This window comes from Lysinibacillus sp. GW247-5R2A (genome assembly GCF_059424475.1).
The window spans coordinates 288,356-401,415 of record NZ_JBWKZL010000002.1; the positions used below are offsets into that span (position 1 = coordinate 288,356).

139 protein-coding genes, 4 pseudogenes and 2 riboswitches (2 of these 145 running past the window's edge) are annotated in these 113,060 nt (G+C 36.0%); of the genes and pseudogenes, 47 read left to right on the plus strand and 96 right to left on the minus strand.

What is annotated here, in order from left to right; translation table 11 throughout:
• From queD to queF, 3 genes are all read right to left on the minus strand, one after another.
• Positions 1–460, minus strand: the 5' portion of a protein-coding gene (queD, locus tag AC07YC_RS05040; RefSeq protein ID WP_494918583.1) for a 6-carboxytetrahydropterin synthase QueD. 14 nt of this gene lie to the left of the window's left edge; the window shows 460 of its 474 coding nt (coding positions 1–460); it begins with the start codon at positions 458–460; its stop codon lies beyond the left edge, outside the window.
• Positions 461–462: 2 nt separating this feature from the next.
• Positions 463–1,122, minus strand: a complete 660-nt coding sequence (gene queC / locus AC07YC_RS05045) for a 7-cyano-7-deazaguanine synthase QueC (RefSeq protein WP_494918585.1) — start codon at positions 1,120–1,122, stop codon at positions 463–465.
• A gap of 120 nt (positions 1,123–1,242) precedes the next feature.
• A complete protein-coding gene (gene queF / locus AC07YC_RS05050) occupies positions 1,243–1,743 on the minus strand; it encodes a preQ(1) synthase (protein ID WP_494918586.1) in 501 nt (166 codons plus the stop codon).
• A gap of 123 nt (positions 1,744–1,866) precedes the next feature.
• Positions 1,867–1,913: riboswitch (PreQ1 riboswitch) on the minus strand.
• A gap of 450 nt (positions 1,914–2,363) precedes the next feature.
• Between queF and AC07YC_RS05055 the strand changes: the two genes are divergently transcribed.
• The gene (locus AC07YC_RS05055) at positions 2,364–4,718 is read left to right on the plus strand and encodes a M13-type metalloendopeptidase (RefSeq protein ID WP_494918587.1); all 2,355 of its coding nucleotides are present in this window, start codon (positions 2,364–2,366) and stop codon (positions 4,716–4,718) included.
• A gap of 272 nt (positions 4,719–4,990) precedes the next feature.
• The gene (locus AC07YC_RS05060) at positions 4,991–5,140 is read left to right on the plus strand and encodes a hypothetical protein (RefSeq protein WP_175445552.1); all 150 of its coding nucleotides are present in this window, start codon (positions 4,991–4,993) and stop codon (positions 5,138–5,140) included.
• Between the two features lie 109 nt (positions 5,141–5,249).
• Here AC07YC_RS05060 and AC07YC_RS05065 read toward each other — a convergent pair whose 3' ends face one another.
• From AC07YC_RS05065 to AC07YC_RS05075, 3 genes are all read right to left on the minus strand, one after another.
• A complete protein-coding gene (locus AC07YC_RS05065) occupies positions 5,250–6,005 on the minus strand; it encodes a class I SAM-dependent methyltransferase (RefSeq protein WP_494918588.1) in 756 nt (251 codons plus the stop codon).
• Positions 6,006–6,077: 72 nt separating this feature from the next.
• On the minus strand, positions 6,078–6,464 hold the full coding sequence (locus AC07YC_RS05070) for a VOC family protein (RefSeq protein WP_336634461.1): 387 nt from the start codon (positions 6,462–6,464) through the stop codon (positions 6,078–6,080).
• 195 nt (positions 6,465–6,659) lie between these two features.
• A complete protein-coding gene (locus AC07YC_RS05075) occupies positions 6,660–7,421 on the minus strand; it encodes a glycosyltransferase (protein ID WP_494918590.1) in 762 nt (253 codons plus the stop codon).
• A gap of 636 nt (positions 7,422–8,057) precedes the next feature.
• On the opposite strand from AC07YC_RS05075, the gene AC07YC_RS05080 reads away from it, so the two are divergent.
• The 3 genes from AC07YC_RS05080 (at position 8,058) to AC07YC_RS05090 (ending at position 9,708) form a co-directional block, all read left to right on the plus strand.
• Entirely contained in the window at positions 8,058–8,333 is a 276-nt protein-coding gene (locus tag AC07YC_RS05080) for a hypothetical protein (protein ID WP_494918591.1), read from the plus strand.
• A 467-nt stretch (positions 8,334–8,800) separates the two neighbouring features.
• Positions 8,801–9,121: a DUF4183 domain-containing protein gene (locus AC07YC_RS05085; RefSeq protein WP_036126339.1), complete on the plus strand. Its 321-nt coding sequence runs from the start codon at positions 8,801–8,803 to the stop codon at positions 9,119–9,121.
• A 188-nt stretch (positions 9,122–9,309) separates the two neighbouring features.
• Complete coding sequence (locus AC07YC_RS05090) at positions 9,310–9,708, plus strand: hypothetical protein (RefSeq protein WP_336634458.1); 399 nt, start codon at positions 9,310–9,312, stop codon at positions 9,706–9,708.
• 764 nt (positions 9,709–10,472) lie between these two features.
• Here AC07YC_RS05090 and AC07YC_RS05095 read toward each other — a convergent pair.
• The gene (locus tag AC07YC_RS05095) at positions 10,473–10,943 is read right to left on the minus strand and encodes a hypothetical protein (RefSeq protein ID WP_494918592.1); all 471 of its coding nucleotides are present in this window, start codon (positions 10,941–10,943) and stop codon (positions 10,473–10,475) included.
• 144 nt (positions 10,944–11,087) lie between these two features.
• On the opposite strand from AC07YC_RS05095, the gene AC07YC_RS05100 reads away from it, so the two are divergent.
• The gene (locus tag AC07YC_RS05100) at positions 11,088–11,720 is read left to right on the plus strand and encodes a hypothetical protein (protein WP_494918593.1); all 633 of its coding nucleotides are present in this window, start codon (positions 11,088–11,090) and stop codon (positions 11,718–11,720) included.
• A gap of 966 nt (positions 11,721–12,686) precedes the next feature.
• Here the strand turns inward: AC07YC_RS05100 and AC07YC_RS05105 are convergent.
• Positions 12,687–13,658, minus strand: coding sequence for a hypothetical protein (locus tag AC07YC_RS05105; protein ID WP_494918594.1), 972 nt, complete (start codon positions 13,656–13,658; stop codon positions 12,687–12,689).
• Between the two features lie 417 nt (positions 13,659–14,075).
• On the opposite strand from AC07YC_RS05105, the gene AC07YC_RS05110 reads away from it, so the two are divergent.
• A complete protein-coding gene (locus tag AC07YC_RS05110; RefSeq protein ID WP_494918595.1) occupies positions 14,076–14,834 on the plus strand; it encodes an MBL fold metallo-hydrolase in 759 nt (252 codons plus the stop codon).
• Between the two features lie 112 nt (positions 14,835–14,946).
• Here AC07YC_RS05110 and AC07YC_RS05115 read toward each other — a convergent pair.
• Positions 14,947–15,042: pseudogene (locus AC07YC_RS05115) on the minus strand (aconitate hydratase); the annotation flags it as partial.
• Between the two features lie 65 nt (positions 15,043–15,107).
• Here AC07YC_RS05115 and AC07YC_RS05120 point away from each other — a divergent pair.
• A complete protein-coding gene (locus AC07YC_RS05120) occupies positions 15,108–15,386 on the plus strand; it encodes a hypothetical protein (RefSeq protein WP_008179529.1) in 279 nt (92 codons plus the stop codon).
• 50 nt (positions 15,387–15,436) lie between these two features.
• Here the strand turns inward: AC07YC_RS05120 and AC07YC_RS05125 are convergent, their stop codons facing one another.
• The 6 genes from AC07YC_RS05125 to AC07YC_RS05150 all read right to left on the minus strand — a co-directional run bounded on the left by AC07YC_RS05125 (position 15,437) and on the right by AC07YC_RS05150 (position 18,094).
• The gene (locus tag AC07YC_RS05125) at positions 15,437–15,760 is read right to left on the minus strand and encodes a hypothetical protein (protein ID WP_494918596.1); all 324 of its coding nucleotides are present in this window, start codon (positions 15,758–15,760) and stop codon (positions 15,437–15,439) included.
• An 84-nt stretch (positions 15,761–15,844) separates the two neighbouring features.
• On the minus strand, positions 15,845–16,135 hold the full coding sequence (locus AC07YC_RS05130) for a hypothetical protein (RefSeq protein WP_494918598.1): 291 nt from the start codon (positions 16,133–16,135) through the stop codon (positions 15,845–15,847).
• Positions 16,135–16,611 (minus strand): phage holin, encoded by a 477-nt coding sequence (locus AC07YC_RS05135; protein ID WP_494918599.1) that lies wholly within the window; start codon positions 16,609–16,611, stop codon positions 16,135–16,137. The genes AC07YC_RS05130 and AC07YC_RS05135 overlap by 1 nt, the downstream gene beginning before the upstream one ends.
• A gap of 177 nt (positions 16,612–16,788) precedes the next feature.
• Positions 16,789–17,019, minus strand: a complete 231-nt coding sequence (locus AC07YC_RS05140) for a hypothetical protein (RefSeq protein ID WP_494918600.1) — start codon at positions 17,017–17,019, stop codon at positions 16,789–16,791.
• A 314-nt stretch (positions 17,020–17,333) separates the two neighbouring features.
• On the minus strand, positions 17,334–17,510 hold the full coding sequence (locus AC07YC_RS05145; protein WP_494918601.1) for a hypothetical protein: 177 nt from the start codon (positions 17,508–17,510) through the stop codon (positions 17,334–17,336).
• Between the two features lie 341 nt (positions 17,511–17,851).
• Positions 17,852–18,094, minus strand: coding sequence for a DUF3953 domain-containing protein (locus tag AC07YC_RS05150; RefSeq protein WP_402797330.1), 243 nt, complete (start codon positions 18,092–18,094; stop codon positions 17,852–17,854).
• Positions 18,095–18,632: 538 nt separating this feature from the next.
• Here AC07YC_RS05150 and AC07YC_RS05155 point away from each other — a divergent pair.
• Both AC07YC_RS05155 and AC07YC_RS05160 read left to right on the plus strand, forming a co-directional pair.
• Positions 18,633–19,019, plus strand: coding sequence for a hypothetical protein (locus AC07YC_RS05155; protein WP_494918602.1), 387 nt, complete (start codon positions 18,633–18,635; stop codon positions 19,017–19,019).
• A 730-nt stretch (positions 19,020–19,749) separates the two neighbouring features.
• A complete protein-coding gene (locus tag AC07YC_RS05160) occupies positions 19,750–20,751 on the plus strand; it encodes an alpha/beta fold hydrolase (RefSeq protein ID WP_494918603.1) in 1,002 nt (333 codons plus the stop codon).
• 265 nt (positions 20,752–21,016) lie between these two features.
• On the opposite strand, the gene AC07YC_RS05165 is transcribed toward AC07YC_RS05160, so the two are convergent.
• Positions 21,017–21,430 carry a LuxR C-terminal-related transcriptional regulator gene (locus AC07YC_RS05165; RefSeq protein ID WP_336636732.1) on the minus strand — a complete coding sequence of 138 codons (414 nt, stop codon included), beginning with the start codon at positions 21,428–21,430 and terminating at the stop codon, positions 21,017–21,019.
• 192 nt (positions 21,431–21,622) lie between these two features.
• Between AC07YC_RS05165 and AC07YC_RS05170 the strand changes: the two genes are divergently transcribed.
• Entirely contained in the window at positions 21,623–21,745 is a 123-nt protein-coding gene (locus AC07YC_RS05170; protein WP_494918604.1) for a hypothetical protein, read from the plus strand.
• A 425-nt stretch (positions 21,746–22,170) separates the two neighbouring features.
• The gene (locus tag AC07YC_RS05175) at positions 22,171–22,443 is read left to right on the plus strand and encodes a hypothetical protein (protein WP_494918605.1); all 273 of its coding nucleotides are present in this window, start codon (positions 22,171–22,173) and stop codon (positions 22,441–22,443) included.
• A 67-nt stretch (positions 22,444–22,510) separates the two neighbouring features.
• On the opposite strand, the gene AC07YC_RS05180 is transcribed toward AC07YC_RS05175, so the two are convergent.
• From AC07YC_RS05180 to AC07YC_RS05220, 9 genes and pseudogenes are all read right to left on the minus strand, one after another.
• Entirely contained in the window at positions 22,511–22,729 is a 219-nt protein-coding gene (locus AC07YC_RS05180; protein WP_494918695.1) for a helix-turn-helix domain-containing protein, read from the minus strand.
• Positions 22,730–22,749: 20 nt separating this feature from the next.
• Positions 22,750–22,914 (minus strand): hypothetical protein, encoded by a 165-nt coding sequence (locus AC07YC_RS05185; protein WP_494918606.1) that lies wholly within the window; start codon positions 22,912–22,914, stop codon positions 22,750–22,752.
• Positions 22,915–22,929: 15 nt separating this feature from the next.
• The gene (locus tag AC07YC_RS05190; protein ID WP_494918607.1) at positions 22,930–23,325 is read right to left on the minus strand and encodes a hypothetical protein; all 396 of its coding nucleotides are present in this window, start codon (positions 23,323–23,325) and stop codon (positions 22,930–22,932) included.
• Between the two features lie 476 nt (positions 23,326–23,801).
• Positions 23,802–24,442 (minus strand): annotated as a pseudogene (locus AC07YC_RS05195) (PD-(D/E)XK nuclease-like domain-containing protein).
• A 112-nt stretch (positions 24,443–24,554) separates the two neighbouring features.
• Entirely contained in the window at positions 24,555–25,181 is a 627-nt protein-coding gene (locus tag AC07YC_RS05200) for a hypothetical protein (protein WP_494918608.1), read from the minus strand.
• Positions 25,123–25,332: a hypothetical protein gene (locus tag AC07YC_RS05205; protein WP_494918609.1), complete on the minus strand. Its 210-nt coding sequence runs from the start codon at positions 25,330–25,332 to the stop codon at positions 25,123–25,125. The genes AC07YC_RS05200 and AC07YC_RS05205 overlap by 59 nt, the downstream gene beginning before the upstream one ends.
• 181 nt (positions 25,333–25,513) lie before the next feature.
• Complete coding sequence (locus AC07YC_RS05210; protein ID WP_336636730.1) at positions 25,514–25,744, minus strand: YqaI family protein; 231 nt, start codon at positions 25,742–25,744, stop codon at positions 25,514–25,516.
• Complete coding sequence (locus tag AC07YC_RS05215; RefSeq protein ID WP_494918610.1) at positions 25,741–25,950, minus strand: hypothetical protein; 210 nt, start codon at positions 25,948–25,950, stop codon at positions 25,741–25,743. Before AC07YC_RS05215 ends, AC07YC_RS05210 begins: the two co-directional genes overlap by 4 nt.
• A 348-nt stretch (positions 25,951–26,298) precedes the next feature.
• Entirely contained in the window at positions 26,299–26,463 is a 165-nt protein-coding gene (locus AC07YC_RS05220) for a hypothetical protein (protein ID WP_336636728.1), read from the minus strand.
• Positions 26,464–26,546: 83 nt separating this feature from the next.
• On the opposite strand from AC07YC_RS05220, the gene AC07YC_RS05225 reads away from it, so the two are divergent.
• Positions 26,547–27,119: a tyrosine-type recombinase/integrase gene (locus tag AC07YC_RS05225; protein WP_494918611.1), complete on the plus strand. Its 573-nt coding sequence runs from the start codon at positions 26,547–26,549 to the stop codon at positions 27,117–27,119.
• A 1-nt stretch (position 27,120) separates the two neighbouring features.
• Positions 27,121–27,492: a tyrosine-type recombinase/integrase gene (locus AC07YC_RS05230; protein ID WP_494918612.1), complete on the plus strand. Its 372-nt coding sequence runs from the start codon at positions 27,121–27,123 to the stop codon at positions 27,490–27,492.
• 88 nt (positions 27,493–27,580) lie between these two features.
• On the opposite strand, the gene AC07YC_RS05235 is transcribed toward AC07YC_RS05230, so the two are convergent.
• The 7 genes from AC07YC_RS05235 to AC07YC_RS05265 form a co-directional block, all read right to left on the minus strand.
• The gene (locus AC07YC_RS05235) at positions 27,581–28,786 is read right to left on the minus strand and encodes an EAL domain-containing protein (protein WP_336636725.1); all 1,206 of its coding nucleotides are present in this window, start codon (positions 28,784–28,786) and stop codon (positions 27,581–27,583) included.
• A gap of 449 nt (positions 28,787–29,235) precedes the next feature.
• A complete protein-coding gene (locus AC07YC_RS05240; RefSeq protein WP_494918613.1) occupies positions 29,236–30,339 on the minus strand; it encodes a TFIIB-type zinc ribbon-containing protein in 1,104 nt (367 codons plus the stop codon).
• Positions 30,340–30,353: 14 nt separating this feature from the next.
• On the minus strand, positions 30,354–31,685 hold the full coding sequence (locus AC07YC_RS05245; RefSeq protein WP_494918614.1) for an SPFH domain-containing protein: 1,332 nt from the start codon (positions 31,683–31,685) through the stop codon (positions 30,354–30,356).
• Positions 31,686–31,832: 147 nt separating this feature from the next.
• Complete coding sequence (locus AC07YC_RS05250; protein WP_494918615.1) at positions 31,833–32,207, minus strand: DUF423 domain-containing protein; 375 nt, start codon at positions 32,205–32,207, stop codon at positions 31,833–31,835.
• An 11-nt stretch (positions 32,208–32,218) separates the two neighbouring features.
• Positions 32,219–32,644 carry an acyl-CoA thioesterase gene (locus tag AC07YC_RS05255; protein WP_036126381.1) on the minus strand — a complete coding sequence of 142 codons (426 nt, stop codon included), beginning with the start codon at positions 32,642–32,644 and terminating at the stop codon, positions 32,219–32,221.
• A 302-nt stretch (positions 32,645–32,946) separates the two neighbouring features.
• Positions 32,947–33,186, minus strand: coding sequence for a hypothetical protein (locus AC07YC_RS05260; protein ID WP_494918616.1), 240 nt, complete (start codon positions 33,184–33,186; stop codon positions 32,947–32,949).
• A gap of 67 nt (positions 33,187–33,253) precedes the next feature.
• Positions 33,254–33,475, minus strand: a complete 222-nt coding sequence (locus AC07YC_RS05265; protein WP_336636722.1) for a hypothetical protein — start codon at positions 33,473–33,475, stop codon at positions 33,254–33,256.
• A gap of 138 nt (positions 33,476–33,613) precedes the next feature.
• On the opposite strand from AC07YC_RS05265, the gene AC07YC_RS05270 reads away from it, so the two are divergent.
• Both AC07YC_RS05270 and AC07YC_RS05275 read left to right on the plus strand, forming a co-directional pair.
• The gene (locus AC07YC_RS05270) at positions 33,614–33,874 is read left to right on the plus strand and encodes a hypothetical protein (protein ID WP_494918618.1); all 261 of its coding nucleotides are present in this window, start codon (positions 33,614–33,616) and stop codon (positions 33,872–33,874) included.
• Between the two features lie 173 nt (positions 33,875–34,047).
• Positions 34,048–34,650 carry a hypothetical protein gene (locus AC07YC_RS05275; protein WP_494918619.1) on the plus strand — a complete coding sequence of 201 codons (603 nt, stop codon included), beginning with the start codon at positions 34,048–34,050 and terminating at the stop codon, positions 34,648–34,650.
• A 92-nt stretch (positions 34,651–34,742) separates the two neighbouring features.
• Here AC07YC_RS05275 and AC07YC_RS05280 read toward each other — a convergent pair.
• Positions 34,743–36,316, minus strand: a protein-coding gene (locus AC07YC_RS05280; RefSeq protein WP_494918621.1) for an IS3 family transposase whose coding sequence is annotated in 2 segments (ribosomal slippage) — positions 34,743–35,665 and positions 35,665–36,316 — 1,575 coding nt in all. Because the reading frame shifts where the segments join, the coding sequence is not laid out codon by codon here.
• Positions 36,317–36,844: 528 nt separating this feature from the next.
• On the opposite strand from AC07YC_RS05280, the gene AC07YC_RS05285 reads away from it, so the two are divergent.
• Positions 36,845–38,344 carry an SH3 domain-containing protein gene (locus AC07YC_RS05285; RefSeq protein WP_494918622.1) on the plus strand — a complete coding sequence of 500 codons (1,500 nt, stop codon included), beginning with the start codon at positions 36,845–36,847 and terminating at the stop codon, positions 38,342–38,344.
• Positions 38,345–38,634: 290 nt separating this feature from the next.
• On the opposite strand, the gene AC07YC_RS05290 is transcribed toward AC07YC_RS05285, so the two are convergent.
• On the minus strand, positions 38,635–39,069 hold the full coding sequence (locus AC07YC_RS05290) for an NUDIX hydrolase (RefSeq protein WP_494918624.1): 435 nt from the start codon (positions 39,067–39,069) through the stop codon (positions 38,635–38,637).
• 744 nt (positions 39,070–39,813) lie between these two features.
• Here AC07YC_RS05290 and AC07YC_RS05295 point away from each other — a divergent pair.
• Positions 39,814–40,254: a hypothetical protein gene (locus tag AC07YC_RS05295; protein WP_494918625.1), complete on the plus strand. Its 441-nt coding sequence runs from the start codon at positions 39,814–39,816 to the stop codon at positions 40,252–40,254.
• A gap of 181 nt (positions 40,255–40,435) precedes the next feature.
• Here the strand turns inward: AC07YC_RS05295 and AC07YC_RS05300 are convergent, their stop codons facing one another.
• Positions 40,436–41,155 carry a hypothetical protein gene (locus AC07YC_RS05300; RefSeq protein WP_494918626.1) on the minus strand — a complete coding sequence of 240 codons (720 nt, stop codon included), beginning with the start codon at positions 41,153–41,155 and terminating at the stop codon, positions 40,436–40,438.
• Between the two features lie 496 nt (positions 41,156–41,651).
• Positions 41,652–42,145 (minus strand): annotated as a pseudogene (locus AC07YC_RS05305) (GNAT family N-acetyltransferase).
• Positions 42,146–42,242: 97 nt separating this feature from the next.
• On the opposite strand from AC07YC_RS05305, the gene AC07YC_RS05310 reads away from it, so the two are divergent.
• Entirely contained in the window at positions 42,243–42,764 is a 522-nt protein-coding gene (locus AC07YC_RS05310; RefSeq protein WP_336636713.1) for a hypothetical protein, read from the plus strand.
• A gap of 17 nt (positions 42,765–42,781) precedes the next feature.
• Here AC07YC_RS05310 and AC07YC_RS05315 read toward each other — a convergent pair whose 3' ends face one another.
• Together AC07YC_RS05315 and AC07YC_RS05320 are read right to left on the minus strand one after the other, a co-directional pair.
• Positions 42,782–43,582: a cytochrome c oxidase assembly protein gene (locus AC07YC_RS05315; RefSeq protein ID WP_494918627.1), complete on the minus strand. Its 801-nt coding sequence runs from the start codon at positions 43,580–43,582 to the stop codon at positions 42,782–42,784.
• A 13-nt stretch (positions 43,583–43,595) separates the two neighbouring features.
• On the minus strand, positions 43,596–44,060 hold the full coding sequence (locus tag AC07YC_RS05320; RefSeq protein ID WP_494918629.1) for a DUF2243 domain-containing protein: 465 nt from the start codon (positions 44,058–44,060) through the stop codon (positions 43,596–43,598).
• A 909-nt stretch (positions 44,061–44,969) separates the two neighbouring features.
• Between AC07YC_RS05320 and AC07YC_RS05325 the strand changes: the two genes are divergently transcribed.
• Positions 44,970–46,325, plus strand: a complete 1,356-nt coding sequence (locus AC07YC_RS05325; protein WP_494918696.1) for a lytic polysaccharide monooxygenase — start codon at positions 44,970–44,972, stop codon at positions 46,323–46,325.
• Between the two features lie 233 nt (positions 46,326–46,558).
• Here the strand turns inward: AC07YC_RS05325 and AC07YC_RS05330 are convergent, their stop codons facing one another.
• The 4 genes from AC07YC_RS05330 to AC07YC_RS05345 form a co-directional block, all read right to left on the minus strand.
• Positions 46,559–46,840 carry a hypothetical protein gene (locus AC07YC_RS05330; RefSeq protein WP_494918630.1) on the minus strand — a complete coding sequence of 94 codons (282 nt, stop codon included), beginning with the start codon at positions 46,838–46,840 and terminating at the stop codon, positions 46,559–46,561.
• Positions 46,841–47,154: 314 nt separating this feature from the next.
• Positions 47,155–47,436, minus strand: coding sequence for a hypothetical protein (locus AC07YC_RS05335; protein ID WP_036126410.1), 282 nt, complete (start codon positions 47,434–47,436; stop codon positions 47,155–47,157).
• 299 nt (positions 47,437–47,735) lie between these two features.
• Positions 47,736–47,942: a hypothetical protein gene (locus AC07YC_RS05340; RefSeq protein ID WP_089987253.1), complete on the minus strand. Its 207-nt coding sequence runs from the start codon at positions 47,940–47,942 to the stop codon at positions 47,736–47,738.
• Positions 47,943–48,269: 327 nt separating this feature from the next.
• The gene (locus tag AC07YC_RS05345; RefSeq protein ID WP_494918631.1) at positions 48,270–48,428 is read right to left on the minus strand and encodes a hypothetical protein; all 159 of its coding nucleotides are present in this window, start codon (positions 48,426–48,428) and stop codon (positions 48,270–48,272) included.
• 323 nt (positions 48,429–48,751) lie between these two features.
• Between AC07YC_RS05345 and AC07YC_RS05350 the strand changes: the two genes are divergently transcribed.
• Positions 48,752–49,315, plus strand: coding sequence for a DUF7010 family protein (locus AC07YC_RS05350; RefSeq protein ID WP_336636710.1), 564 nt, complete (start codon positions 48,752–48,754; stop codon positions 49,313–49,315).
• A gap of 231 nt (positions 49,316–49,546) precedes the next feature.
• Here the strand turns inward: AC07YC_RS05350 and AC07YC_RS05355 are convergent, their stop codons facing one another.
• On the minus strand, positions 49,547–50,188 hold the full coding sequence (locus AC07YC_RS05355; RefSeq protein WP_494918697.1) for a DUF998 domain-containing protein: 642 nt from the start codon (positions 50,186–50,188) through the stop codon (positions 49,547–49,549).
• Positions 50,189–50,332: 144 nt separating this feature from the next.
• A complete protein-coding gene (locus tag AC07YC_RS05360) occupies positions 50,333–51,247 on the minus strand; it encodes an EamA family transporter (RefSeq protein ID WP_494918632.1) in 915 nt (304 codons plus the stop codon).
• 449 nt (positions 51,248–51,696) lie between these two features.
• Between AC07YC_RS05360 and AC07YC_RS05365 the strand changes: the two genes are divergently transcribed.
• Positions 51,697–52,632 (plus strand): EamA family transporter, encoded by a 936-nt coding sequence (locus tag AC07YC_RS05365; protein WP_494918698.1) that lies wholly within the window; start codon positions 51,697–51,699, stop codon positions 52,630–52,632.
• A gap of 85 nt (positions 52,633–52,717) precedes the next feature.
• Here the strand turns inward: AC07YC_RS05365 and AC07YC_RS05370 are convergent, their stop codons facing one another.
• Positions 52,718–53,092, minus strand: a complete 375-nt coding sequence (locus tag AC07YC_RS05370) for a hypothetical protein (RefSeq protein ID WP_494918633.1) — start codon at positions 53,090–53,092, stop codon at positions 52,718–52,720.
• Between the two features lie 176 nt (positions 53,093–53,268).
• Between AC07YC_RS05370 and AC07YC_RS05375 the strand changes: the two genes are divergently transcribed.
• A complete protein-coding gene (locus AC07YC_RS05375; protein ID WP_494918635.1) occupies positions 53,269–53,676 on the plus strand; it encodes a DUF3888 domain-containing protein in 408 nt (135 codons plus the stop codon).
• A gap of 110 nt (positions 53,677–53,786) precedes the next feature.
• Here the strand turns inward: AC07YC_RS05375 and AC07YC_RS05380 are convergent, their stop codons facing one another.
• The 6 genes from AC07YC_RS05380 to AC07YC_RS05405 all read right to left on the minus strand — a co-directional run bounded on the left by AC07YC_RS05380 (position 53,787) and on the right by AC07YC_RS05405 (position 57,228).
• Complete coding sequence (locus AC07YC_RS05380) at positions 53,787–54,392, minus strand: GNAT family N-acetyltransferase (protein WP_494918636.1); 606 nt, start codon at positions 54,390–54,392, stop codon at positions 53,787–53,789.
• A 137-nt stretch (positions 54,393–54,529) separates the two neighbouring features.
• Positions 54,530–54,811, minus strand: a complete 282-nt coding sequence (locus tag AC07YC_RS05385; RefSeq protein WP_336636705.1) for a hypothetical protein — start codon at positions 54,809–54,811, stop codon at positions 54,530–54,532.
• A gap of 131 nt (positions 54,812–54,942) precedes the next feature.
• A complete protein-coding gene (locus AC07YC_RS05390; protein WP_494918637.1) occupies positions 54,943–55,659 on the minus strand; it encodes an MraY family glycosyltransferase in 717 nt (238 codons plus the stop codon).
• Between the two features lie 121 nt (positions 55,660–55,780).
• Positions 55,781–56,200, minus strand: a complete 420-nt coding sequence (locus tag AC07YC_RS05395) for a DUF6157 family protein (protein ID WP_494918638.1) — start codon at positions 56,198–56,200, stop codon at positions 55,781–55,783.
• Between the two features lie 63 nt (positions 56,201–56,263).
• Positions 56,264–56,575, minus strand: coding sequence for a hypothetical protein (locus AC07YC_RS05400; protein ID WP_336636702.1), 312 nt, complete (start codon positions 56,573–56,575; stop codon positions 56,264–56,266).
• A gap of 173 nt (positions 56,576–56,748) precedes the next feature.
• Positions 56,749–57,228, minus strand: coding sequence for a GNAT family N-acetyltransferase (locus tag AC07YC_RS05405; protein ID WP_336636701.1), 480 nt, complete (start codon positions 57,226–57,228; stop codon positions 56,749–56,751).
• A gap of 435 nt (positions 57,229–57,663) precedes the next feature.
• Here AC07YC_RS05405 and AC07YC_RS05410 point away from each other — a divergent pair, with 435 nt between their 5' ends.
• The gene (locus AC07YC_RS05410; RefSeq protein WP_494918639.1) at positions 57,664–58,308 is read left to right on the plus strand and encodes a pentapeptide repeat-containing protein; all 645 of its coding nucleotides are present in this window, start codon (positions 57,664–57,666) and stop codon (positions 58,306–58,308) included.
• 176 nt (positions 58,309–58,484) lie between these two features.
• On the plus strand, positions 58,485–58,655 hold the full coding sequence (locus tag AC07YC_RS05415) for a hypothetical protein (RefSeq protein WP_494918640.1): 171 nt from the start codon (positions 58,485–58,487) through the stop codon (positions 58,653–58,655).
• A gap of 75 nt (positions 58,656–58,730) precedes the next feature.
• Here AC07YC_RS05415 and AC07YC_RS05420 read toward each other — a convergent pair whose 3' ends face one another.
• Positions 58,731–59,555, minus strand: a complete 825-nt coding sequence (locus tag AC07YC_RS05420) for a DNA alkylation repair protein (protein WP_494918641.1) — start codon at positions 59,553–59,555, stop codon at positions 58,731–58,733.
• A gap of 183 nt (positions 59,556–59,738) precedes the next feature.
• On the minus strand, positions 59,739–60,620 hold the full coding sequence (locus AC07YC_RS05425) for a cation diffusion facilitator family transporter (protein ID WP_336636697.1): 882 nt from the start codon (positions 60,618–60,620) through the stop codon (positions 59,739–59,741).
• Between the two features lie 989 nt (positions 60,621–61,609).
• Between AC07YC_RS05425 and AC07YC_RS05430 the strand changes: the two genes are divergently transcribed.
• The gene (locus AC07YC_RS05430) at positions 61,610–61,717 is read left to right on the plus strand and encodes a YjcZ family sporulation protein (protein ID WP_080695207.1); all 108 of its coding nucleotides are present in this window, start codon (positions 61,610–61,612) and stop codon (positions 61,715–61,717) included.
• A gap of 400 nt (positions 61,718–62,117) precedes the next feature.
• Here the strand turns inward: AC07YC_RS05430 and AC07YC_RS05435 are convergent, their stop codons facing one another.
• The 7 genes from AC07YC_RS05435 to AC07YC_RS05465 all read right to left on the minus strand — a co-directional run bounded on the left by AC07YC_RS05435 (position 62,118) and on the right by AC07YC_RS05465 (position 66,533).
• Complete coding sequence (locus AC07YC_RS05435) at positions 62,118–62,840, minus strand: SDR family NAD(P)-dependent oxidoreductase (RefSeq protein WP_336636696.1); 723 nt, start codon at positions 62,838–62,840, stop codon at positions 62,118–62,120.
• A gap of 249 nt (positions 62,841–63,089) precedes the next feature.
• Entirely contained in the window at positions 63,090–63,248 is a 159-nt protein-coding gene (locus AC07YC_RS05440; protein ID WP_494918642.1) for a hypothetical protein, read from the minus strand.
• 204 nt (positions 63,249–63,452) lie between these two features.
• Positions 63,453–63,740 (minus strand): hypothetical protein, encoded by a 288-nt coding sequence (locus tag AC07YC_RS05445; protein ID WP_336636694.1) that lies wholly within the window; start codon positions 63,738–63,740, stop codon positions 63,453–63,455.
• Positions 63,722–64,702: an anti-sigma factor gene (locus tag AC07YC_RS05450; protein WP_494918643.1), complete on the minus strand. Its 981-nt coding sequence runs from the start codon at positions 64,700–64,702 to the stop codon at positions 63,722–63,724. The genes AC07YC_RS05445 and AC07YC_RS05450 overlap by 19 nt, the downstream gene beginning before the upstream one ends.
• Before the next feature lie 2 nt (positions 64,703–64,704).
• The gene (locus AC07YC_RS05455) at positions 64,705–65,181 is read right to left on the minus strand and encodes a sigma-70 family RNA polymerase sigma factor (protein ID WP_494918644.1); all 477 of its coding nucleotides are present in this window, start codon (positions 65,179–65,181) and stop codon (positions 64,705–64,707) included.
• A gap of 315 nt (positions 65,182–65,496) precedes the next feature.
• The gene (locus AC07YC_RS05460; protein ID WP_336636691.1) at positions 65,497–66,342 is read right to left on the minus strand and encodes an MBL fold metallo-hydrolase; all 846 of its coding nucleotides are present in this window, start codon (positions 66,340–66,342) and stop codon (positions 65,497–65,499) included.
• Positions 66,343–66,398: 56 nt separating this feature from the next.
• A complete protein-coding gene (locus AC07YC_RS05465) occupies positions 66,399–66,533 on the minus strand; it encodes a hypothetical protein (protein WP_336636690.1) in 135 nt (44 codons plus the stop codon).
• A gap of 322 nt (positions 66,534–66,855) precedes the next feature.
• On the opposite strand from AC07YC_RS05465, the gene AC07YC_RS05470 reads away from it, so the two are divergent.
• Positions 66,856–67,365: a DUF3231 family protein gene (locus tag AC07YC_RS05470; RefSeq protein WP_336636689.1), complete on the plus strand. Its 510-nt coding sequence runs from the start codon at positions 66,856–66,858 to the stop codon at positions 67,363–67,365.
• 627 nt (positions 67,366–67,992) lie between these two features.
• The gene (locus AC07YC_RS05475; protein WP_036126457.1) at positions 67,993–68,334 is read left to right on the plus strand and encodes a hypothetical protein; all 342 of its coding nucleotides are present in this window, start codon (positions 67,993–67,995) and stop codon (positions 68,332–68,334) included.
• Positions 68,335–68,419: 85 nt separating this feature from the next.
• Here AC07YC_RS05475 and AC07YC_RS05480 read toward each other — a convergent pair whose 3' ends face one another.
• Positions 68,420–68,728 carry a DUF6713 family protein gene (locus tag AC07YC_RS05480; RefSeq protein ID WP_494918645.1) on the minus strand — a complete coding sequence of 103 codons (309 nt, stop codon included), beginning with the start codon at positions 68,726–68,728 and terminating at the stop codon, positions 68,420–68,422.
• Positions 68,729–68,965: 237 nt separating this feature from the next.
• On the opposite strand from AC07YC_RS05480, the gene AC07YC_RS05485 reads away from it, so the two are divergent.
• A complete protein-coding gene (locus tag AC07YC_RS05485; protein WP_008177300.1) occupies positions 68,966–69,166 on the plus strand; it encodes a hypothetical protein in 201 nt (66 codons plus the stop codon).
• Positions 69,167–69,271: 105 nt separating this feature from the next.
• Here the strand turns inward: AC07YC_RS05485 and AC07YC_RS05490 are convergent, their stop codons facing one another.
• Positions 69,272–70,354, minus strand: coding sequence for a DNA alkylation repair protein (locus tag AC07YC_RS05490; RefSeq protein WP_494918646.1), 1,083 nt, complete (start codon positions 70,352–70,354; stop codon positions 69,272–69,274).
• Between the two features lie 203 nt (positions 70,355–70,557).
• Here AC07YC_RS05490 and AC07YC_RS05495 point away from each other — a divergent pair, with 203 nt between their 5' ends.
• Entirely contained in the window at positions 70,558–71,505 is a 948-nt protein-coding gene (locus AC07YC_RS05495) for a helix-turn-helix transcriptional regulator (protein ID WP_494918647.1), read from the plus strand.
• Between the two features lie 49 nt (positions 71,506–71,554).
• On the opposite strand, the gene AC07YC_RS05500 is transcribed toward AC07YC_RS05495, so the two are convergent.
• From AC07YC_RS05500 to AC07YC_RS05520, 5 genes are all read right to left on the minus strand, one after another.
• Positions 71,555–71,905 carry a GNAT family N-acetyltransferase gene (locus AC07YC_RS05500; protein ID WP_494918648.1) on the minus strand — a complete coding sequence of 117 codons (351 nt, stop codon included), beginning with the start codon at positions 71,903–71,905 and terminating at the stop codon, positions 71,555–71,557.
• Positions 71,906–72,091: 186 nt separating this feature from the next.
• Positions 72,092–72,433 (minus strand): YhjD family protein, encoded by a 342-nt coding sequence (locus AC07YC_RS05505; RefSeq protein WP_336636684.1) that lies wholly within the window; start codon positions 72,431–72,433, stop codon positions 72,092–72,094.
• On the minus strand, positions 72,426–72,764 hold the full coding sequence (locus AC07YC_RS05510) for a YolD-like family protein (protein WP_336636683.1): 339 nt from the start codon (positions 72,762–72,764) through the stop codon (positions 72,426–72,428). The genes AC07YC_RS05505 and AC07YC_RS05510 overlap by 8 nt, the downstream gene beginning before the upstream one ends.
• A 10-nt stretch (positions 72,765–72,774) precedes the next feature.
• Positions 72,775–74,034, minus strand: a complete 1,260-nt coding sequence (locus AC07YC_RS05515) for a Y-family DNA polymerase (RefSeq protein ID WP_336636682.1) — start codon at positions 74,032–74,034, stop codon at positions 72,775–72,777.
• Entirely contained in the window at positions 74,031–74,252 is a 222-nt protein-coding gene (locus tag AC07YC_RS05520; RefSeq protein WP_036222145.1) for a transcriptional regulator, read from the minus strand. The genes AC07YC_RS05515 and AC07YC_RS05520 overlap by 4 nt, the downstream gene beginning before the upstream one ends.
• 205 nt (positions 74,253–74,457) lie before the next feature.
• Between AC07YC_RS05520 and AC07YC_RS05525 the strand changes: the two genes are divergently transcribed.
• A complete protein-coding gene (locus tag AC07YC_RS05525) occupies positions 74,458–74,712 on the plus strand; it encodes a hypothetical protein (RefSeq protein ID WP_336636681.1) in 255 nt (84 codons plus the stop codon).
• Here the strand turns inward: AC07YC_RS05525 and AC07YC_RS05530 are convergent.
• Positions 74,690–75,127: a carboxymuconolactone decarboxylase family protein gene (locus AC07YC_RS05530; RefSeq protein WP_036126476.1), complete on the minus strand. Its 438-nt coding sequence runs from the start codon at positions 75,125–75,127 to the stop codon at positions 74,690–74,692. The genes AC07YC_RS05525 and AC07YC_RS05530 overlap by 23 nt on opposite strands.
• 331 nt (positions 75,128–75,458) lie before the next feature.
• Here AC07YC_RS05530 and AC07YC_RS05535 point away from each other — a divergent pair, with 331 nt between their 5' ends.
• A complete protein-coding gene (locus AC07YC_RS05535) occupies positions 75,459–75,959 on the plus strand; it encodes an Rrf2 family transcriptional regulator (protein WP_494918649.1) in 501 nt (166 codons plus the stop codon).
• Positions 75,960–76,053: 94 nt separating this feature from the next.
• Here AC07YC_RS05535 and AC07YC_RS05540 read toward each other — a convergent pair whose 3' ends face one another.
• Together AC07YC_RS05540 and AC07YC_RS05545 are read right to left on the minus strand one after the other, a co-directional pair.
• Complete coding sequence (locus AC07YC_RS05540; protein ID WP_336636679.1) at positions 76,054–76,680, minus strand: nitroreductase family protein; 627 nt, start codon at positions 76,678–76,680, stop codon at positions 76,054–76,056.
• Positions 76,681–76,705: 25 nt separating this feature from the next.
• A complete protein-coding gene (locus AC07YC_RS05545; RefSeq protein ID WP_036126482.1) occupies positions 76,706–77,110 on the minus strand; it encodes an Ohr family peroxiredoxin in 405 nt (134 codons plus the stop codon).
• A gap of 118 nt (positions 77,111–77,228) precedes the next feature.
• Between AC07YC_RS05545 and AC07YC_RS05550 the strand changes: the two genes are divergently transcribed.
• The 4 genes from AC07YC_RS05550 (at position 77,229) to AC07YC_RS05565 (ending at position 81,186) form a co-directional block, all read left to right on the plus strand.
• The gene (locus AC07YC_RS05550; protein ID WP_336636678.1) at positions 77,229–77,699 is read left to right on the plus strand and encodes a MarR family winged helix-turn-helix transcriptional regulator; all 471 of its coding nucleotides are present in this window, start codon (positions 77,229–77,231) and stop codon (positions 77,697–77,699) included.
• A 276-nt stretch (positions 77,700–77,975) separates the two neighbouring features.
• A complete protein-coding gene (locus AC07YC_RS05555; RefSeq protein WP_494918650.1) occupies positions 77,976–78,794 on the plus strand; it encodes a MerR family transcriptional regulator in 819 nt (272 codons plus the stop codon).
• 62 nt (positions 78,795–78,856) lie between these two features.
• Positions 78,857–79,528: a DUF554 domain-containing protein gene (locus tag AC07YC_RS05560; protein ID WP_494918651.1), complete on the plus strand. Its 672-nt coding sequence runs from the start codon at positions 78,857–78,859 to the stop codon at positions 79,526–79,528.
• Between the two features lie 257 nt (positions 79,529–79,785).
• On the plus strand, positions 79,786–81,186 hold the full coding sequence (locus AC07YC_RS05565) for a VanZ family protein (protein ID WP_494918652.1): 1,401 nt from the start codon (positions 79,786–79,788) through the stop codon (positions 81,184–81,186).
• A gap of 405 nt (positions 81,187–81,591) precedes the next feature.
• Here AC07YC_RS05565 and AC07YC_RS05570 read toward each other — a convergent pair whose 3' ends face one another.
• The 3 genes from AC07YC_RS05570 to AC07YC_RS05580 form a co-directional block, all read right to left on the minus strand.
• Positions 81,592–82,872 carry a Na+/H+ antiporter NhaC family protein gene (locus tag AC07YC_RS05570; protein WP_494918654.1) on the minus strand — a complete coding sequence of 427 codons (1,281 nt, stop codon included), beginning with the start codon at positions 82,870–82,872 and terminating at the stop codon, positions 81,592–81,594.
• A gap of 104 nt (positions 82,873–82,976) precedes the next feature.
• Positions 82,977–83,080: riboswitch (SAM riboswitch) on the minus strand.
• A gap of 119 nt (positions 83,081–83,199) precedes the next feature.
• Positions 83,200–83,433: a DUF3953 domain-containing protein gene (locus tag AC07YC_RS05575; protein WP_494918656.1), complete on the minus strand. Its 234-nt coding sequence runs from the start codon at positions 83,431–83,433 to the stop codon at positions 83,200–83,202.
• A gap of 37 nt (positions 83,434–83,470) precedes the next feature.
• Positions 83,471–83,866 carry a DUF2178 domain-containing protein gene (locus tag AC07YC_RS05580; protein ID WP_494918657.1) on the minus strand — a complete coding sequence of 132 codons (396 nt, stop codon included), beginning with the start codon at positions 83,864–83,866 and terminating at the stop codon, positions 83,471–83,473.
• Between the two features lie 533 nt (positions 83,867–84,399).
• Between AC07YC_RS05580 and AC07YC_RS05585 the strand changes: the two genes are divergently transcribed.
• Positions 84,400–85,134 carry a class I SAM-dependent methyltransferase gene (locus AC07YC_RS05585; protein ID WP_336636674.1) on the plus strand — a complete coding sequence of 245 codons (735 nt, stop codon included), beginning with the start codon at positions 84,400–84,402 and terminating at the stop codon, positions 85,132–85,134.
• Between the two features lie 686 nt (positions 85,135–85,820).
• On the opposite strand, the gene AC07YC_RS05590 is transcribed toward AC07YC_RS05585, so the two are convergent.
• The gene (locus tag AC07YC_RS05590) at positions 85,821–86,327 is read right to left on the minus strand and encodes a hypothetical protein (protein ID WP_494918658.1); all 507 of its coding nucleotides are present in this window, start codon (positions 86,325–86,327) and stop codon (positions 85,821–85,823) included.
• A gap of 185 nt (positions 86,328–86,512) precedes the next feature.
• Here AC07YC_RS05590 and AC07YC_RS05595 point away from each other — a divergent pair, with 185 nt between their 5' ends.
• Positions 86,513–87,430 (plus strand): class I SAM-dependent methyltransferase, encoded by a 918-nt coding sequence (locus AC07YC_RS05595; protein ID WP_494918659.1) that lies wholly within the window; start codon positions 86,513–86,515, stop codon positions 87,428–87,430.
• Positions 87,431–87,587: 157 nt separating this feature from the next.
• On the opposite strand, the gene AC07YC_RS05600 is transcribed toward AC07YC_RS05595, so the two are convergent.
• Complete coding sequence (locus tag AC07YC_RS05600; protein ID WP_494918660.1) at positions 87,588–87,965, minus strand: VOC family protein; 378 nt, start codon at positions 87,963–87,965, stop codon at positions 87,588–87,590.
• Positions 87,966–88,136: 171 nt separating this feature from the next.
• Between AC07YC_RS05600 and AC07YC_RS05605 the strand changes: the two genes are divergently transcribed.
• Complete coding sequence (locus AC07YC_RS05605) at positions 88,137–89,324, plus strand: Ger(x)C family spore germination protein (protein ID WP_494918661.1); 1,188 nt, start codon at positions 88,137–88,139, stop codon at positions 89,322–89,324.
• A 34-nt stretch (positions 89,325–89,358) separates the two neighbouring features.
• On the opposite strand, the gene AC07YC_RS05610 is transcribed toward AC07YC_RS05605, so the two are convergent.
• A complete protein-coding gene (locus AC07YC_RS05610) occupies positions 89,359–90,114 on the minus strand; it encodes a class I SAM-dependent methyltransferase (RefSeq protein WP_494918662.1) in 756 nt (251 codons plus the stop codon).
• A gap of 263 nt (positions 90,115–90,377) precedes the next feature.
• Between AC07YC_RS05610 and AC07YC_RS05615 the strand changes: the two are divergent.
• The 3 genes and pseudogenes from AC07YC_RS05615 to AC07YC_RS05625 all read left to right on the plus strand — a co-directional run bounded on the left by AC07YC_RS05615 (position 90,378) and on the right by AC07YC_RS05625 (position 92,422).
• A pseudogene (locus tag AC07YC_RS05615) lies at positions 90,378–91,190 on the plus strand (AraC family transcriptional regulator).
• Between the two features lie 70 nt (positions 91,191–91,260).
• Positions 91,261–91,842, plus strand: a complete 582-nt coding sequence (locus AC07YC_RS05620) for a GNAT family N-acetyltransferase (protein WP_494918663.1) — start codon at positions 91,261–91,263, stop codon at positions 91,840–91,842.
• Positions 91,843–91,984: 142 nt separating this feature from the next.
• Positions 91,985–92,422, plus strand: a complete 438-nt coding sequence (locus AC07YC_RS05625; RefSeq protein ID WP_494918664.1) for a hypothetical protein — start codon at positions 91,985–91,987, stop codon at positions 92,420–92,422.
• A gap of 235 nt (positions 92,423–92,657) precedes the next feature.
• Here AC07YC_RS05625 and AC07YC_RS05630 read toward each other — a convergent pair whose 3' ends face one another.
• Complete coding sequence (locus AC07YC_RS05630) at positions 92,658–93,503, minus strand: alpha/beta fold hydrolase (protein ID WP_494918665.1); 846 nt, start codon at positions 93,501–93,503, stop codon at positions 92,658–92,660.
• Between the two features lie 574 nt (positions 93,504–94,077).
• Between AC07YC_RS05630 and AC07YC_RS05635 the strand changes: the two genes are divergently transcribed.
• The gene (locus tag AC07YC_RS05635; protein WP_336636665.1) at positions 94,078–94,563 is read left to right on the plus strand and encodes a tetratricopeptide repeat protein; all 486 of its coding nucleotides are present in this window, start codon (positions 94,078–94,080) and stop codon (positions 94,561–94,563) included.
• Between the two features lie 39 nt (positions 94,564–94,602).
• Here AC07YC_RS05635 and AC07YC_RS05640 read toward each other — a convergent pair whose 3' ends face one another.
• From AC07YC_RS05640 to AC07YC_RS05660, 5 genes are all read right to left on the minus strand, one after another.
• Positions 94,603–94,812, minus strand: a complete 210-nt coding sequence (locus AC07YC_RS05640) for a DUF3955 domain-containing protein (protein WP_402791697.1) — start codon at positions 94,810–94,812, stop codon at positions 94,603–94,605.
• A gap of 346 nt (positions 94,813–95,158) precedes the next feature.
• Positions 95,159–96,202 carry a phosphotransferase family protein gene (locus tag AC07YC_RS05645; protein ID WP_494918666.1) on the minus strand — a complete coding sequence of 348 codons (1,044 nt, stop codon included), beginning with the start codon at positions 96,200–96,202 and terminating at the stop codon, positions 95,159–95,161.
• Positions 96,203–96,214: 12 nt separating this feature from the next.
• A complete protein-coding gene (locus tag AC07YC_RS05650; protein WP_494918667.1) occupies positions 96,215–96,991 on the minus strand; it encodes an SDR family oxidoreductase in 777 nt (258 codons plus the stop codon).
• Positions 96,988–98,223, minus strand: a complete 1,236-nt coding sequence (locus AC07YC_RS05655) for an acyl-CoA dehydrogenase family protein (protein WP_494918668.1) — start codon at positions 98,221–98,223, stop codon at positions 96,988–96,990. Before AC07YC_RS05655 ends, AC07YC_RS05650 begins: the two co-directional genes overlap by 4 nt.
• A gap of 157 nt (positions 98,224–98,380) precedes the next feature.
• Positions 98,381–99,274: a LysR family transcriptional regulator gene (locus AC07YC_RS05660; protein ID WP_494918669.1), complete on the minus strand. Its 894-nt coding sequence runs from the start codon at positions 99,272–99,274 to the stop codon at positions 98,381–98,383.
• Positions 99,275–99,414: 140 nt separating this feature from the next.
• Between AC07YC_RS05660 and hutG the strand changes: the two genes are divergently transcribed.
• Positions 99,415–100,383 (plus strand): formimidoylglutamase, encoded by a 969-nt coding sequence (hutG, locus tag AC07YC_RS05665; protein ID WP_336636659.1) that lies wholly within the window; start codon positions 99,415–99,417, stop codon positions 100,381–100,383.
• The gene (gene gltS, locus AC07YC_RS05670) at positions 100,380–101,564 is read left to right on the plus strand and encodes a sodium/glutamate symporter (protein ID WP_336636658.1); all 1,185 of its coding nucleotides are present in this window, start codon (positions 100,380–100,382) and stop codon (positions 101,562–101,564) included. The genes hutG and gltS overlap by 4 nt, the downstream gene beginning before the upstream one ends.
• Positions 101,565–101,757: 193 nt before the next feature.
• Here the strand turns inward: gltS and AC07YC_RS05675 are convergent, their stop codons facing one another.
• The 10 genes from AC07YC_RS05675 to AC07YC_RS05720 all read right to left on the minus strand — a co-directional run bounded on the left by AC07YC_RS05675 (position 101,758) and on the right by AC07YC_RS05720 (position 109,542).
• Complete coding sequence (locus AC07YC_RS05675; protein ID WP_494918670.1) at positions 101,758–103,026, minus strand: polysaccharide deacetylase family protein; 1,269 nt, start codon at positions 103,024–103,026, stop codon at positions 101,758–101,760.
• Between the two features lie 279 nt (positions 103,027–103,305).
• Entirely contained in the window at positions 103,306–103,701 is a 396-nt protein-coding gene (locus AC07YC_RS05680) for a VOC family protein (RefSeq protein ID WP_336636656.1), read from the minus strand.
• Between the two features lie 43 nt (positions 103,702–103,744).
• Complete coding sequence (locus AC07YC_RS05685) at positions 103,745–104,194, minus strand: GNAT family N-acetyltransferase (RefSeq protein WP_336636655.1); 450 nt, start codon at positions 104,192–104,194, stop codon at positions 103,745–103,747.
• A 106-nt stretch (positions 104,195–104,300) separates the two neighbouring features.
• Positions 104,301–105,137, minus strand: coding sequence for a D-alanyl-D-alanine carboxypeptidase family protein (locus AC07YC_RS05690; RefSeq protein ID WP_494918671.1), 837 nt, complete (start codon positions 105,135–105,137; stop codon positions 104,301–104,303).
• A gap of 101 nt (positions 105,138–105,238) precedes the next feature.
• Positions 105,239–105,850: a histidine phosphatase family protein gene (locus tag AC07YC_RS05695; protein ID WP_336636653.1), complete on the minus strand. Its 612-nt coding sequence runs from the start codon at positions 105,848–105,850 to the stop codon at positions 105,239–105,241.
• A 56-nt stretch (positions 105,851–105,906) separates the two neighbouring features.
• On the minus strand, positions 105,907–106,326 hold the full coding sequence (locus AC07YC_RS05700) for a DUF3995 domain-containing protein (protein WP_419719865.1): 420 nt from the start codon (positions 106,324–106,326) through the stop codon (positions 105,907–105,909).
• A 105-nt stretch (positions 106,327–106,431) separates the two neighbouring features.
• Positions 106,432–106,938 (minus strand): TetR/AcrR family transcriptional regulator, encoded by a 507-nt coding sequence (locus AC07YC_RS05705; RefSeq protein ID WP_494918672.1) that lies wholly within the window; start codon positions 106,936–106,938, stop codon positions 106,432–106,434.
• Positions 106,939–106,977: 39 nt separating this feature from the next.
• The gene (locus tag AC07YC_RS05710; protein WP_336636651.1) at positions 106,978–107,118 is read right to left on the minus strand and encodes a hypothetical protein; all 141 of its coding nucleotides are present in this window, start codon (positions 107,116–107,118) and stop codon (positions 106,978–106,980) included.
• Between the two features lie 94 nt (positions 107,119–107,212).
• On the minus strand, positions 107,213–107,704 hold the full coding sequence (locus AC07YC_RS05715) for a DinB family protein (RefSeq protein WP_494918673.1): 492 nt from the start codon (positions 107,702–107,704) through the stop codon (positions 107,213–107,215).
• A 149-nt stretch (positions 107,705–107,853) separates the two neighbouring features.
• Entirely contained in the window at positions 107,854–109,542 is a 1,689-nt protein-coding gene (locus AC07YC_RS05720; RefSeq protein ID WP_494918674.1) for an AAA family ATPase, read from the minus strand.
• A gap of 93 nt (positions 109,543–109,635) precedes the next feature.
• Between AC07YC_RS05720 and AC07YC_RS05725 the strand changes: the two genes are divergently transcribed.
• Complete coding sequence (locus AC07YC_RS05725; protein ID WP_494918675.1) at positions 109,636–110,067, plus strand: DUF5301 domain-containing protein; 432 nt, start codon at positions 109,636–109,638, stop codon at positions 110,065–110,067.
• 179 nt (positions 110,068–110,246) lie between these two features.
• Here the strand turns inward: AC07YC_RS05725 and AC07YC_RS05730 are convergent, their stop codons facing one another.
• Genes AC07YC_RS05730 through AC07YC_RS05740 form a run of 3 tightly spaced genes read right to left on the minus strand, consistent with a single transcriptional unit; the run spans position 110,247 to position 111,497 of the window.
• Entirely contained in the window at positions 110,247–110,561 is a 315-nt protein-coding gene (locus AC07YC_RS05730; RefSeq protein ID WP_008177171.1) for a YbjQ family protein, read from the minus strand.
• Positions 110,562–110,578: 17 nt separating this feature from the next.
• A complete protein-coding gene (locus AC07YC_RS05735) occupies positions 110,579–111,052 on the minus strand; it encodes a nucleoside 2-deoxyribosyltransferase (RefSeq protein ID WP_494918676.1) in 474 nt (157 codons plus the stop codon).
• Positions 111,053–111,062: 10 nt separating this feature from the next.
• Positions 111,063–111,497 carry a GNAT family N-acetyltransferase gene (locus tag AC07YC_RS05740; protein ID WP_494918677.1) on the minus strand — a complete coding sequence of 145 codons (435 nt, stop codon included), beginning with the start codon at positions 111,495–111,497 and terminating at the stop codon, positions 111,063–111,065.
• Between the two features lie 241 nt (positions 111,498–111,738).
• Between AC07YC_RS05740 and AC07YC_RS05745 the strand changes: the two genes are divergently transcribed.
• Complete coding sequence (locus tag AC07YC_RS05745) at positions 111,739–112,773, plus strand: YdcF family protein (RefSeq protein ID WP_494918678.1); 1,035 nt, start codon at positions 111,739–111,741, stop codon at positions 112,771–112,773.
• Between the two features lie 108 nt (positions 112,774–112,881).
• Here AC07YC_RS05745 and AC07YC_RS05750 read toward each other — a convergent pair whose 3' ends face one another.
• Positions 112,882–113,060, minus strand: partial view of a hypothetical protein gene (locus AC07YC_RS05750; protein WP_494918679.1) — the end only. 265 nt of this gene lie beyond the right edge of the window; only the last 179 of its 444 coding nucleotides appear in the window; its start codon lies off the right edge, out of view; its stop codon occupies positions 112,882–112,884.

Below are 113,060 nucleotides of genomic sequence, written 5' to 3' on the forward strand. Positions count from 1 at the left end.
TCCACTCCCGTCTTGCTTCTGCATAGCTTGTCGGAGTTTCATAAAGCCTGATAAACTCTACGCACGCACCGTTTTCTCTTTGTTCTTCATGCAAGGCCTCTACCAATTTTTCGTATATCCAAACAACGATATTTTCTGCTGTCGTATTCATAGGTGGAAGCGTTTCGTTTAAATATCGATGATCCAAATGAATTTCGATTTTTTGTTTCCATATTTTTTTAATATCGCCAAAATCAATCATCAAGCCACGTTCATCTGTATATCCACTCAGTCCCAATATGACACGATACGTATGACCGTGTAAATTTTTGCATTTCCCCTCATATTGATGTAAATGATGAGCAGCATCGAAGGTAAATTCTTTGCTTACAAGCACACGTTTAGCATGATAGTTCAATTGATTGCTTTGAATATCTTCGCCCATTTTTTGGAGCTTATCGACAATTTTAAAATCTAACATGCCTACAACTCCTTCCTATTGCTTAAATATTCATCAAGCCCTTTTTTTCGCAGTTTACAGGCTGGACATTCCCCACAACCATCAGCTATTACACCGTTATAGCAAGTCAATGTTCTCTCCCGAACAAATTCAAGTGCCCCAAACTGATCAGCAAGCCCCCATGTCTGTGCCTTATCCAGCCACATCAGCGGTGTATCAATTACAAAGGAATCATCCATCGATAAATTTAACGTTACATTCAAAGACTTAATAAAAACGTCTCGGCAATCCGGATATCCGCTAAAATCTGTTTCACACACACCTGTTACGATATGCTTAGCTCCTACCTGGCTCGCTAAAACGCCAGCGAATGAAAGAAAAAGAAGATTCCGTCCAGGTACAAACGTCGATGGAAGCTCACCATTTTCACCGTCTTCCACCTTAATGTCTTGTCGTGTTAATGCATTCGGAGCGAGCTGATTTAGGAGAGACATATCAAGAATATGGTGTTTGATACCGAGCTCCTCTGCTATTAGCTTCGCACAATCAATTTCTAGACGATGCCTTTGACCATAATCAAAAGTGACTGCCTCAATCTCTGCAAAACGTTCGTTTGCCCAAAACAAACAAGTTGTACTGTCCTGACCTCCACTAAATACAACAATTGCTTTTTCCTGCTTCATCCATAAAAACTCCCTTTGTTTGAAAAAACAGCACTCTAAGAAAAAGTGCTGCTTTCCCCTTAGTTTTTTTAAGAGGGTAGCTAAAAACCTCTTTTTTAATTGGACTTACCCATTCCTCATTTATCGATTATCAATTTTTTCCGGATTAAGATCGTGGTTCATTAAACGATAACTTGCGATTTCCTCGTATTTAGTTCCTGTCTTCCCATAGTTACACCACGGATCAATTGAAATCCCCCCACGTGGAGTAAATTTCCCCCAAACCTCGATATATCGTGGGTCTAGTAATGTAATTAAGTCATTCATAATGATATTAACGCAATCCTCATGGAAATCACCGTGATTTCTAAAGCTAAATAAGTACAACTTTAGTGATTTACTTTCAACAATTTTTTTGTCCGGAATATATGAAATGTACATCGTTGCAAAATCAGGCTGATTGGTAAGAGGGCATAAACTAGTGAACTCTGGACAATTAAACTTAACGAAATAATCCCGACTAGAATGAAGATTATCCACTGCCTCCAATACCTCAGGGGCATACTCAAACGAATATTTCGTTCCTTGATTACCTAATAATGTTAAATCCTTTAGTCCTTCTTCATGGCTTCGACCAGACATAAAAAACCTCCTTGTTAAATGTTTCCCAACACTTTTCAAGAGAGGCTTTACCCATTCATCTATTCAAACATACGTCTAAACATAAAAAAAGCCACGTCCAATATGGACATGGCATAGTGTCATGTTTCCATAGTTTTTTATAGAGGGTATCAGCTATGAACCTCTCCCGTTTAAGTCCGGGCATTCTTTTCCTCCATATAATACGAAAAATAGTATGAAACGTCAAATGGATTTTTTCATGCAAATTTCTCTGTAATGCCTCTTTGGTACACAAACACTGTAATACTACCCATTTAGCAGTACATGAAACCTTCAATTGAGCATAGATTTATTACTATTCGTATAAAATAAAACCTTAACAATTTATTTCTTCGCGATATATCTGTGTGCATTATTATTTGAACCTTATCGTTCACTCTTATAGTCAGATTTTCAATAGGAGGTGAACATTCTCTGCTTCTATTTGCGCAAAATTAGCTAGATAATGCTCACTTGAAATGAAAAAGCTCCTAACATATTTTCAAACTAAAAAAAATCAACTACAATGTAAAAATGGTAGAAATACTAAAATCTACCCAATTAACTTTATTTATACAAATTCACTATGAAGGAGCACGAAGATGAAAAAGAAGTTTTTATCCTTACTCATGGCCATTATTATGGTCTTATCAGTAAGTGTAGCGGTGTATGCCGATGAAAAGTCCCCACCAGCGACAAGAGGAGAGCTTGTTAAAACCTTGTTGGTGGCAGCAGATGCATATCAATCAGGACTAAATAAAGAAGCGATTATACAAGGCTCAAAAAACAAGGATTTACGAGAAAATGAGCCAGCCAAGAAAGTTGAAGCATTAGTTATGTTGAGCAGAGCGTTCGGCGAATTGCCAGAGCCTGTTGGCAATGATCTTCGCAGTGGCACATTTGGAGTTAAGTACACTGATGTACCTACTTGGGCTAAAAAAGATATCGATAATCTGACAAAAGCAGGCGTACTGACAGGCAACCCTGACGGCAAATTAGGCGCAAACGATCCTATTACGACCGATGAGTTCCAAAATCTGATCGCCAGAATATGGACACTTAAAGGCTCCCACTTACATGACGATTTTTATGAAGCAATCAATAAAAAATGGTTAAATAAATCGACAATTCCAGTAGGAGAAATCATGGGTGGTGGTTTTCCTGAGCTCCAAAAACAGAATACAGATAAAATTGAAAAAATAATTACTGAGCTTTCTGGCAAACAATTTGCAGAGGGAACGAAAGAACAGAAGATTGCCGACTTCTATTCGACGGCATTGGATACAAGTAATAGAAATAAACAAGGCATTGAGCCTATTCAAAAATATGTAAAGGCAATTGACGATGCTAAAACCCTTGATGATCTTGTGCAAGCAGATCTTACCCTAGAGAAAGAATTGGGTCTAAGCTCACTATTTAGCTTTGCCATTATGAACGATGCGAAGAACAGCAGTAAAAATGCTCTGTATTTCACTGGATTAGCTACTGGTTTAGATAAGAACAGTTTTGTAAGTGAAGACGCCAATGCGAAAAAGGCCTATATTCAATATATGACTAAGCTTTTAGTCGTGTCAGGCGAGAAAGAGTCTACTGCAATAGCACTTGCCGAGAAAATTTACGAAATGGAAAAAGCCTTAGCTTCCGTATCGCTTGATCCTCATGAACAAGGCGACGTTACTAAATACTATAATCCATATTCAATCAAACAATTCGATAACATGTTCAAAACCGTAGATATGAAACAAGTTTTGAAGTCGATGAAAGTTGACAGTGCAGATAAAGTAATCGTATTTGATGTGAAGCTGGCACAAAAAGGCGCAGAGCTCTTAACGGACACTAATCTTAATGTGCTTAAAGCCTACTCTAAAGTACAACTTCTTATGGCAACTGGCGGTTTGTTGTCAGATGAATTCGGAGATGCTGCTAATGAGTTTGCCGCAACATTATACGGAGTTACAGGAGAAAAAACAGATCAAGAAATCGCAGTAGCTAAGACAACTAGCACAATGAGCGGCTATTTGGAGCAAATGTATGCCGAACAACATTTTTCTCCAAAAGCTAAAAAAGATGTTGAACAAATGGTAGATCAGTTAATTGCTACGTATGAGGAAAGAATCAAATCCCTTGATTGGATGTCAGAAACAACAAAAGCTAAAGCCATTAAAAAACTGGATACGATGATTGTTAAAATCGGTTATCCTGACAAATGGGATACGACATTAGACAAAGTAGCGATCAAAACATATGACGAAGGTGGTTCGCTATTCGCTAATACCTTCACAGTAACGAAAGCTTATATTGATAACACGAAAGCCAAGCTAGATAAACCGGTGGATCGAACGGAATGGGTAACGAGCGTATATACGGTAAATGCTTTTTACAATGCTCTTAATAATGAAATTACGTTCCCTGCTGGTATTCTTCAAGCGCCTTTCTATGATATAAATGCTAAACCTGAAGAAAATTATGGTGCCATTGGCATGATTATTGGCCATGAAATCAGCCATGCATTCGATAACAACGGATCTGCATACGACGAAAATGGCAATGCAAATAACTGGTGGACAGAAGAGGACTTTAAAAAGTTCGAAGAGAAAAACCAGAAATTGATTGAGTTTTATAATGCCATTGAAATTATCCCTGGTGTTTTCAATGACGGTCAGCTTACATTGAGCGAGAATGGCGCTGATTTAGGTGGCATGGCAGCTTCACTGCAAGTTGTATCTCAAATGAGTAATCCAGACTATAAAGCATATTTCGAAAGTAATGCAGAAATGTGGAAATCCACTACAACAAAAGAATTTGCAGCAATGCTGAGCAAAAACGATGTACATTCAGCCAATAAAGTTCGAGTAAACCGTACGATTGTAAACTTCCAGGAGTTCTATGATACCTATGGAATTAAACCTGGAGATGGCATGTATATAGCGCCAGAGGATCGAGTTTCCATCTGGTAAAACGCACAGTAGAGCTTGTAAAAAAGTACAATGACTACTGCCTGGAGAAGCTCTAATTAAAGTAAGACCTACTTTCTCTAAGATAGGTGTCATTCAAACAAATAGGCAGATTTAATCTACAGATGTGGATTAAACTCTGTCTTTTTGTTTTAAATGTAAGCTGCTTGAAATCAATATTCCTTGACTACTTTTCTCATGAAGCATCATAATTTGTACTTTATGCGGATAAAAAAACATCTTTCACCCACACTAATGGTGGAGGTGAGTAGACCATGGGTAATAATAAACATAAGAATAATAAAACTCAAGACAACAAAAAACAACAGAATCAAAATCAAAATGCTAACAGAGAGCGTGAAAACAGAGAAGAATTCGCTGAGGAAGTAGATTTCAGTCGTATTCAAAATGAAAAAAATAAGTAATCCATGTGGAATTACCCCCAATATTCACTTTATAAAGTTGAATATTGGGGGTTTTATGATTATCTAAAAATGAAAATGATTGCTAGTTAGGTTGATTTTAGCAATACTTTTAGACAGTACCTAAATAGCTTCGCGTTATATTTTGGAGAACCATTTTTCCATTGTTACTGTATTTTTCGAATAACTCCGACAGTAAGTAAACGAATTCTTGATACTTTTCGTCATGTTTTTTGGGAGCATACGATGCTGATAAATTCCTTCCCAAGAAACCTTCATAATCAAATACTAAATCATTTTGATACTTGTTGAACTCATACTTTCCATCCTTAAAAAAGCAGTTAAAAACGTCTTGGGTTTCTTCCATTCCACCGCTAAATCCTTTGAAATTTGAACATGTCCTTTGGCAAATTTCTGCATTCTCTTGAATAATCGGACTCGTTAAATCTCTGCTATTCCACACAAGAGCAACATTAGCCTTTTGCCTTACTATTCGTTGGCATTCAAGTTTAAATGCTTTTTTATCAAACCAATGAAATGCCTGTGCAACTGTTATTAAATCAACGCTATTCCCTTTTAAAGTAGTGTTTTCGGCAGTCCCTTTTATTGATTTAAAACGAGTATGCATGCTTAATGACTCCTCGGCTATCTTTCTCATGTCATCATTTGGCTCTACTCCTATAACATTCATCCCTTTTTCCAGCAGCTGACGGCTCAATATCCCCGTACCCGAACCAATATCGGCCACTATCTGTTCTCCTTTAAGTTGATTAGCTGAAAGCAAGTAATCAATATATTCATTAGGGTAACTAGGACGATATTGCGCATATATTTCAGCCTTATCTGTAAAATTTTCAGTTGTTTTCATAGTACTACCTTCCTCCCTTTACTATTCAGTACGATTGGCTTTATCCAGAAAAATAGCTGCCTATATAAAGTGCTAAGTGTTTTTACAAATCATTAATACATTCCCATCTAGATCTTTGAACACAAAATAAAAATCATCCTGTATTTCTGTCACAAGCTCAACATGATGCTCCTTCATAAATTGATAAGAAGCTTGAAGATCGTCCGTTACAAGCTGAATGGATGGGACTTGGTAGGTGGCAATATCCCCATCCTCTTTTCTCCACTTTGGCATAGCATCTAAAATTAATCCTGCTGTTCCTTCCATAGGTGCCACAAATAAATGTCCAAAATGCTCTTCTCCCCCTTCCAAACCAACTATTTTTCTATACCATTCTATTGCCCTCTCTAAGTTACGAACAGGAATAAATACAGCACCGATTTTGTTTTTAATGGGCGTACGATTATTAGGTGTAGTCACTTACATTCTCCTTTCATAAAGCTTTACATTTACTGTTGAATTCTACCTCCCCTTATTTTTTACCTCTATTAGTAAAGGTATATCACTATCGATCAATAAAAACGTAAAAAAAAGCGTTAATCGAATGAGGATTAACGGCACATTGGTATCTTTATTTTTATCTCTCCTACTTGAAATCTAGCTTCAGACCATTTTTTATCTATCTTGATTTTCATAATAGGCTTCATCCGCATACTTTCGATCTGTTCCTTTCAGATAGGCTAAGATAATGGATGGACGTTTAAGTAAAATCCAATCTCCATTTTTATCAAATTTCCTACTTGAAGTGATCATTCCATTTTGAATGGTCCCAAATTTTTTCCCACTCTTTTTGCCCAACACTTTTAATCGTTTAGCGAAATCTGCATCTTCTGCCATAAGCATTTCCTCATTAAAACCATTGATCAATTTAAAGTCCTGTTTATAACACCAAAAAATTCCCACAGAAATAGCTCCATACTTAAAAAATAATGGGCCAATTAACAACAAGGCTGAAACAAAAATCCCTAAGGACATTCTTTCAAACTTTCCTGTAACTCCGCCTCCAATGTACTTTCCTGAGCTTAAATACTCCTCTGCCTTTGACAACACATGATCATTCATCAGTGTATCAGCATCAATCGTAACAATAATTTCACCTCTCGCTATTTCAACACCAGCGTTCCTTATCTTAGAAAGGTTCTTATCGTCATTCTTTAATACGATACAATGGTACGATCTTGCAATTTCCTCCGTTTTATCCGTACATCGATTTAATATAACAATGATTTCAACTTGATTTTCAAATGGTTTAGAAGCTTTTAAGATGGATTCTATGCATTTCCCAATGTACTGTTCTTCATTATGCGCGGGTATGACAATTGAAAATTTTATAGCCTCCTTATTTTTTTCTTCTAAAGAGTTCTCCTTTTCGCCCATACATATCTCCCCTTTGAATGAAACCATTTTTATTTCTGTGAATATTATGGAAATGACTTCGAAGTGACACTCCTATTTATCTAATTGCCGCTGCCAAACACCACCCTTATAAGGAATATTATCTCACTAAATATGGACCTGAACGAATCAAAATTTGAAATTTTTTCTAATTATTATGTATGGCTGTTTCAAGACACTTAGAAGTCTTTATCCGCAGCAAATGAGGCAATATTTTATACATGTATTGAGCTCTCAAAAAATGTAAAATAACGGCAATTAGTCTTTCCGCTTTGGGCGCCATATCCTCTCATTTTAGCTCTTCAATCATGGTTAGTGTAATTCACGTTCTGGCCATGTGACTAAGATTTTCTTATATTTTTCATCTGGAAAAGAAAATACTCTTTTATCACCAAAAATGGTACATTAAAAGGGCATGAAAGGACTTTGTGTTGAATAAGCTCCACCTTAAACTATTTTGAGAAGTAACGTACGATGATGCTGTGGCTTTTCGTAAAAAGGACTGATAAGATGAAAAGATTTATGTGGACTATTAGCGACATACCAAGCTTGTAGGGAGTGCCGATACATCCCTTGACCTCTCTTGCAAGCTTGGGTTTCTCAAGGGAGCTGATAGGAATGCAAAATCGATCAAGAGCCTATATTCGCCATCAAAGAGAGCGAATGATCCAAAAGAAATGGGCTATTTTACAAAATATTATGTTACGGGAAAATGAATACATGCCTGTACGGGGTACATTGAGTAAAGGTAAAGTGCATTGCTCTTGTAGAATGTGCCGCTATGAGCAGTATCACTCGATTCCAAAAGCCAAACATAAAGCAAGGTTAAAAGCTATGGAGCAGGAAATAGACGAATATGTCTATTTCCTGCTCCATATGCTGTTCTTTCCATGATCTTGCCCTTACAAAAAGCATCTCGCTTGGAAATAAAAAATAATTTCCCGGGTAAGCGCAAGAAATGACAAGTTTAGTCTTCCCTAGCAACACTAAGCGACTGATTTCATCAATATCCATGACTTGCTTAAGTGTTTTCCCTCGTACTATTCCATTTCAATAATTAATTTCCCAATTATTTATACCTATTGCCTGACCATGAATGTCTTGCCATCCGTATGTTAATGTAGTGTTGGTCGAGCATCTGCCACTCTCCCTTCATCCTCTATCAAATTTTCTTTAATAGACCTATCGCCAAACCATCCTCCATATTCAATTCATATACTATTAGTGGAAATATGATAATTTGTATTTTCTTAAAAGCTTTCAATTTCTGGCGTGAGAAAAATCTACTTATAGATTCGTATATCAACTCCGAAAATCTGATTTTCTCACTAAAGATTATTTTTTTGAAGGGAGGTGAAAAAATGGCACTTTCAATTATAAATATCCATGTAAATGTTACAGGAACTTCCACTAAATTCTTTAATATTTTAGCAGCAAATTTAGCTGTCACAGATGGCACGACTATTGCTGCAACTGCCTTTTTAGATGATAGTGGCAATGCCGCTACCGCTTTCCCAGTAGTCACTAATGGCTACTATAATTTCTATATTAATGGGGTATTACAGGAAGGTGGCTCCTATACAGTTTCTGCAACAGAGTTAACCTTTAACGACGTTACAGGTACACTCACTGCAGGTACGCCTTTAGTAATCGAAGCGGTAGAATTAGTTACACAAACGTAATTAGTTAGTATTTCCCCTTATTTTTTGTTGGAGGGTCACTACATCCCCAAGTGACCCTTACATTGCTTAAAGGAGAAATCACATTCATTTTTCATAAAGTAATAAACGAATAAAAAGTTCATAGAATAGCATTGCATCAATCATTTGAATAGGATGGTTACGAAAATATTAAATGAAGGAGAATGACTATGAGCATTGAAATAATTAAACTCGCCCCAACATTATTACATGTATTTAAAGCTGGTGAGTCGAATCCAAAAAAAGAAAAGCGCATTATTTATGGACAAGCTACTTCAGACGCAAATGGGATCGCTACATTTTATGTTACAGACAATGCATTAGCGAATGGCAATCCTTTATTATCCACTATTGATTTCGCAGTATCAAGTGTATACTCGACAAATGCATCGATTAATTTAAGACCTAGAGTACAAATGAGAGAAAAGAATATTGCTGGAAAATATGTCTCTGCGAATGTAACAAATATTAGTGGTGTAACGGTATTAGGCATTAGTGTATTAGGGTCTGAAAATCCAGTAAACGGCGTTATTGTCGACTTTATGGTTCTCGGTAGCTTTGATCATTAATAGAAGGTATGGAGGTTTTTCGTAGATAATGAAAGAATGAAAAAAAGATGCCCAAAAAGGAGAGCCTTGTTGAACATCTTTACTTTATTGCAAAGGAATATCCAGAGGATTGGCGGAATGGTTCAAATATAGCTTAGCCCTTCCATTATATTCTTCAAATTGTGTCGTCTCCGCTACGTATGGCTCATCTCGTGAAATCGAAATACCTTTGAACTCTAACAGCATACTATCTTCTTTTATTGCAACTTTGCTGCGCCGCAGAAATATCTCCATCAAATAGCATCTTGCTCATTCTTCAAATATGTAAAGGCCATACGATACAAAATATCCTCATCCATTTCAATAAGGGGAAGTATCGCATCATGAACCCCGCGTTTAACACACTACCCTAATTCAAATTTCATCCTTTTCGCCGCCTTCCTCCATTAGACGGAGCGATTCTTCATTTCAATCAAAAGCTGTAAAATTCTTTGAAATTAAAAGGGTCATGGTTCTGATTTCACAAATAGAATAAAACCAGTAAAACACATCATCCTGTGCCTTACTGGTTTTATAGAAGCCTACATTTTATGAGATAGAAAATTCCAAGCTCAATGTTTCAGTGTTTCCCCCTCTTCGTCATTCTCAGCTACCAAAGAGTAAAATGAGCATATTCCTTTTTGGTCATCGGTTTTCCTGCTACCATTAGTAGAATCGTCGACCATTTTTTGAAGAACGGCCTACCCTATGATTCGACCACCATGTAAATCCTTTATAAATTATGTTTAGCGTGTATACACACCTATGAAGCCATCAGCATTTCCGTTATTAAGAAGTTTGATTTCCTCATAGGGATTCTTCTTTTTGCTTTCTAAAAGAAATAGCTTTTTGTTATTTGTACTACTTCCTTCTGTAGTTGTATAGGTAAAAGTTAAAATTTTCTTTTCCTTATTATATTTAAAGGAGTAATCAGAGTAATTCTTTGTAGTTGAATTGATTAAAATATATGTTTTATGTTCATTTTCATCATAAGCATAAATTCCATCCTTTAACTCTTCTCCAAATATGTTAAGAACCTTCTTACTTTCTTCATCATTAGCATCCAGTTCTAGTACTCTTAAATTTTCTAATTTTGTATTTTCTGAAAGTACAATTTCGGGATTGTTCTCTTCATAGTTAACATCCACTCTATAGTTGCAAGCCGTTTGCATTAACAATAATCCAAGTAAAGCACAAAATGTTAACCTCTTTTTCACGACTTTTTTTCCACCTTCTTTTAAATTTTAATAATCTTAGTTAATACTTACATATTATACAATAATCTAAACTAGTATATACAAATATTGCCACTTAGTATATAATGGAAATTGAATTACAAATACAGGGGAGGTTGTTAAAAGATGACAGCAATAACTGGAAATAAGTTACTAAGTTCGTTGTTCTTTAGCTTTGTGTTATTTTTAGTTTTTAGTTGCAGTAGCCTTTTAGTCCATGCAGCCGAGAGTGATTCAGAATTACAACCCTTAGAAAATTTAGAATTTGTGACAGATGAAAGGTATAGCGTACCAACAGAAGACGGTGGTATGATTTTGTTTGAATCAGAACAAGATTACCAATCTTATTTGAATAACAGCATACAACCTTTATGTGCTACATGTAATCAGACCACTCAGACAACACTTGAAAAATACACTGTTTCACGCGCATTTATTGGGTATCACCCCGCTACACCCGGTTGGGATAAAGTGAAAAGTGTATCCATCGCTGGTGGAATCACTTGGAGTATAAACGGCTCCTTTGCCCAAGGTTCATCAACATTCGGTATTACATTTTCCCACAGTTTTACGTCTACAAGGACTTATGAATCGCAATACCCCACTAAATATGTCCGTGTTGGTGTTAGAAAAGATGTTATTTACCACAAAGTAAAAAATGTAGTAAGAAATCCTATAGGTACAATTATCAACACGTATATAACTGAAACGGCAACTCCATATGGTGATACGTATACGGAGTTAATGTATAGAAATTAAGTAGCTATTATAAAGTTGTACAAGTATAAATATCATTTTACGAAAACCCAACTACAAACTTTTTTGTAGTTGGGTTTTTAATTTAACGAATGTCTTGAAAGCAAACTCAAGCACAATCTTTATTAGATAAAATAGAATAACCCCATGTCAATTATGGGATACACTCATAAATCATACCCCACAACCCTTGCTATATCAGCATTTCTAGGCTCACCTAAAAATACTGTGCTCCTAAATGCCAGGTTTTTTATTAAGGTAATTAAAATTTGGAGAATGGCGTATTTAAAGTATTTCTAGAGTATATTCTTAAATTAATGTTTGTAATAAGGGGTTATAAAAGACACTCAATTGGGGTAAAAGTGGGGTACTACCGTTTTTGAAAGTTTGTACCCCACTTTATTCGCATATTAATTATTATATGGCAGGTGTATAAAAATCTTTACTTAATTTTAGAAAAGTCACTCAACACAATATTTTGTATTGAATCCCCCAAAAATTTTGGTCTAACTTTTAGGGTGTAGTACATTTTGAGTGACTTTTGTATTTATATAAAACTGTGCGTAGCCTCTTTTGTTTCAATGAAGCATGTTACTTCTTCTCGGCTTTTCGGTCTACCCTTATTTCGCTTTGGAGTGGCCTTTTTATAACAATCCATCTAAAAAACGTACTCATTCATATTTTTCTGTTGTTTGATTTCTTCATTTCTTCATTTTTACTCACAGCTTTTTAATAATGAATTTTATATAGGAGATTTCTTAATTAATGTCATTGACCCCATTAATTAAATTGAATTATATATAATTGTGGCTCAACTATCTATTGTCTTTTTCTTTTATCCTCCAACGATACACCTTTAATTTCTTGGTCACTTCTATAAGTAGAAGTCGTCCTTTTTTGATTAGAACAAATTAACATTGTAGATACTATATACTAAATTTTTTCACTTGACCAGTTCACATCAAATTGTTAAGAATGGATCACTGGATTTGTTTCTCTTATATCTTCGCCATATGCTTCATCAATTTTATAAATCATCTTTGCCCATCTTTGGTAATCTTCGTTTGATGCTGAATCATTAGCAAGTACAAACTTCGGATTCTCTTCCTGAGAAAAAAATTTTTCAATCTCGTAATTCTTTATTTCTAATTTATCAGATAACACTTCCTTGACAATCCAATCTCTACCTTCTGCGAATTCCTTTAATTCATTAATATTCGAAACTGAAGGTAAATTATTATTTGAGCTAGATTTTAAAACTTTTTGTGGTGCATCTGCAAGTTGGTAATTTAATAGAATACTTTCTGTATCTTCAGTTTCTAGCATCTTCCATATGTCTCTTAATTCTTTTATAAATGCTTTAACCTCACTAATCTTATCCGCGCCAATCATTTCTGTCACCAAATACAAAAGCTCATCTACAGATAATTTCTTATGATCAACAATTGATTTTGCCATGGTATAGCAGAAAATATTTTCAGTTTCAGCAATAATACCTTTGGATGAGAATGTATACTTATAAAATTTAACATCTACCCGAACAATTGCGAAGTTTTCAGGATAAACAAAAAACATTTTTTCTTCATATTCGCCCATAGAACTGTTTCCAATCAAAGTGTCTAAAGCAGTTTCAACTATGCTTTTGAAACCTTCAATTACTCCCTCTTTACCTTTAAAAAACATCTCAATTGCATTTTTAATAGAATCTGAAGATTTGGAACTTAAATTAACATGTTGCATGTCGTGATAAGACATTGCCCGATTCCCTACAATTTCAAGTTCTTTAGTTCCTCCACTTAAAAACATATTTTGAAGTTCCCCTCTAAATTGCTCACATTTTGCTTGTGCCATTTTTTGAAGAAAACCAAATTGCTCCTTCATTTGTAAATCCTTCTCAGTTTTCCCTGTGATGCCATCAATCATGTCTACAATCTTTGCCATTAATCTCTACCTCCATCTACTAATTTTTTGTATAGACAATCACGAACAATTGATTTCTGCAATTTCACAAGAAGTAATGATTACCTATAAATTTATAATAAGTTATAATTTAACAAAAATATATAGATGGTGTAAATTTTTACATTTTTTAATATGTAAATACAAAATGCCCAGGCTCAAAATTAATTGAGTACCTGGGCTAAATAATTTGCATGTATAGAGGACCACTGAAAAATTAACATATTCTCCACTCTGCAAGAGAGATCTCATTATGATTTCTATAATCATCCAATTGCTGTTCGCTTGATTTTAAATATTCTGTTCGTATATCTTTAATAGTAAATCATATACATGATTTTGCATTTTAAAATTGAATACATACTCTCAATCACTAGAATATTAAAGGAGATAATTTATATGGCTATTACAGTACAACATATTCGACACGCAACTTCGATTATTGTAATAAACAATAATCGTATACTAATCGATCCAATGTTGAGTGAAGTTGAACAACTTTCACCTGTCCCCTTTACTAGAAATTATCGAAGAAATCCATTAACTTCTTTACCTGTTTCACTTAACATTTTTGAAAATGTGGATGCTATTTTGCTAACTCATCGCCATTTTGACCATTGGGATAAAAAATCTATATCCCTATTAAATAAAAATATTCCTATTTTATGTGGTCCTAATGATAAATCCTCTGTTCTAAAAGCTGGTTTCACAAAAATAATCTCAATTGAAGACACTTATGAGTGGGCAGGAATAAATATTAAAAGGATTGAGGGACCACATGCTCCCGGACTCACTGGTATGATACTTGGGATAGTATCCGGATTTTATCTAAAAACCAAGACAGAAGGATCCATATATATCGTAGGGGATTGTATCTATACACCAAAGATTGAAAAGGCCTTTATAGACCTATCACCAGACATTGCTCTTTTGAATGCATCCGAGGCTGAAATGATATGGGGAACTGTGATTACTATGAACCGTGAAGATATTGCTCGTATTGCATGTCTATCTCCAAAAACTAAACTAGTAGCAGTACATCTAGATACAATTAACCATTGTAAGTTGAGTCGAAAACAGTTATCAGCATATCTTAAAGATAAAAATCTATGCGATTCAGTAGTAATTCCTCAAGATGGTGAAATTGTTTCGTTTTAATTATTTCAATAATGCTTGATAACTATTGGATATCTATGCTATAAGGATTTGATTTGAAAGCCCAGGCTCAAGATAAATTGAGAGCCTGGGCTTTATTTTGGTGACCGATTAATCATTTTTCCACCTGAGTCTTCAAAGCCATATTAGCATATCTGTGTACCCCATCATTACCAGCTGTAGCTATATGCACATCACTAAAATATTCGTCTGTACAAAACATATCTAATTACCTAAAATGGTGAATAGTAGTTAGATCTATTGAGGTGAATAAAAATGAATAATTGTCCTAATTGTTTAGCCAGTAATCCTTTTAAGAAAGTATATAGAGATGGTTTAGTATTTGTGAAATGTGAATTTTGTAATACGATTTTTGAAGATACTTCAACGAGAAAAACTAGAGAATCTAGAGAATTATCAGGGAGTATACGAAACGAAGTCCAAAACAAAGCCCCAACCGAAACAGATTTTCGCTTAATTGGAATGTTCATTTGGTTTGTCATAATACTCGGCATTTCTGTAAGTATTATTGATGCTATTTTTTGGAGTGATTAATTTATAAAATGCCCAGGCTCAAAATTAATTGAGTACCCGGGCATGGGTTGTTAGTTACTTCTTTGAGCAATAATGATCTTCAATCCTTCAAAATCCCCACCAGTTAATGTGCCAGTGTCAAATTTATTTAGGTGTGATTTATCAATAAGCTTTTTATCTACTGCTTGTTTGAGGTAGTCGCGTACTGCAGCTTTAGTTGTCTCATTTGTGAAATTCATTGTGTCATCATCCTTTGCAATATTATTTGGAGGTGTTAATTGCATATTTGCTTTCACCATTTGTAAAAAACTATTCCACGGAATAGGTGCGCTTGTGGAACGCATCTTACTAGGACAATTTTTTTCCGCTGTAAAAGTTGTGTTGTACCACATCATTGATTGTTAAACTTTCATCTTTAAGAATTTTGGCAATTAATGCTGCTGTATTTTGTATAGTTCTAACATAGTCACCATCACTATTTACACACATTTCAACTTGGATCGCTTGTTATTCCCTTGTTTACTACCTGCCGCCCAACATTGCCAATTGTGAGTAAATGATTGTACAGCTTCTTTGTCATCCACAGACCAATGCCAACTTGCTTGACAACTATTACAGTTAGCTTGCAGTCGAGCGTGGTTGTCTGCCCCACTACCTTTCTTGGCATTGTCAGTTTCATGAATACATACTTTTCTACGAGCGTTTTTACGTCCTCCTGTTACTTTAATAGAAACGGCCGCTGACACTAAATGTTGTCTGATTTGCACCATTATTTATCACCCTTTGGTTTGTCATAATTCAATGCTTGCTCGCTGTCTGAGGTACCTTTTGTAGTCGGGTCGATAATAATACCAAGCAAACCTAATATGCTTAATACAGTCTCTGTAATGGCTGTGATTTGTGCATTGTAAATTGTAATATCGACATTAAAAATGCCCGCTGTTTGATTAGCGAGCACTAGTTTTCCCTCCATTTTATCTAAACGTTTATGTGCTTGTTTACTTGATTCCTCTACACGAATCACACGCTCTGATAACCCTGTAACACGCATTTCTTGTGCTTTAATATCAATCCTAATCGATTCTACCCCAGCGTTAATATTGTCTAGTTTCGTGCGTATTACGGCTGAATCAGATGCATCGTTCTTAATGTCCTTGTCTCGATTACGGTTGTAAGTGAGCACCCCAATAAAAGCCCCTAATACTGTACATAAAATTCCGATTAAAGCTACTGTTTGACTGTCCATGTCAACACCTCACAAATAAAAATAGCACTGCTCGGCACAGTGCATTGCTTAGGTCTTGTTGTATAAAAGTAGCCCTCCATAGCTGATTGTGGAAGGCAAAGTATAATGCTAGTTATGTTGCGTATAATTTTGTTCAAGAAAAAACCCCACCTATTGGTGAGGTTTAAACTAAACGTATTAATAAGTAGTAACTACAATATTAGAATCACCATCTTTAATGCCACCTGTTACAACTAACTTAATGTGATAGGTAGTGCCCACCATTAATCCACCAATTCTAACACCATAACTTGTTTCTGTTAATATAGGGTTGTTATAGTTTGGGTTAAAATTAGGACCAGCAAATACTGCAACAAGCGTTGAATCAATCCAAGTTATTCCTCCATCAGTTGATTGTTGTACCTTCATACTTGTGGATCCTATTGCGGGATTAATATTAAAAGTTAATTCACCATTTCCTTTATACCCATTAATTCTAAAATCGTTTTGTGTGCTATTCTCGCCTTATACACCATGTGCTTTATAACGAGCCTTCACCGTACGGGCGACTTTCATCGCATACGGCGATCCGTTAGCAGTAAAATTAGTACTTATTTCCCCGTAAACATCTTAATTTTATTTGAATATTAAATCAATAGTATTTGGACAAGATAAAGAAATCTTAACCTTCCAAGGACCTTATCAATTTTAAACAGTAAAAATAACGCTAGCTTATGCTGCGTTTACTTCTTTAATTCATATTTGAATGCATCAAACTCTCGTCTCATCTTACTTATGAAGGTAGGCTTATCATTATCAAACACGACCTCTATCTTTCGCTTGCCGTATTCGTATACTTCTTTTACTGCAGTTATACGTCCATCGTAACGCCATTTATCTACTTTTTTATCAACAGTCATTTTATTTCACCTCCCGAAAACTAATCATTACCTAGCAGATGAAATATATGTAATAACTTTTTGCTCTCAAAACCACACCAAATTCCGCCCTCTCAACTCGTAGTGTTTTGGCTGTTTGATGCAGTTTTCAAAGCAAAAGAAAAAGCCTCCATCCGAAGATGAAAGCTAAAAATTTTGGTAATCCTATTGTCGAGAGCTCACTTTTGACATCGTAGCAGAGCGTACCACGTTATTTCGTAATTGTGTTTTAGATTTATAGTGCATTTCCGTGCACTTTGTTGATGTAGTAAGTTTGACTAAAAGGTAAGTAGACGAAGTTCACATAAAAACCTAGCCATAATTTAGAGCAATATGAAACTCTGAATTGACACAAATACTGAAAATAAAAATACAGCGATTAGTAGACAACCATAAACTTTTCGCTCTTGTTGAAATTCTCTAATTCCCCAAATTAACATTACTAACCCTAAGAAGAATATCGTTAAAAAATTCAACTGATAATTCTTTGTGATAAGTCCATAAGCTGAGAGTGATACTACTATGATTGAAAAAATAAATTGTAAAATTTTCAGCAAAACTACCATCACCTCTTAAATATTGTACTTTTATTATACAATACAAAACCTTATATGGATATAAATTCCAATAATTAGCCTTTTATATTAATTAAGATACCTAATCTCTAAAAAAAATATGGGCCGGCCGTGTATGTCATGCTCCGAACAAGTTTGTTCAGCGCGGGTCGGTCGTCAGTCTGTCTTTTCCTAATATTTAGGTTTTTATAAATACCAAGAGAGCAAAACCTTACCTTACCGCACCGTCCTGCCTCCAATTTTACAAGATAAAATTTAAAATACCAAATCTATAACGAATGTAACATATATAACGTTTGTAACATCTATCACATTTGTAACACGATAGAAAATGTAGCGTAGTCATTAATGATACTTAATTCTTGTGCATCAGCAAACTGATATTAATAGTACTAAACGAAATTTTCAAAAACCTCCATTTATGAATTTTAACGATTATAATAAAGTATAAAAAATACCAAATTAAACCTTATTTAAATTTAACTAAAGTGTTTGATTTAAAGTGTTTTGTATTTAAGGAGAGTTATTAATGGAAATTCAAACCAGTAATACATTAAATTATTTGAAAACAGAGGTAACTAAAAATATAAAAAGGGAAAGTCTCTTAGATTTATTTGGAATTAAAAATATACATAAAGACGAAGACGAAAACGAGAAAAATATCAAACCTAAACTCGAAACCAGATATGAAGATGGGTATATACGTACATATCTTGTGAAAACGAATGGACAAAAATTAGTTAGATTACTTGTTAAAGAGGTTAAACAAACCCAAGAAAACATGAAAGAATCCATAGATTTAGAGGATATGTTGATACAAGAGCTTGAAAAGTTATCTAATCCCAAAAAATATGAACAGAATACTTCTATTTTTGAAAAAGAAAAAAATATTTATAAATATAAAACAGGTATTTGAGGACTAAACAGTAAAAAAACCTGATTAGAATTGATTATTAATTTTCGTATAGGTTAAGAAAGTCTTATTTATTGCCACAACCCTTGGATTGTGGCAATAAATTTCCTAGAGGCATGAAGCCCCTACATCATTTCATCATCTGTTTTAAGGTTTGCCCTCCTAAGTTGTGTTAAAATAATCTTGTTAGAACCGTCAAAGGGCATAACCAATTCTACGCTGTAGCGTCTGAACACGCTACGGCTTTTTCTTTTTAATTCCCAAGTCTTTCAACTATACTAAAATACAGATTACTTCATAAATTAGTAGTGTATAAAGAAAATCTATTTACTTTTTACATACATTTTTATGGGTCGCTGATGATGTCACAGTGACCCTTTTATAATTTCTTTCCTCATATTGTATAGTAACTTTTCAATCCCTTTTCTATAAGGCCTCTTAAAACCTTTGATTGGTTTGATCAGATTTTCAATTTTACTCCAAACCCTTTACGGCCAGTACGCACTGTTTAACCGCCACGTTGAATCAAGTTACATTTTATAAATCTTCTTCATCTGATTTTAGAACTTTTTCCCCAAAAAAGTTATTACATAATATCTTTCACTTGTTCATACTCAGTTCATATTTTCGTCACTGTAAGTCCATCTTCGTCGTTTAGGCTTTCCTTAGGGCTCTTTAAGGTAGCCTAAAACGATAGGAGAAGAAGTGAGTAAAAATACAAGAGGTGAAAAAAATGGACTTAGACACAACAACAAATAAAAAACCAGCTAACAAGATGAAAAAATTGCTTATTATTTTACTTAAAATTCTAACAGGGTTAGTTATAACAATTGTCGTTTTTATAGCCATTGTTTTTGTTATTGATAAGATTAGTAGTAAATTGGAAGCAGGAAAAATAAAGCCCTATGGCCAGTCTGTAACAGTAGATGGGAAAAATATGAATGTTTTGATTGAAGGACAAGGCGCAGAAACAGTCGTGCTACTGCCAGGTTTGGGAACAGGAACACCAGCACTTGATTTTAAGCCGCTAGTAGAAGAGTTATCGCCATTTTACAAAGTTGTAGTGATTGAGCCTTTCGGTTATGGATTAAGTGATATAACCGAAAAAGAACGGAGCACAGAAAATATTGTAAGTGAAATCCACGAAGCCTTACAGATTCTTAAAATTGACCGCTATATTCTAATGGGTCACTCCATTTCGGGCATTTACGCACTAGATTATGTGAATAAATATGAAAACGAAGTGAGTGCATTTGCCGGGATCGATAGCAGTGTTCCAAGGCAATATGGTGATAAGGTTGTTGAATCTCCGATACCTAATTCTGTAATTACACTACTCAAAGAATCAGGTCTAGGCAGATTGATAATGAAACTAAGTGCTGACCCATATGCTGCACTACCAGTTGATGATGAAACAAAAGAACAAATGAGAATTCTTTCTTACAAAAACTTTAGAAATCCAACTATTGTGAATGAAATAGAAAATAGATCTCCTAATTTTAAAGCAGCTGAAAATTTAACATTCCCAAAAAACCTGCCTGTTATTTTCTTTTTACAACCGGATAGTACTGCCATTGAAGGATGGTCAATACTACATGAAGAGCAAGTAAAAGATTCTGTACATGGAAAAGTGTTGACATTTGAAGGAACACATTATTTACACCATACTCAATCAAAAGAAATCGCTGAAAACTTCAGGGCATTTATTGAAGAAGTAAAGCAAGACAGTAGATAATTTTTTAAAAATGAAAGTTTGTTTGTAACTAGTTGATCTCTCAATTGCTAAATTCGGTCCTAGTATTATCCATGCTACGGCATCATGTGCAAGCTTTCTTGCATGTGTGCTGTAGCATTTTTTGCGTATGTACTATACATTTCTCTTGAATGGCTAATTACTTATCAAAAATTGTATTAATGACATTTCATTTGCTTAGTAGTCCATCGTAAATGACCAAGGTTCAATGGTTTCCATCGCTTCATAGGGGCACATGGCCCCCACATCAAGCAATCATCTGTTTTACAATGTTATCCTTAATACGCTTAATGCTTGTTGCTGATAAAGCCATGTTTTGGCCTACCCAACGTTGTGATTTGCCGTCTAACATCCAATTTAGTACTTGAATCTCTCTGTCGCCAGTAGCTCGTTGAATAAGCAGTTGTACATCTAATAGCTTTTTCTCATACTCTGCAACACGCTTTATGTTTTTCGAACGTCTAACAGCCTCCTGCATAATTGGATCACCTACACCCCCTACCGCCTTTGGTAATGTAGCTTCGATTCCATACTGTGCCGTTTTTGCCCCTATAACCATTTCTAATCGCATTTCTTTGATGGCGTTAACCATCCAATGGTAGTCTGTAATCATTGAATCTAAAGCATCTGGTGTAATCGTTAGTGTTCTTTCTTTTAACATAGGTTTGCCCTCCTAGGTTGTGTTATAATGACTTATGTGACTAGCCTAGAAGGACATTAACCAATTCGAGCTGTAGCGTCTGCAAACGCTGCGGCTTTTAGTTTTTCAATCGTTATGAACTATTTGAAACCTTTTCCATTTGCATCCGTAAATAAATTACAACACTTTTGCTTTATTATTGGAGGTATTTAAATGGACTCTTTTGCACTTATGGCTTTTTCTTTTGCTTGTTTGTCATTTGTCTTTGCTATTTCAACTGATTCTAAAATCAAAAAGTTAGAAAAACGTATCGAAGTACTTGAAAGAAACATGTAATTTTTTTAATACATAATAGGTTTATAGAGCGATATTTTAGTCGCTCTTTTTCTATTCCAAAGGCCATAAACTATGGAACCTAAGTTAACTAAGCATATAAATAGTAGTGTTAAGCTAAACTAGTTTAACAAAACCTCTCTTATTGGTAGGGTCATTTCTATCCCAAGCGACCTTACTCATATTGTTCACTTAAGAAAGCTGTAGCGTCTGCAAACGTTGCGGCTTTTTTATCTATTCACTTTTGCCGTATTAACAAGATTATTAACATTCGTCAGTATTTACCTTACCTAAATTGACATATAATAACGTCGGGGAAATAAGTTTTATAAATCTATTGCTGACAGATCGCCGTGTGCGATGAAAGTCGCCTGCCCGGTGAAAGCTCGTTATAAAACCGAGATAAAAAGGTATAAGACGAGAATAGCGTGTTATTACCAGCACCTATCATTGAAAATTCAACTATAGTTACTGGACTTTCCGGGATCTCTATGTCTGGAGTTCCGAATGCAAGTATTAATTTTTACCAAATTATCAACGGGAACAAAGTACTTGACATGATTTCTAGTTTTTGGAATTTCGATCAAGACGGTAAAAGTAAAATTGGATATACTAATTTTGTATCTGGTTCATCTTGGTGCGTAACACAAGTTGTAAATGGAGTAGAGAGCCCTTATTCAAATACAATAACGTTTCCGTAAAAATTTCTTTATGACCTCACCCTTCGTGGGGTTCTCTTTGTATACAAAAATTACTGAACAGAATCTTTTAACTAACCACTTTCTTCATCCCTAACAATCCACCAGCTCTTGACCCAATCCGTTCCACCATCTCAAGATTCATAGCAATCAGCGCCACACTCACCTTACTTGTATTTAGCCTGTCAGCTATTTTGTTGATTGGATATCCTTGATTCCAAAGCGTGATAAACGTTTCTATTTGGCGTTGTGTAAAATCAAATTTAACGATTTCATGAACCTCGCCAATGAATTAGATGTATCGATTCTCTACTTTCCTTGCCATTCAATCGTTGCCTCGGCTCTGGGCTGCTCTGAATAAAGCTTACGAACATTTAGTTCAACGATTTGTGCGCCATCATCCTCTGCTGTCATTTCTTCAACGACACGTGGATCGTTCCAGAATGATGTGTGTACTAATCTAAATTTAGCCATTTGCCCTCGTCCCTCCTACTTGCTTTTACAGTGTGTTAATTGCTTCATCCGTTTAACTCTTCTACGTTCTTTCATTAGAGCTTGATTGAAGTGATTTTCCACATGATTCCATATGCTGGTGATTGCTTTATGCTTTAGTGACCTGTCATAGATAACACTTCGATAAAAACCTTTTGTAGCTAATTCTGTTTTCATTCCATATGTTTTGATTGACCAACAACCATTTGTGCAATGCTTTGTTTCATAGCCTATATCGTGCCACTCGGAATAATCAACCACTTCTGAACCACACACTGTACACTTTTCTTCTTGATAGCCCCAAGAATACTGATCATAAGCATCTGATTTTCCAAGCTCTCTACAAAGCGCAGAGAATACCGCTCGTTTGCGTTCTCTGTATATCACAGTCATAAACACCTTCCTTATTCTAAATTTTTAAATTTTAATCTTAAATTACCAGCCTAAAATTAACCTCAAATATTCAATTAGTTATGGTACAATAATCCAGCGAGGAGGTTTTTATACAGTTATGGAAATATTATTTGGAATTATACCTATTTTCTTTTTATTAGTTTTCTATCTTGTACCAGTAGTATTTATAGTTTGGTTCGTGTTTAAAATCATTAATATCCAAAAAGAACAAACTGAAATTCTATTAAGAATTGCTGACAAGTTAGAAAAGTAATGTAGTATGGAGAGCTTCTAAAAAGCTCTCTAACTTCTCACAAACTGCAAAACTACCACTCACTTTGACAATTCGATAATTCGGATACCTAGTCATGTACTCCAGCACCAAACGTCTGATTTCATCAGTATCCTTTGTCTATTGGAATATCCATGCAGACATAAGGACTTTTTGAGGTAGTTTATTCATCTAACTGCCGCATCTAATCTAATAGATACTCAATGTCAAATGTTCCACTAAGTTTCCTGGTTCCTCGGCAAAATTCGCACTTGTCACATCGGTGTGGATTTCTTCGCCCTAGCTTTGCGTCTATGATGCTCGGCAACATTGTTTGAACATATTCTTTCTCGAAATCGAAACGCTCTGAATCGAAATGTAAAACTGCTTTAGCAGGTGGCGATTCTTTTGTAACTGCCACAATGTATGGATCATAGTAACGCCCTGTATTTTGAAAAATAATCTCTCGGTACACCCACATTTGCGTACATAATCAAAGGCTTGTACAAATGAAACCCAAGTATTATATTTCTCGCTCCAGTATCGTTTACTAAGCTCTTGGGTACTCTTTAAATCGCTGAAAAACCCACGTTCATGATTGATGTTGTCTACTTTGATTTTCCACTCTACCCCAAATAATTCCCCTGTATAGATGACCTCTTTTTCACCCTGTAAAGCAAACATACAAAACTCATCATTTTTGATTGTTTCTATCATGTCATCTGCTTTTTCGTAATCCTTATACTTGTTGCCGCGATTGTTATAAATGCTGTCGTGGTTTCGTTCTAGAAATTCAGTAAATGCAATATCACTTTCAACGGCTGCATGTAGATATGAACCAACCATTAATGCTGTAGAAGGAGGACGAGAAAACTAGCCCCTCACTTCTGCTAACGTTCTAGCTTCACATTCCATAGCACTTTTAAACTAGGATACTGACATATAATGTTGGTTGGCCTCATTCGAGTGGTAATTCTGGCTGTTCAATTGGAATGTCGTTTGTTGCATCTGGTTTCACCTCTGTTATTGGTTCAATTTGAGCTTTAAAATCATTACCTAATCTACTAGATTGCTTTTTAGCTTCATCCTTATTAAACCAATCATCTACCTTACTTAAGCCGTCTCTTAAGCTGTTAAATATGTTAATTAGCTCTACACAGTCATATTCAGTAAACAAATCAGCGGTGTAACCAAACTTTGCTTCTATCATTTCTTGAGTGACACGATGTTGTTCTTTGTAACCACGCAATGCATTTGCAATACGATCTTTTAATGGACCTTGACTATTACCAGCTAGTGTTTCATGACATTGACCAATCGCTTTATCAATGATGTCACCAGGAATCACGCCTAAGATGCATGACCGTAAACGACGAGCACCAACGTTCGCTACTTTCTCATAAATATCACGTGGATCTTCTAATTTTTTAATAGAACCTTTAGCTTTCATAGAGTGCTTAACGGTAAATACCTTTTCTTGTCGGACATTCGTTTCAAGGTCCCAGCAGAATGCTTTTGCTACTGATTCACCTTCGCGTTGTTCTAGTTCCTGAATGCCGTATGAAATTGCCCCAGTTTTGCGCAATTGCCTCAGCTAATCGAATAGATGGTCGTGTTACACGTTGACTTCCACGAGGATATGGATACATAACAACCTGTGCAAATGCTGGACGTTTACAAGTGTCTAATACACGTTGTTCAGCTTGGAATACGTTTCTAGGAAACTGTTTTGCCATGAAAATTGTCCTTTGACTTCTTCCATCTCACGGGAGGCACTAGCTTGTGCTAGTACCCCTTGTGGTTGTTGGAAAGGAATTGGATTATTAAATTGTTCTGCTAAGTTACTCCTTGAAATTCCTCCTATAGTCCGCTATAATTTCTCTAATATTTGTTTTGTAAGCCACTCTGCCAAGTGGTTTATTTTTTTGTGCAAAATTTGGCATTATAGTGATCCTCTAAATACGTATGGATATTATCTAGATGAACGATATCCCCATTTGAAAACTCCATGTAATCATCATTGAAAACTATTAAACTACCATAGATATCACGGAAATCTGTCTCTATATATCGAAATGTAGGTACACTATTTACAGCTTCAATTGTTCCTAAGACCATGGGATTCTCGACTTCAATAAGTTGTCTCACGCTATTGCCTCCTTTTGTTTTTGTAAGACATCCGCATATGATTTTGTGACAAAGCTTGTGTAGCGTACATTTTCCTCAATTGCCACTAATGTAAGTATGATCCCAGTAAACTCGCTGATGATGTCATACTCAGCAAATCGTTCCTCAAAGTCTTCTGTATCTAGACTTATTTCACGCATTTTCGGCTTAAATTGAGCAGTACTCATATCTTCACCTTCTTTCTCATCAAGCAACAAAGCATAACCGTAGGGAGACGGTGCTGTAAGCTGCTTGACGTTTGCGAATTTTCATTCGCTAACGTCGAAATTTGTGATACACTGAATAAATCGATTCTATTAATTTATTTTGGCTGCTTAATTCTGGAGAAATTAAGTAGCTTTTTTTATTGCCAATATGTGATGATAATTGGCACCCCTATAATAAGCATGGTAATAACAACACTGATGCAAAATTTCCTGTGTGATTCTGGTACATCGTCCTCTGGTAAGTAAAAAAAGTTATCAAGCCATTCCCACAACTTTCTTCACCAACTTAGCCAATACTCCTCCCTTTTTTTAGACTTCAACTGCTATCCATAACCGTTTACGTTCATGTAGTTTTTCTAGTTGTTTCAACGAATTATGTAAATCACGGTCTCGTTGCATAGCTATGTTGATTTCACCATTTTGTACATGTATTTTTATTTTTACGACGACACTAATAAAAGAAAGAAAAATCAAGACAAGGTTTCCTTACAATTCAAGAAGCAGAAAAAGCCCTAATTGCAATTAAGGCTAGCGTAAGGAGTGGCAATGAACAAACTGTGATAAACGAAAATATTACTCTTGATCAGTGGTTCATAAAATGGATGAAGTTAAAAGAAAATAGCTGGGAAATTACAACACATCGTCATAAAGAAATGCTATGTAGAAGGCACCTGTTGCCGCGTTTAGGCAATCTAAAACTTACTAAAATTACTAAGTTAGTTGTACAAAATCTTATTGTTGATGATTTGATTGCGAAAGGATATAGCAAAAATACAATTAAATCTGTTTGTGCTACATTAGGTTCCATGTTAAATGATACGGTAGCTGAGGAAATTTTAGACCGTAGACAATATACGAAATTAGAGATGAGTAAAGCTAAGCCTACACGCAAAAAAGATGCGTTAACTGCACCAGAACTCCAAAATGTAATATTGACTACAAAATCTACTGAAAATGCTACTCGTTATGCAATTTTACTGACATTGGCTACTACTGGGATGCGTAAAGGTGAATTAGCAGGCCTTACATGGAACGATTTGGATTTCAAGCAAAGTACCATATCAATTACTAAGACACGTGATGAATATGGGGTTCGTTCACCCAAGACCCTAAATAGTATCCGTTATTAACATGAGTGAAGAATTAACAGAGCATCTAAAAAGTTTTAAAATATGGTGTATTGAAATGAAAAAAATTTACAATGTTGAATTAAAAGAAGATGATTATATATTTATTACGGCTAACCTAGAACCAATTAGCAGTAATTATATATCTAAAATGTTTAATGCTTTAAAGAAGAAACATAATTTTGAACGTTTCTCAGCACATATTCTTCGTCATACATTTGTAAGTATTCTTATTGCAGAGGGAACCGCTGTAACTACAGTTGCAAAAATAATTGGGGATACTCCTCAAATGGTGATGAGGGTATATGCACATTCCCTCGCGGATGAGGAATTAAAGGCAACACAAATTCTTTCTTCTTTAATTAAAATTGAATAAATCATGATAAACATCAAATTTGGGGTACAAAGTGGGGTACAACCTTAAGTTATACCCCACAACCCTTGCTATATAAGCATTTCTAGGCTTACCTAAAAATACTGTGCTCATAAAGATAGTCATAGGAAAGGTCAACAAACAAATATTCATGTTCGTTGATAGCGATTGAAAAGGTTCTTGTAATTTCACCTGTTTCAATATCACGATATAGCTCAGAGATTTCGCCACTTTGATCGTTGCGCATTTTAATAATCGTTTGTAAGAAGTATGGGCGCCAGCTCCAATTTTTGTTGATGGCACGTGGTTGCAACTCCCAATTTCCCTCTATTCTCATGACGTTCGGCGTTAATTGGAAGCCATCCTCATTACAAATATATAGTCTGAAAGAATAGTTATCCAGTAATTCAGCTAAATGCTCTAATTGTGAGGTATTATCACTCGTTGGTTTTACACGGTGAACAATCGCCTCCAATTCTTCTCTTAATTTCTTTAGCTGTAAAAATTGTGCCTCTAGCATTTTCTTTTCAGACGTAATAAATTGCTGGCATTCTTTTTTAAAGCGTTCCTTTAACACCTCTTTATCGACAAGGTTCATTGCAGGATTGGCTAAATAGGGACCTTGATAATAGCGTCCACCGTTTTTCCAAGCAAATTGTAGCTGATAAACCGTTTCAATATCTTCGAATAATAGATTGGCACCTATTTTATAGGCAAGACTGCCAATAGCAGAAATCATATCGGATTGAGCAGACCAAGAATCATAATTTAAATCACGTGTATTCACCTTTAAAATATGGGGCGCCAATAACGCAATATGCTCTAAATGACTTTCAGCTCCTACTTCCTGAACAGCGATTTTTACCCCAAACGTCGTAAAATACCTCAGTGCATGGTGCAGTTTATTAATATCTCCTAAAAATCGATGCTCAGATACGACAAGTACGATGCGATGTAAATCTTCTTCCCCAATATATTGTTGGATGATATTAAAATGGCTTTCACCAAAATCTTGCATCAATAAATTAGGGTTGCTAGGAATGTATATATCAATATCTGATGCAATTTCCTCAATTTGAGCTAGTGCTGCATGCAAAATTTTATGTTCCATATCTATTCGATATTCTTCTGGAATATCTTCATTATTGACGAAATCCTTTAAATTAATTTGCTGACCTTCAATTTGTAGATGTCCGGAAATTTCGTAGGCTATCACCGTATGCGCGTCTGCGCTAAATATCGGCTGATAATACCCATGTATTTGATCTAAATTCGTTAACACTTCAATTGCGTCCATCTTCGAAACCTCCATTATGAATAACCTTTTATTTGTTATTCAAAAATAACATTTCATAGTCTTTTAATAGCTAAAAAAATGCTCTCTGACTGTATAATAAGTTGTTTATTGTAAAATCGCAACTTCACTTATTAACATTTCTGGCGTATCTGTCTGAAATTTTCTCATCATCTTCGTTGTCATACTTATAATTTCCCATTATTTCTAATGAAATAGGTTCCTTTTTTACGCCATCTTGTCATTTTATGCTTTCGTTCTACCTAACATGTTATTTATTCAAGGCTGTTCGCTCTTTTTACTATTCATTATAATTTATGCTATGAGCTTTCCTAGCGGCTGGGATAAAGGATGATAAAAGTAGTCAATTACCTAACCTCAATGGACAATTTTATGAAAAAAAGCAGTATTCCAAATGGTCAACTAAACCCCTGATGGAATACTGCTTATCGTTATTCAGACATGAAGAAATACCAAATGACAGCTATCACTAGGATTGATAAAATAACAGCTATCGTTACACGTAGTGGTGAAATTGGAGCATCCCCACCTACTCGACCCGTTTGCCCATTGACCATAAAGCGATATATTTTCTCTTTATAACGGAAGGACGACAACCAAATCGGTAACATTAAATATTTGTATGTAATATCATCATGATTGGTCGAAAAACGTAAATTCGATACGACATCCGCGCTATTTTCCCAACGAATTTTTGAAGTGATCTGCGCATGAAGGTGATCATGGATATCCCTCTTGGCATGATTCCAGCCATCCTGTAAGCCAATGCTATATCGTTCAGACAAAAAGCCCGATACATACTCTGGTTTATAGGCCTTATTGTTTAAAAGATTAAAAGGCTCGATTTTTCGCATCATATTCTGATTATAGCGAGTCGTTGCACTTATTAAATGATCGTCGATAAATTCCTGATAAAAGCCACTTGTTGAATACCAATCTGTTTCGGTATGTGTTTTCCCATCTTTATCTGTAACGGTGCGATGTCGTCCATATCTGGCAGAATATCTGGAGCTTGTTTTCGTATCAAATGTCCAGTATGGAAGATAGACCCCTTTAAAGGAATCCGGCCTAGCACTAATTTTGGCAGCTTTCGGTGTAAACAACCTACCTTTTATCCACTTTTGAAAATGTTCTCCAGCTTGCTTATCTGTTACTTCAAATGCACATACACCATTTGGGGCTAGTGTGTTTTCAGCACTTGCTTCCATGACCTGATGGGAACCACAGTAAGGACAACTGTCAGCCACCTGTAGTGCATCGTATATCGTTTCTGCCGCACAGGCTTCACAGATCACTGTTTTTTTCTCCACACCCCAATTGAAATTGCCTCGTTCCTCCGCTGTTAAAAAATCCATTTCTTGAGCAGCTTTTTCTTCTTCTTGCTCTGGCGTAGCTATTTCTGACTCAAAGCCACAATAAGGGCAAGAAAGCTTACCGGTCGCAGGATTAAATTCAATTGATGCACTACATGAAGGACATTCCGCATCAAAATCAAGCTTTACTTGTTTGACATTCTCAACTTCTTGCGTTGACATGAATCATCCTCTCCTTACTTCACGTCATTTTCATCAAACACATCGCCACATTCAGGGCAGAATTTTGGCGGATTAGTAGGGTCCTCTGGCGCCCATCCGCATTTATCGCATGCATAGACTAACGCTCCTGTAGGCTTTTTTGTCCCACATTCACTACAGAACTTTCCTTTATTTATCGCTCCACATGCACATGACCAACCTTCTTCAGCAGGTTTTGCCATTCCACAATTCGAACAAAATTTCCCAGTATTTTCATGACCACATGTACATGTCCATGCATTTGCTTCATTTGCTGTTTGATTTTGCAAAGCCGCTTGAGCCATTTGAGCCTGCTTATTTTGTTCATTCAGTTGATAAAGCTGACTTGCATTAACGCCACCAGCTTGTGCTGCCATATTCATGCCCATAAACCCTGACATTGCACCCGCATCATTGTTGGCAGCCGCTATCATCGCATCTGCCTGTGCCCCTGTTAAATGAGCCGCAGCCATTCCAGGATCACGCATCACAGCATTGCGCTGTAATTGTTTAATCATTGCCTCATCTTCTTCAGACGCTTTTAGTGTACTAATGCCAAATGACACCACCGCTAATCCTCGTGTCGCAAGCCATTTCTCTGATAATACTTTGTTAAGAGCATCTGCTAATGCAACTGTATGGGCAGGTACCTCACTATAGCGAACGCCACTTGCTGAAATATGTGCAAACGCCGGTTGTAGCGCTGTCATTAATTCTGATTTTAACTGGCTATCAATAGAGTCCCGCGTATATTCACGCTCTACATTGCCACAAACATTTGTATAGAATAGTAGTGGGTCTATAATTTTATAAGAATATTCCCCATGACAGCGAATGGCAATATCAATATCTAGCCCAATATTGCGGTCAATTACACGGAAAGGGACAGGTGCAGGTGTTCCATATTTATTACCTACAATTTCTTTCTTATTAAAATAATACACTCGCTGATCTTTTGCAGGCTCTCCGCCAAATGTAAAACGTTTGCCAATTTGCTTGAAAGTCTCCATAATTCCCTGAGACAGGTCTGAGCCATACATAATAGAGGGTTCAGTTGACGTATCATAAACATACTCGCCTGATTCTGAAGAAAACTCTACGACCTTCCCCTGCTCAACGATCATCATGCATTGCCCTTCATTTATCGCAATAATAGAACCATTACTAATAATATTGTCATTGCCTTTATTCGACCCACGTTTGGACGTGCGCTTCACACCTTTAGTCACCAGCACATCTGCCGATAATGACTCACAATAGAAATATTCACGCCATTGATCCTCTAAAACGCCAGATAATGCGCCAACTCCCGCTTTTAATAATCCCATTTAATTTCCCACCTTCACATTGATGTTTAGCTTATTTTATCATCTATAAACAATATGTAATACGCATAATCAGCCAAATTGTTTCACTTTTCTTGATTCAAGCCATAAAAAAACGAGCAGCTCTTAGGAGAACTGTCTCGTTTTCTTTTATGAGAATGCCGCAATCGCTACAAGTACCCAAGCGACAATAAATAGCATTCCGCCTATAGGTGTAATCGCCCCAAGTTTTTTCACACCTGTCACTGCAAGGACATACAGGCTACCAGAGAAGAAAACAATCCCTGCAAACATTAAATATCCTGCCCATGAAAGCAGGCTAGAACTTCCTAAAAGTGCCTCATTCGAAAGAATACCTAACCCGATAATCGCTAATGCATGATACATCTGATATTGCACAGCTGTTTCCCAAATAGCTGCATAATGAGGCGATGCAAATTTGTCCTTAAGAGCATGCGCCCCAAAAGCACCTAAAATAACACCAAGACAGGCCAAAACCGCGCCTAACGCTAAAAACATTTCCATCTATGGCTCTCCTATTTTGCCACAACGGCAATTTCTTTATATTTTGCATCCCAAGCAGGATCCACTTTACTTAACGACACCGGACGCAATGTATCCTTATGAGCTAAAATATGTACAGACTGTGCAGTGGCCGCCACCGTACCATCCTCATGTAAAATTTCATAGCCATAAGTTGTTCGTAAACGGTCATGCTTTTCCACCCAAGTGCGAACCGTTGCCACCTGCCCATAATGCATCGCAGCCTTATAGGAAATCGATAAATCCATAACCGGCGACACATAACCATCTTCTTCTAACGCCGCATACTTAAAGCCCGCATCACTGACAAGCTGCGTACGCCCAATTTCCATCCAAATGATGTAGTTCGCATGGTAGACAACGCCCATTTGGTCTGTCTCCGCATATCGAATCTCAATCTGTTTTTCACTTACAAACATTTTCTTCACCTCGTCCTACATTATAGCGTAAAAGTATTGGTTTGGTGGGGTTTTTGCTCTAAGTTAATGCTAACTGTGAAAAATAGAGGGGTGCTTTTCTTGGTATTAAAAATAAGTGTGGATTTTTCTAATAAGAAATTTAATTTCATACAGACTCAAATAATCACTTTTAAGTGGGGTACTATCTAAGGTACTATCTGGGGTACCAGTACCACTTTATGAAAAATTACATAAATATGCACGAGCAGTTACAATACAGCACCTACAAAAAAACACCAGGTTCTCATTTGAGCGTCTGGTTATTAGTTTATTGCTTCTGGAACTTTATCGTAATCGAAACCTTTAAACGATACGATTCTTAATGAGCCTGATGTTGTTTTTTCTAAATATTGAACTTTGCAGCACAATCTAGGTTCCAACCACATCATATCTCGTTCTACTTTGGCAACGATTTGTTTAGCAGTTTCTCTGAATGCTGCTTTTTCATTTGGTTTAAAACCAAACTCTACACATGCAACAGGTCTATATTTGTATATATACAAATATACGTTTGATTTTTGGCAAGATAAAATTTCTGGAAATAAAAAAGGCTATCCCATTTGATAACCTTTAAAATCTTTCTTTGAGATTGACAGCTATAATATTCTCATCTCTGTGGACCATTCTGATTACGTTGTAACCCTGTCCCTTTAAAAGGTTTAGAGCCACATCATCTGTTAGTGCTTCATGTTCTTCGTGTGTTAGATGTAAGCGTGATAAACCTATAATTGGTACATTATCAGGCTTACGTATGAATAAGAATCGTACCGATAATATTATTTCATAATTCATAATCTACACCCCTTTACTCATATTTCTACAAAGAAAGTTAAAACACTTCCAGTTAATTTACAATAGATTTATATGTACAAACCATATCTAATTACCTAAAATGGTAAATAGTAGTTAGATATATTGAGGTGGAAATTTATGAATAATTGTCCTAATTGTTTAGCTAATAATCCTTTTAAGAAAGTGTATAGAGATGGTTTAGTATTTGTAAAATGTGAATATTGTAATACAATCTTTGAAGATACTACAACGAGAAAAACGGAAGAAGTGACTGAGAGAGTACGAAACGAAGTCCAAAATGATGTGCAAAAAGAAAAATCTTCAGGTAAGGCTCTAACAATTGGGATAGGACTTATGATCCTTTATTTTATTATTGATACTATATCTAAACTTTATTAAATTATAAAATAAAAATTTGTTATATGAACAAGGGTAGTTATCTTGGTCTTTCTGGTAAAAGAATGAAAAAAACCCAGGCACAAATATTTAAGTACCTGTACTTTTTTATGTACAGGCATAATGAAGTTTCCTAAAATGGTAAATAGTAGTTAGATATATTGAGGTGAATAAAAATGAATAATTGTCCTAATTGTTTAGCCAATAACCCTTTTCAAAAAGTAAATAAAGATGGTTTAGTATTTGTTAAATGTGAATATTGTAATACGATTTTTGAAGATACTTCAACAACGAGAAAATCAAGAGAAGTGTCAGAGAGAATACGGAACGAAGTCCAAAACAAAGCCCCAAACGAAACAGATTGTCTCTCGTTTGGAATGTTCATTTTGATGAAAAAAATAGCAATAGTCGTTGCTCTTGCTTTAGTAGTAGCTGTGGGAATATTTTATATATATACCAATATTATAGACTCAAGATATGAAAAAGAGGAATTCTTATATGGTTTTCCAGTACCAAAAGATGTGGAAATAAAATCTAAAAGCAAAATTGGTTCAGTAAGTTCATATATAATAACATGGGATAGAGTTTCTGGTAAAAGAATCCCAATCGATTATAAACTTATTATAATGAAGAATGGGTGGAAAATTAAAAAGGAAGGAGATTCCGAATTAGACGGAATTGCATACCATGCAGTTAAATATAAAAAAGGGGATGTTTTTGTTTCAATGGTTATCAGGGATCCTGATTCCTTAACTTTTACAGGCGTATCAGTTAATTGAAAATAATGTAGAAGAATAAAAATAAATATAGACCAAGAAAGCAATTTGAACTGCACCCCGTCAAGTAGGCAGTGGAAATAGTAAAAAATGTATTAAGCGGCTTGAGTCCTGAATTCTAACGAACTCAAGCCGCTTAATCTTTTCTGATAACGATAGTAATTATAAAAATGAATATAATCATCAATCGCTAGTTTTAACTCTTCATATGAATCGTACTTATGTAAATAATATTTCTCACACTTCAATGTGCCCCAAAATGATTCAATTGGTCCGTTATCAATACATCGACCAATACGGGACATACTCTGTGTCATATTGGCAGTTTCCACAATTCGCTTAAATTCCTTTGATGTATATTGAAAACCTCGATCACTATGTATTAATGGCTGTTCGCCTGATTGTAATGATTGAATAGCTGATTTGATTGTTTTGAAAACAAGGGAATTATTATTCGAATGACCGAACTCATAACTCACAATTGAACCATCATATAAATCGATAATTGCACTTAAATAAGCTTTTTTCCCATTTCCATACTTAAACTCTGTGACATCTGTACACCATTTTTCATTGGGCTTTTTCGATGTAAATGCTCTATTTAATACGTTCTCCGCCACATGATGTGCTGGGGATTTACGATAAGGCTTGCGCTTTCTACGAATAACAGACTTCAATCCACTAATCTGCATTAAACGATAAATACGCTTTTCGTTCACCATCGTTTGATTATTTTCTTTTCGCTGACGATTGATTGTCAACGTTGTACGACGATAGCCGTAAATACCATCTACTTGTTGGTGAAGGAGATGAATGTCCTTTAAAATTGCTTCATTTTCAACTTCTCTGTTAGAAGGCTTGCGACTTAGCCACTTATAGTAAGCCGCACGCGAAACATCAGCTATTTCACATAGTAAAAGAATCGAAAGTTTTTCCTCTCGATGTAATTCTTGAATCGCTAAATAGCGTTGCTGTAGACGCATTTGGCTTAACGATGCCTCCTTTCGATTTCCTCTAATTTTTTTAAAAATAAATTTTCTGCACGTAAACGTTCATTTTCACGTTCAATACGTTGAATCTCTAATTTCAATTTCTCCTCAACGGTTAATACGACTTCATCTTTTGTGCGACCACGACGATCACGTAATCCCTCTTCACCGTTCGTTTCAAATTTCTTCGTCCATTGATATACCTGTTGATACGAAACACCATAGGTGTGCGCTGCCAACTGATAATTTTTCTGGTGCTTCAAACAGTACTCGACAATCTCAATACGTTCTTCAAAAGTTGTCTTTCTTCCTTCTGTCATAGCTTGACTCATTCCTTTACCTGAATCTTTTATTTCACTATGACTAGTATACTTTTTTACCCAGCTTTTTAAAACGGAGGTACTGCTAATCTGGTATTTCGCCAACACCTCCATCTGTGAATAATTTCGTTGAATGTAGTCCTCCACAGCCGCTAATTTTAACTCTTTTGAATAGAACTTACATGAAGTAGCTTCTTGTAATCCTTCACGTCCACCTGCCTCAAATTTCATTTTCCATCTATGAAAAGTTTGATGATCTATTGAAAACCTTTCACACAATTCATTGATAGAATAGTGACCTTCTTCGAACAATTGAAGGATATATAGTTTCAACTCGAGTGGATGTTTGCTTCGCCCCATAAAAAATACTCCCCTTAGATAAACAGATTTTATTTTTTCATCTGTCTACCTAATAGAGAGCATATCACATTCGAGTTCCTGGTTATTAGTTATTGCTTCGGAATCTTTATCAGAATTAAATCCTTTAAATAAAGTGATTCGTAAAGATCCATCCTGTACTTGTCTTTTCAAGATATTGAACTTTGCAGTGCAATCTTGGTTCTATCCATAACATCTCGCTCAACCTTGGTATCGATTCGTTGAGATATTTCCGTGAATGCAGTTTTTTCCTCTCGTTTGAATCCAAATTCTACAATTGCGAGTGGTTGATACTTACCGTTACTTAATTGTTTGCCCACCAACATAGTAAACAGTTTTCTTTACACCCTTTCACCGAATCAATATATGTTAGGACTATAATTTATCACTCAACCCTGTTAAATGAAAGAAACATTGAAAATTACCTATATCCCAAATATTGGGTTTATGATAACATATATCTGAATCTTTTAACTTTAGAAAATAAGAAAGGAAGTGTAATAACCAGATATGAAAAAGATATTGAAACCCTTGATTAGTGTTATTGTCATTGGTGCCCTCTCTCTAACTATAAATATAGATAAAAATGTATTAGCTAATGATATTGCAAATACATGTAAGTATGATTCGGCATCGAAGGTCAACCCTGATTATTCCACAATGAACTGTTTGTTAACCGAAACAGCACTTAGTTATAATGTTCCTCCTGAAATCGTGAAGGCAATAGCGGAAGGTGAAAGTGGAAATTGGCGTCATTTCGATATTAATGGTGAAGCGATTGTGACAGCTGATAATGGAATTGGCATTATGCAAATTACAAATCAAGCTGGCTACAATCAAGATAGACTAAAAAGCGATATTGTCTATAATATTCGAGCTGGTGTAGAGACTCTAGTTGATATGTTTAAGCGAAAGGATTTGCCTAGCATCAACAGTGGGGAAAGAGATGTATTGGAACATTGGTACTTCGCTATTATGGCTTATAACGGTACTAAGCCAGTAAATAGTCCATTTGTCCAAGCAACTGGTGATAGAAATGCAAATGCCTATCAAGAAAGAATTCTCCAAATTATCGAGAAATTGGAATTAACAGACTTAACAGAGCTGCCTTTTACACGCGAACATTTTCAATATGACTCTAACAGCAGGGAAAATATTAAATTTTCAGCTATGCACTATGATTTTGATTTACCATTAACAAAATCAAAGTACTTTTTTAAAACAAATCAAAAAGTTAGTGCAACAACTAATGTAACAGTTAGGACAAGACCTACTACGGATAGTCCTTCTATGAGTACTTTACGTAAAGGCGAAATTGTTACCATTACGGGCCCTTTTGAATATGAATCAGTATCAACGAAGAAAAACCATTTTGTTTGGTATCCTGTGAAAAGAAATGACGGGACAGAGGGGTATGTAGCATCAAGTTATTTAAACTACTCAGCTTCAACGCCAACACCTACAACTCCAGTAGGTAGTATAGAAGTATCAAAGTTCGCTGATTACAAGGCAGACCAGTACTGGGCAGAGGATTTTCAATGGGCAGTAAACAAAGGGCTTATCAGCGGATATCAAAACGTATACAACCCTACAACAAAGAAATACGAAAACTTACTGAAACCAAACACAAATTTAACAGAAAATCAGATGTTATCTGTACTTTTCCGTTACTTTAAGTCTGATGAATTAGCTTCCACAAAACCTAGTTCTTCATGGAGTGCAGATGTAAACTATCAACTTGCAAGTAAGTACGCTCTACCAACGCTTGGTGGTAAATCAGCGTCTAAACAGGTGTATGCAGTCAAAGACATCACACGTGGTAATTTTGCTCGTATCCTAGCATCTATGCATGATGGAAAAACAGTATCTCAGCCAGAAGCCATCCTGTTTCTACGTGAATTCGACTTAACAACTACTAAAACGGATGCAGAGTTTAAACCAAATGATTCTCTAACAAGAGCGCACGCAGTGGCTTTCTTCCACCGTTATGAGCAAATATTCAATAAGTAAATTTCTATATACGAGTGAAAAGGTGACTATAAAAGTCACCTTTCTTTTAAAAATTATGATTAACATAAAAACATTGATATAGAAGGATATATTTTAGCTAAAATAAATTGCTCTACGAAACACATCTTATGATTCAGTTCAATATGATACATGATAAAAATTAACTGTTTATGAAAGTAGGTACAATACCTTCTTATAATCATGGCCTTATTTTTTTCAGAATTGTGCTCGATTGTTAAAAATCGCTTTTCGATTAGACACCCTACATTTATTTTTATAAGTAAAAGCATTTATTTAAGATTGAATTCAATCAATGTCTCCGCTTGTTTAATGCTTTTCTTTAAATAAATTGGTGAATTGGGATGACTTAATACTTCCTCAGTAGTTAACCATAATATCTTTTCTACTTCATCAGTACTTTTAGGAAATGCTTCCCCTGTTTCATATTCACAAAGAAATACAATATCCACTACATGTTCACCTTTATCGGTTACGAAAGATGTGCTATGTATATAATTTAGCGTGTCCTTTACATTCACTCCGACTTCTTCTAAAATTTCTCGCTTCACTGTTCTCTCTAATATGTACAACGAATTTCCTTCATTCTCTACCTTACCTCCTACTAGAGAAAATAGACCACCAGCGTGTTCCTCTTTTTTACTTCTTTCAATAATAAGCCACTTATCATCTTTTCTTACTGCACCTTCAACATTTACGATAAACATTTTGAAATACCCCCTTTCTACATAGTTCTTCAAAGTTTATAATTTCACCTTCCTTTATACAGATCCTGGTAGGAATCTTATTCCGGAATCTGACCATTTCCATGAATAAAGACGCTTTCCTTATTAGGAAAAGCGCCCAATTGTTGATTGCAATTTTATAGAAATGCCATTTTATAGCCTTTCTTATTTTTGATTAGATATTACCCATTCTCAATTTACAACTATACAATTCATGCCAATTTTCCTAAAATAGTAATTAGAAGAAGAGATTGAGAGGTGTATTTTGTTGAATAAATGTCCTAATTGTTTAGCCAGTAATCCGTTAAAGAAAGTATATAAAGATGGCTTAGTATTAAAAAAATGTGAATAGTGTAATACGATTGTTGAAGATACAACACAGAAAGAAGTGACGGTAAGAGTACAAAATGAAATCCAAAATGATGGAAAGAAAAGTGATTCTTCACGTAAGGCTTTAGCAATTGCGACAGCACTGATGATTATATATTTTATTATAGAAACCTTCTCTAAGTTATTTTAATTTTAAAAACTAGTATATTTAGAAGGCAAAATTAGTCAATATCTATACTTTTTCGTTATGTACGCAAGTAATAAGATTGGTTAAAATGGTAAATGGCTCATCAAAAGTTAAGGAGAGGGATTTATGAAAAATTGCCCTAACTGTTTAGCTGCAAATTCATATAAAAAATTCTACAAAGAAAATATAGATATATACGTATGTGAATATTGTGGTGCACAATAATAGAAAAAGAAACTTATTTAGAATATAATCATTCAGAAAAAGTCAGAGAGTCAGAAAACAAAACCTATTATTATAGAGAGGTAGCTCCATCAAAATGGCCTAAAAAAATCGCCTTAATTTTGATTAGTATAATAGGGTTATTGATAATCGGGCAATCGATAGAAATGATTTTTTCAGAAGAGGAAAAACCGACAAAACAAGTTTCAACCATTACGCCGGAAATGTTTCAAAAGCTCAAAATTGGTATGAGTGAAGATACCGTAAAAGAAATCGTAGGATATGGTGCATTGCACAAAGATGAAAATAAACTTAATTATAGAGGAAAAAACGGTGTAGAAGAAAATTCTATGGTAAGTTTAGAATTTAATAATGGCAAGCTAGAAGCTATTTATGAATTTGGATTGATTACAAAAAGGAAATATTAAATATAGATATCTATAAATTATTTCCTACAATACATATAGAAGAAATTTTTTATAATTAAGACCACGACGGCATATCATTTAGCTGTCTTGGTCTTTGTTGTTCTGTAGCCGCATTTACAATTCTTTTCTATACTATTCAAAGCTAATTTCCAATACAAAAAAGAGCACCAATTTTGGCACTCTAAAGACTCGTAAATCTTCTTTCGTTATTGGAGAGATTGTAATAATTTGAATTAAATAAGTTTGCATTAGGTTCATTAGTAACTTCCAAAGATATATATTTTTGTCCATCATTCTTTTCATAAGCAAAAATTAAATACTTTTCTATGACAGTGCTCGTTTTTTCTTTTGCCCGTCCACCAATTATAGCACCTAACGAACCAAAAACATTATCCCCCGCAATAGCTCCCCCAGCATTACTTACCCAACTTTTTTGAATCTCAACATCTGTTTTTATTAGAATATCGGTAACTTTATTTATATCTAACTCGATTGTGTCTTGACCCCTCTCAAAAATGACTTTATCTGTGCATCTGTAAACAAAGATTTCAGCACCTTCAGCAATTGGTAAACCAGCTGTATGTTTTACTTTAATACATAAATCTGCATTGAATAGTTGTTGTCGAGCTCTTGAACCAAGTACTTTACTCTCTGCATCGAATTGTTCTCTCTTTCTATTAGCTTCTCTTTGTTTGCGTGCTTTTATAGCTTCAGTACTATATGTTCTTCCATAAAGTAGAATTAAAAATCCCCCAAATAGAGCAACAAGTACCGATACAATAACTGAAATTATAATGTCCGCACCATTATATCCTTTGGTGTTTAAAAATGTGCTAGACAAACCATAAAAGAAATATATTCCAACTAATGAAATGATTATTAGGTGAAGAATTCTTTTCATCTAATCCCTCCTTATACACAAATATACATAATTCAGGGAGAATTCACCAGAGCTGTAATGATAGTTACAATAGCTAAATTTATTTCTTTGATATATCAGCCGATGAAAATTGGACAATGACATTATAATAAGTAGATAAATTGTAGTTATCTTCTAAAATGATAGTGGTAACATATGTTCATTAAAAAATGCCCTGGCTCAAAATTAATTGATTGCTGGACATTTTTTAACACTGTAGTTGAGAATTTTTTAGATGTAAATAAAAATCATTACGTTTATGAAGCAATTAAGTGGGCATTGCAAGTGGCTATCCAGATGGTACATTCAAACAAAATGCAGAAATAACAGAATCCTAATTCGCAAAAATGTTGGCGAAGTTTTTGGCAATTAAAGTTTTTAAACTAGGTACTCTTTTGAGCATCTGGGTATTTGTTAAAGCTATCACCATCAAAACTCCGTAAGTTTTCGACGGCAACGCACCATCTAAACCATATTGTTATTTACTCCTATCATTTTTCAGGATAGACATCAATAAATCATCAAATTTTCCACATGTATATTCATAATGTCTTAACAACCCTTCCTTTATAAAGCCCTGTCTTTCTACTAGCTTTTGCGAAGATATATTTGCTGGTTCAATCAATGCCTGGATTCTTTCTAACTGAAGATGTTGAAAGCCATAGTGAACAACTGCTTCTAATGCTTCACTTGCAATCCCTTGCCCCAGTAAACCTTGCTTAATACATATCCGACTTCAGCTCGATAATGTTTTGTAAGCATATTGAGAAAACCACAGCTACCTATAACCGTAGCAGTATCTTTCATTGTTATTCCCCATCTTACCCCTGTAGCTTCTTTATATATTGATTGATACCACTTAATTTCTTCTTCAACGTCTTCTATGTTTTGACAGGGTGAAATACCCATAAATTTAACAACATCTTTATCAGATAAATAGGTAAATACATCATACGTATCTTCTGTCGTTATTTCTCTTAAGAATTACTATTGTATGGGTATTAATTCAAATCTTGTTGAGAGATTGGCATATACTTCTTTAAATAAATAAAATAGGAGGGTTTTAGAAATGTCACGTAACCGTACACATCAGGGATGTTGTCAAAGCGAAACGAACTATTTCCCTAAAATCACAGCTCTTCCAGGCCCCATTGTACCTGTGGTTCCCCCTGAGAGAGGCGTTTTAGGTTATGGTTCCTTACGGGGAGATACATTAGATCTTTTATCTCCTGGATCGACGCCAGTTACTTTTCATGAAGTTGGTCCATTATCAAACATTAGCGTTAGCCCATCTGGCAACGAATTAATCGTTCAAAGCAATGGCGTATATCAAATCACGATTTCCGTTAATGCTCAAGCAACGGCAGAACCTGAGCCTAGTCAACCATTTTTCACTGTTAGTATTACAGTTAATGGGCAGCCTATTTTTTTAGAAGGCATAGCCGTTTTTAATGTGGTCAATAGAGGTAGTTCAGCCTACACCGTTCAGGCTTCGTTAATGGCCGGAGACATTGTGGGAGCAAGTGCCGCATCGGATTCTCCAATTGCTAGTTACGCCAATCGCTCCTTAACCATTATTCAATTAAGTTAAAAATAGCTCGTTACCAATTATGGTAATGAGCTATTGGTCCTTGCAACAACAGTATTTCTTGTCCTTTTAAACCACTGGTAAAATAGGATATAAACAAGTGCAATTTCAATTAGATCTCCGCCGTAGTACATAATCATAGCACCTTGCTCTGCTTGCTCAGTAGATACATGACTAGGAGGATACGCATAAATATGTTTGGACAATATCGAATGAGCTGTTAAAGCTATCAATAAAACAATCGAACGAAAAACATAAGATAATTGATGTGGAGTTGGGTCAATATAGATAAATGCAATAGTAAATAAATAACCTGCTAGAAAAATATGAATGTGAATCAACATATACAAAACCGAGCTTTCGTGCATCATGTTAAATAGAGGGGTGGTATAGAGCAGCCATAAACCGCCTACATTCAGTATAGTTGCTATGATAGGATTAGACACAAATCTGAAGTAAGAGTTACGTAGTATACGTGAAATAAAACGAGCCTTTTTCACAGGGATAGCCCTTAAGAATAAGGTAATAGGTGCCGATAGCGCTATAAGCAGTGGCGCTAGCATTCCAAGCAATAAATGGCCAACCATATGTGCTGAAAAATTTACATGTGCAAGCTCTGCTAATGGACCGATTAACGTTAACATGGCACATACATGCCCCAGTATCCAACATAAGGTCCTAACAGAAGGCCATTGTTTTTTATGCTGATTTGAGAGTATGACTGCAACGAGATAGGAAATGAAAGAAATCAAAAACGGGAAAACTAATATGAGCTGTACAATGATAGAAAAATTTTGTATGTGAGGTTCATGTGTATGCAAAGCTGGTAACTCCTTATTGATTAGTTTTAAATAATAAGACTACACCAATTACGATTAAAATAGCCGCTAGCACATTCCAAACAATATCATAGGGGACAATATTAACATCATATCGAATTTGATGTAGCCTCATGAATTTATGTTGGATAATACCATCGTAAAGTTGAAATGTTCCTGCACCTAGAAAAATTCCTCCAAGCCACCGTTTTAACCAAAATCCATGTTTTCGATGAAGATCTGCCAGTAAAAAAGCAGAACCAATTGTGGCAAAAAAACTAAAGGCATGAAATAATCCATCAGAGACTAATCCCATATTAGCTGTAGATTTATCATAGAAATGATGCCAATGTAATAATTGATGAAAAATTACCTCGTCTATAAATGCTACTACGCCAAAACCAAATAATATACCGGTCCACATATTACGTTGCCCATACTGAAAACGATTTTCGTGTTTATGATGTTTCTCCTCATACATTTTTGATATGTCCAACCCATTCACCTCAATTTAGATTTTTATTAGTTTAACCATGAAATAAAAGGTTTTAAACAAACCAACTCCTTTGCTTATGCTGTGTAGTAAACCCGCAGCTCCTATTGATGCTAGAAACATTTTGGATTAGCCTACATTCGCAAGAGCAACTTTTATCTCCTGATCGTTGCTAGTACTGCACTTTACAAAATAATTTCCGCTTTAGCTCATTCCTCTACCTTGGTCGCAATTTGTTTAGTAGTAAAGAAAGGTATAACGGTCCGTAAATAAAAAAGCCATCTATCTGATAAAATCTCGATAGATGGCCACTAAAGCTACCTCAGTCATTGTATACCCATCAACTATGCTAAAAAGAGCAAAATAAAAAGACGTCGAAAATGAGGTCGAAACTTATACCATATTTTTTTACTATTTTCAGGAATTATCTATCCAGTGATTGAATTCCTCTACTTCTAGTCCACCTGCTTCTTCCCTGTAACCTCTAAATGGGTTTTCTTTATAGTCCAAATACAACTTTTAGCGGTGATTGCGCCACCGCTTCCACTTCTTAAGATGCTATTGGTTTGTTACTACGGAGCGAAACTTAGCCTGTCCTTTATTGACATCTCTAATGAGCTTTACAAGCCCAATCGGCTGTATATTTCGAAATAATATCAATTAGTACTAAAATAGACAAATTTAAATATTTTATTAGAATTTATAGCTTTTTTTAATAGAAATTAGCTTGTTAAAATAACATTTTCAACTAAACAAGAACTTTATACCTACATTTTTACAAAAATGTTTTTTTGTAAAATAAAACTATTGTATTATTTATCCGTAGTTTGAATAATTATTAATCTATTGCTATCATACTAGTCGCAATACAATTTCAAAATAAGGAGACGATGGATGATGAACACTAAATTCACAAAATTAAGCAAAAAAGGTCTGAGTGCTGCCCTATTAGCAGCCGGAATCATAGGGATTTCGACAGCTCCAAATGCATATGCACATGGATTTGTTGAAAAACCAGCTAGCCGTGCTGCCCTATGTACTCAAAATTATGGGGCACTTAACTTAATGTGTGGAAGCATAATGTATGAACCACAGAGTTTAGAGGCGCCTAAAGGATTTCCACAAAGTGGACCAATGGATGGAAAAATTGCATCTGCAGGAGGTCTTTTTGGTGGTATCCTTGATCAACAAACGACAGATCGTTGGTTTAAGAATACCATTACGGGAGGGCCTAATACGTTTACATGGAAGTATACTGCGCCACATTTAACAAGCAAATGGCATTATTATATTACTAAACGTGATTGGAATCCTAATAAACCATTAACTCGCGCTGATCTTGATCCGATTGGAACTGTTGCACATAATGGCACTGCTGCATCGACTAATTTAACTCATACCATTAACGTGCCAACAGATCGTAGTGGCTATCACGTGATCCTAGCCGTTTGGGATGTCGCTGACACTTCAAATGCGTTTTATAATGTGATTGATGTAAACTTGGTGAATAATGGTGGCAATGTAGATACGGAAGCCCCAACTCAGCCAAATGGATTACATACAACAAAAGTTACTTCTACTAGTGCTGAGCTAAAATGGAATCCTTCTACAGATAATGTAGGTGTGAAAGAATATCAAGTATTACGTGATGGCAAAGTAGTTGCAACTATTCCAGGAACAACATTCACAGATAAAAATTTAAATTCCAATACAACATATACTTACTCAGTAAAGGCAGTAGATGCAGCTGGGAATGTATCTACAGTAAGTGAATCTCTAGTTGTAGAAACATTGAATGCTGTTCCAGATACAGAATCACCTACGCAACCAACTTCATTACATACGATGGGAATCACTTCTTCAAGTGTTGACTTAATGTGGGGTGCTTCAGAGGATAATGTAGCCGTTGACCATTATGTAATATATAGAGGGTCAACAAAAGAACAAATGACTGCTGTTGGGACTTCAACAATCACATCATTTATGGATATGAATCTTCAATCAAATACTTCCTATATATATGCAGTAACTGCTGTAGATGTAGCGGGGAATGAATCTATTAAAAGTTCCCTTTTAACTGTAACAACTAAAGAGCAAGGTACTTCTTATGAGCAATGGAGTCCATTTAAGGCGTACAAAAAAGGTGATAAGGTAGAGTATCAAGGTAAGAATTATGAAGCGGTTCAAAGCTATCAAGGCTATGGAGATCCAAATTGGATAAACGCTTTGTCTTTATGGAAAGAAATTAAATAAAAATTAGTTTCTAGTAAGGGAATTCAGCATGGTTTTGTCGCAATAGAAATTATTGAAGTAAAAGCAGCTTGCATGCAAGCTGCTTTTTACACGCTAATGATCCAAGGAGATTACCCAACAAGATAGATACATATCATCTCAAAGAAGGAACTGTTTGATGATTGAAAAGAGTTTACACCGCAACGTTTAGACTATTGTTGTAAGAAACAACCCTACTATCAGCTCTAAATTAATTATGGAGCTGTAATATCCACCAAACTCCATGTTTCAGAAACTTCATTGTAAATGGCTTTATACATGCTTATTGTACTATTACTTTGTTGAACACCAAATCGGAGGCTAATTTCACCAGTAATTGAATGGATCTCCACTTTAAAATCAAAGTTATTGTAGGGAACTGTCTCATCAGGACGAAATTCTTCTAGTATCATTAAGCCAGACCATCCTGCCAATTGCATATGGACTTCTTCTGAAAATACTATAGAGAAGCCATTTTTATTATTTGTTGTTCCCAAAGTAACTAAAGGTGCACCTGGCACGCTATTCTCGTCTTATACATGTAGATGCTTTATAACGAGCCTTCACCGTACAGGCGACTTTCATCGCATACGGCGATCCGTCAACAATACTTCTATACTTACTTCCCCGTAAACATAGTAGTTTTATTTCTAAATATATTCAATAGAATTTCAACAAGGTAAAGAACTCTTTACCTTTTAGATCACACTCAGCTTTCTTAATACCATAAACAACATAACTAAGGTTGCCTAACTGAGGTAAAATAGAGCCCCACCTAATTATTATAGTGAGGCGACATTAAAAAACTTATTTAACTTGGATCAAAAGTAATTGTATAGCTTTTTAAAGAACCCGGTATAAAATTCCCATTACTATCCTTAGCATAGATTTCTAATGTCAATTCATTTCCATGTAGTGCTAAACCATCAATTGTTGTACTAGGAACAGTCCAAGTGTAAGGTGAATCATCCACAGTAACATTTTGATTGATCGGCCCTGATCCAGTAAGGTACCTATAGCCTAAACGGAATGTAGTACCTGCAGGAAATTCAGAATCCCAAGAAATAATTACATCATTTCCTGTACCATTCACTGCTGTAAAGTTTTTAATCTCTGTAACGCTATTCTCGTCTTATTCATGTCGATGCTTTATAACGAGCCTTCACCGCACAGGCGACTTTCATCGCATACGGCGATCCGTCAACCATATCTCTATACTTATTTCCCCGTTATCATAATAAAGATGGCTTTTATGCTGGTCAATAGGATTTTCAGAAGGTAAAGAATTTTTAACCTTTACTATATTGAATTTTGATCATCAACCTCCCCTTTTCTGTATGACATTTAAATTTTATGAAAGAAAAACCCCACCTAATAAGGTGAGGTCCATTCTTATTCCCAATTAACTCCGTTGAATGTTGCAATAATATCTCTAGTCATTTTATTTCCAGATAAATTTTGTTTATTGCCCTTTGTAAAAGTAATTTTTTGTCCAATGCTTGCATTGTTGTCCAGTAAAACAACGATAGATTTATCAGTGTCATTCCATATTGCAGAAGTAATGAGATCTTGAGAGTCATCATCAAAATGGCTAATCATATTAGATCCATCGATAATTTTAATTAGACTATGAGAAAGATAAATGTCTTCTCCTACTTCAAATGTAACTGAATTAGCACTTGTTCCACTTACAGAAGTTTTATCTAGCCCTACTAAAATGCTATTCTCGTCTTATACATGTAGATGCTTTATAACGAGCCTTCACCGTACAGGCGACTTTCATCGCATACGGCGATCCGTCAACCATATTTCTATACTTATTTCCCCGTAAACATAGTAGTTTTATTTCTCGTTGAAATCAATAGAATCACTACAAGGTAAAAAATTTTTAACCTTCATTGGCGAATTCTCGATGCTGAAGGTATATTACAATCTCTTTTCAACAAATAACAAAATTAGTGTGGCGATTGGACCTAATATAAGAGAAAGTAAGAACCAATTTAACCCCGTCCTATTCTTCCCTTGTGCCAATCCAGCATTGATTAATGCTAATGTACCCCAACCTACGAAATATTGATTATCCATCATCTGTCCCCCTCATTCATTTAACATACTGACCGTTCCTAAACATTTTTCACAAATTTGATCATAACATATCCAAATGCTTCATATGGTGATTATGAACGTTTCGTTTTCAAAAGAATGAGATGGAAAAACAACTGACGAATGTGATGCTGGCTACCCCTTCATTTGAATGATTTTTTACGTTTTCCCTCCATTGCCTTTTCCCTATATCCTCTGTTAAATCATCAGAAAAATATACCATTTTTGAGATAATTAAGGTAAATTCATTAGTGAACTGTTATACTATAATATCTTCTCCCCATTTTATGAAAGGTGGTACATTTATGAGTAAAACTCTTGTAAATTTACAAAATGAGCTTATAGCTGAAACGAAAAAAGGATTCCCCATTTTACTATCTGGCGTCCTAGTCTTTTTAATGTTTACCCTCATGTATTTTATTCTTCCCATAGAAGCTGTCCGTTTAATTTGGATATTTGGTTTGGGCGCTATTTTCCCTATTGGGATGTTCATTGGTAAAATTCTCGGCGTCAGTTTAAACTCTACAGACAATCCTCTAGGAGTTTTAGGAGGAATAGTGGCAGCTCCTCAAGCTTTTTATATACCTGTATTTATTATCGTGTATATGAAAATACCTGAATACCTTCCTTTCACAATTGGTTTACTTGCAGGCTCTCATTTTCTTCCATACATATGGATTTATAAAAGTAAAGCCTATCTATTCGTTACTTTAGGAACCTGTTTTTCGGCTCTCATCTTAGGTGGTTTCTTTGTTGATTATGCTTTCACTCTTGTACCTTTAGCTATTTCGATTGTTTATGGGATTGGCGTTGCTTTAATTCAAGGAGAACTTAAAGCCAAATCAGTATCGTCATCTGTTATAAGGTGATTTTTATGGAAGAAACTATATAAGTAAATTCCGAAAAAGTTATTTTGGTTGATGCTATATTTTCCGAGGATTTGTTGACTTTTTCCTTTTTATGTTTTATATTTACAATATCCATGTGCTGTTTAATCTCTAGTCAGATTAAGCAGCTTTTTTTATTGCTATGTAACGTTCTTATATTCTCTTCACAAGAGTCTCTTGTTACGTTTAGATAAAAAAATTACCAGGCTCAAGTCATTGAGTACCTGGTTTTATTTCTGATGAGCGTAATATAATTGTTAGTCCCATCCCCCACACGAAAATTACTCCATAATAAAGTCTTTGTAATAAACCTGCTGGCAAAGGAAGGAAAAATAAAAGACCGATAAGGATAAGTAAAGCTATCAATACCATTAAGTTAGAATAAGTCCACTGTTTACCTTTAACCAATGATTTTGCATAGATCCCCATTCCAATTAAAACAGTTATCATGCCTATTTGAGCTAAAATCGAATGCCAAAATAAATGAACATCTGCTGGTATAACACCAGATACACTATTTCCTATTGCAAAAATAAGAATACATACTGTTGCTAATTTATTGATTAAATTCTTTTCTAAGTATTGGGATAGATACAATACACCAACCGAAAATGATAAACCATTTACAATAAACAATACATTCATCCAAAAATGATACGGCGAACAAATTTCATGTGGCGCGATTGCGTAAGTATACTTCCCACATGTAGTCACTCCTAAATCACTCATAGCTTGTTGCATCATATTATAAGGTACAAGTGAAGTCATCATAAAAATTGGTTCTATCACAAAATATAAAATGGTAACAATCCAACTCACTATTCCTATTTTTATAGATACATATATAATATCCATCCCCCTTTTTATAATTATATAGTTATTTCCATCATTAATTACCATTAAAACAATACGTTCTTCTTTCTTACCATATAAAAAAGCCTTCATCCAAAGATGAAAGCTTCTATTTAGGCAAACTACGTTTTATATTTAGATTGCAATCTAAAATTCCGTAGTTTCATGACCAAAACGGGCTATTTGCCTCTCTTTTCGTACATTTAACATTTGAGGTATGAATATCCCCAATAAAATACATACAATTCCTAGCCATTGCAGAGGAGACACGACCTCATGAACAAGCGTAATGGAAGCGATAACGGCTGTTGGTAGCTCGACAGCTCCTAAAATTGTTCCTAAACCCGTCCCTACTTTTGGGATACCAATAGAAAAACAAATAACTGGTATAACGACACCAAAGAAACCTAGGATTAGCGCATATTTCCATAATCCAGCCTGCAATGTACCATCCATCAAGTATGTTGGGGGGAACATTATGCAAACAAAAAGTGTTGCACTCGTTGTCATAAGAAAGCTTTTTGAATAGATCGGTACCTCGGTAGAAACACGTCCACTTGCAAATATATATAAAGAAAAAGTGATAGCTGCAAGTAGTCCAAAGAGTATTCCCTTCATAGATAATTGTTGTCCTAGCCCTTCAAATATACCCCCAGCGAACATCGTTCCTATAAATAAGATAATGATCGACAAAACCTTATCGCGACTTGGGAAATTTTTATTAGCAATCGCTTCAATGAGAACACCCATCCATGTGAATTGAAATAACAGCACAATCGCAATAGACGCTGGCAGTTCTTTTACAGAAAAACCGTAAAAAATACTCGTTAAACTCATCGTTGTCCCAACTGCTAACAGTGATACTATATTTTTCAAGGATACTTTATGACGAGAAAAAGTAAGAACGAGTATTAATAGTCCAAACCACCCGAATACATATTGTCCCCCTAAAAGTTCAGGAAAAGTATAGCCATTTGAAAATCCAACTTTCAGAATGGAAGATAGGATCCCATAGCTACAGGCACCTAATAAAACCACTAAAGAAAACTTTAACTTGTTCAAAAAATCCCTCCAAAAAATAAAAAATCTCGTCGTCTATAAATAGACGACGAGCGAATGAAACAGAGTGAAAACTCTACAAAATTCCGCCACTCACGAACTTGTGAGCGTTTGCTTATAAAATTAGGACAATTGTATAAAAAATGCTTCGAGGTGTCAATACTATTAATTTTCCCTTGCGAGCAAATCCAATACTCCCCTATGTAAATTATTTTAGTTACTATGATAAGCCAAAGCCTTGATACATATGGATTTGGCCTTTTTACTATTTCTAAAAACCTGCTTTCCTCCACTAAAAAATTCTTTTTCATCAGCCATGATTATCGAAAAAAAAGATTGTAAAATAGCAATCTGTGATTTATATTGGAGATTATGATTTTTTTTCTAAATCTCAAAATCATAACCAAATTCAATTTATATAAACGTTTTAGGAAGGAAGTGGATAAATGAAGATGTATCTTTATCCCCTACTAGTCATTATCGCAGCTAGTAGTTTTGGTATCGTTTCAACTATTATAAAACTGGCCATGCGTAGTGGGTTTTCTGTCTCTGAGGCCGTGACAAGTCAGTTTTTTATAGGCTTTTGTATAGCGGTATGTATCTTCTTAGTTACAAACAGATCCAAATTGAGCTTCAAAGGTGTTAAAATCCTTATATTCGCAGGTATTTTAACTGGATTAACAAACATTTTATATGGTCATTCTTTAAACTTTTTGCCCGCTTCGTTAGCAGTTGTACTACTGTTTCAGTTTACATGGATTGGTATGTTCATTTCTTGTATTACCAAACGACAATTTCCAAGTAGAATTGAATTAATCTCTTTAATCATATTGGTAGCTGGAACCATTCCGGCTGCTGGCATCATTGATGTTGATTTATCCCAAATCCCTATGCAAGGATGGTTATGGGGGTTAGCTGCTGCTCTTTGTTATTCCTTATTTTTATATGTGAATGGAAAAGCTACTGCCAGTATGTCCACGTCTAACCGTCTAGTATTGGTTTCATTCTTTGCCTTTATGATTACGGCGGTTTTTCAATCTCCAGAAATTATTTGGAATGGGACTTTGTTTAATGAAGGACTTTGGATTTACGGATTGGCATTGGGATTATTTGGTATGATTATACCCGTGTTCTTATTCACCATCGCCGTTCCTAAAGTAGGATTAGGGATGTCATCCATTTTAAGTGCTGTTGAATTACCAATCGCAGTGATGGTATCCATTATCTTATTAAGCGAAACGGTTACAACTTTGCAAATAGCAGGTATCGTAACGATTATTATTGGTATTTGCTTGCCAACCATATTAGATAAAGATAGCTTGTTAAGAAACAACCAAACAACATACAAAAAAACAAGCAAAGAAATAGCAAAAGAATCTTCAATTTAAAGATCCTTACGGGCTTTAGGCAAACTCAATTCATGTTGAGTTTGCCTACAGTCTTTTTTCTTTTACCGTTGATTTCCACCACGCATTAGTCCTGATTGAAATGTAGCAATTGCTTTAAGGGAATTTTTTCAAAAATATCATCATTTATTTTCCCTGTATAAAATGTAAGATGGATATCACAATGAGCTAATGCAACGTGATCCGTTAATTGTTTAGCAAATTGATCGATTAACTCTATATGTTCTTTTTTTACTTGTTTTTCGGAGTATACCTTCACCGTGATTAGATTCTCTCTTACATCCTCTTCAAATACCCTTGTATGAGGAGGCAAGTTCATATCTTTTATTTCAGAAGCACGGTTTTCATCTACTATCAACATCCTATAAATATCTTTCCCCAATCGAATATCCCATATTTCCCTATCTTTAAATCTTAATTTCCGTTCAAAATAATCAATCATTTTAACCTCCACATTAAAATTTTACTAATTATATCTAATAATTCATTTACATACATAATATCTTCTTCAAATTCCCCGATTCGCAAGTACAAGTTAAATAATTTGTATACATGTCCTATTTAGGAATGGTAACAATACAAATAGATAAAATCATAAAGAGGTGTCTCGACAACAATATGAGAAAGGTATTAATTGTTTTTATACTATCCCTTGTTCTTACTTCTTCATTTCAACATTCTTCTGCTAAATCGACCGAGGACTCTGAAGAACTAAGGCTACAGGATATGCTTATGAATATGCTTGCTCCTTATATTGAAAAAGATTTGACTCATTTTTATTATCCAAAGATATCTAAGGAGTTTTCACCTCATGTCACCCCATGGGAAATTAACGTGATTGAAACAAGAAGAGTAAATGGTTTTCGTGGTTTTATATTGGAAATAACATTTGAAATTGAACCTACCGACGGTGGACATAATATTTCCATAGGAAAAGACCGTATGACCTATGAAATTTCTTACGGACCTGAAATTAAATTGATTCATCACACACACCTAAAAACATATACATTACCACCTGAATAATAAAAAAATCTTACCTCAGCATTTAGAAAAAATCTTCTAAGAAATTTTATTAATGATAATGATCGCATCATATTTTTTCGCTATTTTATGGTAAAAAGGGCCACTGCTCCCTACAAGCGTGACTCTTCATTTAGCGCGATATATTCCCTTTTCAACATTGAAAAAAGGACAAGATCAACATATTTCCCTTTTTCAAATTCATGTTGTCTTAAAACACCCTCTTGGCAAAAATTTAATTTTTCCAGCAATCTGATGGATGCTTTATTTTCAGGTTCAACTTTCGCTTCTATTTTATTTATGTCCATCGACGTAAAGGCAAAATGAATAATCTTGCCTAAAGTCTCTTGCATGATACCCTGCCCCCAATAAGCAGGGTTTAAATCATAACCAATTTCTATACGGTTATGTTCTTTTTCATAATTCAAATAACCACATGTGCCAATCACTTTTTTCGTTTTGGCTTCTTCGATTACCCATCTTAAACCGATTTGTTCCTTAAAAATTTTTTCATACCAATTGATTTCAACCATTGCGTCTTCGACTGATTTAAATAAATTTAACGGAAGATACTTAACCACATTTTCATTAGCATAAAGCTCAAAAAGATCATTACGATCATCCACTGTGCCTTTTCTTAAAATGAAACGTTCTGTTTCTAATTTAGGGAAATCTTTAAATTTGAACCCACTTTTCATAATAACTCTCCTTTTCACCATAAAATAGCATAATTGAATACCTACCTATTCGATTTAGGGAATTTATTAAAGTGATTGATACACTCTCTTTTAAATTTTAAATTCTTACATAATAAAAAGCCACATCTATTGTTGGATGTGACTTGGTAATTGATTATTTATAATAAACTTCGTGACTTAACATTGTTACCAGATACTATAAACTTTTCACTTTCTTCGTCAAAAAATAGATTGAATCTAAATTCGTTCATTATGCTTCCTGTATAATCACTAAGTCTTAATGTAGGACTGACCCAAAACACAACTTCATTTTCATCCATTTTCCACCCTTTTTCAAAGCCCTTGTGCTTTTCTTCAAGTCGTTCTTCAATAGATTGTCCGTTATTACTCAGCGTATTTTTTACTAAATCAATAAAATTAGCTTGTGCCTTCTTATTCATTTACCTCACCCCCACTCACACTAATAATAGCGCTTATGGTATTATATGGTTAGAAATGCGAAATTAAAACATGTAAGAACTGATATTCTGTAAAAAAAGCATCCATACCTAGATAGTGAAGTCTAACGATGTTACCAAATGATACGAAATTTACGTGAAGTTTGCATGATGACCAAAATAATTGTTATCCCAACAACAGGATACCACAATAGATGAGCAGGGATAATGAATACGAATGCACCAAATAGTACAGCTGTTAAAGTGCTAATTGTAATGGCTTGGACATCCGTAAATTTATTTTTTATAAAATAATATAAAGTGAATGGTAGTGCTAACGTAAATAACGGAATATAAATGAAGACAATAAATAGTTTAATGAGCGATATTGAAAGTACCGCTATGATAAAACCTATTGATGTAGTAAGCGTGTGTCCTATCATTAGGTTACCTGTGAAATAGCTATATAGCAGAATAAGCATAATCGCTAAACAAGTAGAAATCCCAATAATTAAAACAAATGAATAGCCCATAAAGAAGGCTGCAATGGAGAAGCAAACTAAAGAGACCAGTGGCAATAGTAATAATAAAGGGTTTTGTCCGCGTTCTATATTTATAACATTTGTAAAGCCTACAAGAAATAATAAAGTAAAAGGAATCGCCAAATACCCTAATTCGAAATGGCTACTAAGATTAATATAATTCACCTCAAGACTGCCAACCATTATGATAACAAGTGCAGCAAAAATTTGACTAATTAATCTCCAAATGCTTGATAATTTAAATGCTTGAGTAAGCTTATCGGCTATTATAATGACTACGATGCCAATTATTAGAGCAATATATAACAATTTTTCCCCCTCCTGAAATACATTTTTAAAATAAACATGTAAAACTATTCTTGCTTTAAAATATTAATCCATGCCCCTGAATGACATTTAAAAATACGCATCTAGTTCTTCCTGAGTAATTTTATTCATGAGTGTTATTTCCTCTTCGTTTAGAACGCATACCATTTAATAAAGTGATTTGGTCCGAATGGAGAAATTGCTCATACCCTTCACTATTAACATCATATAGTGCCAGTTTCCCTTCATCGTCATAGTGTATTCCCCACCCGTATGTCTTTACTAAAGGTGAGGCTCTAAAACACGCTTTAGACTTTTGGAAAAAATTTTTTCTGATTTCATCTAATGAATCTGAGTCAATTTCATTTTTAATCAAATACGTTTGAAATTGCACATCTTCCTCAGTGTATTTGTATGGGTTATGTTTAATTAAATCAAATTCAATTGAAGCTATAGTAGGCTTGTTGTTTCTCGGGAGAGGAGTAACAGCCGAAGTAACTTCCGAATCCTCTGAAATTTTAATAAAGGTATTTTTATAACTCATTGAACAAACCCTCCTTTATATTACCATAATTGTAAATAGCATAATAATAGAATTTGAAAGACCTTAATAAAGCTTTGAAACACTCTTACAGTATTCTTCTAATTCTCTTTGTGTATATAATGATGTGATAGGGTATTCGCTTGTGGTTTCTTTCGAATAGGTTAAATGAACGACTGCGTATTTATTCATCGTTTCAATCCAAAAAATCACATCATCATTATCTTCTCTTCTAGCCACCGCTATTGCCTCTTTCCCATAAAGAATATGTTGTTGTGAAAGTTCTTTCTTCAACTCTTCATTTAACGATTCTGACATACCTTTTGAAATCAGCCACCACGGATCGTTCATACAATGATTGACACTTTCTCGCGTCATCGTTCATCACCTACGCTTATTAAATTGCATCTAGCCATCATTAAAAAGAAGCAGCTGCTTGGCTACTTCCTCATTTTTTTCAATTTACTGTTTCTGCTACTGAACATCGTCGTACAGCCGTACATGGCCGTCCCCATACATAAAAGTAGGTCGTTATGTACTTGTGGCTTGTATTATTTTATTAATTGTCTCATAATAATTTCTTCGCCAATTCGACCTATTAATCGCTTATTCGTATCTTCAAATCCTACCTTTAAATATAACTTTTGTGCTGGTATATTATCTTTATCTACAACTAAGACAAGCTCATCACAATGAGGGAATTCTGATTGAACAAACTCAGCTAGTAATGTCATTCCCTGTTTGGCGTAACCTTTTCCTTGTTCAGCATGATTAATGGATAGTGCCGATATTAACAAAGCGTTCGAATTAGTAGAGTATTTCTTTACTCTTTCATTTGAATTCAATAGAAAAAAACCAACAGGTGTATGATCACTTAAAATGACAATACGATACTGTCCTTCATTGATTTCCTCAAAATTGCTTGGAAGCGCAGAGAATTGTTTTTGTTCCTCTGTAAGGACAAAAGAGTTTAACTCTTCCTTATATTCACTTGTGAAATGCTGTAGTTCAACCCTGTTCAATTTTTCCATATGACAATTCCCCCAATCACTTTTTCTATACTTTACCATTTTATGTGGTTTTGGTCATTCATTTATTTGAAATTTCTAAATAAATGATACCGATACCCTCCATTCATGAACTGTTGGGAACCAACTCATTGACTTTCAGTACGACTGAAACACGTATGCTTACTCAGTGGAACATCAAATAGGTATTTGTCATATGCTATAGAATGTTCTTCTACTGAAGACGCTGACGTCCGCAGCAAATGGATTTATGTACGCTGGCTAGTGGAAAACCTAAGCCTCTCTCCCCACTTCGCAATATCATTGGAATGAACACCTCAATCCAGTAATGGGATAGAAATTTAGATTTGCACACACTTTCCCTTAATATGAAAGACTTTTTATTTTATTTCTTTTTCTATAAGATAGGTGCTAACTACTTTCGAAGGGTGTGCTTATATGTCACATAATTTCCAACTTACATCACCAAAAATACCTACTGATTTAGAAAAAGCCAATTTTCAAGATATTTTTTACGAGGAAGAACCTTTTTTATCAAATTGCATGATCGCAGATACAGTCATTGATAAGGAGGCTGTTGAAAGATTAATCGTATCTAAAGTTATTTTTAAAAATGTCACATTCATCAATTCTTCCTTTCAAAAAATGGATGTAACGGATGTCATTTTCGAAAACTGTGATTTATCTAACTTAAACTTAAAGGAAAGCCTTATACATAGAGTGGTTTTTAAGAATTGTAAATTATTAGGGGTGAATTTTTCTGAAGCTAATCTCGGAAACGTTTCTTTTGAAAATTGTATGGCAACCTTAAGCAATTTTCCTGAGGCTCGTTTAAAACAAGTACTATTCGATAACACCAACTTACACGGAGCGAATTATTTTGATTGCTTCCTCAATAAAGTGGCATTCCATGAATGTGATATTAATGAGGTAGATTTTACTGAAACCTCTTTAAAGGGGATAGATATTAGTACGTGTACCTTTAAAAGACTTCAAGTATCTCTCGAAAGTTTGAATGGATGTGAAGTATCTTCTGAACAAGCTATCGGGTTTGCTTCACTACTCGGATTAACGGTTAAATGATACGACCAAGCAATGATTTATAATCTACTCACAACAGCCTAGCATTTAAAATTAATCATCTACAAGTAGCCATTAAGATGTATTTCCTTTTGGCTACTTTTTTGTTTTATGAAAAAATGCGTTTCTATTATACAACCTTTTGTTATAAGGTAATCCGAAAATTAGGAGGTGTCATAATGACCCTAAAGATGATGAAAACACTTTTATCTATTATTATGGTGATCATGTATTATTTGGGCTTTTGGACAGAAAGCTTCACGATAAAAATAGTTATCTTCTTTCTTATGCTCATCTTTATTTTCGAGGCAGGAATGGAATCAGGGAAGAAGCAAAATAACAGCATGTAATCAGAACGTTTAAGGTATTTTCCTTCCCCACCTATTCAACAAGTTCACACTAAGAACCTGTTGCTTTTGCATGAGCTATATTTTCATTATTGTTCTTTTAGCTTTCTTTATAATTTTTGATGTTTCTTTTGTATCTGATTCTTTACTCCATTTTTCACAAAGCATCGTGACGAAATCAGGTTGAGTTTTACTGGCATCATTTAACCAATTCCCTACAGAATCCTGTACATACTTTGATGAATCTGATTTCAGTTGATTTAAAATAGGAAGGGCTTTACTAGGGTTCTGTTTTAAATCTTCGATATGCTTGGCCCAAACACCACGAGGACGAATAACTTCCATGGAAAATCTCCGTATATTTTCATCCTCTTCTTTTGCCCATTCGGTTAACAACTCAATACTTTCATCAAGATGTTGCGCTATATCCTCTCTAATGGACATCCAAGAAATTTCTCGAACTCCAAAATGATGATCCCCAGCAAAGGGATAAATATAAGCTAACTTTTCTTTCAAAGAGGAGCTTTCATTTTTATTCATAAACGCTGCCCAACAGCGAACACTATCAGAAGGATGCGTCGCAAATTGTTTAATCATTTCTTCTTTCGTTTGGTCATTTTCTTCCTCTATAGCTGTATTCAATAGTTCACCAGTTAAACGAATAGCTTTCATTCCGGATTCAACATTCTGTTTTAACATTTCTTCTACTATATTTTCTAATTGATGAGATAACCCTACTTGTGGTAAAACATGTTTCACTAACGTAATATGATTGATCCCCAACCATTCCGTTAAATTAACACTCTCTATTTCTCCTTCATTCAATAACGTTAGCACCTCTTCAGGGATTTCACTAACTTTTCTAGCCCCTTTTCTGTTTACTATGTCTATATGAATTGGCATGAAGACATCCTCCCACTATAATCAATTTTCCAAAGTAAGTTTATTATACTAATAATTTCTAATAAATTTAAGCAAACTCATTCATTCTCTCGAAAGAAATGACTTACATATGGACAAATAGAGAAAAGCTTTTGACAAAGTAAAAAAAGATTAGGACTCAAATTCATTGAGTTCCTAATCTTTTTATAGTTTTTCCTCATTGGGTTCCACATGAACATGAACTTCATATACGCCCTGCTCATGAATCATTTTATCTTCAACATGACAAGCTACATCATGAGCCTCTGTAATATCTAAATTTGCATTGACTAGAATGACAACATCAATGACTTCGTTATTGCCATAATTTCTGCCTCTAATTTCTTTAATTCCAATGACACCGTCTAACTTTAAAATAATATTTTTATAGTTTTGAAGGATTTGTTCATCAAATCCGTCTGAAAGTTCATGAGAAGCTTCTTTAAAAATATCCCAAGCTGTTTTACAAATTAAAAAACCTACAATAATAGCTGTTACTGTATCTAACCATGGCATATGTAATTGTGATCCAAATATCCCTACTGCTGTCCCAATACTTACCCAGGCATCTGATAAGTTGTCTTTGGCAGCGGCCATAACGGCTTTACTGTTTATTTTGTCAGCCAATTTTTTATTATAACGATATACAAAATACATGACCAATGCTGATCCAAGACCTACATACGCTGCGAAAATATCAGGTGATTCTTTTCCACCTTGAAAAATGGAAGTACATGCACCAAATAATACTTGAATACCTACTGCCATCATAATAAACGAAGCTACCATAGAAGCAATGGTTTCACTTTTCCAATGGCCATATCGATGATCATGATCGGCAGGTTTTTGTGAAAGCTTCAGCCCTATAAGTACTGCAATTGAGGCAATAATATCAGTCGTATTATTTAGCCCATCCGCCTTTAAAGCTTCTGACCCACTCATGTAGCCAATACCCACTTTTACTACGGACAAAATTATATAAGCAATAATACTTATAATGGCACCACGTTCACCTAATTTAAGATTATTGTATTTTTCTTCTTCCAATTCATTACCTCCCACTTACGTACTTTTTTATAATAACAGCCCCACCCCGAGTGGGTCTACAGCAACCTTTTTGCCTAAGCCTACATAAGTGGAAGGGATATAAAAGAGTTGTTTGCAGGAAAAATTCATTTCCTAAAGAAGCAGTCTTCGGTCGCTCCAACATTTATTTTAATATATTATTTTTACCCTTAACTTTCTTCGTATGGATCTCCCCTTATTACTAGAAATACTGCATCGTGAGGTGATGAGATGGACCATGAAAAATTAATCTGCAAGGCTTGCGGGAGCGATTCTTTTACACTGGTCAACTTGGTCATGGGAAATTATCCACTGATAGTCATGTCAGACCTATAGGCTCTTATATAGCTTCGGGCTCCCCACTTATTTTGCCCTTCTGTAAACTGTGGTGAAGTGGCATCATTCAAGGTAGCCAAGCCTGAAAAGTTTTGATATGAGGGGCTTGTGGAATGGATTTGAGGGCACCACTCAATTCTTTGACCATCCACCACTAAAATGTTAAAGATTTGTTTATCTACCCAATTTAGGCGTTTACAAAGTAAAGAGGGAGCAAAATTGATAAAAGCCATCGAGAATGGCTTCTTCTCGATAGCTTTTGTTTCAGGAAACAGAGTTGTCGTTCTATTAAAGCCAAGATGGGGCATTTTACATAAATTTTCAAGTAGCCACTAAGATGAATTTCTTTTTGGTTACATTTTTCATTAAAAGGCTAAATCAATCCGTTTCTATTGATTTTTTCTTTCAACTATCGTTTACCCATCTAGCAAATGATTCAACTGCTCAAGCTCTTTTCCCTATGCTCCGCAGCTCCAGTTGTGATTTATATCTTTCAATCAATAACCAATACCAGTTCAATTTGTCTCAGTTTGTCGCAATAATTTTTCTTTCTAGCTCTATAGGTCTGGATAAATACCTTTAAACTTCCTATAACGATACATACTATACATATAGAGAGAAAGGAGGGATACTTTATGAGTTATTACGGAGGCAATAACGGCGGCGGTTACGGTTCAACATTCGTTCTAGTTGTTGTTCTATTTATTCTATTAATTATTGTCGGCGCTTCAGTTTTATATTAATCTCCCATTACTCATTTGTCCTATATAGGAACAAATCATAATGATAGATAGCCCTATTAGAGCCATTTATCTATCCCAAATCATCAGACTAAACATCTATTCCCCCTCCCCCAACCATAACAATATTTTCACATTTTCATTTGAACCTCTATTCATGAACAATTAGAGAATGGGCGAAGGAGATTTGGGTAATGGTTATGGCTCTAAATCAGCATTTAGTTCAATTATTGTCGATGCAAGCTTCAGGTTCAAATAGTAAACCCATCCAACACTTCTCTGATGATATTGTTCGCCTCTAATGTTCATAACTACTAATACCATTTATTGTGTAAAGGGTCACATTCCTCTTTGTGGCCCTTTTTAATTCAAACCTGTATATGTCATTAGCTTCTAACCACTATTAAGCATTTACATCTGTTATGGCAGGGACATTAATTTCCTTGACACAGGAAGCGGGTGATAAATTAACCACACATTGCACAATAGCTACAATATCTTGGACAGGGATACGTGTACCTTCATATAATTGGATAGCCTTTTCAGCGCCCTCCTCATAAGGGACTTCTGCTGCCAGCTCTCCAGGATTAATGCAAGTGACAGAAATTCTGTCTTCTCTTAAATGTTCACGTAAAGCATTTGTAATGCCTCGTAAACCGAATTTAGATGTGACAAATGAAACCTGTGCATTGTTTGTATGGTCTAACCCTGCCGTTGAACCTATTAAAATAACCTTTCCATTTTTCGCTTGTCTTAAATTCGGTAAAAGTGCCTGAATATATGTAATAGTGGACGTTAGATTGATATTGATTAAATTTGAAATATCCTCGACTTCATCTCTATCAAATGAATAATCATCCTCGAAGCCACGCTTTTCCCAAACCCCAACATTATAAATTAATACATCTATAGCGATATCTTTTAATTGTTCTTTTAATGACGGTATGTGTTGTTGGCTAGACAAATCAATAGAAAGCCATTGACGATTTACACCATCATTGATATCTAAGCTTTTAGGTCGTGTACGTGAAACTACCCATACAGTATCCCCCTTCACGGGTAAGCCTTTTACAAAAGCGTCGCCTAATCCCTGACTTGCTCCAAATACAATCATATTTTTACTCATTTTTACCATCCCTTCCATATCAGCATTAATTAGTAGATTATAGTAACTTTAACATTAAGTCCATTGTGAGCTAGACCTGAGTCATCATCATTAACAACAATATGTATGAAATATGAACAAGCACATATTCTACACTTATTCTGGGGGTCGCTTTTAATAATGGCTTGGCAAATAAAGCTTAAAAATGTAAAAAACCAGGTACTCCGCAGAGCGCCTGGCTTCCTTATATTGGATTGCGATTAAACATAGTTATTGGGGTAATTCAGAGGATTTTTCAAACTCTAGTATATACCCATCTACTTTTGCTTTTTCTAATACTTCCATATATTCTTCTTTTCTTTCATCTAGTCTAGAATCTTGTGTGTTTTGATAACCCGGAAATAGATTGTAATCTACTGGTTTACCCATAAGTCCACCTCTTATTCTCTATTTTTTTACTCATTATAGAGTATATTGATATTTTCTGACAATTACTTTCGCTATTTTTGATTACAAAGACTGACACGGCATCCCAACTGACGCCTTATAAAAAACTTATATCTATACTTTATTACCTATATACTTTATGTTCCAAAAGACTCACAACACATAGATATGGCCTGCCTGCTTGTCTTAAGGAAAGGGGGTAATTAGCCAGCCAACAAAAAATAGAACCGTCATAAACAAAATAAGATAGCCACCAATAAAGATTCCCCACTTGCCTAAAGAACGACTGGGTCTCGAAAGGATCGCAATGAACCCAAAAACGATTGTCAAGATAATGAAATTCTTACTAGTAAATGGAGCACCGTAGCCAATGATAATCCAACTATTAACCATGATAAGCGTCCATAGGCCAATGCTAATACTGGCCCAGCCAAAAACATTGAAAATTGCCTGCTTTAACGTACCCAATTCCATAATTTAACCTCCCCTAGTTTCATATGCTTCATCATTGTTAAACTTTGTAGCTGTTCAACCTCAGCTTTGGGTCCTGTAACGACAACCCCATATGTTTTCATATCATGCTGTTTTAAATAATGGATTCTCTCCTTTAGGTCCAAATTTTTATGAGCGGAAACAGCAGTAGCCGTCTCCTCATAATCAACTAGAAAATTTAAGATGGATAAAAACGTTTGTTCATGAGAAGTAGCACCTTTAAATGGGGACCAATTTGTTTGATCTGGTTGTACAGGATAGCCAATAGGCGATACAACATTCCCATTTGCACTTAGCATGGTGTCTTCTACTCCTGTATAAATAGCTGCCCATGTGACATCTACATTTGGCATTTGCTGAATAACTTGATCTACTGTATATAAATCATTGAAAGAAAGATACGCTTCTACAACGGTTTCATTGGGTAATCCTTTTAATTTCCTTTGCTCCTCAATTGTATTAAATTCTCCTCGATTATTAGGATGTAATAGCCATTGATTCGTTTCAGTTGGATATTTTGGATACGATTTTTCCAGTTTTGAAGTAATCTTCTTTCCCACTAAATTATTTAACATAAAGCGTGTATCATAATGCTTTACGGGATAGACCTCGTCACCGATCTGCTTGTATTGCTCAAATGATAATCCCATCGAAAAGAGCGAGAATTCCATATCAAATTCAAGTTCCTCCAATGTCGTATTCGGTTCCGTTACATAAAGAGTCCGGCTTGTCACATCCATTAAGGTTGTAGACTTTGTACCAAAGGCATAGTACAAAAAAGTGAGCATATAACAAGTGGGGACAATTAAAAGGGCAATCGTCAGCGTTGTTATAATCAGTTTCCACTTAGATGACGCAATGGCTTTTTTTATCACATTTGTTGAAGGTGCATCCCCTTTCTCACTATTCTTTGCTTGCTGTAATAATTGTTGATAAGAATCCACCTTTATTCCTCCCTTATAATGAGTGCGCGCATTTTTTTGCGACCTCGCGCTAAATGACTTTTCACCGTATTCACGTTTAATTGCAAGATGTTTGCAGCTTGCTCATTTGTACAATCATGTACATCACATAACAAAATAATTTGCTTTTCGATTGGTTTAATTTGTTCAAGTAGGTTGATTAATTTTAAATAAGCATCTTGTTCAACGATGATTTGCTCTGGTGTATTGGAATGCATTTGATCAATTTTGTCGGAAGTTACATACCGCTTCTCTTTTCGTGTACTGTCGATATATGTATAGTAAGCTACTTTAAAAAGCCAAGGTTTGATGTCTTGAATTTCTTGACCAAGAAGGGTAATATGCGCTTTTGTAAATGTGTCCTGAAGCAAATCCTCCGCTGCACTATGATGTTTCGTTAGTGAATATAAATAGCGATATATATCATTCATATAGGTGATATATATTGTTTCAAGTTCCATCTCTTCCCACCTTTCAACCTATCCTCGTATAAAGGTCTCAAAAGGTTGCAAATAATTTAAAATTATTTTAAATGTTTATTTCAAAAAAGTGGTAACACATTAAAAAACGGCAAAAATCCATACATAATAAATGGATTTTGCCGTTTTATCTATTTATGTTATCAGTCAGTTTACCTAAAACATTCAATAATGCATTCCTAATAGTCGAATTCTCTGTATAGCAAAACGGTGCCTCATAAACTTCTTCGGCATTCATAAAAGACATAGCCAATCTGAGCTATTTAATGTGACAACGCTACGTTTTTCAAACATAAATTAATGAAGATATTTACCTTGTTTGGGGAGAGCAATTTGTTCAAAATGATCTACAAGTTTTTTTAGTTCTCTTGCCAATTCTTCACCTTCCATTGGTAATCCATGACCTGTGATCGCAACAGAGGGTTTTAATGCTTCTAATTTTTCAACAGACTTTCGAGCAACATGCCAGTTTGTTGTTAGATATCTTGGTGGACCACTAATTTCTTTTGTCTGTGTAATTACTTTATAAAGAAATTCTTGTTTGACAGTCACAAATGCATCTCCCACAATAAGGACTTTATCCTTTTCGCGATATAATGATATATGCCCTGGAGTATGCCCTGGAGTGTGAATCCATCGGAAATCTGGCATAAATGGTACACTACCATCCGAAGGAATTGCTTGAATGTTCCCCCCTAAATTAATGGCTTCATTTGGAAAAACAGGCGACATTTTTGCCACCAACCCGCTACTTACAGCTGGGTCAGCTTCTGGATAGCCTTCTGTTCCAGTTAAATAGGGCATTTCCAAGGCATGGGCATAGACAGGGACATTCCACCGTTTTATTAGTTCTATAATTCCTCCCACATGATCAAAATGACCATGCGTCAGAATAATAGCTTTAGGCTGAGCATTGAAACCAAAACGTTCTTCAACTACTGTAATTATCTCCTCGGCACTTTTTGGCATGCCTGCATCAATGAGCACGAATTCTTTTGTATTCGGGTCACCATATAACACAATATTGACAATTTGAATAGTATATTGATATAAATCAGGCACTACTTCTAGACCAACGCCACTCCCAATAGAAGTTGCTGGAATAAATTTATAGTCACCACCATAATTTAAATCTCTGTCCATATAAACCCTCTTTCTTTATAAATAAAGCCACAACCCAAGGATTGTGGCTTTATCTCTTACTTCTTTTCTTTATTATTAAATGGCTGTTCTTTTTTTTGCTCTTTTTCTTCTTTTATTTCGAATTCTTCGGGATTCAGTTCCATTCCGATTTCCTCTTGCTCTAATTCATTCTTTTGCTTTTCCTTTGACAAATTCATTCACCTCCAATAAGTTTTAACTTATCCTTCCGGTGACATTCTATACTTTTCACTTTATTTTTCCATATAAATTTTACGTATAATTTGACAATAAACAGCAAAAATAAAATAGCGTAGTGTCTCACTACTTAAAGAGCTACAGTGATTTCCATCGCTGTGGCTTCTTTTAGTGCAATAAATCTTCTTGTCGGCTGGATACTGGTATAACATAAATTAATACCTCAAATAATTTTTTAGAAATGGGTATTCCATTTTCCTTTTCACTCATACTACCTTTGGTTAAAAAAAGGTGAAAACCAGAAAAGGAAGTGAAAGTATGGGTATTCTTGGTGGAAATCCAAAAGATGAACCATTGCATTACGGTGAAGTATTTAGTGTTTGGTCAAGTTTAATTGCAGACTATGGTATGATTTCTGGCTATCAAACGTTTTATAATCACGCTGGAGATGAAGATCTAAAAAAAATCATTGAAGATATCGTCGAAACATGTAAAGAAGAAGTAAAGCAATTAGAAAAGATTTTAAAAACAAATGGGATTGCTTTACCTCCTGCTTCACCTGAAAGACCTGTAGCAAGATTGGAAGATATTCCACCGGGTGCAAAGTTTAATGATCCAGAAATAAGTGCTGCACTTACCGCTGATGTTGCTGCTGGATTAGTTGCATGTAGCCAAGCTATGGGTACTTCTACACGAGAAGATATCGCTTTAATGTATGGTCAATTCCATATGGCAAAGGCTCAACTTGGTGCTAAACTTTTACGCTTGAATAAAAATAAAGGCTGGCTTGTTCCTCCACCATTACATGTGAATTATCCAGAAAAATAAAATTAACTCTATTTCTCCAAATCGAGGAATGTGAATATATTATAGGCTGTAGCGTGTGACGACGTTACAGCTAGTTTTTTTTTATGTATAAATAATCACAAATGACACACACTATGTTGGAGTGTATCGCACGCACTAATTAAGGCTGTGGCGCTAGTTGACCGTCGCAGCCTCCTTAGAGTGATGAGTAGTACACCATTATCATTACATAAGAGGTGTTTTGGTTGACCACATTAGGAAAATTATTGTATTTCGCTTTCCTTGTAACATTATTTTTAATCACTATGATTTGGGACTATTTCATAAATGATAATTGGGCTTTGCTCGAAAATTTATTCTTCTCCTTTTGGGTAGCGAGTTTTATATTTATAGCATTGCTACTTAGAAGTAAAAAAGTTGACACGGAAAAAGCTAAAAATAGAAGCTGAGCTGATTGGAATACTATCTAATCGGCTTTTTTTCTATGTCTATTCTCCTCTTCCTTAGTTTGATAAATCTTCTATTCTATTTCCTTTTTCTTAATCAAAGATGGATGATGAATACAACTAGAGAGTGTAACAAGGAGCTACATATTATATCAAGGTAATCTGCAGATTATCTATTTTTTAGTTTCAAGGAGGTGAATGCATGCCTTTAACTACCGGTCCAATTGAAAACACAGGAAATCAACCAGCTAATGCAAGTAGTGTTCGTGTCAAAGTTCTTAATCTCACTGGAGGTTTGCTAACTGGCGTAGTAAGAGTTTTTAGACTAAACGGTTCAAGACAATTATTGTCCACTACACCTTTTGCGGCAGTTGCTAATGGTTCTACTTTTGTAACGCCAGGTGTTGGAAGTTCGCCACAGTATGAAGTTGAAATTGTTCCCAATCAAAATGGCGGAATATATAGCGTATATGGACGCACAGCTTCTGGTACTGTCATTGCTGCCCAACGGTTTGTAAATTCGGAATTAACACAGACTTTCTAGATTTTAGTTCATGCCGAAAAGCCTTATACATTCGTATAGTATAGGGCTTCTCATCTTTCCTTTGTACCAAAGGGATCGTCTTATTTTAAACATTTATTAAAAAGAATAGGTGAATGGCTGCAAGAACTCCCATCGGATAAATGATAGCTCTTGAAAACGAGTTTTTAAATCCATTTCGAGGATGTCTTTCAAATAATAAGTGTAGGATTGTATGTATGATAAAGAATATATCGAGAACCCAAAACGTTATGGTTTGATAGGGGCTGAATAGTAAGGAAAGTATAATGACATAAAGAAAAAGATGAATCCCTGTGAATACTTGATAAGCCTTTGAATCTTCCATATCTTTTAATACGATAAATAATCGCCACTCCGAGCGCCTTATTGCATCCATTTCATGTAAAAGAAATATAGATAGGTTTAATAAAAAAAGATTAGCAATAAATTAGGCATATAAAACCTCCTCCACCTTTATATACCCTATGTTACTATAAAACCATTTTTCAAATTTCAAGTAAATCCTCTGAAATATGTCGATACAAAATCGCGAATCATGTTGAAATAGGAGTTAGAATGTCACATTCTCCTTTTTATGATACAATTTACATATATTACATAACGAGGTGATGGCGTGGAAGATAAAAAGTTAGTTTGCAAGTCCTGTGGTAGTGATTCTTTTACGATTGGACAGGTTGGTGGCGATTTTAATCAAGGCAATGTTAGGCCTATTGATTCTGTCTTTTCAGTTGGCTCCCCGTTTATTTTTAACTTTTGTAAAGACTGCGGAGAAGTAGCCTCCATTAAGGTGGAAAAGCCGCAATATTTTAAATAATCCCTAGTTTAATGGGGTCACTCCCATCTCAGTGACCCTTACTAGCCCCTTACCTTTCTCTCCAGTACTTTCATTAAAATCGCTCATCCAACCTGTATGCTTACTTTAGCGTTCAACGCAAAATTCTGTTGTAGCTAGCTCTTTTCCATTTATTATTACCGCTAGCTTATGTTGACCTGGATAATGCTTTCGGGTTGTTAAATCTTTAAAATGGTGATTCCGTGTGTATCGGTGACTCTCTTTTTCGAAGGTGCGTTCTGTTATTTTGAATAGCTTTCTTGAAGTCGCTCCATTTGCTTTAACAAAATCTATCGCATATTCGATTCGAAGCTTCTGTGGTGCTGTAGAAGTAGTTTGAACCGTAAATGCAAAATCAAGGGTTTGTCCAATCGCCAACCTAACTTTCCCTAGCGCTAACTCATGGATTGTTACATCTGGAGAGATGTCAAAGCCGAACAAGAAAAGCACCTCAGCATCTCCTTTTCGCAATAAACCTCGGCATCCATGCTTAATAATCCAATCTGTGATGGAGCTCTCTCCGTGCCATTCACGAGCAAGTCGTTTCACTAATTCGGGATGATCCTTGGCAATATCATTTAAATTATTGGCAACACTTTTCTGTACATAGACAGATGGATCCTGTTTGAGTAGGTTCAATATCGGTAAGATTGGTGACGGGTCCAATTTGTATATTTCCAATGCCGATGCCCAAGGTAACCTAGGGCGACACCCCTCACTAGCTAATCGTCTAATATGAGGATTAGCGTGGCTCGCCCACTCTAACATTTGATTCATCATCTTCTGAGGATCTTTTAAAATAAAAGGCCGAACAGCAAACTCTGCGCTGGAGAATTCCGTAAACACCTCTAATCCATGAATGGAAGCCTGCCAATCATCTAGTCCATATACTTCTACAAAATCAGGCAAAAATAAATACTCCACTCCCTTACATGTAGGTGCAATTTTTATCAATATTGATAATGCCTCACAGTAGGATGTCGGCAAGGTTGCCCGCAATGAAGTACTGATATGCCTAATACGCTGTTTGAATTTTTTCATTTCCCAATCGTCATCATGGATTAAATTCATGAACTTATGTGAATCAAAGGCAGAGTATTCAGCCTGTACGATATTGATAAATTGATGGAAGAAATCTGTTGTATATTTACCCTCAAATGTGTCAGCCATGACCCATCCCCCTTTTCGTTAACATAACTTCCACTTCAAAGTTGTGTTTGTCTTGTGCCATTTTTTTCTCCTTTTATGCTCTTTATGAGGTGGTCAATGTACTTTTTATTAAAAATTCATAAACATTGACTTCAAGTTTTACTATACGGGATAATGGTGACAACTACTGTCACTATTATTTTTATTTGTAAGGAGGAGCTTCGATGCACAAGGCGCAAAGACTTATTCAGCTCATAATGAAGGTCAATGAACGTAAAAAGTTTACCATTCAGGAGATGGCTGATGAATGTGGTGTTTCACGCCGAACAATGATGCGTGATTTAATGGAACTGAGTGAACTAGGTGTACCGCTATATTCCGAAGCTGGGCCTAATGGTGGTTATCGTGTTTTGCGTGAAAAAGTGCTACCACCTATCAGCTTTACCGAGCATGAGGCAATTGCATTGTTCTTTGCTTGCCAATCATTACATAATTACAAAGCTCTTCCCTTCAAAAATGAAGTAAATACAGCATTGGATAAATTTTTCTACTATTTATCAGGTGAGCTCAAGCAAAAGATTGAAAGTATGCAGCAACGTCTTTTATTTTGGGTGCCTCCTCATGAATTAGAAGTGCCCTTTTTAAAGGAATTACTGGAGGCTGCACTTGAACAGCAGGTTGTCACCATCTTATATGAAGCGGCCACTACTAAAAATAGAACGATTCAACCTCTTGGAATCTATACGATGAACGGGCTATGGTACTGCCAGGCTTATTGCTTCCTAGCAGAGGATTATCGAGTTTTTCGCATAGATCGGGTGAAAGATTTTTCTTTAGCTGAAGAGCAAAGCCTGAAATTGGACATGACAAATGAGCACATCAAGTCATGGATCGTGCCAGCGAATGAAGAACATATGTTAGATCTTGAGGTAGAGTTAACACCAGAAGGAGTAAGACGTTGTCAATCCGAACTTTGGTTATCCCAGTGGATGGAGCTTCGTGAAAATGGATACGGGAAGATATTCGCAAAGGTGAACTCTTCCTTTACACCGTGGTTAGTCCATTTTTTTCTCGGCTTAGGCATGGAGGCCAATGTCAAACATCCCCCAATCGTACGGGAACAAATTAAAAGTAAGCTACAGGAACTGATGAAGCAATACAATGAAGAATAAAAACCAGGTTCTCAGTTGAACACCTGGTTTTATCTTTTTTGCCGTAGCTTCAAATATTCATGCTCATTTTTCTACTTATCCCCTTCATTCCTAGATGCTCATAAAATGCAATGGCATTCGCATTAAACGCCCAATCATTTAATTCTATAGATGTAGCTCCCCTTGCTTTTGCCCATTCCTTACAATCTGTAAATAATAATCCTCCAACGCCTTGCTTTTGTAGAGCCCTCCTCACACCAAAATCATGAATATAGCCATATTTACGTCGTACTAAAGATTGAAATGAAGGCGAATGTTCAATGCTAATTATTGCAAATCCTACGACTAATTCATCGTTCTTGGCGATAAAAATAGGACTGTTTGGCTCTTCAAGCAAGTCTTTAAAATAAGATTCAGGCATAACCGATTCAACGCTTTTAAAAATGGCTGGTTCTTCCCTAACATGCTCTTCGTGCCCTTCTCTCACAAGGCTATTCACAGCATAAATCCATTGCTAGTAGCTGTACAAATAGAAATACTCACAGTAATCCTCCCCCAAAATATCCCTTTGGGTATATTGTAACTTATGACTCATTTTGAAAACCAATCATTTATCGAGATAACGGATGACGAGCTTTTCCACCTGTGTTTTCAATGCCTGGTTAGCATAGCGGAGGACTACATCATTACCTGCCGTTGCAATTTGGACATCGCTAAAATATTCATCCACACGATGCCAGCCTACCACTCGTATATGTTGCTGGTTAAGCTGCCTTTTGAGATTAAAATATTCTTGGCGTAAATCTTTTAATAATGCATCCATTAAAGGTACAAACGCGATTTTCATTTTAAATTGTTCAGCAAATCGGTAATCATGCTGTACTGATTTTACAGCTAATTCCAACAATAAATACTTGTGTAATAGCTGCCGTTGTTCAGCTTTAATCATAATAATCAGCTTCTAGTTGAGCTGATTGAATATGATGGATTGGAACACGTCTCGTTGTCAGTAGTGTTTCAAGTAACAGTTCGCTTGTAGATAGGTTAATGGCATGAATGATTCCCGTCCAATGCATGATTTTTCCATCGTTCCAAACATTTAATTGAACCTCTTGCTGCTGATGATAGGCTATATCGATGGTTTGCTGTAACTCTTCCAGTTCCCATTCTGTCAGCTCTCTTGGCTGCGCTGTATAGACTTCTTTGCATTCCCTGAGCAGGTCCAAATGCTCCGGCATCATCATAGATGCCCATTTTATATTACCTCTGTCTTTTATCATCCAATCACTCCTATGCCAAATGACCACCAACTAAGCGATCACGCTTGATGGCTGTCCCTGCCCCAGTAAACGAAACTGCTCGTAACAACGCTGTTGCTCCAAACCTGTTACGTATGGCATCCATCGTAGGTCCGATGAGCTGCCGTTGTGGTTTTCTTTCATCAAATAAATCCAATTGGATACTATGCTCTCTCTCAAGATTAGATATCCTTACCGATAACTGCCTTGCTGGCTCTCCCGCAAAATGTTCATCCAGCAATTCTATACACGTTTTATACATGACAAGTGTTTCATTTGTTGGTGTATCAATCGTTCTAGATCGATGAAACCCTTTGGTCATCGCATTCCGACTATATGAAAGACCCAAGCTAATTGTACGACCAACAAAACCAGCATCTCTCGCCCGCTTCATGACATCCTCACACATTTCTAAAAGCACTACCGATAGATCTTTTCGTGTATGATAATCTCTCATTAACATTTGACCCTTTCCAAAACTTAATGCTCCATTAGTAATTAACGGTTCCCCCAGCTTTGATAGATCGATTCCCCATGCATGATGATATAGCTGATTGCCCATCACACCAAATTGCTCTTCTAAATCATTCAAATCTGCATTGGCTAACCCACCAACTGTTTGAATCCCCATCTTATTTAGGTTGGCTTCCATCTGTTTGCCAATTCCCCACATTTCGGACAAGGGTCTGACTGGCCAAAGCTTTTTCGGTATATCATCATACGTCCATTGAGCAAAACCCGTTTTCTTTGCTTCAAGGTCCAATGCCAATTTAGCCATTAGCATATTGGGACCTAAGCCAACAGCACTTGGTACATTATATTGATCCAAAATAGCGGCCTGTATTTCTCGAGCCGCTTGTTCAGGTGATCCCCAAAGCTTTTCAGTACCTGTTAAATCGACAAAGCTTTCATCTACACTGTAAACATGTATGGCGTCTACAGGAACATAATTAGCGATGAGCTTAGTAATCGTCATGGACATCTGTATAAAAAAGGTCATTTTAGGTTCAAATAATTGGATATCGGGGTGTTTCGGGATTTCGTAACGACGACTGCCGGTCTTGATTTTATATTTTTCCTTCATCAATGGTGAGGCAGCAAGGACTACACTGCCTGGTTGATCGAAATTGGCTACTACAGCAACAGGTGTTTCTAAAATATCGATTCCATGTAGCATGGCGATACAGCTCGCATAAAAGCACTTCATATCTATACACATAATAGGTCTATTTGGCATTTCCTCATAATTCATACAACCTCACGCTCTTTTCGGAAAACAGGAGTAACCGCGAGAACATTTTTGATGATAAAGGAACGCTTTGCTTGCCTCGTAAAACAAAATGCTTGAAATGAATCGCCAACAATTTTAATGACTCTTACACGTCTTTTTGTTACGGAACCATTTTTGGCTATATACATAATGTCCACTAATTGATTGCGTTGCATAGCTTTAATCAATTGCTCTCTCATCGTAGTTTCCTCCACTATCTCTCAAAATTTGATTTGATGTACCTTTAATTATTTCTCTTCACTTATCATATGTAAGAACACTTGTTTGTATACATATTAGAACAAACGTTTGCTTTTTGGCAAGATTAAATTTTTGGAAACAAAAAAATGGAAAAATTAAATTTTAACATTCATTTTAATTTGTAAGATGAGACAGGGATTAAAGGTGAAATTACAGAAAATAATATGGAATAAAAGAAGCGATAGTAACGTTGGAGATGAAACGGCACTGGAGTTCACCATTTGTCCAACGCAAACATGTGACGTGGAAAAAGAATGGACCATCCATTCATTAGATCCTATCGTGAAGGCTAATTTTCAATTAAATAAAAAAGTAGAAATGCTGGTTTATCAACATTTCTACCTACTATTGATTCATTTTGAACAAATCCGTTCTATTATTCTGCGAAGTTGCCCATAGCAATCGAGATTCTATTCCAGCTGTTAATTTGGTTAATTAGAATTACTAAATCTACATATTCTTTCTCTGTATAATAATTCCGAACTCGTTTATATAAATCATCAGGTACACGCATTTCAGACACTAAAGTAATGTGTTCGGTTAACTCTAAAGCGACCTTTTCTTCTTCTGAATAGAATGTACATTCTCTCCAAGCACTTATACAAAATAAACGCTGTTCAGTCTCCCCCATTTTTTTGGCATCAGCGGTATGCATGTTCAGACAGAAGGCACATCCATTTATTTGTGAAGCACGGATTTTAATGAGCTCACGTAGCTTTCTATCGATACCATTCTTTTTCGTGTATTTCTCCATTTCCATCATGATCTGCATAGCATCAGGTGCAATATTATAATAATCTATACGTTGTTCCACGTTACATTCCTCCGATTCAATTAAATTCCTTGATTGATGATAGTTTAGTAAAATTCATTCTTATGCCATCATGCTATTCCTTGGGCATGAAGAATTTGAAAACCATTTGTTCCGATTAAATTTACTAAATTATACTACCTCCCCCCATACATAATTAAAGATAATTATAATCGTCGATAAACTTAATCGTTGATTATATTTATCTTTAATATATGCCTGTTTTTAATTTTTGTCAAATTGATTTGATTTAATTTAGATGAAGTATTTTTGAGGTATGATAATATACAAGATACATGTAAGTTTTCTAAAGGGATTAGAAGTAGGTGAATAAATGAAATATAGTGTCATGGTAGAGTACGCATTACACAGCCTTGTCTATTTAATAGATGTACCACCAGAGGAAAGTATTGGAATCAAGGATTTATCAGAATTTCAAGGGCTATCAGAAACCTATTTATCAAAAGTATTAGGTAAGCTATCTAAAGCCGGGATTGTCAGTTCAGTATCTGGTGTTAAAGGAGGATATAAGCTTAGTAAAAAGCCTGAAGAAATTTCTTTTTGGGATGTTGTAAAAGCTGTGGAGGGTGAAAGTCCCATATTTCAATGTAAGAACATCAAAGCAAATTTTGCCAACCAAACTGAAAATTGTGATTCCTGTGCATCAGGTACATCCAATTGCACCATTAATATAGTGATGTTAGAAGCTGAAGAGCAAATGCGGAACTATTTACGAGGTAAAACAATTGCCTGGTTAGAGGAAGAGCTTAATCGTACGTTGCCAAGTGAACGTATAGCAATGGCAAAAGAATTCTTCCACAAGAAAAATAATTAAATCAAAAAAGCACCCATACCAAAACAAAGCACAGCCTTTTAGCGACTGTGCTTTGTTTTTTTATTCATCCCGCAATGAGCGAACTGCCTAAAAATTATTGATTAAATCTTACAAGGCGATCAATTGGAAGACGTGAAGAACCGTAAGCAGGTGCCGCTGCTTCACCAATTGCTAATAATAAAATAGGTATTTCATTTGCAGGTAATTCCATGTACTCCGCAAACTTAGCCTTATCAAAACCACCCATTGGAACTGTATCATAGCCCATTTCTTTCGCTAATAGCATCATTTGCATCGTTACAAGGCCAGCATCAAAATGGACGATATTCTCTAATGTTTTTGTTGAAGCTGACCCATACATTGTTAATGCGTCCTGTGCCAGTTTTTTCGCAATCTCTTCTGGCATATAGCCTAACTCCACATTTTTTGCATAGATTTCCTCAGCGTTTACATACATCTCTATATCTCCAATGACAGCAATAATAGCAGAGGCTGTTTCGATTTGCTCTTGATTAAATGAAAAGAAATTAATATTCTTTTGGATTTCCTTATCATCAATGACGATAAATCGCCATGGCTGCATATTGCTCGAAGAAGGCGCTGAAATAGCGTCTTGTAGTAGCTGCATTATGGCTTCACGAGATATTTTAGTATTCGCATTATATTTACGAACGGATTTACGCTCCTGCATAATTTGTTTTAATGTTGAAGTTGATAACATATGATTTCCCTCTTTTTCAAAAAATTTAAACTGCTTTAATTGTTACATCAATATTTCCCATTGTCGCTTTTGAATAAGGACAAACTGTGTGTGTTAGCTCTAATAATTGCTGTGCCTCTTCCAGCGTTACTCCTTCAATATGCCCTTCGATATTCACCGCAAGTACATAATCAAAAGTAGCTTGCTCCATTAACTTAACGGTAACCTGAATCGTTGATGCATGTTTAAGCTTTTTTTGGCGCTTAATCAAATCTAACGCACTATTAAAGCAGGCACTATACCCCGCAGCAAATAATTGCTCTGGGTTTGTCACATTATCCAATTTTGAGCCTGGTGGTGCAATTTTTAAAGATAGGGATTGATCCTCTGCATAGGATGTGCCACTACGGCCACCCTCATTAATCATAGTCGTTGAGTATAATTCTTTCATCATCGAAAACTCCTTTTCTATATCCATTATTTTAAATTGTACACAATTTAATTTTTACAAATTGAATTGTACACAATTTAATTGTGTTTGACAAGTAGGAACTTTATTTTTAATATAAATGTTAATAGAAGAACATGAAGAGGGGATTTTTATGCCTAATCATTTAGATAATCAGCTATGCTTTCTTTTGTATGCCACATCCAAGGAAATCATTAAACACTATACATCATTATTGAAGCCATATGATTTAACGTATACAGGCTATATCACCATTTTAGCGTTGGAGGAAAATGAACAAATAACGGTGAAAGAATTAGGACAACGCTTATTTTTAGATTCAGGTACCTTAACACCATTGCTGAAAAAATTAGAGGCCAAGGGTTATATTTGTCGTGAGCGTTCCAAAGATGATGAACGACAAATGCAAATCTATTTAACAGAGGTAGGCAATGATGTTCGTCGCAAGCTACCTGAGGTATCGCGTCAAGTCATGCAACAATCGAATATTTCAGAGCAGCAATTTATACAACTAAAAAATGTTCTTCAAGACATCATGCACAATGATTGGACCATGAAAGATAAAAATTAAGCAATGAATAGTATCACCTAAAACTTTTGATTCATGCTAGTGACAATCATTTTATATCATTAACAGATAGAACCGTAATTGGACGCTGCATCTCATCCAACTACGGTTCTTTTAAACATCTATGGGCAATTTCTAAAATACATTCACGTATGTCCCCACTCTGCTTCTTTTTTGTCAGCATATCAATGCTCTCGTAAAATACCTCATTTTTATTGGGCTCATGGACAAAATCAAGTACTATAATGATAATAGGACATTTTTTAAAGGAAGATATACATGAAGAATAGATTTTCAATTGGAGAAATGGCTAAGCTCCATAAAACAACTATAAAAACCCTTCGATATTATGATGAAATTGATTTATTAAAGCCTATGCATACGGATAAAAACAACGGCTATAGATACTATTCCACAGAACAATTCGAGCAATTAAATACTATAAATTATTTGAAGGAATTAGGTTTTTCATTAAAGGAAATTAAAGGACACTTAGAACACAGGGATATCGAAGACTTTTTGCATCTCTTAGAGGAACAGAAACGATTAACCGAAAAAAAAATTCAAGAACTGGAACGAATTAATCGCAGGTTCCAAGATCGAATTAAGGATATTAAAGTGGCACGAGAGATAAAGGCATTGGGAGTCCCATTCATAATGGAAAAACAAGAGCGAAGAATCGTGCGATTAATGGAAAAAATCAGTTCCGAGCCTCAACTGGAAGTTTCTCTGCGACAATTAGAAAATTTGTCGAATATGAATTCTTCTATATTTATTGGAGGCGTTGGCCTAACTGTAAGTAGTCACCATCTATTAAATAACCAGTTTCATGAATACAATTCGATATTTATTTTAGTCGAGGAGGAGGATAGTCAAAGTCCTTTATTGGCCACGCTTCCTGAAGGAAAATATGCCTGTATTTATTTTAACGGCAATCATAATCATTCTCACGTACATTATAAATCCTTACTGAATTTTATTAAAGATCAAGGTTTCCAAGTGATTGGAGATTCCATTGAAAGAACCATAATTGACCATTACATTTCAGGAAGTAAAGAAGATTATTTGACAGAAATACAAATACCAATAAAGTATTGACCCTCCCCTTACCGGAGGGTTTATTTTTTTACGTAAGGACAATTTTTTAAGGAGAATGAATTATGCTAGGAACGATATTTAATACAATGATGATTATAGTCGGAAGCATCATTGGAAGTATTTTTAAAAATGGGATAAAAGATGAATACCATCAAATCCTCATGCAGGCCATGGGATTAGCAGCGATGGGATTAGGAATAAATGCTCTAGTTCAACATTTACCTTCCAGTAAATATCCGGTACTTTTTATTGTCAGTCTAGCTATAGGCGGATTATTAGGTCAAAAACTTAATTTAGAATCAAAATTTAATGCTTTAGTGAATAAATACTCTAAGGGGAATTTAGCTGAAGGATTATCGACTGCGATTTTATTATTTTGTATTGGATCATTATCTATACTAGGTCCTATAGAGGCTGCATTAAAGCAAGATTATACATATCTGCTCACAAACGGCATATTGGATGGCATCACTTCGATTGTTTTAGCCACTACATTTGGTATTGGGATAGCTGTTGCAGGTATTGTATTATTTCTATGGCAAGGTTCCATTTATTTAATAGCTAGTTTAATGGAGAATTCCATCAATACTGATCTTCTAAATGAATTGACGATTATAGGAGGTATATTGATATTAGCATCCGGTTTAAGTATTTTAGGCATAAAAAAATGCAATACCTTAAATCTTCTACCCTCATTAATAATCCCTATTATTGTATTTTTATTTATACATTAAAGAACGATCAAAATCCTTATGAACAATCCAATTTATTATCTAATGATACGAACAAGTTAACTGCCCAAGCACAAAATAATTGCGTGCTTGGGCTTTCCCTTTTCTTAAGAAATCTTCATAAATATTCTCTCTAATTATTAATAATTTCCATTTACAATAATGAAGGTCGACATTACTGGGAATTCTCTCATCTGGCATATAGATTTGAAAATCATCATCAGAAAAAGGAGCATCACACCTTGGGAATTACTGAAATCATGAGCAACATCAAAATTTTGATGCTGCCCGTCATCATAATTATTGGCCTTGAATTTTTACTAATTGGACTTTATTTCTTTTATTATCAAAGACGACGATCCAATCACCAAAAACAAATTCCTGTAAAGAAGCTTCTGCTTGGCGCAATTTTTATCGGATATATTGTCTTTGTTTTGGAGCTAACAGTGATTGGTCGTGGCACTTCGCATTTCATGCAGTTGAACCTTCAGCCATTCAGTGGTTATATAGACGCGTGGAAAAAATACTCTTTACGCGATCTTCAGAATTGTCTATTTAATATTTTGATGTTTGTGCCATTAGGAATATTTTCACCTTTATTTATGGCTAAATGTAAAGAGTTTAAGTGGCTTCTTCTAGTAGTGGTAGGTGCAACAGCCTCCATCGAAACGTATCAGGCACTTTCAGGAGCGGGGATTTTCGAGCTTGATGATTTAATCAATAACTCACTTGGCGGTATTATTGGCTACCAATTATACAAACTTATCGCTTCTATTGCCCTTAGCAAAAAGGTAAAGGTGAAAACTCTGATTGGAAGCCTTGCCATACCTCTGTTGATGGGCTTAATTTTTATCGTTATGAACATTGTCTACGCCCAACAGGAATTTGGTCATCTAGCAATAAACGCTTATACAAAATCAAAAATGTCAGATGTTCACGTATCCACATCATTGGAATTAAGCGCAGCACCCATCGTTGCTCCTGTCTATAAAAAAATCATTCAAGAGGATGATGTACAAGACCTATTACAGCAGAAATTAGGATTATCAGAGATGAATGCATCTGATACCACGGACAATGACGAAACGCTAGTGGAAGATAAAAATGGGATCGCGTATACATTGATTACAAATCATTCAGAGGGACAATGGTGGTTAACCGAGAATAATTATACGCCGGAGCAAACTTCAGCTGTAGAGCAAGAAGAAAAGGCGAAGTCATTGATGGATGAACTTTCTATACTACCTCACGATGCAGAATTAACTGTACAGGAGAATGGTGAATTTGAATGGACCTTACCAGACCGTCCTAATGTAACTAAAGATTACTGGACTGGAGATGTCAGTCTTGGCCTGAAACCGGATGGTCACATTTATTCATTAACCTACAGTCTTCATGAAAATCAATTTATACGAGAGATAAACATACTGTCTCCTGCAGAAATATATGAACGAATAAAGGAAGGCGATTTCCCTCAAATAAAGTATAACGCACTCGTACAGGAGGAAGACCTAATTATAAAAAAAGGAGACCAAATTGAGATTGAATCGATTGAGCTTTCGTATATGTATGATACAAAAGGCTTCTATCAGCCTATATACAATGTTTCTGGCAAGTTCAACGACAACGATTGGTTTACTTTAATTCAGGCAAGAAAGTAATAGCTCGTTCCAAATACTTAAGCAAAGCCCAGGCTCCAATTAATTGAGCAGCTGGGCTCTTTTATGTTCGACTGTAAGGGGCTCCCCCATTTTGAATGAGCTATCCCCTATCCCCCTAAAAAAGTAGACCACTACTATTATTCTTCACCTAATACTATTAGCGTTTATTGTCTGGTTCTTATTGAAATTTATTAACTTTAAAATAAAGTAAAGCCGTTGATTTCCAGCTTTCCATGGGCGGGGTCGAGTTGCTCCCCGCCCTTCGTTCCAATCTGGAGTGGATATTAACTTCACCACCAAAAAATGCTCCCCTTAGATAAACAGATTTTATTTTTTAATCTGTCTACCTAATAGGGAGCATATCAAACTACTCGATAGCTTTTATCTACTGTCTGAATGTAAGGTTTAGGCTTTCTTTTTTTTCGGATACCCAATGAATATCGCTATCATACCACAAATACCAATAAGAATTGGGTAGAAAGAGTACGGCAAGATACTCACTGGCGAAATTTTGGCTACGCTTGCGGCTACAAGGAATTGGGCTCCGTATGGGAGAAGACCTTGGACTGTACAGGAAAAAATATCTAAAATACTTGCGGACTTTCTCGGCTCAATCTCATACTGGTCAGCAATATTTTTGGCAAGCGGTCCCGCAATTAGGATAGCAATTGTATTATTGGCCGTAGATAAATTAGTTAGACCCACAAGACCAGCTATACCAAATTCAGCACCCTTCTGCGATTTAATCCTGCTCGTTACAAGACGGAGTAAAAAGTCAATTCCCCCATTAAATTTAATAACCTCCACCATTCCAGCTATTAATATAGCCAGAAAGGCGATTTCATACATCCCTTCCATTCCTTCACCAATCTTTTGTATAAGGCTCATTATGTGATAGCTGCCATCTGCTAAGCCAACAGCACCGGCGAGAACAATCCCTAATGCAAGAACGAGGAAAACATTCATTCCAGATAACGCTAAAATAATAACTAAAACATAGGGAATAATTTTTATCCAATTATAGCTTAGATGCTCTACTTGGGCTGTCCCCCCGGATGTCATAAACCCTAAAATAATACTTGTAATAAAAGCTGCCGGCAATACAATCCAAAAATTGACCTTAAATTTATCCTTCATTTGCGCGCCTTGTGAACGAACGGCGGTAATAGTAGTATCTGAAATAAAAGATAAATTATCACCAAACATCGAACCGCCTACAACCGCTGCCATCACTAAAGCAATAGGTAGCTCCGTAAGATCGCTTATCCCAACCCCAATTGGCGCCAGCGCGACAATTGTCCCCACTGATGTACCCATAGATAGAGAGATGAAGCAGGCAATGATGAATAAGCCTACGACAAGCAGGTTTTGCGGTATAACCGATAAAGCAAAGTTAACAGTGGAATCTACAGCACCCATCCCCTTCGCTACCTCAGAAAATGCCCCTGCTAATAGAAAAATAATAACCATCAGCATGACATTTAAATTTCCGGCACCTTGGCAAAAAATATCAACCTTGCGGGAAAACGATTCTTTTCGATTCATGGCTAGAGCTACAGCACCCGAAATGCTGATGGCTACAATGACAGGAAAGGCATAAAAATCACCCATTATAATCCCTGAACCAATAAATAAAATCATAAAAATAACAAATGGGATTAGCGCCCATGGATTCTCTTTCTTCATTGTCTACCTCCAAAAATTAAAAATCGGCCATACTTTTTATTTTTTCACCATAAAAAAGACCTCATCTTGAAATAACAAGAAGAGGCCTTATAGTTAAAACGCTCCTCTTATCTATCAAGAACATTGCTTGCTGGATTTGGCACAGTAACTTAATAGTTCCGCTGCCGAGATTTCATCGGGCCAGTCCCTCCATCTCTCTTGATAAGAAGAAAAAATATTATATTTTTGACACAATATTAAAATACTAAAATAAAACATCCATAATTGCAACATGTTTTTAATTGTAAAAAATCCCTAGCGTTATTATTAAGTGTGAAATTCAACTTTTTATACGAATACGAAGCTTTGAATGGACACATAGACCGAAAATATAAATACCCCGACTAAAAACCAACCATATAATTTTCTCTCTCTCCGAAATTCATTAATTCCTAATGTTAACATAAATAAACCTAGAAAAAGGATCATTAAAAAGTTTAGCCGATAATCATGTGTCATAAATCCGTAAATGGAAAGCGTGATGCCTATTATTGATAAAATAATTTGTACTGTTTTTAACAAAACGATTCCCCCTTTTTGCTTGAACGAATACTTACAGTTATCTAAGCTTTTTTGAATAAACAAATTCTATGATGGGTGTGATGACAAATGTAAGCCCAACAACAAAAATCAAGGGATAATTTTTCATGTCATTTAAATTGGATACACCCTCTGACACAAGTAAAATTAAACAAGCTACGATCATTAAAACATAATAGCCAATCTTGGCACTGTGTGCTTCAATATGTTTATCTAGTTCATCTTTATCTTCTTTAATACCATTATGATTACCCGAATTCAGCCAATTGAACAAAAAGGATAAGGAAATAAAGCTAATTATTATAGAACCCCCATCAATTATTCCGAAACGAACCCATCTATACAGGGTAAAACTAACAAATGCACAAAAAAACACAATGACTATAAGACCGATTAATTTTTTTGATTGATTCATTCTCTTTTTATCCTCCATAGTGACCTCTAAAAATATCACGATTTCAATATTGATAGATACAACTTTCAAAATCCAATAATACCCATACAAACAATCATCTGTCAAATTCAGTTCACTCAGAAAATCCACCACTATACATCAACCGATTGGTGTTTGGCTAGTAGTTTCTGCACCGACTGCAATCGGTTGGTTCGCAGCGGTTGGTGGAAGTATAGTAGGTATAACTATTGGACATTCAGCAACTGAAGGCATACTTCTCTTCTTCTTTGGATGTATTATCGCTTCAATCTTTTCGGGGGCTAATCCTTTCATATTTAAGTAGCATCGGTGGTAAAATAATGGGGAAAAGGCTTATGCAAATAGTTTCATTTATTTCAGGATATCTCTTTTTGTACTTTACTGTTTATGTATTCTTGAATGGTTTTGAAAAGCTATTATAGGGGTGACAACCATGGTTAGAAGAAGATAGCTAGCCTCCTAGGTCACCAAGCGTATGTAGGAGGCTATCTTAATCTATAGGAGATGTTTACACGATGAAGCAAAATAAATATGATGATATGCAATTCTTTTCTGCTTACGAAAAAATGCCCCGTTCTGTTCAAGGGCTGGACGCTGCTGGAGAGTGGCATGTATTAAAAACACTTTTACCTGATTTGAAACATAAACATGTGCTTGATTTAGGATGTGGTTTTGGGTGGCATTGTCGATATGCGCGCGCACAACAGGCAAAATCAGTGATTGGTGTAGATATATCTGAAAAAATGCTGGAAAAAGCTGAGGAAAAAACGGATGATCCTTTTATTTCCTATTTGAAAATACCGATTGAGGACATTCAGTTTTCCGCTTCTCAATTTGATGTTGTATTAAGTTCCCTAGCTATTCACTATTTACAAAACTTTGAAGCACTATGCAAAAAGGTTTATACCTATTTAAAACCTGGCGGATCGTTCGTTTTTTCAGTGGAGCACCCTATTTTCACATCCCGTCATGAACAGGATTGGTACAATGATGAACAAGGAAACCGACTGCATTGGCCAGTGGACCATTATCAAACAGAAGGCATGCGCGAAACAACCTTCCTTACTGAAAATGTCATTAAATATCACCGTACATTATCCACTTATATGAATGATCTAATACAGGTTGGATTTACAATACGTGCTGTGAAGGAACCTATGCCATCTGAGGAAATGCTACAAACTATTCCAGGTATGCAAGATGAACTACGAAGACCTATGTTTTTAATGATGGTGGCAGAGAAAAAATAAGCGTTTATCTGCGTGATTATATGTGTCCCATTAGCACATTTCTCTGCTTTATATTTTGGGGCAGCATCGCTACAGTTGCATGATGCCTGCCAAATACTGAATAGTGGTAATAGAGGGCTAGATTGTCTCATAAAGTAATTCTCTGAAAATCTCAGATAAAACAAAAAACCAGATGCTCCTCATAGAAGAGCGCCTGGTTTTATTGTGAAAGTGAATCTTACTAATTTACTTAGTTTTGATTCGTATTAATACTACGCTAAGTTGAGGCGTGGAACAAGTTAAAATATTTTCCATTCAATTTTTGGTAGGAATTTATGTTTTTTCGGGCAGGAGTTACTCATGTCCTATAATTTTGCAAGCAGGAAACTAACAAAAAAAAGACTAGATACCTACATAAATTATGTAAGCTCTAGCCTTTTAAGTGAAAGTGAATCTTACTAATTTAATATTGCTTAGCTTTAGATTCATTTATGAATACGAATAAACAGCTAAAAGGTTTCATTATTTGTCGTATTTTTTCGTAAAAAATAGGATTACCCGCACAAAAAGACCAGGAAGTCACGAAATAAGTGAATCCTGGTCCTTTTGTGAAAAGTGAATGTTACTAGCTTGCTTTAGTTTTTTGTATTCTACTAATGAGGTAGACGGTTGATGTTGCAATAAGTTACATAAAATTTAAAAATATTTTAATCGATTACTTGAATGGCAAAATCAAATACACCCTCTGCCCCATCAGCAGTAATGATGGAAATGCTATACACCCCTTCTGACATTGTATAGCTACCCTTTTCCAGTAACGTTGAATATTCTGCTCCTGCATTTACGGTTTTTTGAGCCCATAGTTTAGCATCTGCATTATAAATTTTTAAGCTAAATGGTTGTGTCCCCTTATTCTTTATATCATAGTGAATATCAAATTCTTGTGGAGAATGATTGCTGTAAAAAGAGTTATGAAATTCACCATTTGCAGTAGTAGCATTCACATAATTCAGTGGAAGTTTATGATGCATATCCATTTCCTCAGTGCTTGTCCTTGCCAATACTCTTTCCTGTAGTTGGGAATCTTTTCGTTTACTTGCATCAAATTTATCCGATGACTTTGTAGAGATGTTGTCGCTACCAATTAGGGCCAATTCAAACATCAGTACAAGTAAAATGAGTAATTTCCATATTTTCAGAGCGCCCACCTCCACTTACAAGTAATACCTAATTAGATATTATTTTACCATTTAACTAATCACCATTCAAATTGCTATCCACAGATAAAAACTTGATAAAAAAAGTTATTTATGCTATAATTTGCATTTAAAACACTATCTTATATAATAGGATTCTCCTGGCCAGGGGAATCCTATTTTTTATTGTAAGGAGTGTTTAGATGAAGAAGCAGGAATCTAGTATAACTTCATTAATAGCCGCCTTTAGCAGAGCCCACCATAGCCAATTTGATACGCTGAAAATATTTGATGATTATCTAGCACAGGATTTAATCTCCAAGGATGAATTTCAGAGCATTGAAGACAATATGGTGCAAGGTATTGAATTTTTCAATAAGGAAATTGCCGAAAAATATAAAGGCAATTCGAGAAAATTATTAAAATGGATTACGCAAGTTCAACTAGCGCCGACTCCCTTGGCACGTGCCGCATACTGTGAAAGGGTCTTACAAAACGAAATACAGCTCGGTGTTGAGCAATATGTTATTTTGGGTGCTGGTTTGGATACATTCGCTTATCGACACCCCCATTTAGAATGTGTATTAGAAATATTTGAGGTTGATATCCCAGCCACACAAGCATTCAAAAAACAAAAATTACAAGAAGCGTCACTCAGCCGCACCAATAATGTACATTTTGTAGCGATGGATTTTACGAAGCAATTTCATAGTCAACCTCTTTTGGATCAAGGCTTTCAGTATAAGAAAACATTTTTTAGTCTCTTAGGTGTCTCCTACTATTTAACGAAAGAAGAACTGGCTAGCTTATTAGACCACCTGTTTGCGCTAGTTCCAGCAGGTAGTTCCCTTGTCTTGGACTATGCTGATGAATCGTTATTTAGTGAAAAGGGCATCTCTAACAGAGTAGATCATATGATAAAGATGGCGGCCGCTGGTGGTGAACCCATGAAATCGTGCTATCGTTATGAGGAAATGGAGAAGATGGTAGCTCAATCAGATCTACTTATTTATGAACATCTACCTCCATCTACAATTCAAGAGCTTTATTTCCAGCATCGAACAGATTATCTATCAGCTTTTGAAACGATCCATTATATGCATATAGTTAAAAGGAAATAATCCACTCATTTTTAAAACAATTCTTAATTTTCTATCTATTTCCCAGGCAATTAACTATTTCAATATAAGAATTATGTATATGATAGTAATGTAAAGCTAATTAGCCTTACACCTCCTAGATTTGTTACTAGGGTCACTGTTTATAACAGTGACCCACTTATGATTGGCAAACCCCCAATGGACTTCCATCTAAATCATAGAAGGTGAAAAATTTTATTTGCCCCTCTCCTCCCAGAGAATTTACGTTCACTTGTTGCTCCACTAGTGATGGGTAGGTCTCTTCAATAGATGAAGAAAGAAAATTGTAGTATTTCCCTATCCCAAAATGATTAACTGGAAAATGCAATGGTTGATGATTGTCTGGTTTTACTAAGCATACAACCGTAGCAGAACGTTCCGCTATTTTCATGACCGCTGCGTCTTCTTCTATATATAAAAGCTTAAATCCAAGCTTTTCCTCATACCATTTAGCTGATAATTGAGGGTCTTTTATCGGGATAAAAATGGCCTCTACTCCATGTAATAATGTTTGCATCTCTTTTTCCTCCTTTATAAAATGATTTCTGTATATGAACTTGAATGTCCTCTAAAAAATTTCACCCTTGCATTTCTTCTTGTTTAGTTTCCCTATTATTTGCTTATCCTAATTAGTATCGGAAATGTCTTTGCCCTTTTCCTAGAGGAGGTGCCAATCATTAAACACACGGTGTCATTTTTTCTCCTACTACTAGTCGTTTTGTTGTTAACTGGATGTTGGAATAAGCGGGAGTTAAATGAATTAGCCATTGTCACAGCTGTTGGAGTCGATAAAACGGACGAATTCATAGAAATTTCCGTTCAAATTGTTAACCCGAGTCAAATTGCGCCGAAAAATTCCACAAGCTTTCAAGTCCCTGTTTTTACCTATCACGCAAAAGGGAGAACCTTATTTGAAGCCATCCGAAAATTAACAACACTGACGCCAAGGAAACCTTATTATGCACATGCTCAAGTTATTATTATTGGTGAAGAGATGGCTGAATATGGTATGAATAGTATATTAGATTTATTTCAAAGGGACCCTGAGGGAAGAAGCGATTTTAATATTATTGTTGCTCATGAATCAACAGCGCAAGATATTTTAAGTATTTTAACACCATTAGAAGATATTCCTGCCAGTAAAATGTTAAAATCCTTAAAGGACTCTGAGGATGTATTGGGGACTACGGAATCAGTGATTTTAGACGATTTGATCGAGTCTTTAGGGAGTATTGATCATAGTGCTGTTCTGCCCTCCATTCATATACTCGGAGATGCAGATGCCGGAAAAAATAGCTCCAATATAGAAAAAATGGATAGCCCTGCTAATTTAAAATACAGTGGACTTGCTGTTTTTAAAAACTATAAGCTTATAGGCTTCTTAACAGAGGAAGAAAGCAAATACTACAATTTCTTACACAACCATATAAAAGGGACCGTTCAAAAAGTGCCTTGTTCGGAAAAGGGGAAAATATCAGCAGAGGTATTAAATTCCTCTACAAAAGTTACTGGCAGCTTAAAAAATGACAAACCCTCCATCCATATTCAGGTGGATCTTGAACAAAATATAGCGGAAATAAGTTGCCCAATGGATATAACAAAGCCCGAAACGATTGATGTTATTAATAAAGAAACAAGTAAATTAGTTCAAGAAAATTTAGAACAAACACTGCACACGATTCAAAAAACCTATCAAGCTGATATTTTAAAGTTTAGTGAGGTACTTCATCGTGAAGACCACCAAGCATGGAAACGTATCAAAAAAGATTGGGCCACGATTTACCCTAATCTACCGGTGCAGATTGAGGTAAATGTGAAAACAAAAGGTATTGGTACAGCTAGAAAATTAAAAGTGGATAAAACTAATCAAAAATGACCAGACACTCCTTGAGAGTGCTGGTCATTGCTAATTAACGTGAAGCTTCGAATGTAATAAATGATGAATCTTCATCAGGCTGTTGCTGGAATGTATAGTTTGCAGAGCATGTGATATCCGAAAAGCCTATACTTTGTAAAAGTAGTTTAAATTCATCTAGACCATACCAGCGTAATAGAAATTTTTGTAGCTCTGTATCAATCAATGTACCACGCTGCCATTTTTCATATTTTAAAACCGATAAAGTATACTGCTCCATCCAGTTGATCGCAATCGATTTCCTCTCAATCGAGATGCCTTCCTCCTCAGAGGTTGGATGATAACTTGTAGTCATTTCTCCAGTTTTCCAGTCTGTCGGGACGATTATATCTAATAGAATGCGTCCGCCTGGAGCAAGGTGATGATACATATTTGTTAAAGCTGACACGGCATCTTGATAATTTTCTATTAAACAGAAAGATCCTGCCGGCATGATGATAGCGTCATATTGTTGATCTACTGTAAAATGACAAACATCGCCTTCATAAAGAACGGGTGTAAGTCCCCTATCGTGACAGCGTTTACGACAGGACGCCAGCATTTCTGAAGAATTGTCAATTCCTTCTACATCAAAGCCACTCTCCATGAAAGGAATATAGAAACGCCCTGAGCCGACACCCGCCTCAAGAACCTTACCTGTAAGTCCCTGTAAACGTTCCTTATAATATTCAATATCCCCGCCAATAGAATATCCTACTGGTTTTGATAAATCATAAAGTTCCGTACATAACGGTCCATAATTACTATACATATTGTCTCCTCCGATTATTTGCGGAAGAAAAATCCCTTTTAATTCTTCCACACCTTCATATTATTTAATGGAAAATTAGAGCTGACTATCATTATGGATCACTCGCTTTCTTGTAAATTTAAATAAATTATACCTATATTTGTCATTCATTTCAATATTTCTATTGATTTCGTTTTCAGTCCCCTATAATGTACAAATTAGCATAAATTATCAAAAAATATTTCCATGTAAACGGTACGATGAGAATAAGAAAGGATGCTCGTATGGATTATTTTGAAAGAATACAAAACGCTATAGACTATATAGAGGATAACTTACAAGAAAAAATGTAGATCACAGATATTTCTTCGCAATCGTACTGTTCAGCCTTCCATTTTCAGCGACTGTTTCAGGAGATAACTGAATTTTCCGTACAGCAGTATATTCGTAATAGAAGACTTTCTGAAGCGGCCCTTCTATTAATAGCAACCTCTCAAGCTATACTTGCAGTGGCGATTAACTTTCAATACGGTTCTCAAGAAGCTTTTACAAGGGCATTTGTTCAATATTTTGGGATATCACCGGCTAAGTATAGAAAGAATGCAAATTCTATACCATTACAAAACAAAATAAACTTTTTGGATTATAAAATGGATGGTGAGCTCCCTATGCCAAAACCAACAATCGTCCATGTAGGAAAAAAATTAATCACCGGCCATCCCTATCAAACATCATTACAAGATGAGAGGTATTATGCTGAAATTCCGGGCTTTTATCATGATTTTGGTCGCCAGCACTATTATGAACGTATTACACAAAAAGTGGCACCTAATATGGCCTATGGAATCTCTACAAACTTTCAAGAGAATGGTGAATTTTCTTTTGTTGTTGGTGAGGAAGTCCGAGTATTTGAGGAGCGTGTTCAGCAAGAGTTTATCCATGTAGAATTACCTGCTGGTCAATATGCTGAATTTATCTTGAATAGTCGTGCAGAAGGTATACAGAAAACAAGACGTTACATTTACGGGGTATGGTTGCCTAACTCTCATTACGAAAGAGATAGGGGTCCTGATTACGAAATAACAGATGTTATGTAATCTATCTATCCACATACTATGAAAATAAAAATTTACATTCCTATTAAAGGTTAAGAAAGGAAGCAAAAAAATGATGTTTGAAAAGGTTTTTACTCAATTTCCTCTGCTACATACGTCTAGTCTACTATTGAAGAAAATAGAAGTGTCTCATATAGAAGAGTTGTTTGCCATTTATGATAATCCAAAGGTTTTCGAGTTTTGTGGTATTATCCCCAAACACAACTATCAAACCGTACAAAAAATGATTGAGCATTTTGAAAGAGACTTTAAGAAGAGAAGTAGAATAAAGTGGGGTATTTTTGAAGTGTCCCAATGCGAGAAATTAGTGGGTATTATTGAAGCGATGGACTTTAATCAAAAGGTAAATATGGTGACAATTGGATATTACCTAGCCGAAGATTTTTGGGGAAAAGGCATTGCTACGAAGGCAGTTGAAATGGTCGTGAACTTTTTATTAGAGGAGGTTCAGGTGAATCGAATTCAAGCTGAGGTCATGCCATTAAACGAGCCCTCGAAAAAAGTACTACTAAAGAATGGTTTTATAAAAGAAGGTTTATTACGACAAGCAACATTATGGTCCGGCAAAGGCGTTGTTGATTTAGAAATATATGGATTACTGAAAGAAGATTATGTAAACCATTCAAAAGACTAGACTCTATTTAGGAGTCTAGCTTTTTCTTTTATATGACAAGTAGTTGGACAGAATACCAACTCAAGATAGCTCTTTTACATAGATTAGAAATAGAAGACTAGCGCTAGAATTAACATTTAAACCATAAAGGAGCGTTTCAAAAATGGATGAAAATCGATATTTAACACGATTGGATAGAAATTTAAATAATTATCATAAATTTTCTAAGTGCTATTGTGACTCGAAGAACTATTGCACAGGTTACTATTATGGCACGGATGATATGGCGGAAGAAGATTCATATCGCATCAAGTATTATAATAGTTCTCAGGGTGAGAATAAACAGTCGGAGAGCCACGTAAGAAATAAAGATAAAAAACATTGTCAAGGCTGTATTTGTAGTCAGTTAGAATGTTTTGACCCAGGGACATTAGTAGATGTCTATCTTTCTGATGGCCATTGTTTTTGCGGTATTTACTTTATCTATCTCGATCCACATAGCTGCTGTGCCTATTTCCTTCAAATCGATGACATGGCTAGACCCGTTATTATTGACTGCCAGCAAGTGAATGCTATAAGTAAAACTAATACGGCAAGCTAGTGCATTGGCTTCTTCCCTTTTGAAAGTAGCCTGTTGTAGGTGTTTAATCATGATCTTTCATCTACTTAGATTTCTGGTGATCAGCATGTGTACAACGAATGATCGGACTCCCCTATCTAACCATAGGGCGAGAGATTTTCACCGTTAACGGCTACCCCCTTCCTATTTCTACATGAAAAAAGAGCAGTATGATAACATATACATGTTACCAACTACTGCTCTAAGTTTTAAAAAATTATCCTTCGTTTATCCAATTAATGAGCTGTTCATCAAATAGCTCTGGCTCTTCAAACATAGGGTTATGACCACTTTTTTCAAAGATAACTTTCTTAACCTGAGGAGTATCCTCTATTGCCTCCCATAATGAAACAGGAGCAACTAAAAAATCATACCTACCTAGTCCAACAAAAATTGGTTTAGGGAAAGATCGAGTTAGCTGTAAAAGATCCTGCTCAGCGAAAGCTCTCCCCCACAGATAATCTATGACTTCCATATTCGTATAAACGCCTTCCCACATAGCTGTAGCATTAAACGAATAATCATAGAAACTATGTGCGCCCATACGAATACACATATGAACAAAACGTCGTTCAGGTTCCTTCTTTAAATCTTGCGCTAAGAAAGCAATCTCTCGTTCAAATTGTTTTTTTCGCGCGACACTGGCATTAGCATCAAAAAAGGACAAGCTTTGCTGTTGTCTCTCTTGGCTATTTGTTGTAGCTGTATTTAATAGAATCACCTTCCGAACATGCTGAGGGTATTTGTCAGCATACGCCATCGCCATAAATGCATGCCCTGAGTGCCCTAAAATAATGACATGCTCCAACTTTAACAATTGTCGAGCTTGTTCAATATCGTCGACAATTTTCTCTAAAGTATAGTCCTCTAGTTTTAAAGGACGAGCAGGCTTCACAAATCCACGATGATCTAAAAAAATAAGCTGAAAATGCTGGGAAAGGTTTTCTGAGAACAGTCGTGGGTAATACACACTGCTTCCTACGACTAAAATAGGTTCACCCTGTCCCTTTATACAATAGTGCAATTCAAATCCATCACAAATAATCTTTTGGTTTCTTGTCATTTTTTATCCTCTTTTCTTATTAATCTATCACTCCCTTTCCTCTTTGCATTCCCGTGTCTTTTCCATCGAACGCTCTAGCATTCTATTCACCTCATGGATTTACTTTTACACAAACAATACCATTACTACTGGTTTCTAGCAAATTATTGCTTATATAATAAAGGAAGCATCTAAAAAAGGGATGGAAGGAAATGAAAGAAAGTTTATTAGAACGTTTAAAGGTATTTCTATTCAATAAGGAACACCATACATGATAGGTGAAGAAGAAATTATCTATGCTCAACAGAGGCTCGATGTACAATTCAATAAGGATTACGTGCAGTTCATGCTTTTCTAACGGTTCCAGGATGGGAAATGAAGCAGACATGGATTTAACACTGGCATTTCGCCAACCATTCAGTGAGTCCTCCCTTCTTCAACAGCTATGTCATTTTTCAATAGATGGTGGAGGCAATCCAATATTTATGGACTCATCAGGCAAGGTTTTCCTTTGTAATCATGGACAATGCAATTATTGGCTGAATCTTTCAAGCAGCTGTCGAAGAAGAAAATTTTTTAACAAGGGGTTTAATCAATGGATAAACAATTAGAGCAAGTTCTAACATTAAGAGAAAATGGCCAGCTTAAGGAAGCCAATCAATTAATGGTGGCATTGGTCAAAGAAGAACCTGAAAATGCTTACTATCAATTTCAATGTGCCTGGACCTATGATTCTTTAGGACAAGAAAAAGAAGCTGTTCCCCACTATGAAAAAGCCATTCGATTAGGATTAGAGCCAGCAATTCTAGAGGATGCCTATCTAGGTTTAGGGAGCACGTATCGGACATTGGGGCTGTACGAACAAGCAAAACGGACATTGGAACAGGCTATACACGAATTCCCTGAAGCCGAGCATATAAAGGTTTTTTATGCCATGACACTTTATAATCTTGGTGAGCATGCAAAATCTATGGAAACATTATTGAATACGTTAGTCAGCACAACCAACCATCAGGGCATTAAGGATTACAAAAAAGCTATTCATTATTACAGTGACAAGCTTGATCAAACATGGTCCTAACAAAAAACAGGCTTTTCATAGAAGCCTGTTTTTTTTGCGTTATTTAGCGATACTTTGTTTTTTAAGCGTTGAAAAAAAGATCAATGTTAGTATACCGCTAAAGAAAAATAAATAGCTCAATGGGATTAAAAAGAAGTTCTTCTCCACAATTACTCCGTTTGCTAGTACCTCATCGCCAAGAATTCCTTTTATAAATAAACATAAAACACCTATCATCATAGGTATTGTTGCTAATAAATATTTCTTCATCATCGTTTCCTCCATATAATTTGTCTATTGTATGTGATCCATTTCCAAGCATATCGTCTGATTTGCTATAGCTATAATAATCCCCAACACATCTTAAGTCAATATTTTTTTATTGAAAAACAATAAATTATTATTGTTTTCATTTTTAGCAAAAAGATAGAATCTATGATAAAATAAGAACATATATTCTATCTCTCTTAATACTTTTACGTGTGATAGTTGCGTCATTTGAATTGTTTTTTGTGCGAGTGGCATTAAATAATCCTATTATATAGTGTCGGATAATCTGTTATATAATTATCAAAAAAACAGCTACTTCAATGAAAAGTAACTGTTTTTCAAACGGTTAAATAGAAGCTGAAGCCTGTTTTATTAAGGCAGCGACCATTTTATCCATTTGAGCGAAGCGATCATCCTGGGTTTGCCCTTTGGCATAACGATAATAGATTTGCTGACAAATGACCGCTAATTTGAAATAGGCAAATGTAAAGTAATATTGAATGTCTGACATATCTCGCCCACTTTTTTCAGCATAGCGTTCCATAAACTGCTGACGGCTATAAAATCCTGGCAATACCGTAACGGGTGGGTCGCCTAGTGCATGTAATAGCATTTTGGGATCATCCGCTTGCATCCAGTAACTCATTGCGACACCTACATCCGCAAGTGGATCCCCTACTGTGGTCATTTCCCAATCAAATAAACCAATCATTTCGGAGTAGTCCTCAGAAAACATAGCATTATTCAATTTATAGTCATAGTGAATAATGGTTGCCTCCTCATTATGAGGAATATGTTTTTTTAACCAATCTGTTAAAGCTTTTACTTCAGTATACTCTGCTGTTTTAGCCTTATCATAGCGCTCGATCCAACCATGTACCTGTCGTTCCATAAATCCATCAGGCTTCACGAAGTCCTGTAACGGTGTGTTCTCATAAGGGATTGCATGCAGTGCTACTAATGAGTCAACCATTTTTTCAGACAGCTGACGGGCTAGTTCCTCCGTTGGTTTTATTCCTTTTGGAAAATAAGTATCGAGGACGACGCCTTTTTTTCGCTCCATTAAAAAGAAATCACTGCCAATAATGTCTCGGTCCTCCACATACACATAGGGTTTTGGGACCACAGGTAAAAATGGATGCAAGGCTGATAAAATGGTAAACTCTCTCTTCATATCATGGGCCTTCTTAGCAACTGGGCCAAGCGGCGGTCTACGAAGGACCACTTCAAAATCAGCTATTTTCAAGCAATAGGTTAAATTGGAATGACCCGCACTAAATTGTGAAATTTCCAATTGCCCCTGCGGTAGTTCAGAAAAATGGCTTTCTAAAAATGTGCGCAATTTGTCTACATCTAGTCGTTCACTTGCCCTTACTTGCATTGTATCCATCTTATCCCTCCTTTAAATAATGGCGCTCATGCCCCCATCAACAACAATGACATCACCTGTCACATAATCTGATGCTGCCGATGCTAGAAATAACGCCACACCCTTTAAATCATTTTCGGAGCCAAGTCGTTTTAATGGTGTAGCGCCCATCAAATAATCTTGACCACGTTCAATTAACACATTGGACATTTTGGTTGGGAAAAAACCAGGGGCAATGGCATTGACATGGACACCATGAGGTCCCCATTTGACAGCTAAATCCTTCGTTAATGTTATAACAGCCCCTTTGCTGGCATTATAGGCAATCGTATCCATAAATGCAGGTAGTGTACCACCAAGCCCTGCGATAGAAGCAATATTAATTATTTTCCCGCTTTTCTGCTCTAGCATGATTTTGCCGACTGCTTGGCTCATTAGGAATGTTCCATTCACATTGACATCAAATACTTTTTGCCAGGCTTCATACGGCATATCGATAGCAGGTGTTCCCCATGAGGCCCCACTGTTATTGACTAAAATATCAATTGTACCGAACGTAGTCATCGTTTGCGCCACAGCATTGGCAATATCCTCTGGTTTTGTCACATCACAGGCTAACGCTAATGTTTGAACCCCTAATTTTTCAAGAGCTTTAGCGACCTCCTCACATGCTTCCACTTTTCGCGAGCATAAGACAACATTGGCTCCAGCCTCGGCAAAGCCTTGGGCAATTTGTGCTCCGAGTCCACGTCCCCCGCCTGTCACAATGGCTGTTTTCCCCTGTAAGCTAAATAACTCCATTACAGTCATTTCACCAGCTCCTTATGTTTTTTCGCGTGCTTTTTTAATTCCAGCTTGGCAACTGTATTACGATGTACTTCATCTGGCCCATCTGCTAAACGCAATGTTCGAGAATTTGCCCACTGTGCAGCAAGTGTTGTATCAGGCCCTACACCAGCAGCTCCAAATGCTTGAATCGCTCTGTCTATAACTCTCAGTGCCATATTTGGCGCAACTACCTTTATCATTGCAATTTCTGCTTTTGCCTCTTTATTGCCAACCGTATCCATCATATAAGCAGCCTTTAATGTTAAAAGCCTTGCTTGCTCAATATCAATACGTGACTCGGCAATACGTTCACGCATCACACCTTGATCTGCTAGAGGTCGATGAAAGGCATGACGCTCCTGTACCCGTACACACATTTCCTCTAATGCCCGTTCAGCTGCGCCAATTAGACGCATACAATGATGAATTCTTCCTGGACCCAAGCGACCTTGGGCAATGGCAAAGCCTTTTCCCTCTCCCCATAAAATATTGTCTACAGGTACGCGTACATTCGTAAAGGTCACCTCTCCATGTCCCTCTGGTGCATGATCATAGCCAAAAGCCGTTAACATGCGCTCCACTTTTACTCCTGGCGTATCCATTGGTACAAGAATCATAGATTGCTGCTCATGAATAGGCGCCGTTGAATCTTTATGTTTGCCCATAAAAATAGCTACTTTACAGCGCGGGTCGCCAGCACCAGTTGTCCACCATTTATGACCATTTAAAATATATTCATCGCCATCACGTTCAATACTTGCCTCAATATTCGTAGCATCACTCGACGCGACTGCAGGTTCAGTCATTGCAAAGCAAGATCGTATTTCCCCTCGTAATAACGGTTCCAGCCATTGCTTCTTTTGCTGTGTGGAACCATAGCGAACTAGTACCTCCATATTACCTGTATCAGGTGCATTACAATTAAACACTTCTGGTGCCAAAAGTGAACGTCCCATAATTTCACATAATGGAGCGTATTCTAGATTTGTTAAACCCGCTCCGTATTCACTATCTGGTAGAAATAAATTCCATAAGCCTGCTTCCTGTGCTTTCAGCTTTAGCTCATCCATAATGGGCGGAATCGCACCCCAACGATCCTCCATCGCCTCGATTTGGGCAGCATAAACGGCCTCATTCGGGTAGATGTATTGCTCCATAAAATTCGTCAGCTTGTCCTGTAACTTCACAACTTTTTCACTATAGGAAAAATTCATTGGAAGTAACCCCCTTTGCTTGAACTCCGAAAAAAATGAATGATTGTTCATTTTTATTCTTACATTAAATGTTACCGCTATTTTTCTAGTAAATCAATTCCATTTCATGAATTTTCTAATTACAAGGAAAATTCCAAGTTTATAGCAATTGAATAGTTTACATTGGTTTCGTTTCGAAAAATTGCAGCACATCTTTCAGTAATCGACGGATAGCAAATGGTAAATGGCGATTTTTTAAGTACACCAAATAAACATTCCGACATAGATTCGCTCCTTCAATTTCCTTTTTAACAATGGTTTTAGCTGTCGGGCCTTGTAAATAGTTTTCTGGTAAGATGGTTATCCCTAAATTTTCTCTTACAAGAGATACAGCCGTTTCAAAACGTTCTATTTCAAATTGAATATCAATGCTCTCCCCTGCTTGTTCAAAAGTATTCAAAATATCACGTCTTGTTTGAAACCCCTCTGTACTTATTATAAAAGGCTCTGCACTAATGTCTGAAATCGATAAAGTCTCTTTCTTTGCTAACGGATGATGTAGGGGTAAAACAGCTACTAAACGTTCCTCATATAAGGTCATAACCTCAAGCTCAGGATCATCCATTAGCTGATTGGTAATAATTAAATGGGTTTTATAGCTTTTCAAGGATTTTTTTACACGCTTACTGCCTAAAATATCTACTAAATGGATCGTCATTTGCGGATAGTCTTTTTTATAGTTAGCAATTACTTTAGGGAGCCAATGCTTGATTGATTCCATCACACCAATGGTAATTTCACTCGTGCCATGTACAACGACTTCATCCATTTCTATTTTTAACACTTCCATATTTTTCACAATAACTTTTGCACGTTCAAATAGTACCTCACCCGCTTCCGTTAACTGCAGATTTCTAGTATTTCTGTCTAACAAGGGCGTGCCAATCTCATGTTCTAATTTTTTGATGGCATTGCTTAAGGAAGGCTGCGAAATATGCAGTCTTTCTGCGGCTTTTGAGAAATTCATATGCTCTGAAACAGCAATAAAATATTGTAATTGTTTAATATCCAATTCGGTGATCCTCCTTCATTTATAGTTTAAAGCTATAGATTAATATTAATTATATATTAGTAATTATAATTATGTGAATATATAATGAATTACAACAATATTTTTTCTACAATAATATTTGCAATGGGGATGATAAGATTATGTACACAATGACAGATCAAAAACAATGGAAAGGCCGTATAGATTCAACAACAAATAAAAGCAGTTTCCGTTTACACCAACAAGTAAAACGAATCGCGATTAATGATGTAAGCGCTTCAGATAAGAAAAGTGCTGCAATGGTTGGCTTTATTTGCGATGAGGGTGTACGTCGAAATCAAGGTCGAGTAGGAGCAGCAAATGGACCAAACGCACTACGTGAAGGACTATCTAGTTTACCGTGGACGTTTGAGGGGGAGCAACAAATCATTGATGTAGGGAACATCATTTGTCTCAATCATGCACTAGAGGAGGCACAGCGAGAGCTTGGTGATGTTGTTAGCACCCTCCTACAAAAGAAATTACAATGTGTCGTGCTCGGTGGTGGTCATGAAACACTGTACGGTCATTATTTAGGTGTTCGTGCGGCATTACCAAAGGAAGCAAAAATCGGCATTATCAATATCGATGCTCATTTTGATTTACGACCATATGACGAGCAGACTTCTTCGGGTACAATGTTCCGTCAAATTTTAGAGCAAGACCCATATGTCGATTATTTTGTTGTTGGCATACAACGCTATGGCAATACAAAAGAGCTGTTCGAAAAAGCGGATGAGCTAGAAGTGAAGTATGTAGTAGAAGATGACATGACATCATCGGCCAATCTTCAGCCATTAATGGATGATTTACAAAATTATATGGATCAACACGATTATGTGCTTTTAACATTATGTATGGATGTATTAAGCGCAGCATCGGCACCAGGCGTAAGTGCACCTTCACCGTTTGGACTTGAACCGACAACTGTGCGTACGATTCTTCAAAAGGTAACTTCGCATCCACATACACACTCTTTTGATATTTGTGAGGTTAATCCGTCATTAGACGAAAACGGACGTACGGTGAAATTAGGTGCTTATTTTGTCTATGAAGCACTGAACAACTTACTTGGGGGGCAAGGTTCATGATCGAAATTAATCAAATTACAACGGTGTTTCTAGCCGTTGCACTCTTTGCATTAGGTGGCTTTCTCATTAATAAAATTGGATTCTTAAAACGTTTTTGTATTCCAGCACCAGTGGTCGGTGGCTTGCTGTTTGCTGCACTTGCAACCATTTTAAAGACTACAGGAACATTAGAAATCTCACTGGATACATCATTACAAAGTTTATTTATGATTACGTTTTTCACAACTATCGGCTTAGGAGCAAGCTTTAAGCTAGTTAGGCTGGGCGGAAAATTACTTATTATTTATTGGCTAGCATGTGGCTTCCTTGCCCTCATGCAAAATGTTATTGGCGTTTCTCTTGCGTCACTAATGGGGATTCATCCTCTGATTGGTATGATGGCCGGTGCCGTGTCCATGGAAGGCGGCCATGGTGCTGCAGCAGCATTTGGACAAACATTAGAAGATTTGGGTATTTCCTCAGCAATGACAATCGGTGCTGCGGCTGCAACTTGTGGTTTAGTAGCTGGTGGTTTAATTGGTGGGCCAATCGTTAAATATTTAGTTGGTAAATACAATTTAACACCCGATGAACAAGAAGCTGAAGAAATCGAATATGAAAATAAACATGAACAAATTACATCTGATTCATTCTTTACACAAGTCTTATTAATTACTTTCTGTATGGCTGTCGGTACCTATGTTGGAACATTATTCTCAGAAGCGACAGGCTTTGTTCTGCCAGGCTATGTAGGAGCTATGTTTGTAGCTGTCTTAGTCCGCAATATTATGGATAAATTTAAACCAGAAGCAATCAATATGAAGAGTATCTCATTAATTGGAGATGTAACATTAGGTGTTTTCCTTTCAATGGCTCTAATGAGTATTAAATTATGGGAAATTGCAGATTTAGCGCTTCCATTATTTATCATCGTCTTTGCGCAAGTATTCTTTATTGTTGTATTTAGCACTTTCGTCCTGTTTAAATTACTCGGCAAAAACTATGATGCGGCTGTGATGGTTGCTGGTTTCGCAGGACATGGTCTAGGAGCAACACCGAATGCCATGGCCAATATGTCAGCCGTTGTCCAACGCTTCGGTCCTTCTAAAAAAGCCTTTCTCGTTGTACCAATTGTAGGCGCCTTTTTAATCGACGTGTTTGGTATTCCTATTATTATTACAACTATTAATTTATTTAAATAAAAACAAGCCGTACTTTGGTCTCTAAAAGACTAGTACGGCTTTTTCTATGATTATTCCACTTCACGTAAACTCGACTCTAAAAGTTCTTACAGCACGTCGCCCCTATTGTATACAAGGCGTTAAGGTTCACAAAAAGGATGCATCGAAAAAATCTAAGTCAGCAAAATAGCAGACTTAGATTTTAGGTCGTATATTATTGTAAAATCTCACTAACCGTAACAAATTCATAGCCTTGCTTTTGTAAGTAGAGAAGGACATTATCTAAACCATTGGCAGTCGTTTGATGGATATCATGCATTAAAATAATACTGCCATCTTTTACAGATGCTTTCACATACGCTAAAATTTTATCTGGATTATGATGCTTCCAATCAAGCGTATCAATTGACCATAAGATCGATGGAATTGTCATTACTGAACGAACTTGATCATTTGTCGCCCCATATGGTGGACGGAAAACAGTTGGATACTGACCAATTGCTGCATAGATGGCATTGCTTGTGCCATTTACTTCTTGTTTGACACCAGCGATGGATAATGCAGTTAATTTTTTATGGTTGGATGTATGATTGCCAATTTCATGCCCAGCGTCATAGATTTGCTTGACGATTGTAGCGTTTTTTGGAACATTTTTCCCTACCATAAAAAATGTTGCCTTTGCATCGTATTTTTGTAATGTAGCTAAAATTTGTGGTGTTACTTTGGCATCTGGTCCATCATCAAAGGTTAACGCTACTCGTTTTTTTGAACCCCTTGGTGCTGGCACCCCTTTATTATAAACTTTATTATTAGTAAGCTGGATATTGGCTAGTTCAGAAGCTTTGACATACCCTTTTTTGTCGCCCGCTTCTACATAAGCCCACCCCGCCAGCGTTATGTAATGCTGCACAGTCATCTTATTAGCAATTGTTCCTAGAACTTCTCCATTTGGACTAGCCGTCAAGCGTAACTCAGCACCATTTGGAGCATTAATTTGTTTCTTTGTTGGTACAGGTTTCTTTAGGGCAATTGTTGCTACATAGCCTATATCCTCTCCATATTGAACGAAAGACCAACCACCAGGTGCTGTACCATAGACATAGACCATGCGTCCTTCATATAGTTGACCAATATGCTGAGCATTTTGACTTGGTGCCGTAAATAAAGTAGTGCCACCCTTCTGAATAACTAAGTAGCCCTCCGACTTTACCTTCACTAAAACGTCAGATGTTACATAGCCGGCCAGCTCTGGCGTTTGAATATGTGTCCACCCTTTACTTGCTTGTGTCACTTGGATAAAGCTGCCTTTCGCAACTTCACCGATTTCCGCGCTATTTGTGGATGGCTCCTCATAAATAACCGCATCTTTATTGATCTTTTGAATCTTCACTGATCCTTCAGCACTTGCTGACAGCTGCCCCACCATCAAGCCTAGTAAAAACGTCAAGCAAAAAGCATACACATAAGGTAAAAATTTTTTCATTATTCTACACCGCCCTTGGATGTCTTTCCATGTCTGTAAATTGCTAAGATTTAACTTTAATTATAGAGGAATCGTCTATACCAGAAAATAGTTATATTCAACCAGATTCCAAATTCAAGTTTTTAGAAAGGCATGGATACAGTACTCCTACCCTATTTTCTATAAAACTAGTCATCTATCAAGTTGATTTCAGTACCATGTGTGTTGCTTCGATAAAGGATAGTGATTGCCTCTAGTAGTTGCAATTCGAACAAACGATTGCCGCCTTGAGCACAACAATTAGGGTGCTACTAATTCAACCTTAATTCTATCAGGGTCCTCAAAATAAACAGCGTAATGCTCTTCTCCCCCTCCAAAGGGATGCTTATTAGCATAAAGAATATGAACGCCCTTTTCTTCTAATTGCTTTGTTATAGCATCAACCTGTTGCCTCGAACTTGCGTGGAATGCCAAATGATTTAAACCTACACGACTTCGATGATAAGCGATATCCATAAACTTTTCGTTCGTTTGAACAAAAACAATATAGGTGTCGTCTATTTTCCAGCTCTGACCACTTTCCCATTCCTGATAAGATTGATAACCTAATTCCTCTAAAAACCAACCCCAAAAATGTATGGTGTTTTTCAAATTCGAAACATTTATTTCTATATGGTGAATAAGTCCTTGTGCCAAATGGATAATCTCCTTTTCAACAAAGTTTTGAACTGCTAAATCTTCATTTATCTATCCATTCATATTGAATATCTGGTAAATTCTCTTCATTCTCATGTCCTCTTCCAATGATGGTGAATCCATTCTTTTCATAAAACCGCTGTGCGTTTTTATTTACTTCGAACGTGAATAGCGTTAATCTTCCACTTGATTGTTTTTTTACATTGTCTAATAATGTTTGGCCAACTCCTAATCCTTGATAATCAATATGAATATAGAGCTGACTAATCTCCTTCTCATTATAAGCAATCATTCCGACTACTTGATTATCCATGAGCGCTAAATCAATTTGAAATGCTTCAAGTAATATATGGTTTAAAAAATAAATGTGGCTTTCCATGCTATGCCGTTCTTCCTGCCCGATAGCCTGTTTCTTGCTGTCTCGCCACATCACCACTGTTTGTTCCGCATATATGGGATCATATGGGATGATTTTAAATGGATATTGGTTCACTACGACTCTACCTCCATGGCATTTGGTAACTGCTAGATCATTTCTTCCATTCCGCAAACATGTATAGTTTAACATAAATAGCCAATCATTCGTGAGTTCAGCCCTATTAAAGAGCATCGTAGGCTGTCAAAGCATCCTCGATATGTGGGGGTGGTGTCCAAGCATAGCCTGGAGCATTTGTCGTAATGAATAGAAATTTACGTCCATCTTTTTCCATTAATGATGCTAGACATAACCCTGCTTCTGGCGTATATCCCGTTTTCCCACCCAAAATTGTTCCATCCATGCTAGGCATTCTCGTAAATAATGAATTTGCTATTAGCAATTCTGTTGGAACATGTGTCGTATAAGCTTTCGAGGTAAAAATTTGATAAAATGTCGGATTTTCTAATGCATAACGGAGAAGCTTACTAATATCCTGTAAGCTTGATACATGTGCCTCATCATGTAGGCCGCTTGTATTAACGAAATGCGTAGCGTCCATGCCAAGTTCCTGTGCTTTATTGTTCATGTAAGTGACGAATTGATCCTCGCTGCCAGCAATGGCTTCAGCCAGTGTAGCTGTTGCATCTGCACCTGATGCAAGCAATGTGCCGTATAACAAATCTTCAATTGTGACAAAATCTCCTGCATGGAAGCCTGCCATAGAGGCATTTTGAGCAGTATATTTAGCGATTGTTTGAGGTTTGACAATCGTCTGCATTTGTAAATCATCCGTCATTTCAATCGCAACAATAGCGGTCATAATTTTTGTTAATGAAGCCGGATATATGATGGCATCCGCATTTTTTTCATATAATACGTCGCCCTGTTCATTAAGCAGCAAAGCATTTTGACTATGTAAGGACGGTAGCTCAAGATGTGCAAACTCCTGTGTTTTGTTAGTATCATATAAAACGAAAATCACGATAACCAAACAGCAAAATAAGACCCATTTTTTCATAAAAAAACGCCTCCTACACAATTATAATAGGCGGCAATTTTGAATATTCCTTAAGTTTGAATAAAAGCAAAGAAGGTAAGGCTCCAATACGCTTTAATCCGTTAATAGATATCTTCGAAATTAGAACAAATTCTTGTCACTTCTTGATTAGCTAATTTAAAAAATACATCTTGAGAAACCTCTAATTGCAGGGCATCTTCTTTATGAAGTCTGGCATAAATCCCCCGTAAAATACGACCTGTTAGACCGTGTGAGACAACGACTACCTTTGGATAATGTTGAATTTCGTTAAGCCAAGAGGACAGTCTGCTCACTACCGCTTCATAACTTTCCCCATCTGGCGCATGGAAATACCAATTAAAAGCATCTGTGTTCGTCAATAAATCTGGCCACGTTTGCTGAATGTCTGACATTTTTAAACCAGCCCATTGCCCAACTGCCACTTCTGTTAATCGTTGATCAAATTCCACCTTATTGTAATCGTAGCCGATCGTTTCACAAAGTATTTCTGTGCTCTCCACCGCTCTTCCGAGTGGGCTTGAAATAATTTTCCAATCATGAGCATGACCAATGAAGGTTTTCAGCATTCGAGCATTTTGTTGCACTTGCTCACGACCAAGCACCGTTAGTGGCGAATCTAGTTGTCCTTGATATCTTCCCTGCGTATTATATTCAGTCTCGCCATGACGAAGTAAGTAAATCATTTGCTGCATGAATTGGGTCCCCCTATCCAATAACTTACTCTCATTATGTTAGAGGATTCATTCTTTTAAAGCAATAACATGATATAGACGAAGCCCAAAAACAAACATAAGGGGCTATATAGCTTCGTATCATTTTTAGCGAATGGAGAATGCTTGATTGTTTTAAAAAACCCAACATATTTGAAATCGCCAATTGCCCGTATACTAAAAACAATGGCACAGATGATAGAGCCCACTTTAGAATAGGCGGAGGCAGGTAGGGCTGTCATATACCCCCCTTGGACAAGAATGATAATGCTAGCTAATAGAACTAGCAAGGCCACACAGAGTGTTCCCCATTTTCTCGGACTAAAAACCGCTTGTAGGCTGCCTTCTTTGATGGGGATAACTGCTCCAGTCCCCCATTGCCCACCAAATGCCCAATATACATGAATGATACTAATCAGCCATAATAAACACACTGAAACTAATGATAAAATAAACATAATCAGTTCCTCCACTTCCATCAACAACATACGCCACCGTATGTTTAGGGGATAAATAGGGTCCCTAAAGATTTGTTATTGACTCTCATAGGGACATCCTAATTTCTATAACAGTAGCTTCACCATTATCTCTAAATCAAAATGGGGGTTGGCTTCATAGCGAGTCATCCAGCCAACATAGGCTAAATAAGCTAGCCTTGCTCGATCGATTGCTTGCTCTCCATCCATCCCTTTTTTTTGATACAGCTTGGCGACACAGTCAATTCGTTGTTCTTCGATTTGAACAATACGAGTAGCGACATGCGCATCATATTTAGACCAAGCATAGATACCCATTTCTATTTTCTTATCTTTATGAAAGCTTATGCGTAAGAGCTGCTCTAAAGTAGCCCCTTCCTGCTCCATACTTTCAATAATGGCTTTTGTCGCATGTGTTTCCCAATAATCAAGCATAGCATCTAATAGTTCTTGATGATCACGAAAATAATGATAAAAGCTGCCTTTACTAATGTTTAAGGATCGAGCTAGTGCCTCGATACGTACTTTATGTATACCGTCTTCTGCTAATTGTTGTAGGCCGGCTTTTATCCAATCATCTCTCGTTACTTGCATGCTCATTCTCCTTAAAAATACGATGGCGTATGTTTTGTCTTATATTACCACTTTATTTTTAATTCTTCCACTTTTCTCGCCCTTATGATGAACATTGATATGATTATTCACCGTAACATTAATGGTGATTACACGTGGTAAGATAGCACATACTAGCATAATGGCCATGAGCTTTTTCATTCGTTTCCCTCTCTTCTTTCGACATTGGTATTGCTCTCGTATAAAAATATAGGAACATCCGATTTGGACATTCCCATCCCCTAAAGAATCTTTATTAACAGTCACGTTGCCCTGGCCAAGCATCCTGCATTTTACTTAGCAAGACAATTTGCCCAATATGATAGGCATCATGCATGGCTATACTTTTCAGCTCAAGCACTAATGTTCGTTCTCCACGGACCTTTCTATCTAAATCCTCTTGTGCTGATTTTGTTAGTATTTTTCCAAGTTCACGGTGTACATATAAATATTCCTCTTTTGTTTCCTTCCAATTTTGCAACGTCAAGGTTGGTAAACGGAAAGTAGCGTCATTATTTTCTGCCTGCGGTTCATTCTCTGTTTCATCAAGATATCGCATGAGCAATCGCTTTTTAAAGAAAAGTAAATGACAAACTATTTCCCAAATGGAATTCGTTGCCCCCTCAGTTGGTTTCCAAGTCGCCTGTTCAAGCGTAATATCCTCTAGCACTTTTTCAAGCGGTGGAAACCAGTCTTCTTGATCTAAGCAGCTTGTCCATTGTTGCAATAAAAGCATCTTTACATCCATTTTCTTGTCCCTCCCATTGGGTATTTAGTATACAAGACTACGAATTAAGTTGTTTACTTTTGCTCATCTCACTTTACACTAGCTAAGGCTTTTAATTTGATTATCCACCAACCAACTTGCTCTAGAGCAGACGGACAATCAGACTGTCTTTAAAAAGTATTATCAAATAAATTTTCTGCCATGCCCAATAAGATATCATGCTCCTCAAATGTCATTAGCTGTTCTTTTGTTATCGTTGCCTGTTGAATTAGTCGGTTTGATTGGATGGTTACCAGTTTTTCAAACAAGTTTCGAATATAACGACCATTCGAGAAATTAGGGATGCTTTCAATTGGTATTTGATCTAGCTGCCTTTTCATATGATGTGCAAAGGATTCACCGTATTGATAGTCATTCGTATGACAAAGCATAGCAAAAATCTCATAGAGTTCCTGCGTACTAAAATTATCAAATTGTACAAAATGATTAAAACGTGATTTAAAGCCTGGGTTGGATTGTAAAAATTCCTCCATAAGCTCTGTATAACCGGCAACGATGATTACTAAGTCATCTCGTAAATCTTCCATAGCTTTTAATAAACTATCAATGGCTTCCTTGCCAAACGCATCTTGTTTATCATTGATTAAGGAATAGGCTTCATCAATAAAAAGAACACCTCCTTTTGCTTTATGGACCACTTCTTGAACCTTTAATGCAGTTTGTCCCACATATCCTGCCACAAGCCCTGCACGATCTGTTTCCACAAAATGACCGCTTGATAGGACACCCAGATGCTTATAAATTTGACCAATAATACGTGCCACTGTTGTTTTACCAGTGCCCGGATTACCAGAGAAAACAAGATGATAGGTAATAGGAAAACTTGTTAAGCCATGATCCACCCGCAAACTTTGAATTTTAATAAAATTGATTAAATTATGTAGTTCCTTTTTGGCATTTGGTAAACCTACAAGGCTATCTAGCTGCATTTGTAGTTTTTCTATCTCCTGCTCGATTTCAGGTGTAATCCGCAGCCGTTCATCATCGATAAATTCGCCACTGTAAATGATCTTTCCTTCTTCATTATAAAAGTCCCCGCGTCCATGCTTTTTGCCATGCACCAGCTCTCCTCTATAAGAGGCTTGTCCATTTGCATAATAAAGTACCCCTTGTCCGGTCATCGCATCCTCTTTAAATTGACCCTCCGCCTTTAGAACCCCTTGCCGAGAATAGATTTTCCCTTTACCATGCTTCATATCTTCAAAGAAATAGCCATCATATCGGAGCGCTGACACACCAATGGAAAGCTCCTCAGCAGTCGGTGATTCAGGAGAATAATAAAGCTTTCCTGCCCCCTGCATATGATGCCAAATAAAATCACCCTCGTATTGTAAAAAACCATTTGGATAGTATTGTTTGCCTTTGCCCTTTTTCATGCCATGAACAAAATCCCCCTCGTACTGAGGCTGATTTAAATGAGGATATTGTTCGCGCAAAGCTTGATAAGGGGCAATAAAATCCTCTTCATAATATAAAATGCCGTAACCATCCATTAAATCATTCCGAAAATGACCTTCATAATGAGTGGAACCGTCCTTATATAAAATGCCATGACCTTGTTTTTTGTTTTGAATAAATTCGCCCTGATAAATAAGCTGCCCTTTTAAATACATAATGCCATTTCCTTGTTTCATATGATTGACGAATTCACCCTCGAATAATCGTTCACCATCTTGGTCAAATAATATGCCCTTGCCATCATAAATATCGTGGCCGAAATCATTTTTTTTGACACCACCTTGATACATGATCGTTCCGTCTGGGTAAAAAAGTTCTTTTTCTGCATGATTATGTGTCATTTTATTGCCTTCCTTTATCATTTCAGTATATGCTCAATTATAGCGTGGATAAGAATACATATGTGCGAATTTTTAGAATTTAAGGAGAAGAGCATGAAAAAAAGATATAAAATACTTCTAGGCATTTTACTACCTCTACTTATTCTGTATATCTCTACAATGCTGTTAACGCGTGACACGGATTTTTCAAAGGAGGTTACGGAACGTCTCGATGTAGAGGAAATTAAGTCGATTGAAATTATTCGTGCCTCAGATGAAAAAACCATAACGATAACAGATGAAGCTGAAATGAATCAAATCATGCAGCAATTAAACGAGCAACCATTAAAAAAGGTATGGTTTACTAAATCTAATTTTAAAGAGGCATATTGGATCACTTTAGCGATTAATGGCGACCGAGAAGTTGGCTTACGTTTAGATGATGCCGAGCATTTATTTGTTTATTTATATGAGGAAAATTACATGAAGGATTACAAGGTGACTAGTGATTTCGATACGTCATTCATTGAACAGCTTTTTCAATAAAATAAACATAGACACCACTCCAGGCTAATGATGATTCATGTCAAAGATATACGTTCAAATACCTTTTTGAAGGTTCATTAAACAAAATAGGTTGAATTTTTGACATAATCAACAAAAATTTTTCATTAATGCGGAATAAAAAAGGACTTTAATCCATTCGATTAAAGTCCTCATACTATTTATTTTAATCTGACAGCCGTGCCATATACTAAAACTTCTGATGTACCATCCATCACGGAAGACGTTGCATAGCGTACGCCAACAACTGCATCTGCGCCTAGTTGTTTGGCCTCTTCCTCCATTGCCTGTGTGGCAATTTCACGGGAGCGCACTAGCATTTCAGCATACTCTTTCATCTCTCCGCCCACAATATTTCGAAGTCCAGCCATCATATCACGCCCTATGTTTCTTGACTGTACAGAATTCCCCTTCACTAAACCTAAAGTTTCAACCACTTCTTTTCCTGCCACCACATCGGATGTTGCTAATAGCATCGTGTTTCCTCCTCATATTACAATTTTTGAATAGCTTCCACAGCCTCTTCAATAGAAGCTGTAATGACTCCATTACGTTTAATTAAGCCGATTACAAATAAATTACGGTAGACAAATTGATTCTCAAGCCCATCTCGTACCAATGCCTCTATTTTTTGCATATTGTCTCGCCCTTGTTGACGAACATCTGTCAGTACACCAATAATAGGACGGTTCAGCATAGAAAACGCCCCAATTTCAGCGGCTACACCAGAATCAATCTCAACCCCATCTAAAACGGCAATTAATACATCACTATTTTGTAGCATTTCTAAGTCTGCCTGAGCAATCGCTAAACTATCCGCATACGCTGATTTATCATTAATAGCATCATTCTCCTGCGGAACATATAAGGCAATGCCTGGTACTGCTTCACGAATTGCTGCGGCTAGCTGTTCATTTACTAAACGATCTCCTAAAGAAAATAATCCATTTGCTAAATATACTTTCATGTTGAACTCCTCAATCTATTGTTTTTTCAAAAATGATTTTATGTCTTCCCTTTTCATCCACAAATGTGGAAGCAATATCAAAACCATGCTTGAGATTGGCGATGAGCATGGTTTTGAATGTATTTCTGCCATATGTACGAACTTTGTCAAAGCCTAGTGTTTTAATATGTTCATGCTGTTTTTTCATTAATTGGCTAGCAATCCCCTGACCTCGCTTCGTGACATGAACACCACCCAACCAACTATAAAATACACCATCTGGATGTGGATATCCTAGTTTAAAGCCAATAACACTTGCATTCTCCACCGCCAAGAGGCAAAGGAGGCCCTCTTTCTTCGCTAGCTTTTCAACCGTCAGCTTAGCACCGTCAAAAACATGGGCATGTAGTTCTTGCAAAGAGTCGAGCCAATCATAGGGTAGACCTTCTATCGTCACAATATACATGTTCATCACCTCTATCTGTTTGATAGTATAACAGAAATACTTTACATTCGTGATACTTGAACAAACAGAGCGAGAGAGGAATCGTTTGTTCTGGATATACTTTACAAGAAATCGATGCTATGCCATTCCTTCATGTAAGGTCTAAGGCATTGCTCATGCTGGAAGTTAGTTGATTTCAGCTAATAATTCCTTATAATAGAAAGATATCATCCATCCACAACATCACTAGAGGTGTATTTTTATGTATTTTGGCATTATTCCACTAATTTTATTGTTCATTTTTCTCTTTTCTTATTGGAAAGACCCGAGAAAGATGATTAACGGACTACTATTTAATATGTTTGTCTGTTCATTTCTGTTATTCTGCTTCATTGTTTCCTTTTCATCCGATCTTTACTTTTTAAGAATGGCTGTCGTTATTCCACTAATTGCCCTTTTTCTCCTTATTCCCTTTGCAATTATTGCTTTAATGTTTGGCCTGTTTTTAAATGCTAGAGTTTTAATGAAACGGGAAGGTAGACGCTTGGCTAATTCATTAACCTTGCTAGTAGCCATTGGTATTTTATTATTTATGCTGTTACCGATAATCAATCCTGCTAGCTTGTTGTCTAGCCATCTCCAACCGATATTTGCTGGGGTATCCCTTATTACATTTTATTTCTTTATCCATTTATCTAATTTCTTATCAGCTTATTTTCTCTATCAATTTAATCGTCCCAAGTATAATCAAGATTTTATCATTGTACTGGGAAGTGGCTTAATTAATGATAAGGTACCGCCCCTGTTAGCTAGCCGCATTCAAAAAGCGATTGATTTCTATTATAGACAAGCTGCTGTAAGTACCCCTCCAACGATCATCCTATCAGGTGGTCAAGGATCTGATGAGAATCTACCTGAAGCAGAAGCCATGCAAAGGTATGCGATTGAAAAGGGGATTCCTATTGAGCATACGCTACAAGAAAATCGTTCCGTCAATACGTATCAAAACATGTTATTTTCGAAACAAATTATGGACGATATTAAACAAGGCGAGGCATATAACAGTATTTTTACAACCAATAATTTTCACTTATTTCGTGCAGGAATTTATGCCAGACTTGCTGGCTTAAACAGTCAGGGCATTGGCTCGAAAACGGCCTTTTACTATTGGCCAAATGCCATGATTCGTGAATATGTAGCGATTGTTGTTTTAGAACGGAAACGACATATGAAACTGATTGCCCCCATCATTATTATGACCATCCTATTAGCCCTATTCAGCTTTTTCTTTGTCTAAACTGTTGAAAGGATTCAATACATTTACGTAGTTGAATCCTTTCATTGTGTTTTTATAGCCAGGACTTCTAGATTGTCTTAAATGGCGTTTGCTATGGGGCATTTCCTATTAATTTTGGGCTTTTTCAGCAGCCTTATTCAACCTTGTAGCTGTTTTATACTCAAAAACGGTCTTGATGTGTAGGCATGTTTTTAATTGAACAAAAACATTTATTAAAATAACTAATAATGGGTGCAGAATAAAGACTATGGCTATTTGAGCATATGAGGCATCAAAATAATCAGCAT

Bases quoted from the DNA above. Each gene is read 5' to 3' on its own strand.
- queC (WP_494918585.1), bottom strand. From the start codon at position 1,122: ATGAAGCAGGAAAAAGCAATTGTTGTATTTAGTGGAGGTCAGGACAGT.
- AC07YC_RS05460 (WP_336636691.1), bottom strand. From the start codon at position 66,342: ATGGACAGAGATTTAAATTATGGTGGTGACTATAAATTTATTCCAGCA.
- AC07YC_RS05490 (WP_494918646.1), bottom strand. From the start codon at position 70,354: ATGGCTGACACATTTGAGGGTAAATATACAACAGATTTCTTCCATCAA.
- AC07YC_RS05150 (WP_402797330.1), bottom strand. From the start codon at position 18,094: ATGGTAGTTTTGCTGAAAATTTTACAATTTATTTTTTCAATCATAGTA.
- AC07YC_RS05440 (WP_494918642.1), bottom strand. From the start codon at position 63,248: ATGGGTAAACCAGTAGATTACAATCTATTTCCGGGTTATCAAAACACA.
- AC07YC_RS05405 (WP_336636701.1), bottom strand. From the start codon at position 57,228: ATGGAAAAATTGAACAGGGTTGAACTACAGCATTTCACAAGTGAATAT.
- AC07YC_RS05520 (WP_036222145.1), bottom strand. From the start codon at position 74,252: ATGAGAGAGCAATTGATTAAAGCTATGCAACGCAATCAATTAGTGGAC.
- AC07YC_RS05700 (WP_419719865.1), bottom strand. From the start codon at position 106,326: ATGTTTATTTTATCATTAGTTTCAGTGTGTTTATTATGGCTGATTAGT.
- AC07YC_RS05055 (WP_494918587.1), top strand. From the start codon at position 2,364: ATGAAAAAGAAGTTTTTATCCTTACTCATGGCCATTATTATGGTCTTA.
- AC07YC_RS05565 (WP_494918652.1), top strand. From the start codon at position 79,786: ATGAGCAACATCAAAATTTTGATGCTGCCCGTCATCATAATTATTGGC.
- AC07YC_RS05160 (WP_494918603.1), top strand. From the start codon at position 19,750: ATGGACTTAGACACAACAACAAATAAAAAACCAGCTAACAAGATGAAA.
- AC07YC_RS05270 (WP_494918618.1), top strand. From the start codon at position 33,614: ATGAATAATTGTCCTAATTGTTTAGCTAATAATCCTTTTAAGAAAGTG.
- AC07YC_RS05265 (WP_336636722.1), bottom strand. From the start codon at position 33,475: ATGAATTATGAAATAATATTATCGGTACGATTCTTATTCATACGTAAG.
- AC07YC_RS05555 (WP_494918650.1), top strand. From the start codon at position 77,976: ATGAAGAATAGATTTTCAATTGGAGAAATGGCTAAGCTCCATAAAACA.
- AC07YC_RS05580 (WP_494918657.1), bottom strand. From the start codon at position 83,866: ATGAATCAATCAAAAAAATTAATCGGTCTTATAGTCATTGTGTTTTTT.
- AC07YC_RS05255 (WP_036126381.1), bottom strand. From the start codon at position 32,644: ATGTTTGTAAGTGAAAAACAGATTGAGATTCGATATGCGGAGACAGAC.
- AC07YC_RS05105 (WP_494918594.1), bottom strand. From the start codon at position 13,658: ATGGCAAAGATTGTAGACATGATTGATGGCATCACAGGGAAAACTGAG.
- AC07YC_RS05545 (WP_036126482.1), bottom strand. From the start codon at position 77,110: ATGAAAGAATTATACTCAACGACTATGATTAATGAGGGTGGCCGTAGT.
- AC07YC_RS05130 (WP_494918598.1), bottom strand. From the start codon at position 16,135: ATGGTGCAAATCAGACAACATTTAGTGTCAGCGGCCGTTTCTATTAAA.
- AC07YC_RS05320 (WP_494918629.1), bottom strand. From the start codon at position 44,060: ATGTATGAGGAGAAACATCATAAACACGAAAATCGTTTTCAGTATGGG.
- AC07YC_RS05480 (WP_494918645.1), bottom strand. From the start codon at position 68,728: ATGGATGCAATAAGGCGCTCGGAGTGGCGATTATTTATCGTATTAAAA.
- AC07YC_RS05370 (WP_494918633.1), bottom strand. From the start codon at position 53,092: ATGATTGATTATTTTGAACGGAAATTAAGATTTAAAGATAGGGAAATA.
- gltS (WP_336636658.1), top strand. From the start codon at position 100,380: ATGATCGAAATTAATCAAATTACAACGGTGTTTCTAGCCGTTGCACTC.
- AC07YC_RS05650 (WP_494918667.1), bottom strand. From the start codon at position 96,991: ATGACTGTAATGGAGTTATTTAGCTTACAGGGGAAAACAGCCATTGTG.
- AC07YC_RS05695 (WP_336636653.1), bottom strand. From the start codon at position 105,850: ATGCAGCAAATGATTTACTTACTTCGTCATGGCGAGACTGAATATAAT.
- AC07YC_RS05735 (WP_494918676.1), bottom strand. From the start codon at position 111,052: ATGAAAGTATATTTAGCAAATGGATTATTTTCTTTAGGAGATCGTTTA.
- AC07YC_RS05155 (WP_494918602.1), top strand. From the start codon at position 18,633: ATGGAAATTCAAACCAGTAATACATTAAATTATTTGAAAACAGAGGTA.
- AC07YC_RS05620 (WP_494918663.1), top strand. From the start codon at position 91,261: ATGATGTTTGAAAAGGTTTTTACTCAATTTCCTCTGCTACATACGTCT.
- AC07YC_RS05495 (WP_494918647.1), top strand. From the start codon at position 70,558: ATGCACAAGGCGCAAAGACTTATTCAGCTCATAATGAAGGTCAATGAA.
- AC07YC_RS05215 (WP_494918610.1), bottom strand. From the start codon at position 25,950: ATGAGTACTGCTCAATTTAAGCCGAAAATGCGTGAAATAAGTCTAGAT.
- AC07YC_RS05725 (WP_494918675.1), top strand. From the start codon at position 109,636: ATGAAAAAAAGATATAAAATACTTCTAGGCATTTTACTACCTCTACTT.
- AC07YC_RS05380 (WP_494918636.1), bottom strand. From the start codon at position 54,392: ATGGTGAAAAGGAGAGTTATTATGAAAAGTGGGTTCAAATTTAAAGAT.
- AC07YC_RS05690 (WP_494918671.1), bottom strand. From the start codon at position 105,137: ATGAAAAAATGGGTCTTATTTTGCTGTTTGGTTATCGTGATTTTCGTT.
- AC07YC_RS05140 (WP_494918600.1), bottom strand. From the start codon at position 17,019: ATGAAGGTACAACAATCAACTGATGGAGGAATAACTTGGATTGATTCA.
- AC07YC_RS05085 (WP_036126339.1), top strand. From the start codon at position 8,801: ATGGCACTTTCAATTATAAATATCCATGTAAATGTTACAGGAACTTCC.
- AC07YC_RS05745 (WP_494918678.1), top strand. From the start codon at position 111,739: ATGTATTTTGGCATTATTCCACTAATTTTATTGTTCATTTTTCTCTTT.
- AC07YC_RS05385 (WP_336636705.1), bottom strand. From the start codon at position 54,811: ATGAATAAGAAGGCACAAGCTAATTTTATTGATTTAGTAAAAAATACG.
- AC07YC_RS05310 (WP_336636713.1), top strand. From the start codon at position 42,243: ATGTCACGTAACCGTACACATCAGGGATGTTGTCAAAGCGAAACGAAC.
- AC07YC_RS05570 (WP_494918654.1), bottom strand. From the start codon at position 82,872: ATGAAGAAAGAGAATCCATGGGCGCTAATCCCATTTGTTATTTTTATG.
- AC07YC_RS05245 (WP_494918614.1), bottom strand. From the start codon at position 31,685: ATGGGATTATTAAAAGCGGGAGTTGGCGCATTATCTGGCGTTTTAGAG.
- AC07YC_RS05240 (WP_494918613.1), bottom strand. From the start codon at position 30,339: ATGTCAACGCAAGAAGTTGAGAATGTCAAACAAGTAAAGCTTGATTTT.
- AC07YC_RS05135 (WP_494918599.1), bottom strand. From the start codon at position 16,611: ATGGACAGTCAAACAGTAGCTTTAATCGGAATTTTATGTACAGTATTA.
- AC07YC_RS05120 (WP_008179529.1), top strand. From the start codon at position 15,108: ATGAATAATTGTCCTAATTGTTTAGCCAGTAATCCTTTTAAGAAAGTA.
- AC07YC_RS05475 (WP_036126457.1), top strand. From the start codon at position 67,993: ATGCCTTTAACTACCGGTCCAATTGAAAACACAGGAAATCAACCAGCT.
- AC07YC_RS05535 (WP_494918649.1), top strand. From the start codon at position 75,459: ATGAAATATAGTGTCATGGTAGAGTACGCATTACACAGCCTTGTCTAT.
- AC07YC_RS05235 (WP_336636725.1), bottom strand. From the start codon at position 28,786: ATGGACGCAATTGAAGTGTTAACGAATTTAGATCAAATACATGGGTAT.
- AC07YC_RS05435 (WP_336636696.1), bottom strand. From the start codon at position 62,840: ATGAGTAAAAATATGATTGTATTTGGAGCAAGTCAGGGATTAGGCGAC.
- AC07YC_RS05420 (WP_494918641.1), bottom strand. From the start codon at position 59,555: ATGCCAATTCATATAGACATAGTAAACAGAAAAGGGGCTAGAAAAGTT.
- AC07YC_RS05375 (WP_494918635.1), top strand. From the start codon at position 53,269: ATGAGAAAGGTATTAATTGTTTTTATACTATCCCTTGTTCTTACTTCT.
- AC07YC_RS05540 (WP_336636679.1), bottom strand. From the start codon at position 76,680: ATGTTATCAACTTCAACATTAAAACAAATTATGCAGGAGCGTAAATCC.
- AC07YC_RS05365 (WP_494918698.1), top strand. From the start codon at position 51,697: ATGTATCTTTATCCCCTACTAGTCATTATCGCAGCTAGTAGTTTTGGT.
- AC07YC_RS05340 (WP_089987253.1), bottom strand. From the start codon at position 47,942: ATGATTAGCCATTTTGATGATGACTCTCAAGATCTCATTACTTCTGCA.
- AC07YC_RS05205 (WP_494918609.1), bottom strand. From the start codon at position 25,332: ATGGCAAAACAGTTTCCTAGAAACGTATTCCAAGCTGAACAACGTGTA.
- AC07YC_RS05075 (WP_494918590.1), bottom strand. From the start codon at position 7,421: ATGGGCGAAAAGGAGAACTCTTTAGAAGAAAAAAATAAGGAGGCTATA.
- AC07YC_RS05430 (WP_080695207.1), top strand. From the start codon at position 61,610: ATGAGTTATTACGGAGGCAATAACGGCGGCGGTTACGGTTCAACATTC.
- AC07YC_RS05100 (WP_494918593.1), top strand. From the start codon at position 11,088: ATGACAGCAATAACTGGAAATAAGTTACTAAGTTCGTTGTTCTTTAGC.
- AC07YC_RS05730 (WP_008177171.1), bottom strand. From the start codon at position 110,561: ATGCTATTAGCAACATCCGATGTGGTGGCAGGAAAAGAAGTGGTTGAA.
- AC07YC_RS05640 (WP_402791697.1), bottom strand. From the start codon at position 94,812: ATGAAGAAATATTTATTAGCAACAATACCTATGATGATAGGTGTTTTA.
- AC07YC_RS05705 (WP_494918672.1), bottom strand. From the start codon at position 106,938: ATGCAAGTAACGAGAGATGATTGGATAAAAGCCGGCCTACAACAATTA.
- AC07YC_RS05600 (WP_494918660.1), bottom strand. From the start codon at position 87,965: ATGCAAACATTATTACATGGAGTAGAGGCCATTTTTATCCCGATAAAA.
- AC07YC_RS05190 (WP_494918607.1), bottom strand. From the start codon at position 23,325: ATGACTGTGATATACAGAGAACGCAAACGAGCGGTATTCTCTGCGCTT.
- AC07YC_RS05170 (WP_494918604.1), top strand. From the start codon at position 21,623: ATGGACTCTTTTGCACTTATGGCTTTTTCTTTTGCTTGTTTGTCATTT.
- AC07YC_RS05165 (WP_336636732.1), bottom strand. From the start codon at position 21,430: ATGTTAAAAGAAAGAACACTAACGATTACACCAGATGCTTTAGATTCA.
- AC07YC_RS05655 (WP_494918668.1), bottom strand. From the start codon at position 98,223: ATGAATTTTTCCTATAGTGAAAAAGTTGTGAAGTTACAGGACAAGCTG.
- AC07YC_RS05290 (WP_494918624.1), bottom strand. From the start codon at position 39,069: ATGTTTATCGTAAATGTTGAAGGTGCAGTAAGAAAAGATGATAAGTGG.
- AC07YC_RS05715 (WP_494918673.1), bottom strand. From the start codon at position 107,704: ATGGATGTAAAGATGCTTTTATTGCAACAATGGACAAGCTGCTTAGAT.
- AC07YC_RS05275 (WP_494918619.1), top strand. From the start codon at position 34,048: ATGAATAATTGTCCTAATTGTTTAGCCAATAACCCTTTTCAAAAAGTA.
- AC07YC_RS05505 (WP_336636684.1), bottom strand. From the start codon at position 72,433: ATGATTAAAGCTGAACAACGGCAGCTATTACACAAGTATTTATTGTTG.
- AC07YC_RS05415 (WP_494918640.1), top strand. From the start codon at position 58,485: ATGACCCTAAAGATGATGAAAACACTTTTATCTATTATTATGGTGATC.
- hutG (WP_336636659.1), top strand. From the start codon at position 99,415: ATGTACACAATGACAGATCAAAAACAATGGAAAGGCCGTATAGATTCA.
- AC07YC_RS05350 (WP_336636710.1), top strand. From the start codon at position 48,752: ATGAGTAAAACTCTTGTAAATTTACAAAATGAGCTTATAGCTGAAACG.
- AC07YC_RS05710 (WP_336636651.1), bottom strand. From the start codon at position 107,118: ATGAAAAAGCTCATGGCCATTATGCTAGTATGTGCTATCTTACCACGT.
- AC07YC_RS05610 (WP_494918662.1), bottom strand. From the start codon at position 90,114: ATGTATAGTAATTATGGACCGTTATGTACGGAACTTTATGATTTATCA.
- AC07YC_RS05585 (WP_336636674.1), top strand. From the start codon at position 84,400: ATGAAGCAAAATAAATATGATGATATGCAATTCTTTTCTGCTTACGAA.
- AC07YC_RS05445 (WP_336636694.1), bottom strand. From the start codon at position 63,740: ATGGAATTGGGTACGTTAAAGCAGGCAATTTTCAATGTTTTTGGCTGG.
- AC07YC_RS05455 (WP_494918644.1), bottom strand. From the start codon at position 65,181: ATGGAACTTGAAACAATATATATCACCTATATGAATGATATATATCGC.
- AC07YC_RS05285 (WP_494918622.1), top strand. From the start codon at position 36,845: ATGAAAAAGATATTGAAACCCTTGATTAGTGTTATTGTCATTGGTGCC.
- AC07YC_RS05355 (WP_494918697.1), bottom strand. From the start codon at position 50,188: ATGGATATTATATATGTATCTATAAAAATAGGAATAGTGAGTTGGATT.
- AC07YC_RS05325 (WP_494918696.1), top strand. From the start codon at position 44,970: ATGAACACTAAATTCACAAAATTAAGCAAAAAAGGTCTGAGTGCTGCC.
- AC07YC_RS05345 (WP_494918631.1), bottom strand. From the start codon at position 48,428: ATGGATAATCAATATTTCGTAGGTTGGGGTACATTAGCATTAATCAAT.
- AC07YC_RS05300 (WP_494918626.1), bottom strand. From the start codon at position 41,155: ATGAAAAGAATTCTTCACCTAATAATCATTTCATTAGTTGGAATATAT.
- AC07YC_RS05090 (WP_336634458.1), top strand. From the start codon at position 9,310: ATGAGCATTGAAATAATTAAACTCGCCCCAACATTATTACATGTATTT.
- AC07YC_RS05400 (WP_336636702.1), bottom strand. From the start codon at position 56,575: ATGACGCGAGAAAGTGTCAATCATTGTATGAACGATCCGTGGTGGCTG.
- AC07YC_RS05630 (WP_494918665.1), bottom strand. From the start codon at position 93,503: ATGACAAGAAACCAAAAGATTATTTGTGATGGATTTGAATTGCACTAT.
- AC07YC_RS05125 (WP_494918596.1), bottom strand. From the start codon at position 15,760: ATGATGTGGTACAACACAACTTTTACAGCGGAAAAAAATTGTCCTAGT.
- AC07YC_RS05395 (WP_494918638.1), bottom strand. From the start codon at position 56,200: ATGAGTTATAAAAATACCTTTATTAAAATTTCAGAGGATTCGGAAGTT.
- AC07YC_RS05250 (WP_494918615.1), bottom strand. From the start codon at position 32,207: ATGGAAATGTTTTTAGCGTTAGGCGCGGTTTTGGCCTGTCTTGGTGTT.
- queF (WP_494918586.1), bottom strand. From the start codon at position 1,743: ATGTCTGGTCGAAGCCATGAAGAAGGACTAAAGGATTTAACATTATTA.
- AC07YC_RS05675 (WP_494918670.1), bottom strand. From the start codon at position 103,026: ATGAAAAAATTTTTACCTTATGTGTATGCTTTTTGCTTGACGTTTTTA.
- AC07YC_RS05410 (WP_494918639.1), top strand. From the start codon at position 57,664: ATGTCACATAATTTCCAACTTACATCACCAAAAATACCTACTGATTTA.
- AC07YC_RS05065 (WP_494918588.1), bottom strand. From the start codon at position 6,005: ATGAAAACAACTGAAAATTTTACAGATAAGGCTGAAATATATGCGCAA.
- AC07YC_RS05635 (WP_336636665.1), top strand. From the start codon at position 94,078: ATGGATAAACAATTAGAGCAAGTTCTAACATTAAGAGAAAATGGCCAG.
- AC07YC_RS05720 (WP_494918674.1), bottom strand. From the start codon at position 109,542: ATGACACATAATCATGCAGAAAAAGAACTTTTTTACCCAGACGGAACG.
- AC07YC_RS05510 (WP_336636683.1), bottom strand. From the start codon at position 72,764: ATGATAAAAGACAGAGGTAATATAAAATGGGCATCTATGATGATGCCG.
- AC07YC_RS05515 (WP_336636682.1), bottom strand. From the start codon at position 74,034: ATGAATTATGAGGAAATGCCAAATAGACCTATTATGTGTATAGATATG.
- AC07YC_RS05500 (WP_494918648.1), bottom strand. From the start codon at position 71,905: ATGCCTGAATCTTATTTTAAAGACTTGCTTGAAGAGCCAAACAGTCCT.
- AC07YC_RS05145 (WP_494918601.1), bottom strand. From the start codon at position 17,510: ATGACTGTTGATAAAAAAGTAGATAAATGGCGTTACGATGGACGTATA.
- AC07YC_RS05080 (WP_494918591.1), top strand. From the start codon at position 8,058: ATGCAAAATCGATCAAGAGCCTATATTCGCCATCAAAGAGAGCGAATG.
- AC07YC_RS05185 (WP_494918606.1), bottom strand. From the start codon at position 22,914: ATGGCTAAATTTAGATTAGTACACACATCATTCTGGAACGATCCACGT.
- AC07YC_RS05595 (WP_494918659.1), top strand. From the start codon at position 86,513: ATGAAGAAGCAGGAATCTAGTATAACTTCATTAATAGCCGCCTTTAGC.
- AC07YC_RS05625 (WP_494918664.1), top strand. From the start codon at position 91,985: ATGGATGAAAATCGATATTTAACACGATTGGATAGAAATTTAAATAAT.
- AC07YC_RS05110 (WP_494918595.1), top strand. From the start codon at position 14,076: ATGGCTATTACAGTACAACATATTCGACACGCAACTTCGATTATTGTA.
- AC07YC_RS05470 (WP_336636689.1), top strand. From the start codon at position 66,856: ATGGGTATTCTTGGTGGAAATCCAAAAGATGAACCATTGCATTACGGT.
- AC07YC_RS05740 (WP_494918677.1), bottom strand. From the start codon at position 111,497: ATGTATATTGTGACGATAGAAGGTCTACCCTATGATTGGCTCGACTCT.
- AC07YC_RS05060 (WP_175445552.1), top strand. From the start codon at position 4,991: ATGGGTAATAATAAACATAAGAATAATAAAACTCAAGACAACAAAAAA.
- AC07YC_RS05230 (WP_494918612.1), top strand. From the start codon at position 27,121: ATGAGTGAAGAATTAACAGAGCATCTAAAAAGTTTTAAAATATGGTGT.
- AC07YC_RS05645 (WP_494918666.1), bottom strand. From the start codon at position 96,202: ATGGATACAATGCAAGTAAGGGCAAGTGAACGACTAGATGTAGACAAA.
- AC07YC_RS05550 (WP_336636678.1), top strand. From the start codon at position 77,229: ATGTTAATAGAAGAACATGAAGAGGGGATTTTTATGCCTAATCATTTA.
- AC07YC_RS05560 (WP_494918651.1), top strand. From the start codon at position 78,857: ATGCTAGGAACGATATTTAATACAATGATGATTATAGTCGGAAGCATC.